This window comes from Niallia sp. RD1 (genome assembly GCF_024219955.1).
Lineage (GTDB): Bacteria > Bacillota > Bacilli > Bacillales > Cytobacillaceae > Niallia > Niallia alba.
The window spans coordinates 4708162-4823504 of record NZ_CP100420.1 but is presented as its reverse complement, the minus strand read 5'-3'; the positions used below and the strand labels follow the sequence as shown (position 1 = coordinate 4823504).

Here is a 115343-nt window from a genome sequence, read left to right as displayed (position 1 = left end):
GGGTATTTCCTTTGCTATTATAGTTTCTAAATTTCTTTAAAGGGTAAACTGTAAAATACCGGTTTCCCTTTATTATAAGCAGACATTAAAACATGATCTAGCTACAAATATTAGCTGCATAGAGTATAATTTAATGGTATTTTATCAAAAAAAGGATATGATAGGCCCTTTATAGTATTGTTAAGGAAAAGGTGATTTCCTAAAATGACGACGTTCTTTTTAAACAACTGGAGAATGAAAAAAGAGAAGTCTATACAGTGTTCGGAGAGTAGGGAGAGAACAGATGGAGATAGAACAATATAAATATTGGAGATTAGTCGATTTTTTAGTGACGGAATGTCAGTATAAAATAATTTATCTATCAGAAGACCAACAAGAGATATGGCTAGAAGAGCAAAGCGGTGCAATAAAGTATCCCGTTATTCGTTTATTTCGTATTGATTTGGATTGGAGTAATTGGCTAAGTAGAGATATGGAAAGAACCTCATTAAATGCTGAAAGAATTAGACGTACATTGCGTAATCGCTCTCTTAAAGTGGAGAGTATGTATATAACAGCTTTTCCTCCTGTCGATTCCTTTGTACATTTAATTGATAAGCCATTTATTAGTGCGGATAAAAAAGTAGAAATAAAAACAGTCCTTCTCGATCGGTCCATCGAAGAATGGCAGTTAGCTGGACATACTATAGCTGACTTGAATGTAGTTCCTGATACAGAGGAAGAACGAAACGAACAAATTGAAACATATAAAGAAGATGTTTTTACCCATATAAAACAACATGAACAAGAAGAAAGACAGTTGCTTTATTTTGGCAAACCTTTTATTTCTTATCTTTTTATCGCTATTCAAATTATTATGTTTTTCTTAATGGAAGGAAGTGGGGGAAGTACCAACAGTGAAACATTAATTAATTGGGGAGCAAAAGTAAACTATTTAATCGCCGATGGGGAATGGTGGCGACTAATAACGCCGATTTTCTTACATATTGGGATATTACATTTACTAATGAATTCGATTGCACTATATTATGTGGGACCATTAATTGAGCGGATTTTTGGAAACAGTCGATTCTTATTTATTTATCTATTTGCTGGGTTTAGTGGGGTATTTGCGAGCTATTTATTAAGTCCCTCTTTATCTGCTGGGGCAAGTGGTGCCATTTTTGGATGTTTTGGGGCTCTTCTTTATTTTGCCTGGCAATTTCCAAAGCTTTTTTTTCGCGTGATGGGATGGAATGTTATCATTATTATCATTATTAATCTTATTTTTGGATTTACTATTCAAGGAATCGATAATGCCGGCCATATTGGCGGTTTAGTAGGTGGATTTTTGGCGACTGCTATCGTCCATTTTCCCAAGAAAAAAAGCTGGAAAATCCAGCTCAGCGCTTTGGTTATGACCTTCTTACTGATAGGTATTGGGATTAGCTATACGGCGAGTACAGCTGTGTTACATAGAGTGGATAAATCTGCACTTAAATTGGTTAATAATTACATAAATGATGAAAAATACGCGCAAGCGGAAGAAGTGTTGAATAAAGTTGAATTTAAAAATAATGAAAACTATTATTTCTTACTTTCTTATATTCAGCTTAAGAATAAGGAATTTGCCAAAGCGGAACAGAATCTTCAAAAAACAATCGCTTTGAATCCGCAATTTCATGAGGCTTATTATAATTTAGCAGTAGTCAGTCTTTATAATGAAGATTTAACAAAGGCGAGAGAATATATACAAACAGCGATAGAATTAGACGAAAATAATCATAAATATCTTCGTTTATGGGATAAAATTAAAGAGTAGATATTTGCTGTCTTAAAACAATTGGCTCATTATCTGCTGTGGTAAATAAGATAAGAAGATGGTTGTCACTAATTAAAATTATTGGAATAGAACTTCCGATGGGATCTGCAATGGTTCCATCTTCTTTTATAATGCCAAGGAAATAGTTTTTGTAAAGTCCCTCTGTTAATTGTCCGATAATTTTTGCGCTTTGTTCCTTGGAAAAATGCGGGAGAGGTGCATCGTTGTATGGTGTTAATTCTGTAAGTAAAAGTTTAGTATGGTATTGATCAGCTGAAATATGGAATTTCTTTAACCCTTGACGATAAGCGTACTCCGCATAGTCAAATGCCTCTTTATCTAATGTTTTGGCCCAATCCTTTTCTACTAAGTTATTTGGATGATGAAAAAAAATAGGTGTGTTTTCAAATTTTGAGTTGATAACATATAAATTATCGGCAGAAATTTTTTGTGAGCTGAATATTCTTTCACTGGCATCATGTATTTCGGCATAATGAAAAGTAATAGCTTGTAAATAGTTGCTTTCTCTTTCAACGACTGTCTTTTTCTCGGAAAGTTCTAATGTATTTTGCTTCCATTCTCCCATCGTGCTTATCAATTTCCCATTTGCATACAGTAAGCTCATGTCTTGTCTTAAATAGGCTAGCTTATTAATAGAAGAATTACTTTCCCAAAGAATGCTGTATTCATCAAATCTTTTTTTGCTAAAGGTAAGCGTTGTATTTGCTTTTGGAAAGGTCACAGTAGGATCTATTGGAAAATAAGTTATACTCTCCTTTGCAATCTGCTTTTGTTGAAAAATATAGAAAATAGAAACGAGAATGAGAAGAGATAGAGTTAAACGAATAAAATCTTTTTTCATTATTTTCACCGCTCCATCTTAAGAATGCTAATGTGGCATAAGCCTGTCTTATATACACTTCTTTCATTATATGAATAAAAAAGAAAAATATGATAAAGAAAACTAACCATCAGTGGAGGTTTTTCTTTATCTTCCACTGATGGTTAGTTGCTCCTGCTGCCTGGGATAAAGGCTTGGTATTTAAGAGAAATTGATTCACTCTTTTTTGCTTTTTGACGAGGAATAATTATTCTAATAGTGAAAAACAATCTGCTGTTGAGGAAACAGTTCATTTCCTATATACTTAATTTGAAAACGATTAATTTATCACTTTATGCAAACCTTTGCAGCAGGTAGAATAATGGATGAAAGCGAGGGGTACCATGCAAACAATTTATGATGTACAACAGTTTCTAAAAAGTTATGGAACAATTATTTATGTAGGCGATCGAGTAGGCGATTTACAATTAATGAAATCGGAAATAAAAGAATTATATCATTCTCAATTAATAAAGGAACAAGAATTCGACTCTGCGATGCGCTTGCTTAATCATGAAATACAACATTTAACAGATGAGAAAAATAGGGGGAATTGAGGATGCAGGAAAAATGGGTAGCTGGAATTGATTTAGGCGGAACAACAGTGAAAATTGCCTTTTTATCATTAAATGGCGATTTAATTGATCATTGGGAAATCCCTACCGATAATTCAGAAGAAGGAAAAAACATTACTTCAGATATAGCAAAATCGATTGATGCTAAATTGCAAGAATTAGGTCATTCAAAGGAAGATGTTTTAGGTGCAGGAATGGGTGCACCAGGACCATTTGATTATGAAACAGGAATCATTTTTAATACGGTCAATTTAGGATGGCCAGATAATTTTCCATTAAAAGCTAGACTAGAAGCAGATTTAGGACTGCCAGTAACCATAGATAATGATGCGAATTGTGCAGCTTTAGGTGAAATGTGGAAGGGAGCTGGAGAAGGATCTAAAGATTTGGTTTGCGTAACACTTGGCACTGGTGTAGGTGGCGGTGTTATTATTAATGGAGATATCGTACAGGGAGTAAAGGGTGCTGCTGGTGAAATAGGACATCTAACTGCTATTGTTGAAAATGGTGCTCTTTGTAACTGCGGGAAAACAGGTTGTTTAGAAACGATTGCCTCTGCAACTGGAATTGTCCGTTTAGCGAAAGAACGATTAGCACAAAGACATACATTAAGTGAGCTTCATTCTGTGTTGGACCAAGAAGGCGCTATTACAGCAAAGGATGTATTTGATGCAGCAAAAAGAGGCGACGAATTAGCAAATGAAATCGTGCAATTTGTTGCATTTCATTTAGGGTTGGTATTAGCAAACATCGCCAATACATTAAATCCTGAGAAAATTGTAATTGGAGGCGGTGTATCAAAAGCTGGTGACGTTCTGTTGAATCCTGTAAAGGAGAATTTCATGAAATTCTCTTTTAAAAGCGTAGCAGAGTCAACAGTCATTGATGTGGCAACGCTTGGGAATACAGCAGGGGTAATTGGTGCTGCGTGGCTTGCAAAACATTAATCTAGTTATGTAGGAATATATAATATACCTTTTTAAATCTAATATTTTCGCAAATCTTCTTCTATTAGGGAGAAGATTTTTTGCGAGAAAAATAGATTGAACATTCAGAAAAATTCCTCTTTGAAAAAGTACTATTTTTTTGAAACTTTTCTTCTGGTTGGACGTCTAAAAAAGAGTAAGTTATTATAATAATACATGAAGATGAAAAATAGATTAAAATTTCATAAAGATTGGCTTTATATAATAAAATAATTGTAAAATGTGTAAAGTGATCATTTAGAGATTTTGTTTGATCAATAGTTAGGAGGATTCATCATTGTTTAAGAAAAAAATAGAATGGTCTAAGCTATCACTTATAACGATTGCAACAGTTTTACTATGGATTAAAACAAATATTGCATATATTACTAGCTTTGATATTAAAATTGAAAATTGGGTTCAACAATTTATCTTAATTATTAACCCTTTAAGCTCGTTATTGTTTATTTTGGGAATATCCATGTTTTTCTCAGCGAAAAATCAAAAAAGATATATATTCACCTCTAGTTTGATTCTCTCTTTTGTATTATATGCGAATGTAGTTTTTTATCGCGTCTATACAGACTTTTTAACCCTCCCGCTTCTATTTCAAACTAGTAATATGAGCGATTTGGGGAGTAGTGTCAGGGAGTTAATTCATGTTACGGATATTCTTTTCTTTATTGATATTATTTTGCTTGCAGTAATAATGAAAAAGAAACCATCCTTTTTAAAGATTCCAAAATACACAAGAGTTCAGCAAAGTATTTTCTATTTATTTACGATTAGCTTAGCATTTTTTAATTTGAGTTTAGCAGAAACACAAAGAACACAGTTGTTAACAAGAACATTTGATCGAGAGCTTTTAGTAAAGAATATTGGTACTTACAACTACCAGCTATATGATATTTTTCTGCAAACAAAGACTTCTGCACAAAGAGCATTTGCAGATGGCAGTGAATTAACAGATATGCTTAACTATAATCAGGCGAATTATACTGAACCAAATAAGGACATGTTTGGAATCGCCAAAGGAAAAAACGTGATAATGGTAAGTTTGGAGTCTACTCAGAGCTTTACTGTAAATCGCGAAGTAAATGGGGAAGAGATTTCACCTTTCTTGAACGAATTTATTAAAGATAGTTTTTATTTTGAGAACTTTTACCATCAGACTGGACAGGGTAAAACATCTGACTCCGAATTTATTGTAGAAAATTCATTGTATCCTTTAAGCAGAGGGGCAGTTTTCTTTACTCATTCTGGAAATGAATATCAAGCAGCACCAGAAATTTTAAGCGAGAATGGCTATTTTACCGCATCTCTTCATGCAAATAATAAAAGTTTCTGGAATCGTGATATAATGTATCAAAGTCTAGGATATGAACGTTTTTATGAAATTAATGATTACGATGTAAATGAGGAAAACTCTGTCGGTTGGGGACTGAAAGATATTGATTTCTTTGAACAATCTATTGCGCATTTAAAAGAAATGCCTCAGCCTTTTTATAGTAAATTTATTACGCTGACAAATCATTTTCCTTTTGAACTAGATGAAGAAGACAAATTAATTGAGCCGCTAACAACAGGAAGCAGAACGCTTAATAATTTTATACCGACTGTTCGTTATCAGGATGAAGCCTTGAAAATCTTTATTGAAAGATTAAAAGAGGAAGGTCTCTATGAAAATAGTATTATTGTTTTATATGGAGACCATAATGGAATTTCTGAAAATCATAATAAAGCAATGAGTGAGTTATTAGGAGAAGAAGTGACTCCATTTGTAAGTACTCAATTGCAAAGAGTTCCATTTGCAATCCATATTCCAGGAATGGAAGGAAAAACAATCTCCACTGTATCGGGTCAAATGGATATTAAACCTACTCTACTTCATTTGTTAGGGATCGAGACTAAAAATGATATTCAATTTGGATCTGATCTATTCTCAAAAGACAATGACCAATTTGTTGTATTGCGAGACGGTAGCTTTATCACTGAAGATTATGTATATACAAAAGAGGTATGCTATGATCGAGCAACAGGAGAAGCGGTTGATGGAAATGCATGTGAGCCATATATCGAGCAGGCGAATTTAGAATTGCAGTATTCTGATAGCATTATTTATGGAGACCTATTGCGTTTTTATGATAAAGAAAAAGGAATGCTTGATATGATAGAAGAAACGAATCAAAAAGAATAGGATGATTGTAGCTTTGGGACATACTTGTAATAACTAGTATGTTACGAAGCTTTTTTTTATTGTAGTAATACCTAATGCAAGCTGCTGAGAACGAAGGAAGCCAAGGTCTGGCAAGTAGAACTAATTATCAGTGGGAATGATGAAAACCCCCCGGAAGTTTTCTTAATCGCCTTTTTTCGCTATGAATGTTTTGATGGAATGTTCATATATATAAATAGGGAGAGGAGTGAACATATGGAGATAAAATTGAGACCAGGGGATACACTTTGGTACTATAGTCAGCTTTTTATGGTTCCCTTAAATCTTATTTTAGACAGTAATCCTAGCGTAAATCCAAATAAATTAGCAGTATCTGAAACAATCCAAATTCCTGGATTTGAATCACAAGTTCATCAAATAAAGCATGGAGAAACCTTGTGGAAAATTGCGGGTGTAAGAAATATTTCGGTTGATAGTCTTTTATTATTAAATCAACAACTGAATCCCAATAATCTTAAAGTAGGGGACGAAGTTTTAATTCCTAATCGCATCATTAAAAGGTTTGTAGATGGGAAGAAAAAATATGATTATTCTTCTTTGCAGGAAGATATCAATCGTTTAAAAAAAGTTTTCCCTTTCATTACAGTGCATACAATTGGTAATAGTGTATTAGGACAAAACATAGAGGAAATTAAAATTGGAAAAGGAACGAAAAACGTTCATATAAATGCATCCTTCCATGCGAATGAATGGATCACTACACCGATTATAATGACGTTTTTAAATGATTTCTTATTATCTTTAACTAATGCAACAACTTTCCGCAATGTTCGAACAATGCCCTTGTATCAGTCTGTGGATCTATCGATTGTACCAATGGTTAACCCAGATGGAGTAAATTTGGTTTTAAATGGACCTCCCGAGGGACAAAAGGAAAAAATTATCTCGATAAATGAAGGGAGTATCGATTTTACTGGCTGGAAAGCAAATATCCGTGGCGTCGATTTGAATAATCAGTTTCCTGCAAATTGGGAAATTGAAAAGGAAAGGAAAGAACCAAAAGGGCCAGCACCGAGAGATTATCCAGGAGATACTCCATTGTCCGAACCAGAGGCTCAAGTGATGGCAGAACTTGCAAAAAAGGAGCAATTTGACCGATTATTAGCTTTACATACACAAGGGAAAGAATTTTATTGGGGCTACGAAGGACTGGAACCAGCAGAATCAAGGACATTAGCTAATGAATTTTCAAGAGTGAGTGGATATAAGGCTATTCAAAATGTTGATAGTCATGCAGGGTATAAAGATTGGTTTATACAAGAATTCAGAAAACCGGGTTTTACAATCGAGTTAGGAAAAGGGATAAACCCACTTCCTCTTTCTCAATTTGCCGAAATCTACCATGATACAACGGGAATTTTCTTAGCTTCCTTATATATGTAGTATCATTTAAGCACTTGGATATGATTTTATAGGCAAACTGGAGCAAAAGTACATTAAATTGAGTCATATTTCTTATTTTAGCAAAATATCAAAGACTATTTAAAAAAAGCCGAAAAAAATCGGCTTTTTTGTGTTACTATTCTATAGAGTAAAAAAAAACAGGAAAAGTATTTATAGGGGTGTGAAAAATGTTTCTAATAGGTAAGAGAAATACACTAGGAATAGTTCTTCTCTTCACTTTTTTCACACTAATTCTGTCTAGCTGTAGCCCTAGACAGAATGATTCAGCCAGTGAAAATGAAGCGAAGGACAAAAATGTTAACAACAACACGATGCTTCCTCCTATAAGCCCGATTGAAGGAGAATTTGAGCAAGTATATGGCTGGATACAGAAAGATACGATTTGTTATTCGGCAAAAGTAGAAGGTGTATATAAAATTTATACATATAATATCTATACAGGGAAACATATCCCTTTGTATGAGTCGGACACAGAATTATCGAATGTGATGATAAACAATAATAAACTTTTACTATATAGTGCTCTTTCTGATGAGGAAGGAGAAATGCATATAATTGATGCAAAAGGTAGCGAGATCCTTTCTAGAAAGTTTCAAAGTTATGAAACAGATTTTGCATGGAATCCACATAATGAAAATGAATTATTAGTTACTACCTTCACTAAGGATTGGGAGAGCAAAGTGTTTACATTAGATATTCAAGAAGACGTATTAAATGATTTCCCTGTCTCTACACCGTTTCCACAATGGTTAACAACAGAGAATGTAATGTATCTTGATTGGGATCAAAATAATCCTTCCTTATATGCACCACTGAAAATATTTGATTTAGAAACAGCAGAAGAAAAGGAATTAGAACTTCCTAATATTTATTTTATCGATCAGAAAAATGAATTTCTCTTTACTCTATCAAGTACAGGGAACGAGGAGGAAGCTGTTTATTCCTTTTATGACATAGATTTAAATAAACATGGGACTATTCAAGTTCCACGACTATCCAAATTTGCTAATTGGCTAGTTCCGAACTATGCGATTTATCAGGATAAATTGATAACTTTTGTTCCGAAAGAAAATGGGAATGCTGAAACCTATCAAGATGGTTTTGAACTTATAGAAATAGATATGAACACAGGTGAAAGTAAAAAAATATTTACCGATACGGAATTAGAGGACCAGCCAATCCAAATTTCAAGCGACGGAAAGTACTGTCTTTTTGGCTATTATTTAGAAAATATGTTGGAGATAGAAACGGGAGAAATCACTCCTTTGTTTTCCTCTAATATTCACAATAGTTGATGTTGAAATAAAAATATGCCATCATAATCATGAACTAAGATCAATGGTTGATTGTATGAAAGACGACGACTAATTTTTGCAGCGGAAGGGGAAGTTAATATGGCAATTGTAGATGTAACAGTAATACCAGTAGGAACGCAAACGCCAAGTGTAAGTGCATATGTAGCAGATATTCAAAAAGTACTAATGGATTATGAGGAAAAAGGCCAGATTCGTTTTCAATTAACACCAATGAATACAATTATTGAAGGCGAGCTACCGATATTGTTTGAAGTTATTCAAGCAATGCATGAAGTACCATTTGAAAAAGGCCTTGTCCGTGTTTGTACGAATATCCGTATTGATGATAGACGAGACATTACTAGAAAAATGGAAGATAAAGTAGAAAGTGTTCTAAGTCATTTGGAAAGCAAATAGGAGGAAAAGTTCATGGAATATAAACAAGTTCCTTTAGGGCCAATCCAAACGAATTGTTATTTAGTATGGAACGAAAATAAGGATTGTTTAGTGATAGACCCTGGTGCAAATGGGGAAAAGTTAATTAAGATAATTCAGGAGTTAGAGGTATCTCCTATAGCGATTCTTTTAACACATGCACATTTTGATCATATTGGCGCAGTTGAAGATGTTAGAACAGAGTATAGCATTCCTGTTTATGTACATAGCAAAGAAGAAGAATGGTTAATTAACCCGAAATTAAATGGAAGTGAAGCATTTAGACTTCCGAATCCTATTGTAGCGAGACCTGCTGAGCATTTCTTAGATGAAAACCCAAGCATGACAATCGGTGATTTTACATTTCAAGTGATGGAGACACCAGGGCATTCTCCAGGTAGTGTTACGTTTTATTTTAAAAAAGAGAATTGGGCATTTGTTGGAGATGCGCTTTTTTATGAAAGTATTGGCAGGACAGATTTAGTTGGCGGAAACCAAAGAACTTTACTAAATAGTATTCATGAGAAGATATTGAATTTGTCAGAAGAAACATTGGTTCTGTCAGGTCATGGTAGAAAAACGACAATTGAGCATGAAATGGATCATAATCCATATATAAATGGGTTTTAAAAATTGCTGCAATAAGAAAAAGGAGAGAATGGGGAGCAATATCCCTTCTCTCCTTTTTTCTTATTGAATGATGGTTTTGTAGGCGCATTGATCACAGCCACTAATAATGTTTTGTTTTTCAATTAACTGAACATCTGTAAACAATGCTTCAAACATTCCAGTAAAGAAGGATTGATGCATCGTACAAACTTTATCCTTATGCTCTAGGGCTACTTCTTTAAATGGGCAGTTATATATTTCGAAATATAAAGAGGTTTGATCGTCGTTCCATTCTAGTGCAGGTAATTGTCCTGTCATTAAACTCGCATTTTGTAATAAACGCAGTTTATCTTCATTAGATAATATTGCTGTATTGTTTGTAAAACGGGCAATCTCATGCTCCATCATTTCCTTACCAAATGTTTTTCCTGTTTCATAAAGCGCTTTGCTTCCCTCTGCTCCAAGGCTTTCGAGCGTTTTCAACAAAATATTGCTTAATAATTGGTAGTCTCGAAACGGAAAGCTAAATTGAATGACTTCATCTGATAAGCGATATAATCTGCTTGGACGACCACCTTTACCCGTTTTCTTTGTTTCCGAGTGCAGCATTCTTACATCTTCTAATTTAGATAAATGCAAGCGAGCTACGTTTGGATGAATGGAGAATTCATCCGCAATTTCCTGAACAGTAACATCTTGATGCCTTTTAGTAATGTACTGATAAATATAGAAACGAGTTGGATCAGATAATACATTCGTAACTTTTAGTGTATTTTCCATATCAAATGTTCCTCCTGAGGACTAATTTTCTTTATTATAATATAGCAATCTACCATAAACATGGTTAAAACGATAAGTTTATAAAATGTTCACAACTTCACAAATATTTTGTTCATAAAATGTACATATTCACTGTTTGAAGCATGAACATCGTAATAAATTGTTTAATGATTAATATTTAAAGCATTCATTGACATCTTTTTGTACTGATTATATAATTTATATATGAATATATGTTCATATAAGAAAATAAATATCGTGTTTGATCTGCATTCCCTTTTTATAACAAGCTGAATCGCTAAGAAACTCTCCGGTAAATTTTCGATAAGTGCAATTAACCATCAGTGCGGGATCACTGCTGGAGGTTTTCTTTATCGATCAGGAAGTCATAAAATTTGGTTTTTGCCACAAAATATAGGGAATAAAATTATTTTCTAGAGGTTCTTAAACTGGGATATACATAGAAATTCCAGTAACTTCTAAAGGATTAATGCAGCAAAGCTACAGCAATATTTAGAGAAACGCGATTGAAAAAGTTAATAATATATCGATTTTAATTAGTGGTAGGAGGAAGATAATATGGGGCATTCTCATGGACACGACCATAGTCATCATGGACATCATCATGGTTTTGAAGAAATAAGAGAAGGAAATAAAAAGGGTTTACTTATAGCATTATTAATCACGACAGGTATTATGTTGTTGGAGTTTTTTGGTGGCTTGCTTACGAATAGCCTCGCTTTATTATCAGATGCAGGCCATATGTTAAGTGATGCGAGTTCCCTTTTTCTAAGTTTCCTAGCAATCTGGTTTGCGTCTAGACCGCCATCTGCTAATAAAACGTATGGATATTATCGCTTTGAAATTTTAGCTGCTCTATTTAATGGTGTTACTCTGTTTATAATCGCCTTTTTTATCATCATGGAAGCAATACAGCGATTTTCTCAACCACCTACTGTAGCCAGTGGAACGATGATGGTTATAGCTGTAATTGGTCTACTAGCAAATATGATCAGTGCCATCGCATTATTGAGAAAAGGGGATGTAGAGAACAATGTTAATTTACGAAGTGCCTATTTACACATTTTAGGGGATGCATTAGGTTCTGTTGGCGCAATTATAGCAGGTTTCTTCATGCTCTTCTTTGATTGGTATGTCGCAGATCCAATTATATCTGTCGTAGTCGCGTTATTAATTTTAAAAAGCGGTTGGGGAGTAATAAAAAATTCGATTCATATATTAATGGAAGGAACACCAAGTACTATCAGCCAGGCAGATGTAAAAAGAGAATTAGAAGGAATGGCAGGAGTAATCGATGTCCATGACTTGCATATATGGACTATCACATCTGGACTGGATACGTTAAGCTGCCATCTATTAATTGATGATAAGAGCGATAGTCAAGAAATTCTCCAGCTTGCAATCGATCGTTTAAAAGAAAAATTTAACATTGACCATACAACCATTCAAATTGAAAAGGCGCAAATTCAACATGATGATATGAATGTATAACAGATAAGCCACAAGGTTGGGACATAACTAAATAGATACTCTGTAAAGACGAACAATCTCTAATTTAGCTAGTAAATAGCGGCTGCTTTCGCATACTTTTTACAAGAGGAGATATAATTAGTTGGGAAAATAGAGCAGCCGGAATACACGTAGACTCCAGTGGGATTAGCGAGACAGTCTGAGACCCCGGAGGCGAAGCTGAGGAGGCTTAAGCTTAGCCCCACGGAAAGCGAAGTGTATTCCGGCTGCGGGGAACCGCACTAAACTTCATGGAAACATCCTTTTAAAAACAAATGAAAAAAACAAACAATTATACGGAACTTTCATTAGCAGATTCGTATAATTGTTCGGTTTTATCCTTGGCTGGAATAAATATATCACAGCCCCATTTTTCTATATAAAAAAAGGACCCGAAAAGACGGGGCCTAACTGGGCTAGCTGGATTCGAACCAACGAGTGACGGAGTCAAAGTCCGTTGCCTTACCACTTGGCTATAGCCCAAAAATATTTGATATATATAATATGGATGAAAGATGAATTTTTTATACGGAAAACAAACTGAATTTTTTCGGAAATTCTCTGAAAGGTTAATCAACAGTACCTTTTGTAGGATGCGATAATAAAAAGAAAAAAATTTATAAGTGAAGAAGGAATTTCACCTTTTTTGTCGAAATAAGTAATCGAATAAATAAAAAGGTGGTGTTAAATGAAAAGTGTTATCTATTGAAGCACTAGCAAATCGGATTATACGTGATGCAGTAGAGCAGAACGCTACTGATATTCACATAACCCCAAGGCAAAAGGAATCCATCCTTCAATTACGGATTGCTAATCGTTTGCTTACTAGATTAGTAATATCATCTGTGGAATGTGACAAATTAATTTCCCACTTCAAATTTACGGCCTCAATGGATATTGGCGAAAGAAGAAAACCGCAAAATGGTTCTATTTCCACAACAGTCAATGGTCAGTATATTGGTTTACGTTTATCGACCTTACCATCCCATCCCCATGAAAGCTTAGTAATTCGTGTACTTACCGATCAAAATATGCTCCCAATCTATCACATCTCCTTATTTCCGAATATTTCGCGTAAATTAATTTCCTTGTTAAAGCACGCTCATGGATTAATAATTCTCACCGGTCCGACTGGATCAGGGAAAACGACAACACTCTATTCCCTCTTAAATGAAAATGCACATCTTTATCAACGAAATGTTATTAGTTTAGAAGATCCAATTGAAAAAACACAGGAAAATGTTCTGCAAATCCAAGTTAATGAGAAAGCAGGAATTACGTATTCTACTGGCTTAAAAGCAATCCTACGTCATGATCCTGATATTATTATGGTTGGAGAAATCCGTGATAAAGAAACAGCACATATTGCAATAAGAGCGAGTTTAACAGGACATTTGGTGTTGACTACCATGCATACAAGGGATGCGAAAGGGGCGATTCATCGCTTATTGGAGTTTGGTATTAAGGAGACAGAAATTGAACAAACCTTAATTGCTGTTACTGCCCAAAGATTGGTCGAGATAGTATGTCCATTTTGTGATGATGGATGTTCGCCTAGCTGTTACCGTTTAAATGATCGTTTAAAGCGGTCAACCGTGTTTGAAATGATAACAGGACGTAAGATTTCTGCAATTCTTTATAATCAAACCGATAGTTTGACAAATAACTATAAATCATTAGGCGAGATTATTTGTAAAGGTATAGCATTAGGTTATATAAAGAAAGGGGAATATGAACGGTGGATTTATGATGAAAAAAAATAATGCATGGTCTAATTTAGAACAAGCTAGATTTTTAAAGTGTATAGGAGAATTGCTGGATAGGGGATATTCCATGGCAGAGGCAGTTCAATCTTCCTGTTCTTACATGCCTGATCGTCGAATGGAAGATATAAATGCTTGTTACGGTTCATTAAAAGGAGGGGATACATTTTTTGAAAACCTTGTAAGATTAAATTTTGATCGTCAGGTTATTAGCTTTGTTTATTTTGCTGAAAAACATGGAGGATTTGCTAATGCCTTTCAAGATGCCAGTAAAATGATTCAAAATAAGCAAGATACCATCAAAAAATTAAGGAAAATTCTTTCCTATCCTGTCTTTTTATTATTATTTACCTTCGTTTTATTTTTCTTCGTTCAAAGCATACTCATACCGAAATTTAATTCCATTTTTGTAACGATGAATATAAATAAAAATTTCTTTCTCCTTTTTCTCCAGTTTATTGATCATATTATTCCGTATTTCTGTGTAGTCTTACTTCTCTTACTTTTCTCAAGCATTCTCTATTATTATTTGTATTTCCGTAAGTCAAATATCATTGTTCAAATGAATTTATTAGCGCGTATCCCATTTGTAGGTAAATTTGTGAAACACTATTTCTCTTATCTTCTTTCTATCCAGTTAAGTTATTTATTATCCAGCGGATTTTCCATTTATGAATGTTTGCAATTCTTCCAAGAAAATAAGGAGCAAAGACTCTACTCGGAAATAGGTAAAATTACTATTTATCGATTAAAAAAAGGTGTTCATCTTCAACAAGCTTTTGCACCGTTTGTTTTTTTGGATAGAGAACTATTACAAATTATTCGCCATGGCCAGGAAAATGGAAAACTTGATCAAGAATTCTATTATTTTGGAAACTATTGCTTAACGCAAATAGAAGAAAATTTACAACAAACAATAAAAGTCCTTCAACCAACTCTATACGCAAGTGTCGGTATATTAATCATTTCTATTTATTTGTCTGTATTAATGCCGATGTTTCAATTATTAGATGGATTTTAATTGTGAAAGGAGAAGAAAATGAAGAATGAAAAGGGATTTACATTAATTGAAATGAAAGGGGGCAAATATGCTCGTTTAGCTGTCAAAAAAATTAACGAGCAAAATGCCTTTACACTAATTGAAATGATGATCGTCTTGGTCGTTATTTCGATATTATTGATTGTTACCATTCCAAATATCACCAAGCATAATTCAAAAATAAATAATACTGGTTGTGAAGCTTTAACAAAGATGGTACAAGCAGAGGTCCAATCCTATTATATGGAGCATAAATCATATCCAGAGAATATTGCTAAATTGGAAGAAGAAAATTATATAACAAATGATCAAAAAAAATGTACGAATGGCAAGGAATTAATTATTACAAACGGAGTAGTTTCTACTTCTGGTACGGATAATCCATGATAGCAAATCAAAGAGGCTTTACATTAATAGAAATGCTTGTTGCAATATCATTATTAGTGATTATTTCTTCTTTATCGATATTCTTAGTCACCTCACAGCAAACCTCGCTTAATGAAAATCATTTCATTACTCAATTGGAGGGAGATCTCTATTATGCACAAGCCTTTGCGATTGAAAATCAACTACCAGTGCAGGTAAGAATCTTCCCTAGTTTGCATCATTACTACATCCGTGCTGATGTTAATACCGGAAATATAGTGGAGCGCTATTATGATAATGACATCAGTTTTTCTAATAATACAATGATTTCTTTTAACATCAATTCAAATGGGAATTTTTCTAAATTTGGCACATTAGAGTTTCGAATAGGTAAACAAGACTATAAGTTAACGATTCAAATTGGTAAAGGGCGATTCTATGCGACTAAATTGTAAAGGATTTATGTTACCGGATTATTTATTGGCATTTACGATATGGCTTTTAATTGCACTTACGTGGATGCCGGTATATATCCATGTTCTAAAACAGTTAGAGGATTCAGCACAAAGTAAGTTTGTTCATGAACTGTTTTATCAATATTTAATGGAAGTGAAATTAGGAGAAGCAGAAAAAGGAATATCTTCTATTGAAAAGAAGGAACAGACTTATCCCATCTTTTGGGAGGAAGATAATAAAGTCTGTATACAGTATGAAAATGTATTCCAGCAATCAAAAAAAATCTGTGATGTGTGGACAGAATGAAGAATTTATTCCTTCTCAATAATAAAGGCTATGTTTTATTGGAAATGCTGCTTTCTTTTTTTATTTTTACTATTATTCTTTCTCTCTTATTTACTCCTCTTCGATTAATGCTTGATCGTCAATTTTCGGAAAAAGAACTGCAGGACATGGAGTGGGAACTATTTATTCTTGAATTAAAAAAAGAAACAAAAATGTCCCAAGGAATTGCGGTTGCTAACAATAAGTTAGTCCTTTATGTGGATGGAAGGGTCGTAACTTATGAAAAATATGGCAGCAATATTAGAAGGCGAGTAGATTCAACAGGACATGAGGTAGCGTTGCAAGGTATTAACAGCGTCGAGTTTACTATGCAGAAGAACGGTTTTCAAGTGAAGGTAACGGACCGATTTGCGATGGAAAAAGAGACTAGCATAAGATCTTATCTTATGTTTTTGGAGTGATGGGAATTGATCAGGAATAATAAAGGATTTATTTACCCGCTATCTTTATGTGTGTATATCCTTTTCATCTATTTTTTATTTATTTTGTATGGGATCTATGTAAATAAGAAAGGGATAGAAGTTAGTGTGAAAAATAGCAATATGCAAGAATATTATTTTCTGTCTTCCTTAAAAGAAATTGAATATGAACTTTCTACAGAAGAACATCCTGAACTTTCTGGTACAAAGACTTTTTTACATGGTAATGTTTTTTATACAATAGAAAAAAATTCGCGTACTACTTTTAAAATCGATTATCAATTAAATATGAAAGCTGGGATAAAGCCGATCTATGCAATAAGCTACTTTGATATGGAGCAGAATAAAATGACGAAATGGATAGAATGAATAAAAACCAAACGATAGGGCTATCCTAGTACAAATGCTAGAGTAGGTGATTAGATGAATACCAATGATTATGTGAAGTATTTGACCCAAACATTTGTCCAGTATATGGATCAGCCTAAAGAAGAAAGGCAAAAGTTAAGAGCGGAAAGAAAAGGGCTGAAAGAGCCATTTATGCTGAGATGGTTTGGAGTTTTACCTTATTTAATTATATTTAGCTTTAAGCGTAGAAAGGTAAGAAGATAGGTTATGAAAAGGAGTGGATTTAGCTTATTAAAGCATAAATCTGCTCCTTTTTTCATGATTATGGTTTAGGAAACAGCTTCTGAAGCTAAATAGAATAGCCCGCCATTAATAATCGAAATATTAATCTTTGGTTCATACTGCTCCTGTAGAGCTAATCTTTCCGTCTCCAATGTTTCTTGTTCTTCCTCCATGTCTTCCATATCTTCATAAAAATGCTCTAGCAATTCTAAATCCTTTTTCCATCTTTCTTGCGCTTCTTCTGCCCATGTATGATCTTCTGCTAATAAAGATTGTTTTATCATATTTTCAATTCTTGTTATCCCGCTTTTTGGCATAATTAACGGAGAAAGGGTAAACGCATAATCGGGAATTTTGGCAGAAAGATTCATCTTCTCAATCTTTGCTTGAAAATCTGTTGCTATTTGACCATTGATTAGCTGTAGCCCAATTGATTGAAACACATCCCGTTTTCTGTCACATTGATACGATATTTTCACATTAAGGGCTAGCCAAGGTTTTAATGATGTTTGTTGCTGACCTTGCCCTGTTTTTTTTTCGTATAAACGTATATACTTCGATAAATTTTTAGCAGAAGCAAAAAGCTGATGAAGACGAGGAGAGCCAAAATGAATTAATTCGCCCTTTATATCGTCTGGTGCAAGCTTTGGATTTGTGATGAGGGTAAGACTGGCAGGGTTTGGTGTGCCGCCAGTCTTTTCAAGATAATGCCAATAAAAAGGGCGATTCATTAACTCTTTATCCATCTCAATGGTAAGTTGTACGGTTAGATAACCAAGTTTATTCTCTACTATTTCACAATCATTCGCGCTGAAAAATCGTTCAAGAAATTGATGAATTTCCTGCTGCTTCATATGCTTCACCTTCCTTCATATTCTGTGCAAATTCAATCATGCTCGTTAAATTATCCATTTTGATTTTCATTTCTCCCTCTGATTTAGAATGGGAGAAGATATCAATCATATAGTCATCCATATTGCCAAAATCTAGCTTTGTAAGAATATCGTCTAGTTCCCCAATTACTTTTTCGAAAAGATGGATTTTTTCGTAAAGTAATTTTAAAATATGATCTTCAACTGTATCTTTAATAGCGAAATTATAAATCTTTACATCTTCTTTTTGACCAAGTCGATGGATACGTCCTATCCTTTGCTCTAGTCTCATCGGGTTCCATGGCAAATCAAAGTTAATTATATGGTGGCAAAATTGAAGGTTAATACCTTCTCCACCAGCCTCTGTTGCTATTAATACTTGCGCATGATTTTGGAACAGATCTCTCATCCAATCCTTTTTGCCGCGTTTAAAGCCGCCGCGGAAGGGAACAGAAGTGATGCCATGCTGCTTTAAAAACCATTGTAAATATAATTGAGTGGCCCGATATTCGGTAAAGATGATTACTTTATCGTTAATTTTCTTAATAAGCTCTAATGCCTTGTTTGCTTTCGAATTTTGTTGAACCGCTTCTACTTTTTTCACAAGTTCCTGTATTCTTTGTTGAAATTGTGGTGTAGGATTTTCCACTTTCTTCATCATATTTTGAAGGGTATAATAGACAGCTTCCCTGCTTGAACATGCCTCTCTTTGTAAAGTAATCATCGAAAAAGGACTTCGATTATTTTCGGTATTATTAGAAAGATAGTTTTCTGTTTTTAAATTAACTAAGCCTTCATATAATGCTCTTTCTTCTTCCGTAAATTGAATAGGAACTGCTTCGACAATTCGTTTTGTCCATTCGATCCCTGTATCATGGCGTCTGTTTCTTATCATTACTTTATTGACTAATGCTTTTAAATTCTCGTCATCATCAATGGAGCGTGCATCTTTTTTATATTTTTCATAGAATGCTGATTCGCTGCCAAGATGACCAGGCTTTAGTAAAGAGACTAAATTAAAGATTTCGCTAATTCTGTTTTGGATAGGAGTAGCTGTTAATAGCAAACAGAATTTCTTTTTTAAATTTTGGACAAACTCATAGTTTTTCGTTTTATTATTTTTCAGTTTATGGGCTTCATCAATAATCACCAAATCATAATCCAGGTTGTATATGATATCTCGATGAGGCTGTCTTTTTGCTGTATCAATAGACGATACGACAATATCGCATTGCTCCCATACATAGCTCTTGCGCTGAACCATAGCAGGAATGTAGAACTTGCTGTTTAGCTCAAAAGCCCATTGTGTTACAAGAGAAGCCGGAACTAAAATTAACACTTTTTTTACTAATCCACGAATCATATATTCTTTGAGAATTAATCCTGCTTCAATTGTTTTACCAAGCCCAACCTCATCTGCCAAGATGGCTTTTCCATTCATATCTTCTATTACCTTTTTGGCAACTTCTAATTGGTGAGGCAAAGGAGAAAGGTCAGATAGGTATTTGGGGGCTTGGAGACCTTCGAAGTTTGGTATGATATTATGTTGTTCTACTTCTACAGCAAGCTTATATAATTCCCAATTTGCCCATGGACCATCATCTGAAATTCGTTTTAATAACTGATTATTCCATGAATCATCAAAATTAATTTGCAGGGTCATATCGTATTCTTCCTTTCTGATTTCATTTGGTTGTAGACATATTATGTATGTATAAAAAGGAATGAAAAAAGAAAGCTAGTAAAACACAAAAATATATTGCCACCTTTTCATTCGGATGTTAGGATAAAAGGGTAAAAAAGTTTTTAATTTTGTCACAATTTATTTATATTTGAAAAAAACATGAACATTAAAAGGGAAATAAATAAAAAATGATCGTGTTTTACTAATCTCACTAAACAACCATTATTTCCGGTAGTATTTAGTATGACCAATTGAGAAAATTTTATGAATCGCGGATGAGAAATAGGGGAGAGACTACATTCGTAGCGCCGAAGGAGCAAACAATTTTGTGAATCTCTCAGGCAAAAGAACTCTATTTGGACGCAGCTCTGGAGAGTGCTTACAAAGAACCGCGTAAGCCACCAAAGGGGACAGCCGGTTATGGTGATAATCGGTAAACTTTCAGGTGCAAGGACAGAGACCTTACTTTTATAAAGGGGGGTTTCTGTCTTTTTTTGTTGCAATTTTTTGACTGCAATAAATGAGAATGTCTAATACATAAGGGATTGGAGTGCTGTTAATTGACTTTATTAAAACAAACACCGTTATATGAGGTATATAAAGAGTATGGTGGAAAGACAATCGATTTTGGAGGCTGGAACTTACCTGTTCAATTTTCCGGCATTAAACAGGAGCATGAGGCTGTTCGTACAAAAGCGGGCTTATTTGATGTATCCCATATGGGCGAGATTGAAGTAACGGGGATAGATAGTCTAGACTTTCTCCAAAAAGTACTTACAAATGACATAGAAAAAATACAAACAGGTGCTGCCCAATATTCTGCGATGTGTTATGAAAATGGTGGGACAGTAGATGATTTATTAACATATAAGCTAGCAGATAATCACTACTTATTAGTGGTGAATGCATCAAATATCGAAAAGGATTTTGAATGGCTCCAAAATCAAGTGAGTGGCGAAGTTACCTTAACTAATTTGTCAGAAGATTTTGCTCAATTAGCGCTGCAAGGGCCACTAGTTGAAGAAGTGCTAAAAAAAATAAATCCTGCTGTTGATTATGCTTCAATTAAATATTTTCATTTTCAAAATAAGGTGACTTTAGCAGGTAAAGAAGTTCTCCTGTCACGTACTGGCTATACTGGTGAAGATGGATTCGAAATCTATTGTCAAAGCGAAGATGCACAAGGTTTATGGAAGGAAATATTGACAGTAGGAGAACCGTTAGGCGTTCTTCCTTGCGGTTTAGGTGCAAGGGACACTTTGCGATTTGAAGCAACACTTGCTTTATATGGTCAAGAGTTATCAGCGGACATTACACCCTTGGAAGCAGGGATTGGTTTTGCAGTCAAATTAAACAAAGCAGCTGACTTTATTGGGAAGGAAGCTTTAGTGAAGCAAAAAGAGGAAGGCTTAACTAGAAAACTAGTTGGACTTGAAATGCTGGACAGAGGAATTCCACGCCATGGTTATAAAGTATATGCAAATGGGTCTTGTATCGGGGGAGTTACTACTGGTACACAGTCGCCAACATTAAAGAAAAACATCGGGCTTGCATTAATCCAAGTTGATTATGCTGCAATAGATACAGAAGTGGAAGTAGAAATAAGAGGGAAATATTTGAAGGCGAAAGTTATAAAAACGCCTTTTTATAAAAGCAAATAACTTTTTAAGCTTTTTTCTACATGAAAAACAAATGGGCTAATGACTGGGGGAAAAACGAATGAAGCATCGCTATTTACCGATGACGGTTCAAGATCAAAAGGAAATGCTTGAAGTAATTGGTGTAAGTTCAGTAGAAGAATTATTTTCAGATATACCAGAAAAAGTACGCTTTCAAGGAGACTATCAAATTAAGCCTGCAAAAAGTGAATCTGCTTTATTGAAAGAATTAACAAAGCTTGCCCAAAAAAATGCGGATGCAAAAGCAAATGTTTCTTTTCTTGGAGCTGGTGTTTATGATCATTATTCACCTGTTATTGTAGATCATGTTTTATCACGCTCTGAATTTTATACAGCTTATACCCCATATCAACCAGAAATTTCACAAGGGGAATTACAAGCAATTTTTGAATTTCAGACAATGATAGGTGAACTGACAGGAATGGACGTAGCTAACTCTTCTATGTACGACGGAGCAACTGCATTAGCAGAGGCAGGTATGTTAAGTGCGGGTACGACGAAACGAAAAAAGATCCTTGTATCAAGTACAATTCATCCAGAAGCAAAAGAAGTAGTGAAAACTTATGCAAAGGGTCAGTATATCGAAGTAGTAGAGGTTCCTCATAAGGAAGGCATAACAGATTTAGATGCGCTAGAGGCAATGGTGGATGATACAGTTGCAGCAGTTATGATCCAGTATCCAAACTTTTTTGGAAGAGTGGAACCGCTGAAGGATTTAGAAGCAATTATTCATGCTCATAAATCATTATTTGTTGTCTCAAGCAATCCTTTAGCTTTAGGAGCACTGACGCCACCAGGAAAGTTTCAGGCAGATATCGTAGTTGGTGATGCACAACCTTTTGGCATTCCAATGGGCTTTGGTGGACCGCACTGTGGTTATTTCGCAGTAACGTCTAAATTAATGCGTAAGGTTCCTGGTCGTTTAGTAGGACAAACGCTAGATGAGAATGGTCAAAGAGGATTTGTGCTCACACTTCAGGCGAGAGAGCAGCATATTCGCCGTGATAAGGCCACTTCTAATATTTGCTCCAACCAAGCACTTAATGCTTTAGCTGCTTCTGTAGCTATGACTGCACTCGGTAAGCACGGGGTGAAGGAAATGGCGATTGCGAATATACAGAAAGCTCATTATGCAAAAACGAAATTAAGGGAAGCTGGATTTGAAATAATTTTTGAAGGTCCATCTTTTAATGAATTTATTATTAAATGTAATTCCTCTATTTCAGCTATTAACCGTGCATTATTAGAAATAGGTATGATCGGTGGCTATGATTTAGGAAGAGACTTTGAACAACTAGAAAATCATATGCTAATTGCCGTTACGGAATTACGTACAAAAGAAGAAATTGATGAATTCGTTGCAGAAATGGAGGATTATCATGTCTAATCAAAATCAGCCTCTTATCTTTGAAAGCAGTACACCAGGCAGAATAGGTTATAGTTTACCAGAGATGGATATTCCAGCAGTAGATCTTAATCAGCTGTTGCCGAATGATTATATAAGAGAAGAAAATCCAGAACTACCAGAAGTATCTGAATTAGATATTATGCGCCACTATACTGCTCTATCTAAACGAAATCATGGATTGGATTCTGGCTTTTACCCATTAGGTTCTTGTACGATGAAATATAATCCGAAAATAAATGAAAATGTGGCAAGATTTAATGGATTTGCCCATATTCATCCTTTGCAAGAAGAGTCATCTGTACAAGGTGCATTAGAGCTAATGTATGATTTACAACAGCATCTTGTGGAAATCACAGGTATGGATGAAGTGACATTGCAGCCAGCTGCGGGTGCGCATGGTGAGTGGACTGGATTAATGCTGATTAGAGCCTACCATGAAGCAAATGGAGACACTCATCGCACGAAAGTAATTGTTCCCGATTCTGCACATGGAACTAATCCTGCATCAGCGACAGTTGCTGGTTTAGAAACAATTACAGTAAAATCCAATGAACATGGACTCGTCGATCTAGATGATTTAAAGCGAGTAGTAGGAGAAGATACAGCGGCGTTAATGTTAACAAATCCTAATACGTTAGGACTTTTTGAAGAAAATATTTTAGAAATGGCTGAAATTGTTCATAATGCCGGTGGAAAATTATATTATGATGGTGCCAATTTAAATGCCGTTCTTTCTAAAGCTAGACCTGGTGATATGGGCTTTGACGTTGTTCATTTGAACTTGCATAAGACATTCACGGGCCCGCATGGTGGCGGGGGACCTGGTTCAGGGCCAGTAGGTGTGAAAGCAGATTTAATTCCTTTCCTACCAAAGCCAGTTTTGTCAAAAGTAGGAGGAGAATTCGTACTAGATTACAACAGACCGCAATCAATTGGTAGAGTTAAGCCGTTTTATGGCAACTTTGGGATTAATGTACGTGCATACACTTATATAGGATCAATGGGTCCTGATGGCTTAAAGGCTGTTACAGAAAACGCGGTGTTAAATGCTAACTACATGATGCGTCGTCTGTCTGCGTATTATGACTTACCATTTGATCGTCATTGTAAACATGAATTTGTTTTAAGTGGAAGAAGACAAAAAAAATTAGGAGTACGAACTCTTGATATTGCCAAAAGACTGCTTGATTTTGGGTATCATCCACCAACTATCTATTTCCCTCTTAATGTGGAGGAATGTATTATGATAGAACCGACAGAGACAGAATCGAAAGAAACATTAGATAGCTTTATTGAAGCGATGATTCAAATTGCAAAAGAGGCAGAAGAAACACCTGAAATAGTTCAGGAAGCTCCTCATACGACGGTAATCGGTCGCTTAGATGAGACATTGGCAGCGAGAAAGCCAATTCTTCGTTATACAAAATAATGCATCTGTTTGAAGCTAAGTTGCCTTTTTAAAAAAAGTTTAACGAATAAAAAAGCTGATGTCTCCAATTTAATGGGCATCAGCTTCTTCTATATAATAATTCCTAAAAGAATATTATTATTTTTTTGCTTTAATTTTTCCTGTCCACTTTTTAAATCCGCCTTCTAATTGGGTTAAATCTTTATAACCTTTTCGATTTAGAAATTGAGCAGCTCTTCCGCTTCTCATCCCATTTTGACAGTATAGATATACTGGTTTATCAGGACGGATTTCACTTTTTCTCATTTTTAGTTGTGATAGTGGAATGTTTCTTGCGCCAAGCACATGTCCAGCCTCATATTCGTTTGGTTCACGTACATCAATTAACTGTGCCTTTCTGTAACCTTGACGGAATTCATCTTGGTTAACAGTTTTTACAATTCGGCGCTGATACAGCCACATCACTAAGGAATACACAAGGAATGCGACTAAAATGATGAGAAGAGTATAAATCGTTGTCAATTCTCATTTCTCCTTTCAATTACTTACACTATCTCTATTATATCTATCAACCCTTATAGTAGTAAAGTAAATACTTACAATATCATTAACATTCCTATGCTATTTGGGATTAATAGAAAGAATAATTCTTCATTTGTGCAAGTTACTTTTAAATATCCTTTCTTTTTGATATCCTTAGTAAGGATTTAATGTACATCATACATAGAAAAAGAGGGTTCATTATGGTAAAAGAAACATGGAGATTTATTGATTCAGGCAATCACTCTCCTTCTTTTAATATGGCATTAGACGAAGCGTTATTAGAATGGCATTCTAAAGGAGTTTTTCCGCCGGTGATCCGTTTTTATGGCTGGAATCCTGCTACTTTATCTATTGGATATTTTCAGAAGGTAGAGAAAGAAATTGATTTAGAAGCGGTCAAAGAACTAGGGCTTGGATTTGTGAGAAGACCAACAGGCGGTAGAGGTGTTCTGCATGAACATGAATTGACTTACAGTGTGATTGTTTCAGAAGAACATCCTCATATGCCAAAAACAGTAACCGAGGCATATCGAGTAATTTCAGAAGGCATTTTAAAAGGATTTCATTTTCTAGATTTAGATGCCTATTTTTCTGTTCCAAAAACGGAAGAACAGAAAAATAATTTGAAAAGTCCAAGGTCTGCTGTATGCTTTGATGCTCCTAGCTGGTATGAATTAGTAGTAGAAGGAAGAAAAGTTGCGGGAAGCGCACAGACAAGACAGCAAGGTGTCATCTTGCAGCACGGTTCGATTTTACTAGATTTAGATGAGGACAAGTTATTTCGACTATTTAAGTATCCAAATGACCGGGTTAAAGAAAGAATGCAAAAAGCATTTAAGAGCAAAGCTGTGGCGATTAATGATTTAACTTCAAGAAATATTACGATTGATATGGCAAAAGAAGCGTTTAAAAAAGGCTTTGAGGAAGGTTTGCATATTCAATTAGAGAATTATCAATTAACAAATGAAGAACTAGAATATGTAGAAAAAATAGCGAAAGAAAAATATGATAGTAATGAGTGGAATTTTAGACGATAAAAATATCGCATTTAAACACGAAATACTTTTTTTGAATTTCGTGTTTTATTTGTGTGAACAGTACTGTTTAAAAGAAAAAAAAGCAAAGATGCAGTCTCATTTTTGATTGTCGAAAACTTTTTTGAGAGAGCAAATTTTTAGATAAACAGGCTTATATCAATGGATTATCCCTTCTTTTATTTAGCAAGGACGAAAAAGGACGAAATTTCTTTTTTTATATTAAATAATCGATGTTTCTCTTTCTTTTTCTTTAAAATTTACTTTATTTCGTCATTTGACAAATTGGCAGATATACAAAGGAGATACAATATATGGGTATGTGTTTTGTATTGGATACTATATATTGATTTTATGTGTTTGTTGTGATAGTTTAAGGGTATTACTAAAAATGCTAGATATCTAATGATAGATTTATATACGAAGTTTATTTTCATCAACTATTAGTATCAGCTCTACTTTTATATAAATGAAGGGGTTGTGTGTATGTCAGTAATGTTAAGTCAAAGTTTGCAGGTAGATATTGAAAAGCTGAATAAGGATATCGCGTTATTTCCGGAGGTTCATTCGATTACTCCAGATATGAAACTAACTCATAAAGGCGTTTCTCGACTTGTCATGCTTGACCGTTATACGTATAAAGATACAGAGAAAATTACGTTATCTGCTGGCGATTTCGTTGTTTTAACAATTAAAGAAGATCCTAAGTTTCCAGCAAGGGGATTAGGATTTATTCAAGAAATTGATCATATTTTAAATACAGCAAAAGTATTAGTGGAAGAGGATTATCGTGGAGTTCTAGAAGGAGAAGAGGCACAAACTGGGGTAATCGTTCGTTCATTAGATATTATTGAAAAACCGTTAGAAATATATTACGAGCAAATTGCAAAGCGAAATGCTACTGGACTTGCATCAGTAGAAAAAACGGAAGAAAAAAGACAAGAATGGTTCCAAAAGTTTTACAGTGAACTTGTTAACTTAAACTTCATTCCAGCAGGACGTGTATTATATGGTGCAGGAGCAGGTACAGACGTTACTTACTTTAACTGCTATGTAATGCCGTTTGTCCAGGATTCAAGAGAAGGTATTTCCGAGCACCGTAAACAGGTTATGGAAATCATGAGTCGTGGTGGCGGAGTTGGAACAAATGGATCGACTTTAAGACCTCGCAACACATTAGCAAAAGGCGTTAATGGTAAATCATCTGGTTCTGTTTCTTGGTTGGATGATATTGCGAAGCTAACGCATTTAGTAGAACAAGGCGGAAGCCGTCGTGGTGCTCAAATGATTATGCTAACTGACTGGCATCCGGACATTATTGAGTTCATTATTTCGAAAATGCAAAACCCCCGAATTTTACGTTTCTTGATTGAAAATACACAAGATGAAACGATTAAAAAGCATGCACAAGATAAATTGAAATTTACTCCGTTTACAGAACAAGAGCGTTCTATGTATCAAGGGATTCTAAATTATAAAAATATTCCCGGTCAAGGTGGTTTTAACGAGGGGATTTTCCGTGATGCAGAAGAAAAGCTATCAAGTGGCGGTACTTATACTGTTCATCAATCTGAATTTTTAACAGGGGCAAACATTTCTGTCTGCTTAACAAATGAATTTATGGAAGCAGTGGAAAAAGACGAAGATTATGAATTACGTTTCCCTGATGTAGAAAGTTATGATAAAGAACAAATGCAGCATTACAACGAAGAATGGCATAAAGTTGGCGATGTAAGAGAATGGCTGGCAGCTGGAAATAAAGTCCGTGTTTATCGCAAAATTAAAGCAAAAGAATTATGGAACTTAATTAATATTTGTGCAACATATTCTGCGGAACCAGGAATTTTCTTTATTGATAATGCGAATGAAATGACAAATGCAACTAGCTATGGTCAAAAAGTTGTGGCGACAAACCCATGTGGAGAGCAGCCATTAGCACCATTTAGCGTATGTAATTTAGCTGCTGTTAATCTTGCAGAAATGGCAGATAAGGAAAAGAAAACAGTTAACTTTGAAAAACTAAAGAAAACAGTAGAAGTTGGCATAAGAATGCAAGATAACGTAATCGATGCGACACCTTATTTCCTGGAAGAAAATAAGAAACAAGCTCTTGGGGAACGTCGTGTAGGTCTTGGGGTAATGGGACTTCATGATTTACTAATTTACTGTGAAACAGAATACGGCAGTGAAGAAGGCAATGTTTTAGTAGACAAAGTGTTTGAAACGATTGCTACTACTGCTTATAGAGCATCGATTGAGTTAGCAAAAGAGAAAGGTAGCTTCCCATTCTTGAAGGCTGAGACAAGAGAAGATGAAGCGAAACTACGTAACGCCTTTATCCATACGGGCTACATGAGAAAAATGCCTGAAGACATTAGAGAGGATATTCTTCAATATGGTATCCGCAATTCTCATTTATTAACAGTCGCTCCAACAGGAAGTACAGGAACGATGGTTGGTGTATCAACTGGTCTTGAACCATATTTTTCCTTCTCTTATTTCAGAAGTGGAAGACTAGGAAAATTCATCGAAGTGAAAGCAGATATTGTGCAAGAATATTTAGATGCACACCCAGAAGCAGATCCAAATAATCTTCCAAAGTGGTTCGTTGCTGCAATGGATTTAGCTCCAGAAGCACATGCTGATGTTCAATGTATCATTCAAAGATGGATTGATAGTTCGATTAGTAAAACGGTAAATGCACCAAAAGGATACAGTGTAGAACAAGTTCAAAAAGTATATGAAAGATTATATCGTGGTGGAGCTAAAGGCGGTACCGTTTATGTAGATGGCTCACGCGATAGTCAAGTATTAACCTTAAAAGCGGAAGAAAACACATTTGAAGAAGCTCAACCACAAAAACGTGAAGAACCACATGTAGTTCTTGTAGATACTATCAATGAATTGAAATCAACGAATGTAACGATTGGATCAGAAATTGGTGATACATGTCCTGTATGTCGCAAAGGTGTTGTCGAAGAAATCGGTGGCTGTAACACTTGTACGAATTGTAACACGCAATTAAAGTGTGGTTTGTGATTCGTTAATAGAGATAGAAGTGTTGCTTTAAAATCAAGTTTTATGGAAAAAATCCTCTTTGGTTCCTTTACTAAAGAGGATTTTTGTATTTCTGGAAAATGGAAAGGTGTTTGCAAGAATGTTTAAATGCAAACGTTCATCATCAATAGAAAAAAAGCTGGAGAAAGGTATTGGACTGTATTTACCGATTGACTTTTTCTACAAGTCTCTTTAGAATAAATGTTGTACTTTTAAAATATAAGGAGGATTATTAAAAATGATACCTAGACTATGGACCCTAACTTTGAACCAGTAATTGAATACGGTCAAAGACTCTGTTTGTATACACAGAGTAAACGGGATAAGTCTGTCCTTTTTAATAATCTTCTTTTAATTATATTTATCTTCTTTGAAGAAAGGGATTATTCTGCTTTTCTTCATTTTTGTGTAATTTTCTTCGCTAAGAGAGAAGCTTATATGGTGACATTTACCTTCGTGCTTCTACTTTAATTAAGATGGGCAATTCCCTTTACTCTAAATCACAGACATGGTGTCTGTGATTTTTTGTTTTATCTAAATGTAGATGGAGGGGTTTCAAATGTGTATGTTACTTTTTTATTGATACGAGCTTAGTCCAGAAGCTCGTATCGATCCTTGCTATCGATACGAAATGATAAAATTTCGGGAGGTAGCAAATATGGAAAAAATCTGTTTTGAATTAGAAAATGTTGAATTAGCCTATTTAGATAAGGAAATCTTAAAGATCAACCGTTTAGCTATTCACCAATTTGACCGAATCGGGATTGTTGGTAAGAACGGTGTAGGAAAAAGTACACTATTGAAATTATTGGCAGGTAAGATACAACCCACAAAAGGGAGAGTGTCTCGTCATGTTGAATATGGATATTTTGAGCAGCTTGAAGCACCGACATCTCTTGGAGCCGATCCGGTATTACTTGGAAAATTAGATATCCCAAAAGATGCGGTTCAGTTAAGTGGTGGAGAGCAGACAAGGATGAAGCTTGCTCAGTTGTTTACCAATTATTACGAAGGATTGCTAATTGATGAGCCGACCACACATTTGGATCAAGAGGGTATTTCCTTTTTTTTAGAGGAACTTCGTTATTATTATGGAGCGCTAGTATTAATTAGTCATGATCGTAGAGTGCTAGACGAATTAGTAACGACAATCTGGGAAATTCATGAAGGCAAGGTCCAGGTTTATTCAGGAAATTATAGTGAATACGTGGTCCAAAAGCAGTTAGAACGTGAGCAACAACAGCAAGCTCATGAACAATTCGTAAAAGAAAAGAGCAGGCTTGAAAAAGCAGCACAAGAAAAAATGAAAAAAGCACAAAAGGTTGCTCAAGCAGGGAGGATGTCAAAAAGGGAAGCGAGTGCCTTACCGAACAAGTCGTTTATGACAAAGTCCAAAGGTACGAGTGCAAAAGCAATGCAGCGTGCAGCTAAAGCTATTGAGAATCGAATGGAAAAACTTCAAGAAGTCGAAGCTGTAAGTGAAAATAGACCAATTGTTTTCCGTCAAACGAAAGCTACAGAATTGCATAACAAGTTCCCGATTATGGCTGACCGCTTTACACTTCAAGTTGAGAATAAAGTATTAGTAAAAGATGTTAGCTTTCAGCTACCGCTTGGGAAAAAAATTGCGATTACAGGCAAAAATGGCAGTGGAAAAAGTACATTGCTAGATCATATTGCGAATAAAGGTAATGACCTGATAATTTCTCCAAAAGCAAAAATAGGATATTTCAAGCAAATGAGTTATCAATTCACTAATAATGAAACAGTTCTGCATTTCGTAAAAAATCGTTCAGGATATGATGAAACATTTTTACGAAGTGTTTTGCACTTAATGCAGTTTGTTGGTACAGATTTACAAAAAAGTGTAAAGTCACTAAGTGGTGGCGAAGCTATTCGCCTTCAACTTTGTCTGCTATTCTTAGGAGAATATAATATTTTATTGTTAGATGAACCAACTAATTTCTTAGATATCTATGCCATTGAAGCATTAGAAACCTTTATTACGGGATATGAAGGCACCATACTTTTTGTTTCACATGATCAACAATGTATAAAAAATGTAGCAGACTTGCAATTGAATATTCATAAGAAAAAATTGATACAAAAATGAGTGGGAAAATTAGCCGTTAGAATTCGGCGGTTTTTTATTCCGCTCTTAACGGACAGACCCGACCGAAAGTTGCGGAAAATCGATAAAGCTCCCGTAAAAGTCGAGTCAGTGCAACTAAACAGCAGTGGGGGATGAAGGAAAATCCCCACTGATGGAAGTTTCACTTTATTTTTTTGGTGAAATATGGGTTAACGAGGTGATTTTAACCTTATTATATAGCTACGATATTTATAAAAAAGATGAGGAGAAACACCTTTTGGATTTGATTATTGCAAACGGGCTCTATTCTTGAAAATAAAAAGAAAATAATAGAAAATAAATTACAGGCTCTAAAATATCCATGTTAGTTAAGATACTGTTGATAAGGCATACTACCAAAACAACGGATTTTTTGAAGTGCTTAGCTATTAGGTTTAATGAAAATACCCGCACATAACTTGATAATGGAGTGGAATAAATGAAACAAATTTCAATTTTAATTGCTGATGATGAGGAGGAGATAGCTGATCTAGTCGCAATTCATCTAGAAAAGGAAGGATATAATGTCATTAAAGTACATGATGGCCAAGAAGTTATACATGTTACCCAGGCTCAATCAATTGATTTGCTGATTTTGGATATTATGATGCCGAAAATGGATGGATATGAAGTAACCCGTCAGATTCGAGAACAATATAATATGCCTATTATTTTTTTGAGTGCAAGAACCTCTGATTTCGATAAGGTACATGGACTAGTGATTGGGGCAGATGATTATATGACTAAACCATTTACGCCAATCGAATTGGTTGCACGTGTGAATGCGCAATTGCGGCGCTTTATGAAGTTGAATCAACCCAAAGTAGCGGATAAGAAAACTATTTTGGAATTTGGTGAAATAGTGATCTCTCCTGATCAACGTACAGTTTTGCTATATGGTGAAACAGTCGAGCTAACGCCAAAAGAGTTTGACATTCTGTATTTATTAGCTAGTCATCCAAAGAAAGTTTATAGTGTAGAAAATATTTTTCAGATAGTGTGGGGGGATGCATACTTTGAAGGGGCTAATACGGTAATGGTACATATTCGCACCCTAAGGAAAAAACTTGGAGAAGATAAGCGGAAAAACAAGCTAATCAAAACCGTTTGGGGAGTGGGGTATACATTCAATGGCTAAATTTATACGCAGTTTTCGCGCTAAAATAATCGTATTATTTGGTCTAAGTATGCTTCTCGGTGGTATAATAACTTACTTATTCTTTAAAGGACTACAGCTTTATTATCATGCAACTGTTCGTCGAGGTGACCCGTTAGCTGAACTTCGTCAATTCATAGGCAGTATCGGAGACTTTAACTTCTTTTTTATACTATTTATTTCCCTTTCGTTCGTGTTTTTCTTTTTACTTACTAAGCCCTATTCTACCTATTTTAATGAATTATCAAATGGAATTACTTATCTTGCTCGTGGCAACTTTAAACATCGAGTTTATATCCATTCAAATGATGAATTTGGAGATATTGCCCAAGCAATTAATCTGGCAAGTGAAAAATTAGAAGAAGCCATACAAAGAGGCGATTTTTCAGAAAACAGTAAGGAGCAATTAGTTGTAAATTTAGCCCATGATTTGCGGACTCCACTAACTTCTGTTTTAGGTTATTTAGATTTAATCCTTAAAGATGAGAAGTTGACTAAAGAACAAGTCAGGCATTTTTTAACGATTGCCTTTACTAAATCGCAGCGGTTAGAAAGACTGATTGATGAATTATTTGAAATAACTAGAATGAACTATGGCATGTTACCAGTTGAAAAAAGGCAAATTAATTTAAGTGACCTACTTCTCCAATTAAAAGAAGAATTGTATCCTGTTTTTGAGAAAAATGATTTGATCGCTCGAATGAATATTTTACCCCATTTACCTATTTTGGGTGACGGGGAGATGTTAGCTCGTGTGTTTGAAAATCTTTTAACCAATGCCAATCGTTATGGATACGATGGTCAGTTTGTAGATATAAACGGGTTTGTTGATGGAGAAGAAGTGGTTGTTCAAGTTGTAAATTATGGAGATAGTATTCCAGCGGATGAACTTCCCTATCTTTTTGATATGTTTTATACCGGTGATAAAGCACGTACTCACCAGGAAGATAGCACAGGTCTTGGTTTATTCATTGCAAAGAATATTGTGGAGCAACATAATGGAACGATTACAGCTGAAAGTAGTTTAATACGGACTGTATTTGAAGTTCGTTTACCGCAAGAAAGTGTTCCAATTGACCAAGTTTAAATCTTTCATAAAGGATTTAAGAAAAATTTAAATTTTACCCTACTCTTTATTTAAAAAGTTTTTCCTATTCTAGAAGAGAATAGGAGGAACGTGAAATGAAGAAGTGGGGTTTTTTATTGTTGTTAGTAATATGTCTGAGTTTTGTATTTGTCAATAAAGAATGGTCTATTCAAAATAAAGTTGAAGTTGAAGGAAATGAAAAAAATAACATTGATCCTATAGATAATAGCGAGACTTCTGAAGGTTTCCAAACGATAGCGATTACGAAAGAACAGATCTTTCAAGGAAATTTACTTTTGGTTAATAGTGAAAATCCGGTTCACCAAGAGAGTATAAAATCAGATGTTGTAAATTTATTTATGCATAGAGAATTAACAACTGGTTACGGGTTGCTTGATAACGAAATTAAATTGTCAAAGGATGTTGCCCGTAAATTTTCGGTAATGATAGCTGCTGCTGAAAAAGAGGGGGTTCGCCATTTCTTAATTAATAGTGGCTTTCGAGACTTCGATGAGCAAAATGTGCTTTATCAAGAAATGGGCTCTGACTATGCTTTGCCTGCAGGCTATAGCGAACACAATTTAGGTTTATCACTTGATGTGGGATCAACTCTAACGAAGATGGAGGTAGCACCTGAAGGTCAGTGGTTAGAAGATAATGCTTGGAAATATGGCTTTATTTTACGCTATCCAAAGGATAAAACAGAAGTTACTGGAATTCAATATGAACCTTGGCATATTCGCTATGTTGGATTGCCGCATAGTGCGATTATGGAGGAAAAGAATTTTGCTTTGGAAGAATATTTGGATTACTTAAAAGAAGAAAAAAAACTTTCTACGAGTGTAAACGGAGAAAAATATGAGATCTTTTATTATCCTGTTAAAAAAAATACTGATGTTCTTGTGCCGGACAATCTTCGTTATGAGATATCAGGCAACAACGTGGATGGTGTAATTGTCACAGTACTTCCTGAATCAACAAATACTAACTTAAAAAGGGAAAGGATGGAAAAATGAGTAAATCGAAAATAATGCATAGAATTATCGTACTAGCACTTTTTATCTTTTATATATGCGAATTCACTAGTGTTGCGTAAATAGTGTCATAATTTTCAGTTTAATTGTTTACTCTACTTAGAGCCAAAAAAGTAATTACCTTTCTAAAGGCGGCTCCTGTCCATTTGGAAATTTATTTACAATTAGACCTGTGCAACGACAACAATTTGTTGATTAAGGGATGGCTTTTCCTTCAATTTTGCGAAGCCAGACATGTGCTGGTTTCCACAATGCTGCCCTTAAATAACGGCTAATTTGCAAGGTTTTCCGCTTACTTTTTGTTTCGAGTTGTACCAGAACATGAAGACAAAAAACAATAAGTGCGATAAACACTTGATTTTGAATCGCCCATTCACTTTGACCGTAGAATTTCTTGATATTGAGATGTTGTTTAATCCATTTAAAAAACAGCTCAATTGCCCATCGTGATTTATACATTTCCGATATTTCTTCGGCGCTTAAGTCAAAACGATTTGTGATTAAATGAAGTTCATTACCTTTTGAATCTATTATTTTTAGAAGTCGAAAATAGTTTTCAGCTCGGTTTTGAGTTGTACCAATCAACACCATTTGATCCGACAAAACAGATGAATCCTTGGGTAGTTTAAAATCATAAACCTCCCGTACGACTGCGTTTTTTCGTAGCCTAGAAAGAAAAAAGTAGCCTTCATCGGTCATGCGATCAAAACGCTCGTAGTCTAGATAACCTCGGTCAAACACATACATGCATTCTTTATCGTCAACCATAATCTCAAGTTGACCACGATCGTGTTCGCTTGCCGTTGTCATCACGGCTTTTTCGGGATAGGATTCTCCCTTTTCCATAAATACAAGGCGTAAGTGTAACTTTACGCCTGCCTTAGTTTTGCGGAACTTCGCCCATTTATGATTGGTCAAATTTAGTGGCAAAGTACTTGAATCAATAATTTTTAACGGCATGACAAGTTTTGTGTAGTGTGTTTTGGCGTGAATTTGTCCGACTAAATCAAGGAAAAGTCTTTGAAACAAATCTGGATTTAGACCATTTAAACGGCGCGAGAGCTGAGAAATGCTTATAGAATCAAGGTCGATTTCCTTTTGAAGATGATCATCAAAAAGGCAATCACTTAACGCATGAAGACTTTCAACTTCTTCTAATTGTGCAAAAAGTAATAGTTTTAGGAATGATTCTGTCGTTAACTTTTTCGTATAGCAATCTAATTTCAATGTTTTCACCTGTTCTTCAAATAATTGAAGATTAATTGGCGAAAACCATTGTCCAAATGAAGTTTTTCGTGTAATCTTGTCCATGAGATTTGTCCTTTTTTAGTGGATTTGGACGGGTTACCACCTGACTTATCCATTATAAAGGACTTTTTCTATGCATAAAATAATAAAAGTGAACATTTCGAGTATTTTTAATAGTGAAATTAAATTAATGCAACACTAGTGATGCGAATTATTTAAAATCATTCTATTTAAGTTCCGTTGGAGAGATACGACCTTCCTCATGTCTCAACTTCAGAGGAATCTTGGGAACCCTGATAATCTCGTGTACCAATTGCAAAGAGGCAATTTCATCCCATTAAAAACAGTATCTATTAATATTCAGAGTCTATCGGGCTGGCATGATTTAAGTAATTTTGTTGGAAATATTGCAGCGTTCATCCCTTTTGGAATATTTCTTGTATTATTGTCTAAAAAAAGGGGGATATCATTCAGAGGTGTATTAGGCCAATCCTTTATTTTAAGTTTATCCTTGGAATGTCTACAGGTCGTTTTTTCACTCGGAATTTTTGATGTAGATGATCTACTATTAAATACCTCTGGGGGATTAATTGGCTTTGGTGCGATCAAGCTTTATCGTAAATTTACAGTTAATACATCAGGCGTTGAACAAGATGGAGATATGGTTGAAAAACAGAAGATTTAGAATATCGAGAAAGAAGAACTGTACCGTTATTTAGCAAAATGGGAAGGGGATGCGGTGAATTAGGTAATAGTGTTAAATCAGCTAACAGAAGCTCCAAAGTAATTCCCAAAGTGGCATTATTGATGAAGTTTTCGCCTGGAAAAATTATCGATTTTTAAATGACTACTAAACAATACTTTACAAAGAAAGATCCAATTTGATCAAATCGAATAAAAAAGGTACGGAAGAAGGCTGTGCAAACTAATCTGCACAGCCTTCTATATATTGAAAATGTTAGTATCTATTTTCTGAAAGTTGGTCTCAATAATAACCGTAAGGCGGGATGCCATACCCATATCCGTATGGTGGATAACCATATCCTCCATATAGTGCTGGACCAAGTAAAGCACCAGTAGCAAATCCACCAAGTAGACCTAAACCAAGTCCTAAGCCAGCACCGCCAAATCCAAAACCTGGTCTTCCAAAACCAAACCCCGGTCTGCCGATTCCAAAGCCCGGACGTATTCTTCTCACATCATTTGCATAAATGAAATGATTCTGCATAAAATCTCCTCCTCTTTTTCTAACTAACTTCTAGCACTATCACCATTTCAAACATTATCTTTAGTTTGTGAACAAACAAAGTGCGTGCACTTTCATCTTTCGGGATAGTGTATGTGTCTATTTCCTTTTTTGCTTGATATAAACGCCTATCTCTACTTACAACAATCTTTCTATTGTGTTTTCTACTGAATGAACGGAAATGTGTGAACATTTAACTTGTCTGTTGTACTATTTTCCCCTTCGAAATACTAAATTTGAGTATAGAGATGGAGAATTCCTTACATTTGTCTTCAATTGTCTTAGTTGGTTGTTAAAAGGAGGGAAAAGTATGTATATTGATGGAGTCTTTTCCGGTGGAGGAATTAAGGGGTTAGCATTAGTAGGGGCATATGAAGTCGTAGAGCAGCGAGGTTTTCATTTTGCTAGACTGGCAGGAACGAGCGCTGGATCCATTGTTGCAGCTTTAATTGCCGCAGGATATAAGAGTAAAGAAATAGCTAATTTATTGGAGGAACTGGATTTAAGCACTTTTTTAGATGAAAGAAAATTGCTCATTCCCTTTCCACTCGCGAAATGGTTTTTTCTATATTGGAAGTTGGGATTATATAAAGGAGAGGAATTAGAAAAGTGGATAGCAGATAAATTAGCCGCAAAAGGATTAAGAACATTTGCAGATATACCTCCGCAATCATTACGTTTCATTGCGTCAGATATTACAAATGGAGTATTAATGATTCTGCCAGATGACTTGCTTAAATACGGAATCAACCCTCAAACCTTTTCCATTGCAAAGGCGGTTAGAATGAGCTGTAGTCTTCCTTATTTTTTTGAACCTGTAGTAATTGGGAGTAAGTCAAATAAAAATGTGATTGTGGATGGAGGTGTGCTCAGTAATTTCCCGATGTGGCTATTCGATCAAGAGAACGTTCTGAAAACAAGGCCCGTTTTAGGAATTAAATTAAGCCATAATATCAAAGAGCATCCAAAACATAAAATTCATAATGCAATCGATTTATTTGCAGCGATGTTTGAAACGATGAAAGATGCTCATGATTCTAGATATATTTCCCGAAAACATGAAAAAAATATTATCTTTGTACCAACAGAAGGAGTAGTGGCGACAGAATTTTCCTTAACGAAAGAAAATCAAGAAAAGCTTATTCAATTAGGAAGAGATTGTGCGATAAAGTTTTTTAAAACATGGACTTATTGATAAAGTGAAACTAACCATCTAGTGGGGGGAGTCCTTCTTTTTTCCTTTCTCCTCTGCATTTTGGTTTTCATTCACTTGGTGAACGCCACTTTTTCGTTTGTTTCTCTGCATTTTGGTTTTCATTCACTTGGTGAACGCCACTTTTTCGTTTGTTTCTCTGCATTTTGGTTTTCATTCACTTGATGAACGCCGCTTTTTCGTTTGTTCCTCTACATTTTGGTTTTCATTCGCTTGATGAACGCCACTTTTTCGTTTGTTCCTCTACATTTTGGTTTTCATTCGCTTGATGAACGCCACTTTTTCGTTTGTTCCTCTGCATTTTGGCGTTCATTCGCTTGATGAACGCCACTTTTTCGTTTGTTCCTCTGCATTTTGGCGTTCATTCGCTTGATGAACACCACTTTTCCCCTTCAACCCCCCTGAAGGTTAGTTGAACCAATTGGACTTTTTACGAATAGTTGATCTCAAGTGATCTTCCTCGAATTCTCAAAAGTTTGAGACTGAGTTTTACTGTTAGTTAAGGTGGGATAAATGCACTTTTAGAGGAGTATAGAAGTAATGCATTCCAAGAGAGAATTAATTTATAAGGCTGTTTTCGTAAAGTTTGTTGCTCCATTTTTCCAACTAATTCTTTTTTTCGATTGAAAAACAACAATCCTTTAGAAAACAGCCATTTATAAAAAAAGAATCGAGCTCTTTATAAAGAGGCTCGATTCTTTCTTTTGCTCTTCTTCCCCTCAATAACAGTCAAATGAGCTGTACTTTTGCTTCGTTTATGCTTATTGGCTTTTAAGGAAGAGGATTTGGTTGAGTGCTGTTGTGCTATTGGTGATTTTTCTCTAGTTTGTAGTCGCTTTTTTGATTGCTTTGCAGCTTTTAGAAAAGCTCTTTGTTCTCTTTTTTGCGGACTAGATGTACTGAAATGGCGATAAATGAACCAGATAATGGCACCGACAGCAAACATGACAGCAATGTTTAGAAAAAATCCTGTTGGATTTTTAATTAAATTTACAGCTAGGCCAATGAAAGCAAAGAAAATGATACTTCCAAATATAATAATTGAAAATCGGTTCTTCAAAAAAGCCACCTCCCTAAAAGCATGATGAGCATTTTTTCTAACTTTTAAACTATTATTAAGAAAAGTTTATTCAAAAAAGGCTAAATTGTTCACATGAAAAAGTTTTCAGAAAAAGATTTTTAACAAAAAAATAGTATGTGTAGGTCAATCTTGTATTTATATTGAATCTATTTCCCTTTATTATCCATCATACCCTTTTTATTTGCTCATTCAACCATTGCTTTTGATAATTGTGCTTCTGTTTCTTCTTCACGCCTTTTTAATTCATTAAAGGAAAGGATTGCTACTTCTACTTGCTCATTACTCGGTTCTTTTGTTGTTAATAATTGCAGCCAAAGTCCTGGTAATCCAAGGTATTTTAATACAGGAACGTCTCTTAATTTATTGGTGATCTGAAGTACTTCAAAAGAAATGCCAATAACGAAAGGAATTAAGGCAATTCGGATTAATACTCTTTCAAACAGATTCTCTGGATAGAAGAATAAATAAAGGAATAGTCCGACAATTACCGTAAAAAGAATAAAACTTGATCCGCAGCGATAATGTAATCTTGATGCTGCTTGGACATTTTCAATCGTTAATTCTTTTCCATTTTCATATGCATTGATTACCTTATGTTCGGCGCCATGATATTGAAATACTCTCTTTATAATAGGTGTTAGTGAAACAAAGTAAATGTATCCAAGTAAAAGGATAAGCTTAAAAAAGCTTTCTAGTAGGATTTGAGCAACATGACCAGAAATAATCGGCATAAACATAGCCGCTAGAAAGGTCGGAATAAGCGTAAAGATGAATTTTCCAAATAGAAAGGAAAGCACTCCTAGAACTGCTACTCCTAAAATCATGGATAGTTTAGATGGTTCTTGTTCTTCCAATTTATAATCTTCTGAAGGGTCAAGATCAAATCGATCTGTTGAAAAATTTAAATGTTTTGTTCCGTTCCCACTTGATTCGATTATGGCAATAAGACCTCTTAAGAATGGGATTTTCTTAAATTTTGCTAGCTTTGTATTATATTTTCTTGGAAGATGAAAATAATCAACCGACTGATCTTTTCGTCTTATAGCTGTTACATAATGATGTTTACCTCCAAACATAACACCTTCTACAACAGCCTGACCTCCGTATAATGGTTTTTGTTCACTTGACATGTATAATTACACCAACCTCAGGATAAATTAGGTGAACACAACGGGCTTCTATATAATGAAGAATATTTATGGTTGTAATTTCCCCTAATACTATCTTACTAAAAAATTCAAAAAACCACTAGCGTGACATCACATCCTATCTTAATCCTTCCTTTTAATTAATCATAAATAAGAATAATGCAAGGAAAGAAAAGGAATGGGACATACTACTAGTCGGAGGTGGATATTATGGAGAACAAACAACAATCACACGATGAAAAAGATAGACCGATGTCTTTTATTGCCTTAGTTATTTGGACAGGGATGTTTGGCGGTATTTTTTGGTCTTTAATTGGTTACGTTGGGTATGTTTTTAATTTTACGGAAATACGTCCTAATATTATTTTAGAACCTTGGGCTATAGGAAGTTGGAAATATGGTTGGCTTGGAACAGTGATCAGTATTATCGCAATTGGTTTTTTCTCCACTGGTGCGGCTTTTGCTTATTATTTAATGCTTAGAAAATTTAAGACCGTTTATATTGGGATGGGGTTTGGAATTGCATTATTTGCTTGTGTATTTATTGTTTTAAATCCAATTTTTCCAAGTATGGCGCCTTTCTTAGAGTTGAAAAGAGATACGATTATCACATCTGTATGTTTATACATTTTATATGGAGTTTTTGTTGGATATACAATTTCCTATGAAGAAAATGAAATTCAAATAAAAAAATGGAAAGAAACTAAGCCAGCTACGACTTTAACAGGTAATGAAGGAGAATAAAAAGTTTTCTTCCTGTTAATTACTCATAGCTAATTAGGGAGTCTAATATCTTTGTTTACATGCTATTTTGTCTGTATTTCAAGCGTATTTATGATAAAATGATTTACATGAGTGTACTTTTTCATCATTCAGATTATTACCTTATCTAGAAGTTGTTAAGGCTTTAAGAAGAACTGTGCCTCTAGGAATGCGTATAAAGTGAGGGAGAGGATTTAAATGGAGAAACTTAAAAGAGTAAGAGAAGCACTAACAGAAGTTGGGGCAGATGGTATTTTAATAACTAGCACTTATAACAGACGCTATGTTAGCAACTTTACAGGTTCTTCAGGAGCTGTCTTAATTAGTGGGGAAAAGGCTTTATTTATAACAGATTTTCGCTATGTAGAGCAGGCGGGAAATCAATGTATTGGATTTGATATCGTTCAGCATAAAGGGGCAATTCTTCAAGAAGTAGCTAATCAAGCAGAGAAACTAGGGATAAAGAACTTAGCATTCGAACAAGATTACACTACATTTACGCAGTATAAGGAGCTAGAAACGGTAGTAAAAGGAGAATTAGTGCCAGTTTCGGGGATAATTGAAAAGTTACGCTTGATTAAGACAAATGAAGAGATTAAGATATTAAAGGAAGCTGCTAAGATTGCTGATGCTGCTTTTACTCATATCCTTGATTTTATCAAGATTGGGAAAACAGAATTGGAAGTTTCGAATGAATTAGAGTTTTTTATGAGAAAATTAGGCGCCACTTCATCTTCTTTTGATACTATTGTTGCATCAGGAAAAAGATCTGCCTTGCCACATGGTGTTGCATCCGATAAAGTGATTGAAGCTGGTGATTTCATTACATTGGATTATGGTGCGTATTATAATGGATATGTATCTGATATTACGAGAACAATTGCGATCGGTAACCCAGATGAGAAATTAAAAGAAATATATGATATCGTCTTAACTGCTCAACTGAAGGGTATGGAAGGCATTAAACCAGGAATTACCGGTGTCGAAGCAGATGCACTTACTCGTGATTACATAACTGAAAAAGGGTATGGAGAGTATTTTGGACATACAACAGGCCACGGAATAGGATTAGAAGTCCATGAAGGACCAAATTTATCCTTCCGTAATAATGCTCCGCTAGAACCAGGTATGGTAGTAACAGTAGAACCAGGTATTTATATTCCAGGTCTTGGTGGAGTGCGTATTGAAGATGATACAATAATAACAAAAGATCATAATGAAGCTTTAACCCATTCAACGAAAGAACTGATTATTTTATAGGAGGATTACTGCATGATTTCAGTAAACGATTTTAAGACAGGTTTAACAATTGAGGTAGACGGCGGAATCTGGCGCGTGCTTGATTTCCAACACGTTAAACCTGGTAAAGGTGCAGCGTTTGTTCGTTCAAAATTAAAAAATTTACGTACAGGTGCTGTTCAAGAAAAAACTTTTAGAGCTGGGGAAAAAGTTGCGAAAGCACAAATTGATAATCGTAAAATGCAATATTTATATGCAAACGGCGACCAGCACGTATTCATGGATGTAGAATCTTATGATCAAATTGAGCTTTCAGATTCTGTAATTGAATACGAATTAAAATTCCTAAAAGAGAATATGGAAGTCCATATAATGATGTATCAATCAGAAACACTAGGTGTAGAACTTCCAAACACAGTTGTATTAGAAGTGGCTGAAACTGAGCCTGGTATTAAAGGAGATACTGCTTCAGGTGGTACAAAACCTGCAGTAATGGAAACAGGTCTAACTGTTCAAGTTCCTTTCTTCGTTAATCAAGGGGACCGTTTAATTATTAACACAACAGAAGCTAGCTATGTTTCTCGTGCATAATGTTCTAAAATGTAGGTAATATACTAATTTTACCATTTGCATTCCGGTAAAAATTCATGTATGATAAAAACATAGAAGCTGCGTTGTACGTTATCGTATGAAGTTTCAACCTTTATCGATATTTAGGGAGTTCTATATTAAAGAAGGATCAGCAGGCCTAATGCCATTCGTCATTAGGACATATGATGAGAGCTTTTGCGAACACCCACCTGGTGGAGCAGGTTTTGAAACTCCATACACCTAAGCGGCAAATGCGGCTGGAAAAGGAGGTAATCATTTGATTGCCTCCTTTTTCCATGGAAATATAGTGGCTCCTATTTTCTGGATTTTCTCTGGAAAATACTTGTGTTGAAAATATAAACGCTGTAATAATGGCGTTATCGTTTCTTATAAGCAGGAAATAAAAATACTTAATGAAATGAAAAGGGCTTTAGTTATAGACTTAAGAAAAACGAATGAAAATTTTCCAAAGGAGTAGGATTACGAATTTATCCTACTCTTAATTTTTGTCCTGGGTATATTTTATTGACATCCCTCAATTGATTCCATTCCTTCACTTTACCAACACTTGTATGAAACATCTTCGCAATTTGGCTGACTGTATCTCCTTTTTTTACGACATAATAGACAGCTTGTGTGGATGGTATTTTGATTTTCTGCCCGACTTTTAGCAGATTTGGATTTTCTATTTGGTTGTAAGCTGAGAGTACTTTGATGGTTGTATTATATTTCCTGCTAATTTGATACAGTGTATCGCCTGCTTTAACAATATATTCTTTATTATTAGAGGTAGTTGCTTTAGTATCTGTTTCAAAATATGGAAGTGGGTTAACTGCATTAGACTTAAGGACATTCCAGCGGCCAACATGTAATTCAAAATGCAAATGCTGACCTGTTGAATCTCCTGTACTGCCCATAATGCCGATAACTTGTCCTTTTTTGACAGAATCTCCAACCTTTACTTTTCGAGAACCACTTTTTAAATGGGCGTATACTGTTTCATATACTTGTCCAGAAATTTGATGAAGAATCATAATGCATTCTCCGTAACTTGCTGAATAATAGGATCTAGTAACAGTTCCATCAGCACTTGCCCTAATTGCATTGATTCCATTTTCTGCAAAGTCCACACCGAAATGTTTGTCCTTACCTGTTGAGTGGAATCCATTTGATATATATGTTACCGAAGTTGGTTTTGAAAACATGGTAATATCACCTCATGATAGCATATGATGAAGTGATTATTTTTGGTTGGACTACCTTTTTATTTTGGGAAATCATACCCCATAATTGCGGCGATTTTTTTCGGAATATCAGTGTTATCTAGCACACCATGAAATTCTTCCGCACCTGTTCCAACTGCGAAAACAACAATCATATTACTTGTATGTCCTCCTGTATCACTAAGCTGCTGTATTTGCGGTTGTATGATGCCGGCGTGATAATGGTTGGCGATTATATTGCCGATTTTCCAGTCAATTTGTTGCTCAAGATAAACCTGTCCTTTGTTTCGCATTGTATTTGTTTGGAATTGCTTAAGCTCTTCTTTACTTAAATCAATAGCTGCATAGTCTTTAAAAACCTTCCGGATGCTGTTTGTCGTATAACCATTGCCTGTTTTTTTCTTGCTTAATTGTTGTGCCATGTAATGTGGAGAGGCAGAAATGTCTTTAAGCCCGTTTATATCCATTGCTTCTGTGGCAGAAACCCCCATTGTCTCATGGTCGGCAGCAACAACAACTAAAGTATCCTTTCGTTTATTAGCCCATTCTACACAATATTTCACAACATCATCGAAAGCAATGGTTTCTTTCCATATTCCTGTAATATCTGATGAATGGGAGGCATGGTCGATTCGGCCTCCTTCTATCATTGCAAAAAAACCTTTTTCTTCATCTGCTAAAACATTTAAAGCTTTTTCAGTCATTTTCTGTAAAGATGGTTCCGTTGTTTTGAGATGATTTCTGTCTAGTTGGAAATTTAAATGAGCATCCCCAAATAAACCGAGAATTTTTTTCGCATCTGTTTTTTCTAATTGATCAGCCGTTGTTAAAAAATCATATCCAGCCTTTTTATAGGCATCGATAAGATCAATTCCTCTTTTATCATTGCGAGTGAAGTATTTTTTACCGCCACCCATAATAATATCGACTTTATTGCTTAATTGTTGCTTTGCAATTTCCTCTTGGTCTGCCCATCTATTATTAACGCTTGCTGTAAAGCTTGCAGGCGTTGCATCTGTTACAGAATTCGTCGTAATAATCGCCGTTTTCTTGCCAGCTTTTTTAAAGCTATCTAAAATACTGTCTTCGTTTTTCCCCTCAGGTGTCATGCCGATCATTCCATTATCTGTTTTCCTACCAAGTGCGAGTGCTGTCCCTCCAGCAGCAGAGTCTGTTACACGATTATTGTTGGATGATGTATGAACGATAGCGGTATGAGGAAGTGTTTCGATAAAAAGTCTTCCTTTTGTTCCATGCTCAAATAATCGAGCAATCTCCATTTGCCCAATGCCCATGCCATCGCCAATTAATAAGATAACGTTTTTAGGTATTCTTTTTTGTTCCTTGCTTAAAGCAGGTTTATGTCCCGCTGTTTGAACAGAAAGAAAGAGCCCTAAACTGATGGAAAGAAAGACGAGAAGTAATTTTTTCATGTCCTTTTCCTCCTATATTTTTTAGCTTTTAATCTTATATAGCTTTTGAAAAAAAGCTAATTTTTAACCATTTTTTACACTTGGTGCCATCCTTCTATATAAAGGCTGATTTCATATACTTGGCGAAGCCTAAATATAGCAGATACCTTTTCATTATCCTCTATGGTATCTAAGTGTTTTCAAGCTGCTCAGCTTAGTTAAATAATAATCTTTCCTATGAAAAAACAATAATTGATAAAAATAGAAGAATTAAATCCGAAGTGACATAAAAGAAGAAGACAAGCATACATTTTAATAAGTCATCCTATATATGTCATAACAAATCAGTTTAAATATTGTAAAAGCCTTTTTAACAAAGGAGGAATTTCATTGTGAATACCATCTATTCTTTTTTGCCAAAATCTATTGAAAATCATATTCTCACAATCCCTCCAGCAGAAAGATTAGGAATGGAAGAGATTCGAGTTCGAATAGGCAGGCCATTAGAAGTTTTTATTAATGGGCGTTCTATCTTTTTCCCATTTATCGTTTCAAAAGAGGATGGGAATCAATTGTTAAATAAAATAAGTCAATATTCGGTTTATACAATGGAAGAAGAATTGAAAAGAGGATATATCACTGTTCAGGGGGGACATCGAATTGGACTAGCTGGCAGAGTGATTTTACAAGATAGCAAAGTCAAGGCTATACGAGATGTAGCTTCTTTCAATATTCGGATAGCAAAAGAGCAAATTGGAATAGCTAATTCATTTATTCCTTACTTATATGATAAGGGGAAATGGCATCATACGATGATTATTGGACCTCCTCAGACAGGGAAAACAACCTTGTTAAGAGATATTGCTAGACTAATTTCTTCGGAGGAGGAGAATTCTTTATTAAAACCAGCAAAAGTTGGAATTGTAGATGAGCGATCTGAAATTGCTGGATGTTTAGATGGGATCCCTCAAATGACATTTGGACCACGAATTGATGTACTGGATGCATGTCCAAAAGCCGAAGGAATGATGATGATGATTCGCTCCATGAGTCCAGATGTTCTAATTGTGGATGAAGTCGGTCGGAAAGAAGATGAAGAAGCCATTCTAGAAGCAGTAAATGCGGGCATCCAATTAATAATGACTACACATGGATCAAATTTAGATGAAGTGAAAAAACGGCCTATGCTCTCTAGAATGATAAAAATGGGCATATTTGAACGATATATTGAATTAAATAGAAAGAAAGGTCCTGGTACAGTGACAGCAATAAGAAATGGACAAGGCCAATTATTGATGGATGAAATGAAGGTGAAGTAAATGATGAAAATAATTGGTGCAATCTTAATTCTTGCTTCCACAAGCTGGGGTGGAATGGAATTTTCAAAGCTATTAAGCCAAAGACCAAAGCAAATTCGCGCATTAAAATCTGCACTACAATCTTTAGAGGCAGAGATTATGTATGGACATACCCCCTTGCACGAAGCAAGTAGAAGATTAGCAGAACAATTAAATGAGCCATTAAGTTCCTTTTTTGCGAGTTTTGCAGATCGCTTAATTAAAGAGGACACAACCGTGAAAGAAGCATGGGCAGTTTCTTTAAATGACATTTGGAAAAAAACGGCGATGAAGGGTACCGAATTAGAAATTATGAAGCAGTTTGGAGAGACATTGGGGCGGCATGACCGTCTATCGCAACAAAAGCAAATTATGCTAACACTTACTCATCTGGAAAGAGAAGAAGCAGAAGCAAGGGAAACGCAAGGGAAATACGAGAAAATGATAAGAAGTCTCGGGTTTTTGTCCGGCCTGCTGATTGTCATTTTATTGATGTAGTTTTAGGAGGAGACTTTTATGGGCTTAGAGGTCGATATTATATTCAAAATCGCTGGGGTTGGAATCGTTGTAGCTTTTTTACATACAATCCTCGACCAAGTCGGCAAAAAAGAATACGCGCAATGGGTTACGTTGTTTGGATTTATTTACATTTTGTTTATGGTAGCAAACATCGTGAATGATTTGTTCCAGAAAATTAAAGCAGTATTTCTATTCCAAGGGTAAAGGAGGATATCATCATTGAAATTCTTCAAATAGTTGGAATTGCACTCATTTCCACATTTTTAGCACTCGTGGTAAAAGAACAGAAGCCTAATATCGCTTTTTTACTAGTAGTTTTTGTTGGTTGTGCCATTTTTCTTTTTCTTGTTGATCAAATTGCCGCTATTATACAAATGGTTGAAAGAATAGCCTTAAATGCAAGGGTAAATACCGTTTATGTCGAGACGATTCTAAAGATTATTGGAATCGCCTATATCGCTGAATTTGCTGTGCAAATTACAAAAGACGCAGGGCAAGGATCGATTGCCTCCAAAATTGAACTTGCGGGAAAGATATTGATTTTAGCCATGGCAGTCCCAATATTAACCGTTTTAGTTGAAACCATTTTAAATATGATTCCCAATTAACTAGGAAACCGTTTTCCGAGGTGAAAAAATTGAAAACAAAGCTGAAAATCGTACTACTAATAATGGCAGCTATCTTTTTTCTCTATCAACCTATTGTACAAGCCTCACCTCACGAATCACCAAAAACAGAAGATACGGAAACAGCAGAGGAAATAAAGGAAGAAGGAATGGATCCAACAAAAATTGTTGAATCGCAATTGGAGTCTTTAGATCTCAATGAATTAACGGAATTTTGGGATTCTATCAAAACAGAGTATGGAGGTTTTTTACCAGAAAGTCAAAAGGGCAGTCTCTATGACTTTATGGTTGGGAATAAAAGCTTTGATTTACAGGGCTTTTTCCACGGAATGCTTCAATTTGCGTTCCATGAAATTATCGTAAATGGAAAATTATTAGGTTCCTTAATCCTACTTACTATATTTAGTGTCATGTTGCAGATGCTTCAAAATTCATTTGAGAAAAGCTCAATCAGTAAAGTAGCATATGCGATTGTTTTTATGGTGTTAATTATACTTGCATTAAATAGTTTTCATGTAGCTATTACATATGCGAGTGATGCTATTTCGAACATGACAAATTTTATATTAGCGCTGGTGCCGTTATTGCTGGCCCTTATGGCAGCATCAGGTGGTGCTATATCTGCTGCATTCTTTCATCCCGTCATTTTATTTTTAATGAATACAAGCGGCATGTTAATCGAGTATATTGTGCTCCCTCTGTTATTTTTATCCACATTACTCCATGTCGTAAGTAGTTTATCAGAACAATACAAAGTTACCCAATTAGCAAATTTGTTAAGAAATATTAGCATAGGGATTCTTGGGATTTTTTTAACGATATTTCTAGGTGTTATTTCTGTACAAGGGGCATCTTCTGCTATAACTGACGGGATTACGATAAAAACAGCTAAGTTTGTAACAGGGAATTTCATTCCTGTTATCGGACGAATGTTTACAGATGCAACAGATACTGTTATAAATGCCTCCTTATTATTAAAAAACACGGTAGGGATAGCAGGCGTAGTAATCCTTCTTCTTCTTGTAGCCTTTCCGGCAATCAAGATTTTAATGATTTCCTTTATATATAAATTTGCAGCAGCAATCTTGCAGCCAATCGGCGGCGGTCCAGTCATCAAATGTTTAGATGTTATTAGTAAAAGCGTCATTTATGTCTTTGCAGCATTAGCGATCGTGTCCCTGATGTTTTTCTTAAGCATTACAGTGATCATTGTTGCTAGTAACTTAACGATGATGGTCAGGTAGAAGGGGGGAGAAAGAATGAATTTTATTACAGAATGGGTCACTAATATTATTCTGTTTATTTTGCTAGCAACCGTTGTGGATATGCTTTTGCCGAATTCTACCTTTCAGAAATACGCCAAAATGGTTGCAGGATTATTGTTGATAACAGTCATATTGACACCTGTGTTTAAGCTGATATCTAGTGATTTTGAAGACGTTTTTACTGCTAGTGCAATGGGGCAGCCAGAACAAAAAAATATGAATAATTCGATCGAATTGAAAAAAAGAGAAATACAAGCCTCACTTGATGAATATACATTAAATAAAATGGCTGTCCAATTAAAAGAGGATGCAAATGAGGAGTTGATAGCAAATTACGGAATGGAGATCAATTCGATTCAATTATCGATAGACAAAGAAAAGGATGTTGGGTTTCCCGCAAACTTAACAGAACTGGTTATCCATATGAAAGATAGCAAGGATCAAAATAATGTTGTGGAAGCTGTAAGCCCTGTTCGAATTGATACACAGCAACCTCTTCTTGACAAAGATGAATCGAAACAAATGGATACAGAAAGTATTATTTCCTTTCTTTCCGAAAAGTGGGAAGTACGAGATGATGCAATTGTAATTATGTACGAAGGAGGGGAGGATGAGAAAAATGGATAACAAGGACAAAGGGCCATTAAGCTGGTTGAAAAATTTTCTGTCAAACGATGGGAATGAAAAAAAACAGGGGAAAACCACCTACATTGTCATCGTTGTATTGTTTGGAGTCGCCATCATGCTGTTGAGCAATATGTTTTTTAAGGATGATAAAAATGCCCAAGAAGTTGCAGTTTATAGTAATGATGCTTCCTCTCAAGATGCCGAAGAAACATTTGGACAAAAAGCCTCTAGTAACAACTTAACTATTGCTGATTATGAAGAACAATACAAAAAAGAAATTAAGGAAGCAATAACGGCAATAGCGGGAGTTAAGGATGCAATTGTTTATGTAAATATAGAAGGTTCAGAAAAGAAAGTATATGAAAAAAACCAATCCCAAACAATCCAGAAAACAGAAGAAAAGGATACACAGGGAGGAAATAGGAATGTAGAAGAAACATCAAATGAGGAAACCGTAGTATTAGTGCCAAATGGCGATAAACAAGTTCCGATTGTAGTCGAAACGATGAAACCTAAAATTGTTGGGGTTCTAGTTGTTGCAAAAGGAGCTGAAGATATAAAAGTAAAAACAATGATAGTAGAGGCAGTTACTCGGGCACTGGATGTTCCAAGCCATAGAGTTTCTGTACAACCTAAACAAAACTAAGGGGGAATAATAGATGTTATTAAAAAAGCAAACAGTGTGGTTGTTAACAATGTTAAGTTTGGTTGTGGTGTTGTCTGTTTACTATATTACTTCACCAGAGTCTCGGTTAAATGAATTTGCAACAACAGAAGAAGATAATGCAAAGACAAATGATGCCAAAGAAACAGCTACAGACAGTAAAGGAGAAAGCACTGTTACAACTACTGATTCTGAAGCGGTATTTGAGCAAATGCGCCTTGACTTAATGGAACAACGAGACAAAATGAAAGAAGAGCTAGTAACAGTACAGGGATCTAAAGATAAAACAGCCGAAGAGAAAAATGAAGCTACTGAAAAAATTAAAGAGCTTCAAGCTATTACAGATAATGAAAAGATAATGGAAAGTCTAATTAAAGCAGAAAACTATGAAGACGTCCTTGTACAAACCTCTGATGATGGGACGGTAAAAGTAACAGTGAAAGCAGAAGAATTATCTGCAGAAGCGGCAAATGAAATCGTTCAGCTTATCCGCAAGAACATGGATTCACCAAATGCTAACGTTGCTGTAAAAATCGATCCGAAATAATAGAGACAACAGGGAAGTAACAAGTAATAATATGGGGAAAAAACGAATAGCTAGTCCAAAACTGTAGATCACTGTTATTGAGTGTCTACAGTTTTTTTAGGTAGAATGAATCAATCTATTAGTGAAATTGTGTTATTAATAATAATCAATTTTTGCTCTTTTTAACATCAATTATAAAAGTAAGCGTTTTCTGTAAATCGTCAGCTTTGATTAGTTATTTTAAAAAGATAGTGGTATGATAAGTAGGTAGAAAGAGAGATGATTTCCCGCGGATTTAAAAATTATTATGAAAATATAATAAAAAAATTAGTAGCAAAAAAGTAATGTTTTAAAGATGATTGTTGAATTATAATAAGGTCTTATCGTATGATATTAGTATCTAGTACTAAAAGAATGACTTAAGGGGTGCAATTATATGTTGAAAATTTCAGAAGTGAAAGAATTAATTAAATTAATAGATGATTCGACTATTAGCAATTTTTTATATGAACAAGATGGCGTGAAAGTTGAAATCAAAAAGAATGTTGGAGAGGCAGTAGTAGCAGCACCAGTTGTTACAAAAACAATCCAACAAGAAGAAGCGAAAACAACAAAAGAGGTTGCGGTTGAAAGTGTAGTTACAGAAGCACCTGAAAAATCAATCGATGAAAACTTACATAAGATTACCTCTCCGATGGTAGGAACATTCTATCAATCAGCTTCTCCAGATACTCCTGCATTTATAAAAGTAGGAGATAAGGTTACAAAAGATTCTGTTGTTTGTATCGTAGAAGCGATGAAGTTATTTAACGAAATTACAGCAGAAGTAGATGGCGAAATTGTAGAAATTCTCGTTAAAGATGGAGAACTTGTAGAGTACGGGGAACCATTATTTCTAGTAAAGGCGTAACTAAGAGGGGTTTAATCGATGATAAAAAAACTATTAATCGCAAATAGAGGAGAAATAGCTGTTCGTATTATAAGAGCTTGTCGTGAATTAGATATCCAAACGGTGGCTATTTATTCAGAAGCAGATCGTGAGGCTTTGCATGTACAAATCGCTGATGAAGCGTATTGTATAGGACCAAAAGCTTCAAAGGATAGTTATTTAAACTTTACAAACATAATAAGTGTAGCAACGTTAACAGGGTGCGATGCCATTCATCCTGGATACGGATTTTTGGCGGAAAATGCTGATTTTGCTGAATTGTGCAGAGATTGCAAAATCACGTTTGTAGGACCTAGTCCAGAGGCTATTAATAAAATGGGGACAAAAGATGTTGCGAGAGAATCAATGCGTCAGGCTGGCGTGCCAATCGTGCCTGGTTCCCAAGGGATTATTAAAGATCTAGAAGATGGCATTCAATTAGCAAAAGAAATAGGATATCCTGTTATTATTAAAGCTACTGCAGGTGGCGGCGGTAAAGGAATCCGTGTAGCAAGAACAGAAGAAGAATTAATTAAAGGAATAAACATTACGCAGCAAGAAGCATTAACAGCTTTTGGGAATGCAGGAGTGTATTTAGAAAAATATATCGAGGATTTCCGCCATGTAGAATTGCAAGTACTTGCTGATAATTATGGGAATGTCATTCATCTAGGAGAAAGAGATTGCTCTATACAGCGTCGATTGCAAAAGTTGCTCGAAGAATCTCCGTCTCCTGTATTATCAGAAGAAATGCGAGAAAAAATGGGGGATGCTGCTGTTAAAGCTGCCGCTGCAGTAAATTATACAGGTGCAGGAACGATAGAATTCATTTTTGATTATCAAAATCAAGCATTCTATTTTATGGAAATGAATACGCGCATCCAAGTTGAGCATCCAGTAACGGAAATGGTAACTGGTATTGATTTAATTAAAGAACAAATACTAGTTGCATCAGGCAAACCTTTGGAATATAAACAAAAGGATGTTACATTTACTGGTTGGTCAATAGAATGCCGTATCAACGCAGAAAATCCTGCGAAAAATTTCATGCCTTCACCAGGGAAAATCGATATGTATTTACCGCCAGGCGGATTAGGAGTACGTGTTGATTCAGCTGCTTATCCAGGTTATAAGATCCCACCATACTATGATAGTATGATTGCTAAGGTAATTACCTATGGATCAACTAGACAAGAAGCTATTTCCCGCATGAAACGGGCGCTGAGTGAATTTGTAATCGAGGGTGTACACACTACGATTCCGTTTCACTTAAATCTCCTTAATCATGAAAAGTTTGTGGAAGGCAACTTCAACACAAAGTTTTTAGAGATGTATGATTTAATGAAATCAGAAGATTAAAAGGAGGAAAAAGTAATGAGCGAAACAACAAGTTTAGAAATGAACCAAGAGTATAATGGACTAGGCAAAGTAGAAATTGCTCCTGAAGTAATTGAGGTTATTGCTAGTATTGCTGCTTCTGAAGTAGAAGGTGTAGCTCAAATGAGAAGCAATTTTGCAACTGGAGTTGTGGAGAAATTTGGAAAAAAGATGCACAACAAAGGGATAAAAGTTGACCTTAGTGAAGAAGGTATTAAAGTTGAAGTATATTGCGTGATGAATTTTGGTGTTTCTATCCCACAAGTTGCACAACAAATTCAAGACAATATTCGTCAGACTTTAATCAATATGACTGGACTAGTAACAGAGGAAGTTAATATTCACATTGTTGGTGTTCAGTTCGAATCGACAAAACAAGAATCTGAATTACAGCAAGAAATGTAGAATACTATCTACTAGTAGCTAGAATATAATAATTTTTAATAGCAAAGGCTGAACAGGAGAGAACAAATATCTAATAAAAGGGGACCCCTTTTATTAGATATCGAGTTCTTATCTTGGACAGCCTTTGTTTTTGTGAGAATTTACGAAGCAGTACAAACATAATTCTAGGTTTTTTTCAGTATGAGTAAAATGTTTGTGGGAGAATAAATATCCTTTTTGTCTAGTTGGGGGACGAGTCCCAATGTCATCAAGTTAAGAAACCAGTAATTACCAGTGGTAAACCAAAATTGATGTTTATAATATTCTGATAACTAAAAAAGCCAATAGGATGCCCGGGAAGTGCCTATTTAATTTTTTTGGCATTTCCCTGATTTTCCTATTTGTTCGTTTTGTTAGATAGCTGGTCGTTGTCCAAATCCATGTTTATTCGCATTTAGCCCTCTGGAACGTTTAAATTTCCTTCCAGGTCTAATTGGGACTCTATTTCGCTGAACTTCGTTCAGTAGGTCTTTATACATCTTTTTTCTTCGCCTTTGACTTGGTTCAATGATTAAACAAATGAGCTTATCTTTTAGTGCGCCAATTAAAATATTGGTGTTAGTTTTATATTTGTGCTTTAAGTCTTTATCCTTCTGATCCTCGGCGATGATCACATCTGACTCATGCTTTAGTAGGGAAGCCATGTTGCTTAAAAATAAAGCAGCATAAAACTCTTGTTCAATCGTCTGTTTTGTTTCGCCTGAGAATCTTTCAATCTGTATTTTGTTTTTTAAGACATCGTATTTTGTTTCGATTGACCATCGTTTAAAGTACAACTCTTTAAAAGCCGGAATATCAAAAGACTCATCTAATATATTCGTTATAAGTAATTCATCTTCTCCAGAGCCTAATGGGATACGGACCGCACGCAAACGCATGACGTTGCTTTTATACTTGAGTTCAATGACCTGATCAGGGATCCCTTCTTTTATAGCGGCTCGGTAAAAATTAACTGGCGTTCTAACAACAAAATTCACTTTATTCTTCAAAAGATAGTGAAAGAAATATTGAGATGGATACCCACGGTCAAAAAGAAAAAGGTCGTGGTTAGAACGCAGTTCTAGGAAACTATCAATTAATTCTATCGCTACTGTGCGCTCGCTATCTGTACATTTTGTGATTATCCCCTTTACAAATAAATCATTTCCGATATCATAAATAGTAGATACCATGGCTCTGGCAAGTTCCTTGCCATTGCCCTTTGATGCGCCGAAGGTATCTCTTAGCCTTTGGGAATTGGCTATTTCTATGATAGACGCATCAATCGCATATAACCGGAAGCCCTTATATTTAAAGGAGTTATTTGTCTGATAAAACCACGTCGTAATGGTGTCAAATAACGTCTTGAAGGCTTCTGGTTTTATTTTTTTTCGCGCTTGTGAAAATCCCTGTTTACTTATAATTTCTCCTTCTTTTTTAATCAACTCAAAAAAGTCATTCAACTCAATCTGCAAGCTTCTCGTTACTAGATTTAGCACAAACAAAATTGTTTCTGGGAAAGTCAATTTGCCTCCTTTACGTGTAAAGTAGGTTGATTTCATGCGGGAATCGCACATGAAATGGAAATCGTACAATACCTCCCTACATACTTCAATCGCTTCTAAAAACTTGCTTTTTTTCAACAAAAAAACCCCATTTCGTACGAGATATACCAAGAACTGGTATTCACGCTGATTATGGAGGTGTTTCTGAAAAGTCAAGGGGTTTTTTCAATTTTATACAACAATTTTATGAATCTTTTTTAATATTTACATATTTTTACAATTTAGGTTTATGACATTGGGACGAGTCCCCCAACTAGACAAAAAGGCCACCAAGCGAAAGCGCGGTAGCTGGAAAAAATTAAGTATTAAAAAAGAGAGCTTCCTTTTGTAAAGTAGAGTTTGACTAGAAAACTACGAAAAGGAGAGGCTCTCATGAATCAATGTAACATAAAAATGCCATCATTAAAAGAATTGGAAAAAACTTTATTTCGAACACTACAAATGACGTTTCAAGAAATCCTTATTCAAACGTTAGAAAATTGGGATCAAGAGATTGCCAAGCAACGAGACAAAAGAAGATTTGCTTTACGTGATAAACGAGAAATACGATTAGATACAGCGTTTGGAGCTGTGGAGCTGAAGCGTAATTATTATTTTGATCGTGTGACTCACTAGCGTCGCATTAAAATAATACAACGCCTTCCGGAAATCTGAATTTTCTGTAATATTAATGATACACAAAAAAATCCTTTATAATGGTTGGACGGTAGTAAACCATCCAAATCCAACATAAAGGACATAAGCATGGATAAGTTTACACGAAAAACATCATTTGAACAATGGTTTTCACCGATTTCCTCCACAAAACTTGAAGAATTGGTTGAAACCCATCAATTAAATTACTATACAAAGAAGCTACACATCGCTTCATTCCTGAAATTACTGCTGTTTGCGCAGCTGAATGAAACCGAAAGTCTGCGTGCTGTCAGTGATACATTGTTTTCAGACGACCTACAAAAAGCAACGAATTTGGAATCGATTAGCTTTTCACAATTAGGACGTCGATTAAATCAAGTACCGACAGAGGTGTTCCAGCAGGTGTTTCTAGATTTAGTCGCGCAAATTCATGAGAAAACGGATTTTGATAAGCGACGTAAAATGACAACACCACTGAAAATCATCGACTCGAGTACGTTGCCACTGAATTTGAACAATCATAAATGGGCTAAGTTCCGCAAAACAAAGTCAGGCATTAAGCTTCATTTACGTCTTGTTTACTTAGAAAAGGGTTGTTCCTATCCAGACAAAGCGGTGTTAACGAATGCGATCGAACATGATCGAGGTCAGCTAGAAGTACTCGTTGACGACAAAGAGTGCATGTACGTCTTTGACCGTGGCTACTTGGATTACGAGCGATTCGACCGCATGACCGACGATGGTTACTTCTTCGTTTCACGCTTGCGGAAAAACGCTGTAACTCATCAAATCGAGGAATTTGATCTTCCAAAAGATTCAACCGTTTTATCAGATGAAATGATTTCCTTGGGCACAGCACAAAGTCGAGCAGGTAATGAATTCAGACAATTGAAAGTGTTGGATTCAAAAGGAAATGAGTTACACCTCATAACGAATCGCTTCGACTTGAGTGCAGATGAAATCGCTGAATTGTATAAATCACGCTGGGCAATCGAGCTGTTTTTCAAGTGGATGAAGCAACATTTAAACATCAAAAAGTTCTACGGACAAAGCGAACAAGCTGTGCATAATCAAGTGTACATCGCGATGATCGTCTACTGTTTACATGTACTGGCTCAGCTGAGTACAAATAGTTCACGGACGTACTTACAAATCAGTCGGTGGCTAAAAGCAGCACCCTGGAAACCAGCACGTATTTGGATTCGAAAAATAGCAGGAAGAGCTGTCCCGTAAAGGTTTAACCGTTTCTGTCGCCCTCGCCAAAGGTTATAGTAAAAAAATGGATGATTACTACCTCTGTTCGCGTGTCTTCGTTTTTCTTCTCAAACGGGAATATCAGAAAACAGAATATTCAGTTAGAATTTATGCGACGTTAGTGCGTGTGACTAAAAAATATATTTGTCTATTAGATCACTATTTACAGTTTCAGGGGAATAAGGGATTTAGTCCGCTACTAGAAGAATGGGGGTTAGAACTAGCGACGAATGGCTCCTCCTATCGAAAGGCGGTGGAAACGTTCGAACAATTTTTAGGCTATTCGGCGATGAGCCACGAAGCATTACGGCAACATCTTCTTCAAACAAGCGTACTTCCCGCTAAGGAAAAACGCCCTTTTCAAAAGGTATTGTTTGTCGAAGTAGATGGATTATATGTGAAGAGTCAAGAAAAGAAAAAGCGTGGATGGGAGTTGAAATTCGCCGCTGTACACGAGGGATGGAAAGAAAACGGAAAGCGAATCAGGCTCCGAAATAAAAGGCATTTTCTTTATGAAGGAAAAGAACCCTTTTGGGAAGCCTTTGAAACGTTCTTACAGAATCATTATGCGTATGATCCAACCCAAACCTTGCTTATTATTAATGGCGATGGAGCAGGCTGGATAACGGCATGTCGGGAGTATTTTCGGGAACGCGCCTTTTTCACCATGGACCGTTTTCATGTCGCTCGTTCGATGAAGCAACTAATGAAGAGCCATCCTCGATACCGCTACATGAAAAGAGCGTTAAAAAACTACCAGGTAGAAACATTACTTCTAGAGTTGAATAGCGCAGTAGGAACAATGGATACACCAGAAGAAGAAGAAAAACTAGCGCATTTCCTCGGCTTTTTAACGCATCATCAGGAAACCATAAAAGATTACCGTAGTTGGTTACAGGAGAAAGGCGTGGACACGACAGCGTATCGTCCAATGGGAAGTGCAGAAGCAATGATGAATCAATTAGCCAAACGATTAAAAAATGGAAGAACATGGAGCAAAAAAGGCGTCATGAGCATGGCACGTTTGTGGATTGGGTTGAAGGATGATCTATCTATCCAAACGATATATGGAAAATGGGAAAAAGCCACGGAAAAATCAAAGAAAGAGCATCGACCGAAAAGAAAAATACCCACAAAATTAGTAACAGAAACCGTGCGTCAGAACATGCCATACTTAAATCAAGCGATTGGAAAACCCGTTCACTTTGCCTTACAGGGATTAAAAGGTTTTTAAAAAATGAGAGAATCAACAGTTGGAAGAACAAAACCAATTGGAAAGCGGATACAAACTTAGAGGTTTTACTTTATAAAAAAGGGAGCTAAAAAAACTCCCACAAAAACTTGACTCAATCTTTTTTTCACGTAAGATAGAGTTTTGTTTTTATTTATGCTATTATTCATGTAGCATAGATAAATAGGTTGGTTTAAACCTATGGAAGGATTTTAAAGGAGCTTAAATAATGAAAAGAAGAACTGCCAGAGAAAAGGCCTTACAGGCACTATTTCAAATTGATATTAGTGATATAGACAAGGAAATAGCAATAGAACATGTTTTAGAAGGAGAGAAATCCGATTCCTATCTTACTAAATTAGTGGATGGGGTTCTTAGCCACCAAGTTTCTATTGATGAAACAATCAAACAATATCTAGAAAATTGGTCACTGGAAAGAATAGCTAATGTAGACCGGAACATTTTACGTCTTGCAGCGTATGAAATGATGTATGGTCAAGCAGATGATGTACCTGTAAATGTAGCAATAGATGAGGCTGTAGAAATTGCTAAACTTTATGGAGATGATCAATCTGGTAGATTCGTCAACGGAGTATTATCTAAAATCAAAGAAAATCAGCAATAATAAGAGAAACGATGGTTTGATCAAAAGTGCTAATATTTGAATGATTTCTTGTTTGCATCACAAGGCAGATAAGACTTGTTATCATCCTAAATTGTTTCCTTCTATAACCTATAAACATGAATGAAAAAGGGATGTGGTGGATGGATGCTACACCCCTTTTTCCATCCTGTATAAGGAGTTTTTATAAATGGAATCACGTTATTTAACGGTACATGCTTTGACGAAATACATAAAAAGAAAATTTGATGCCGATCCTCATCTGCACGAAGTCATGGTGAAAGGGGAAATATCCAACTTTAAGCAGCATTCAAGTGGTCACATGTATTTTACCTTAAAAGATGAGAAAGCTAGGATTTTAGCCGTTATGTTTGCGCGTCATAACCAGCAAATGAAATTCACGCCAGAAAATGGGATGAAAGTACTTGTTAAAGCAAGTATTACTGTTTATGAATCAAGCGGACAGTATCAAATGTATGTGAATGAAATGCAGCCAGACGGTATTGGACAATTGTATCTTGCCTATGAGCAGTTGAGAGCGAAACTAGAGCAAGAAGGCTTGTTTCTGCCAGAACATAAGAAAATAATTCCGCGATATCCAAAAACAATTGGTGTAATTACCTCGCCTACTGGTGCGGCTATTAGAGATATTATTACGACAATTAAAAGACGATACCCAATCGCTAAAATTATGATTTATCCGGCGTTAGTTCAAGGAGAAACTGCGGCTCCTTCCATTGTAAAGGCTATTCAACAAGCAAATGAGCAGGAGTCACCGATAATTGATGTTCTCATTGTAGGGAGAGGCGGCGGTTCCATTGAGGAATTATGGGCTTTTAACGAAGAAATCGTTGCCAGAGCTATTCACACTTCAACTATTCCTGTTATATCTGCTGTCGGTCATGAAACAGATTTTACTATTGCTGATTTTGTTGCAGACATGCGGGCGCCGACTCCAACTGGTGCAGCTGAATTAGCCGTACCTCATATTGATGAACTCGTGGAACGGATTTTGACAAGACAAAGTCGGTTAATTAGGGGCATAAAAGAAAAGGTGGAATTACAGAAACTACGCTTAAACAGAATTCAACGTTCCTATGCTTTTCGTTATCCTAAGGTTTTATATGATCAGAAATTGGAGCAGTTAGATAAACAGACAGAGTTGCTAATCCGTAATGTACAAAGAGTTTTTGATCAGAAGAACAATCAACATCAATCAATCCAAAAGCAATTACTAAGAAATCATCCTGATCAATATATAAAGAAAGCGCACCACGATTTAGCTAACTTACAAAAAAATATGATCCGCAATACTGAGCTTATACTTCAGGCAAAAAGGCAGTCTTTTCTTTCGATAATAGGTAAGATGGATGCATTAAGTCCGTTAAAGATAATGGAAAGAGGTTATAATGTAGCATATGATAGTAATGGAAAGTTAATAGCCACCATTAAACAAGTGCAACCAAAAGATCAGATTGAATTGAATTTAGCTGATGGTACAATAGAGGCGGAAATTATTGCGGTAAAGGAGAGGTAGAATTTGGCAACCAATTCGGAAAAAAAGCCATCTTTTGAAGAAGCGATGGAAGAATTAGAAAGAATCGTTGAAAAATTAGAAGAAGGAGATGTTCCATTAGAAGAAGCGATTAATACGTATAAAAAAGGAATGGAACTTTCTAAATACTGCCATGAAAAATTAAAAAATGTCGAAGAACAATTAGCTGAAGTTGTTCTAGAAAATGGAAAAAAACAACCTTTTTCTATTGCTGAGGAGGACTAACGCTTGAATAATATCTCTTTGTCAGCTTTTACAAAAAAGTATAAAGATCTTTTAGAAAAAGAATTAAAGCAAAATGTAGAAAAACTTGTTGCTCCTTCTAACCTAAAAGATTCCATGCTGTACTCACTGAATGCAGGTGGAAAAAGAATTCGTCCATTGCTTTTATTTGCAACTATCCAATCGTATGGAAAAGATCCATTTAAAGGGTTATTACCTGCAACTGCAATTGAAATGATCCATACATACTCCTTAATTCATGATGATTTACCAAGCATGGATGATGATGATTTACGGAGAGGATTACCGACAAATCATAAAGTATATGGAGAGGCAACAGCAATCCTAGCAGGAGATGCACTTCTTACCTATAGTTTTCAAATTATGACACGGATGACGCAGGAAAATATTCCTTCTGATCTTATTCTTACTACTATTAACCTGTTAGCAGAAGCAGCAGGAGCTGAAGGAATGGTAGGTGGACAGGTTGCTGATATAGAAGGAGAAAATAAAGCGCTAAATCAGCGAGAACTTGAACAGATTCATCTACATAAGACAGGAAAGCTATTAGAGGTAAGTATCATAATTGGTGCAATATTAGCAGGTGCTACAAGCAAGGAAATAGAGACATTAAAGCAATTTGCTTATCATTTAGGGTTAGCCTTCCAAATTAGAGATGATATTCTAGATTTAGAGGGTGATGAAGCTGTCATTGGAAAACCGATTGGCAGTGATATGGATAATCACAAAAGTACTTATCCGAAAATCCTGACAATGGGTGGAGCAAAAAAAGAATTAGATCTACATATTAAAGGAGCAAAAGATCTACTTAGGAGCTTAAACTTAGATAGCGCAATCTTAGAAGAGATTACAAATCTAATTGCATATAGAAATAATTAATAATAACTTTATTTAACCGTTTAAAAGCTTTTTAATGATGGTATATAATAGTATTAAGTTTCTTTAGGAAGCAATAAAGTGAAAATTCCATCAGTGGGGGTTTTCCTTCATTGATGGTTAGTTGAACCAATCGGACCTTTACGGACAGTTGATCTCCCACCTATCTTCCTCGTATTCTCATAAAAAAAGAGGGGGGAGTCTTACTGTCCGTTAAGAGTGGGATAAAAATATAGAAGAACATATCAGGGTGTCTCAATCATATTTGACAGCACTCGTGCATTTTATAAAACGAGGATGGGACATAAGTATTCCAGCCAAGGATAATTCCGAACAATTATACGAAGATGCTAATGAATGTTCCGTATAATTGTTCGGGCTTTTATTTGTTTTTCAAAGGATGTTTCCATGAAGTTTGGTGCGATTCCCCGCAGCCGGAATACACTTCGCTTTCCATGGGGCTCGCGCTGAGCCGCTTCGGCCTGTGGCCTGCAGGGTCTCAGACTGTCTCGCTAATCCCATAGGAGCATTCCTGTGGGGGTAGTTTTAGGGGCTTGCATAAAAAAAGATACTCCTATATGATGCATGTATCAACGCCAATCAATACGCAGCAAGGAGAATCTACTATGAATAATAAACGTAATCAAAAAATAAATCAAGTCACTAATTCTACTCTTATCATTGGCATTGATATAGCAAAAAGAACGCATTATGCTTGTGCAGTGGATGATAGAGGACGGGAATTAAGTAAATCCTTCGCCGTCCATCAGTCTAATCAAGGCTTTCAACAATTTTATATTCACTTACATCAATTGATGAAGAAACAGGGAAAGAAGGATCTTTTGATCGGTTTTGAACCTACAGGTCATTATTGGATGAATCTCGCTGCATTTCTTGCCTCCAAAGGCATTCGTTACGTCATTGTGAATCCCTTACATGTAAAACGATCGAAGGAAATGGATGACAATCTCCAAACAAAGAATGATAAGAAAGATGCGAGAGTTATTGCCAAATTAATCACAAACGGCTATTTTAGTTCTATTCGCAAGCTAGAAGGAATAGAAGCAGAACTTAGACAAGGATCTTCTATTCGGGGGAGTGTGAAGAAAGAAATAGCGAAAGTAAAAAACCAGATCATTCGATGGACAGACCGATATTTCCCTGAATTTTATACTGCTTTTAAGGAGTTAGGAAAGAATGCTTGTGCGGTGTTAAAACAGACGCCTTTACCAGTAGACTTAGTAGGACGAGAGGTAGAAGAGTTGATCACTTTCTATCGAGAGAAAGAACAGCTGGCCTATCCAGCAAGATCCAAAATAGCCAAATTAATAAAGGCGGCAGAACAATCCATCGGCTTAACAGAAGGCGTTGAAATGGCACGACTGGAAATTGTTATGTTGATACAAAAATATGAACTATATACAAATCAGTTAGAAACAGTGAATCAAGAATTAAAAGACATGGTGGAAGACCTAGCTGAATTTCACTATCTCTTATCGATTCCGGGTATTGGGGAAGAGACAGTGATTGATTTACTGTCAGAAGTAGGATCTCTAAAGAATTATCAACATCCACGCCAACTCATAAAATTAGCGGGATTAACATTACGAGAAAATTCTTCTGGAAAGTATATTGGTCGAAAAAGTCTTTCAAAGCGAGGGAGAAGAAAACTACGATCGCTTCTCTATCGGGCAGTACTCCCTTTAATACGAAACAATAAGGTCTTTCACGATTTATATCAATATTATATTACCAGGACAAATAATCCACTAAAGAAAAAAGAAGCACTTGTTATACTCTGTAGTAAACTATTGAAAGTATTTCATGGGTTAAGTCACCAAGAAGTTTTGTTTGATGGAGAACGGATGAGACAGGATATTTCCGTCTTCCCCGCCTAACATATCCAAGGTAGAGCTTAATGTAAAAAATAATTCACAAGATGACACAGTAGCTGGCTTATAAAAAGACATACGACTTAGAGTCTATATAGGAGCAGGATGCCAGCCTCTACCTTATGATGAAACCAAACGAAGGAATGTAAGCGCGCGACGCTAAGAGACATGGGAGGGTACGTTCTCGTAAGAATAGTAGAGACCAAAGTGCATCAAATAATGTACCTTTGTCAATTAATCCCTATTGACTCTAGCGAAGCGTCTTCTTCATTCCCAGTTATTTTATAAAATGGGGAAAACCACCTGTGATAAGTCTGAAATAAGTTAAAAAAAATTTTTTATTTCACCAATAATCTACTACAAACGTTGGTATATCAACTTTTCCGGAGGGAGTCTTCGTGTATTCCGGCTGCTCTGTTTTTCCAACTAATTATATTTCCTCTTGTAAAAAGTATGCGAAAGCAGCCGCTATTTACTAGCTATATTAGAAATTGTTCGTCTTTACAGAGTATCTATTTAGTTATGTCCCATCCTCATTTTATAAAACAAAGCATTTATAAAAGTGTATGAGTGCTGTTCCACTTTGAGGCATCCTTTTTTTGAGCGCTAAAAGCCCTACTGTTCTTACTATGTAGAATTACTACTATTATCTGTGAAGGAATGGTATAATACATATTTAAATACAAGTATAAATTAGGTTTTTTAATAAAAATAAGGTATTCTAATATAAAATACAATCTTAGATGAAAAGAAATAGTTAAACGGAAGGAAGATATACCAATCTAGTCGCACATTCATCGCTATTTTTGGTTATATACTGAATGAAAGTGAGTTGTTACCTTATGGATTTAATGTCAATTGAAAATCCAGCATTTTTAAAGGGGTTGTCTGATGAGGAACTAAAGAGCCTCAGTGAAGAAATCCGTCACTTTTTAATTAATAAGCTTTCTCTAACTGGCGGTCATATTGGTCCTAACTTAGGGGTAGTGGAATTAACGATTGCCCTTCATAAAAGCTTTGATAGCCCAAAGGATAAATTTATTTGGGATGTAGGCCATCAATCCTATGTACACAAAATTTTAACAGGTCGTGCAAAAGATTTTGATACCCTTAGACAATACAAAGGATTAAGTGGGTTTCCAAAAATGAATGAAAGTGAGCATGATGTCTGGGAAACCGGTCATAGCTCTACTTCCTTATCTGCTGCAATGGGGATGGCCGTAGCTCGGGATATCAAAAAAGAAGATTCCTATATTGTTCCAATAATCGGAGATGGCGCATTAACAGGTGGAATGGCTCTTGAAGCATTAAACCATATCGGTGATGAAAAGAAAAATATGATTGTTATCCTCAATGATAATGAAATGTCGATTGCACCGAATGTGGGAGCTCTTCATCAAGTATTAGGCAGATTAAGAACGGCTGGAAAATACCAATGGGTAAAAGATGAATTGGAAATGCTTTTAAAGAAAATTCCAGCAGTCGGTGGAAAGATGGCTTCTACTGCGGAAAGAATTAAAGATAGCCTAAAATATTTATTGGTATCCGGTGTGTTTTTTGAAGAGTTAGGTTTTACTTATCTAGGTCCAGTAGATGGACATGATTTTGATGACTTATTCGAACAAATAAACTATGCAAAGAAAACTTCCGGCCCAGTTTTATTGCACGTCATTACGAAAAAAGGAAAAGGATTTTCTCCTGCAGAAAAAGATAAAATTGGAACATGGCACGGAACTGGTCCATATAAGATTGAAACAGGTGATTTTGTCAAACCAACGATTACTGCACCTACGTGGAGTAAACTCGTAAGTGATACCGTTTTAAAATTGGCTAGATCAGATGAACGGATTGTGGCTGTTACTCCTGCTATGCCAGTTGGTTCAAAATTAGAAGCATTTGCAAAAGAATTACCAGATCGAATGTTAGATGTTGGTATAGCTGAACAGCATGCAGTTACATTAGCAGCAGGACTCGCTACACAAAAGATGAAGCCATTTTTAGCAATCTATTCTACTTTTTTGCAAAGAGCGTATGATCAGGTACTTCATGATGTATGCCGTCAAAGATTAAATGTGTTTATTGGGATTGACCGAGCAGGTTTAGTAGGAGCAGATGGGGAAACGCATCAAGGAATTTATGATATTGCGTTTTTACGACATATGCCAAACCTAGTATTGATGATGCCAAAGGACGAAAACGAAGGACAGCATATGGTAAATACAGCAATAGAGTATAATGATGGACCGATTGCTATGCGTTTTCCTCGTGGCAATGGGATAGGAGTTAAGCTTGATCCTACTTTAAAAACGATCCCAATTGGTACATGGGAAGTACTAAGAGAGGGAACAGATGCAGCAATCCTTACGTTTGGAACGACAATTGAAATGGCGATGGAAGCAGCAAATCAACTCGAATCACAGGGAATCCATGTAAAAGTAGTTAATGCGAGATTTATTAAACCGCTAGATGAAAAAATGCTTACAGACTTATTGCAAAAACAAATACCAATTTTGACAATTGAAGAAGCTGTTCTGCAAGGTGGTTTTGGAAGTTATTGTTTAGAATATGCACATGATCATGGGTTTGGTGCAAATGTGATTGATCGCATGGGAATCCCAGATGAATTTATTGAGCATGGAGATGTGAACTCTTTATTAAGTGAAATTAAATTAACTAAAGAGGAAGTTGTAAATAGAATTTTAGCCATTGCCAGAAAAAAACAAAAGAGGGCTTAGATTATTCATGAAGAAAGAAAGAATTGATGTATTATTAGTGGAACAAGGCTTATTCGACACAAGGGAGAAGGCAAAACGAGCTGTTATGGCTGGAATTGTCTACTGTGAGGAGAATAGACTAGATAAACCAGGTGAAAAAATAAGCGCAGATTCAAAGCTGTCTGTAAAAGGAAAAACGCTACAGTATGTATCCAGAGGCGGACTGAAGCTTGAAAAGGCGCTGAAAGCATTTGATGTCGATATGAAAGAAAAAGTATTACTAGATATTGGATCCTCTACTGGTGGATTTACTGATTGTGCGCTCCAAAATGGAGCAAAACAATCCTATGCGCTAGATGTGGGCTATAATCAGTTGGCTTGGAAACTTAGACAAGATGAGCGTGTCATTGTAATGGAAAGAACCAATTTTCGTTACGTAACTCCCGCGGATTTAAAAGGGGAAATGCCTACCATAGCGTCTATAGATGTTTCTTTTATATCATTAAAACTGATACTACCAGTATTAAAAACACTGTTAGTATCAGGCAGTGATATCATTGCACTAGTAAAACCTCAATTTGAAGCAGGCAGAGAACAGGTTGGGAAAAAAGGAATTGTCAGAGACCGAAAAGTCCATGAATCTGTATTAGAAATGATTATCGATTTTTCTATTAAAGAGGGATATATCGTTAAAAATCTGTCTTTTTCTCCCATAACAGGTGGGGATGGAAATATTGAGTTTTTACTACATCTTCATTGGGATGAACGTGGAGAGCAATCAACACATTTTTATCAAATAAAAGAGACTGTAGAAGCTGCACATTCCGAATTGAAAGCAAAAAAGGAAACGGAAGAATAAGCTAATGGTAAAAGGGTTTGACTGCATCAAGGGATCTATTAGTCAATGTGCTAGTAGTACTTCTATGCTGGCTGACCCTTTTTGGTATGTCCAAAATAGAGCGAAAATAGTTGCAGAAGTAATTTGTTTTCGTATGAGTAAAATGTTTGTGGGAGAATAAATATCCTTTTTGTCTAGTTGGGGGACGAGTCCCCCAACTAGACAAAAAGGCCACCAAGCGAAAGCGCGGTAGCTGGAAAAAATTAAGTATTAAAAAAGAGAGCTTCCTTTTGTAAAGTAGAGTTTGACTAGAAAACTACGAAAAGGAGAGGCTCTCATGAATCAATGTAACATAAAAATGCCATCATTAAAAGAATTGGAAAAAACTTTATTTCGAACACTACAAATGACGTTTCAAGAAATCCTTATTCAAACGTTAGAAAATTGGGATCAAGAGATTGCCAAGCAACGAGACAAAAGAAGATTTGCTTTACGTGATAAACGAGAAATACGATTAGATACAGCGTTTGGAGCTGTGGAGCTGAAGCGTAATTATTATTTTGATCGTGTGACTAAAAAATATATTTGTCTATTAGATCACTATTTACAGTTTCAGGGGAATAAGGGATTTAGTCCGCTACTAGAAGAATGGGGGTTAGAACTAGCGACGAATGGCTCCTCCTATCGAAAGGCGGTGGAAACGTTCGAACAATTTTTAGGCTATTCGGCGATGAGCCACGAAGCATTACGGCAACATCTTCTTCAAACAAGCGTACTTCCCGCTAAGGAAAAACGCCCTTTTCAAAAGGTATTGTTTGTCGAAGTAGATGGATTATATGTGAAGAGTCAAGAAAAGAAAAAGCGTGGATGGGAGTTGAAATTCGCCGCTGTACACGAGGGATGGAAAGAAAACGGAAAGCGAATCAGGCTCCGAAATAAAAGGCATTTTCTTTATGAAGGAAAAGAACCCTTTTGGGAAGCCTTTGAAACGTTCTTACAGAATCATTATGCGTATGATCCTACCCAAACCTTGCTTATTATTAATGGTGATGGAGCAGGCTGGATAACGGCATGTCGGGAGTATTTTCGGGAACGCGCCTTTTTCACCATGGATCGTTTTCATGTCGCTCGTTCGATGAAGCAACTAATGAAGAGCCATCCTCGATACCGCTACATGAAAAGAGCGTTAAGAAACTACCAGGTAGAAACATTACTTCTAGAGTTGAATAGCGCAGTAGGAACAATGGATACACCAGAAAAAGAAGAAAAACTAGAGCATTTCCTTGCCTTTTTAACGCATCATCAGGAAACCATAAAAGATTACCGTAGTTGGTTACAGGAAAAAGGTGTGGACACGACAGCGTATCGTCCAATGGGAAGTGCAGAGGCGATGATGAATCAATTAGCCAAACGATTAAAGAATGGAAGAGCATGGAGCAAAAAAGGAGTCATGAGCATGGCGCGCTTGTGGATTGGATTGAAGGATGACCTATCCATCCCAACGATATATGGGAAATGGGAAAAAGCCACGGAAAAATCAAAGAAAGAGCATCGAGCGAAAAGAAAAATACCCACAAAATTAGTAACAGAAACCGTGCGTCAGAACATGCCATACTTAAATCAAGCGATTGGAAAACCCGTTCACTTTGCCTTACAGGGATTAAAAGGTTTTTAAAAAATGAGAGAATCAACAGTTGGAAGAACAAAACCAATTGGAAAGCGGATACAAACTTAGAGGTTTTACTTTATAAAAAAGGGAGCTAAAAAAACTCCCACAAAAACTTGACTCAATCTTTGTTTTCTTTGTTCTTGTAAAAAGGCGAACAAACACGGTAAAATAAAATAGAAGGAAAATGTCTAAAAAAATCGAATGAACGAATAAAAGGAAACAAATACTTTGGATAAAAAGTTGTACATATTGAATAAAAATGATAACCACTATAAAGGATGGAATATATGAATAAGGGTCAAAGGCATATAAAAATAAGAGAAATCATTACCAATAATGATATAGAAACACAAGACGAATTAGTCGATGAGTTGAAAAGTGCCGGATACAATGTAACACAAGCTACTGTATCAAGAGATATTAAAGAATTGCATTTAGTTAAAGTGCCGCTTCAAGATGGTAGATACAAATATAGCTTACCAGCTGATCAACGCTTTAATCCGTTACAAAAATTAAAAAGAATGTTAATGGACTCATTTGTAAAAATCGATTCAGCTGAAAATTTACTTGTCCTAAAATCTTTGCCAGGAAATGCTCAAGCAATTGGGGCATTAATAGATAATCTAGACTGGGATGAAATATTAGGAACTATTTGTGGAGATGATACATGTTTAATTATTTGTCGCTCCGCAGATGACGGCAAGAAAATTAGTGATCGCTTTCTTGATATGCTGTAATATGGGGGGACAATAATTGCTAAGTGAATTATCGATTAAAAATTTCGCAATCATAGATAGTCTATCCATTTCTTTTAAAAAGGGACTTTCTGTGCTTACAGGTGAAACTGGTGCGGGAAAGTCAATTATTATTGATGCTATAAATTTATTAGTTGGTGGTCGTGGTTCAGCTGAATTTGTTCGTCATGGGGAAGAAAAGGCGGAAATTGAGGGGCTATTTTATATTGAAGATGGTCATCCATGCTTTCGGAAAATGGATGAATTTGGCATAGATATAGACGAAGGCACCATTGTGTTAAGAAGAGATATTGCTTTGTCTGGCAAAAGTGTTTGTCGGATTAATGGGAAGCTTATCACAATTGCTGTCCTACGTGAAATAGGTTCAACCTTAATAGATATTCATGGACAGCATGAACATCAGGAATTAATGGATGAAACGAAACACTTACATTTGCTGGATACTTTTGCAATGGGAGAATTAGCCCCTGTTCTGGAAGAATACGGGGAAGTCTACCGTTCCTATAACCAAACGCAAAAAAAATTAATGAATTTAACGGAAAATGAGCAACAAATGGCTCAAAGACTAGATTTATTGCAATTTCAGTTTAATGAAATCGAAAGCGCTCATTTAAAAATAAACGAAGATGAAGAGCTAATGGAAGAAAGAAAAAAATTAAGTAATTTTGAGAAAATTTATGATAGCATCCAGACAGGTTATAACGCTCTTAGAGGAGAGCAAAAGGGCTTGGATTGGCTTGGTGAGGTAATGGGTAATATGGAAGAAGCTGCAAGCCTTGATACCGAGTACAAAGATATGGCTGAATCTGTTTCAAATAGCTATTATATTTTAGAGGATATTGCAAGACAGCTGCGAAGTGCTTTAGATTACTTGGAATACGATCCTAAAAGATTGAATGAGATTGAAACAAGGCTCAATGAAATCAATACATTAAAGCGGAAATATGGAACAACCGTAACAGATATTTTAGAGTATGCTGCTAAAATAGAAGAAGAATTAGAAACATTACAAAATAAAGAAACTCATATTGATTTATTGGAGCGTGAGCTAGCTTCTCTGAAAAAAGATCTTTTAGTGGAAGCGAAGGAATTGAATACCTTAAGAAGAAAAGCTGCTGTCCGTTTAACAGATAGTATTCATCAAGAATTAAAAGAACTTTACATGGAAAAGACCATTTTTGAGGTTAGAATCCATGCGGATGAGAACAATGTCACTAAAAAAGGAATTGATGTAGTCGAATTTTATATATCCACTAACCCAGGAGAACCGTTAAAACCACTATCGAAAATCGTTTCTGGCGGTGAATTATCGAGAATGATGCTTGCATTAAAAAGCATTTTTTCTAAACATCAAGGCGTTACATCCATTATATTTGATGAGGTAGATACTGGGGTAAGTGGAAGAGTCGCTCAAGCTATTGCTGAAAAAATTCATCATGTTTCCGTTGATTCTCAAGTGCTTTGCATATCTCACTTACCGCAAGTTGCTGCAATGGCTGATACGCATTTATTCATTGCGAAAAAAATTGAGGATGGAAGAACCTCTAGCTCGGTAACACCATTAGTACAACAAGAAAAGATAAAAGAGATTGGACGAATGATTTCTGGAACAGAAATAACGGAATTAACAAAAAAACATGCAAAAGAGCTGTTAAAATTAGCGCAAAAAGCCAAGAATAAAATATAGACACGTAAAACCTCTGTATATGTGCAGAGGTTTATTTTATTCTTTTGAATAATTGTCTAGATATACCTAACACGATAGAGATAAATTTCAAAGTTTATCCAATATGGGTATGTATTAAAAATTTTTAACAGTTATAAATGAGGCCGTAACAGGCAAACTTATAAATGTAGCCGGAGAAGTAGTGGTGAAAAGAAGCGAGGAGAGTGAAGTGAATTGAAAAGTGATATCCTTAGAAAAATAATTGGTGGGATTCTCCTTGTTTCATTAATATCGTTAGTATGTAATCAATCATTTCAAGAATATCTTCATATCCCAAAGAGCATTACATTGTTTGAAGGACAATCAGTGGCAATCAACAATAGTGAGGCGATTTCTGTGACAGCAAATGTAGCAGACGAAGATTCGGTTGTTGCATTAAGTCAAGAAAAAGGAAAACTTTCTTTGCAAGGAAAAGTTAGTGGGAAAGACGAGATGATGCTTGAGCTTGCAGGTTTTCCGATAAAAAAAGTGGATGTGAATGTTTTAAAGGATTTTAAAGTAATTCCTGGTGGCCAATCCATCGGGGTAAAACTAAATACAGTTGGCGTATTGGTGGTAGGGCACCATCAGGTTAACACCGAAGAAGGCAAGCAATCACCTGGTGAAAAAGCAGGGATTAAAGTTGGCGATATGATTGTAGAAATAAATGGAAAGAAAATCGAGAAAATGGCAGATGTAGCACCATTTGTTCAAAAAGCAGGCGAAGAAAATAAACCATTAGATTTAAAAATAAAAAGAGAGAAAGAAGAGTTTAAAACAAAGTTAATGCCGCTAAAAGAAAAAGGGGATAACGCGTTTAAATTAGGATTATATATAAGGGATTCAGCAGCAGGGATTGGAACGATGACTTTTTATCACCCAGATTCGATGAAATATGGTGCATTAGGACACGTAATATCAGATATGGATACAAAAAAACCAATTGTTGTGGATGATGGAGAAGTATTACGATCAACGGTCACAAGTATCGAAAAAGGAAGCAATGGGAATCCTGGTGAAAAATTAGCAAGATTCTCAGAAGATAAAGAAGTAATCGGGGATATTAAAACAAATAGTCCTTTTGGAATATTTGGTGAATTAAATAAAGAAATTAAAAATGGAATAATGGATAAGCCGATGCCAATTACATTATCAGACCAAGTAAAAGAAGGACCAGCACAAATATTGACGGTTGTAGATAATGATCAGGTGAAGCTATTTGATATAGAAGTGGTAAGCTCTGTTCCGCAAAAGTATCCTGCTACAAAAGGATTAGTCATTAAAGTGACAGATAAAGAATTATTGAGCAAAACAGGCGGGATTGTACAAGGAATGAGTGGTAGTCCAATCATTCAAGATGGAAAGGTTATAGGTGCAGTGACACATGTATTTGTAAATGATCCGACAAGCGGATACGGAGTGCATATTGAATGGATGTTAAATGAGGCAGGAATTGATATTTACGAAAAAGGACAAAAAGCGTCATAAATAAAAACGTAGCATGTAAAAGGATTAATCGACAATCCTTTTACATGCTACATTTTAAATGTACCTACTTTTTACATGTTTTGCATGATGAAATCTAACAAGTAGCCAACTGTAATAAATAATCCGAACATAGTATTTGTCAATCCGGTATTTTTCATGGCAATTGGTGTTTGGCTTCGATCCCCTCTAAAGCCTTTGATTGCTTCAAGAGGCTTCTTGAAACTTAGCAATACAATTAAGAGCCATGGACTGAAAATGCCAAAAGCCACGAAGATAACGATCCAAAGATAAGATAATATAAATAATGCCGCAAGGAGGTTGACTGCTTTGTTAAAGCCGATTAGAATAGCAATCGTTTTTCTGCCACCTAATGTATCCTCTTCAATGTCTCTAATATTATTTGATAAATTAATGGCGCCAATAAGAATTGCGATTGGTACAGAAATAAGGATACTTTCTTGACTGATGACACTAGTTTGAATGTAGAAAGAAATAAGGATAAAAATACATCCCATACAGATGCCAGAAAATACTTCTCCAAATGGTGTATAGGCTATCGGTAGCGGTCCACCCGTATATAAATATCCAATAGCCATGCCCAACAAGCCGACTAATGCAATCCACCAAGAAGTATTAGAACAAATATATATACCTAAAAGCAGTGCAATAACGTATAAGGAAATGGCCATATTTAATACTAATTTCGGTTTCATTCCATGATGAACAATAGCTCCGCCTATTCCTACAGAATCTGCCGTATCTATACCCCTTATATAATCATAGTACTCATTAAATAAGTTAGTTGCTATTTGAATAATCAAACAAGCAAACATCATGGCAAAAAATAAACCCCATTTTGTAGAGGCATGAGGGAAAGATAATACTGTACCAATTGAAACGGGTACAAAAGAAGCTGTTAGCGTATGAGGCCTTGTTAGCTTCCACAGTATTTTATAAGTTGGTTTTTCTTCGTTTGTGACGTTCTCCATAAAAATATCCTTTCTATCTCTGGGAAAATGATAAAAGCACGACTATTTTATAGCTGATAAGTAAAAAATGTGCTTAATGTTTAATCTGTTCTAGACACATTTATTGGAATCAAAAAATAAGTGCATCTTTTGCCCAACTTTAATAATACCGTATAAAGTAATCTTCCAACAAGAAAATATTCATAAAAAAGTCATAATTTTTTCTTCCAGAAAAAGAAGTGTTTGGGTAAATGGAAGTTAATTTTCCTATGTTCTTTTTCTTCTCTACTAGGTAATGTATAATAATAATATAAAGATAAAGATTTTTCGACAAACGAGTGAAATATATCGAAATCGGTCGAAAACATGAGAAAATGAGAGAAATAATAGGGTTTTTCCTATTTTTTAAGTTTTTTTTATAAAATTAAAGGATTTTTGGTTGCTTTGTCGAAAATGTCCTTTAGAATAAAAATATAGATAAAATAGAGACATTTGGATTGAGGGAGGAAACAATCGTTGAAAAAGATAAAAGTTTGTATTGTGGATGACAATCGAGAACTAGTTGGATTATTGGAAGAGTATATAGATGCTCAAGCTGACATGGAAGTAATTGGAGTTGCACATAATGGGCAAGAGTGTCTGGAATTAATGGAACAGTTAGAACCAGATGTTATGGTTCTCGATATCATTATGCCTCATTTAGACGGTCTAGCTGTACTAGAAAGAATGCGCCAGATGAATAAACCTATGCCTAACGTGATAATGTTAACAGCTTTTGGCCAAGAGGATGTTACGAAAAAAGCCGTTGAATTAGGGGCCTCTTATTTCATTTTAAAACCGTTTGATATGGATTATTTAGCAAGCCATATTCGCCAAGTAAGCGGTAAAACAACTGGATTTGTGAGAAAGTCTTCTACATCTTTCAAAACACACCAAGAACCAAAAACGAAGAATTTAGATGCAAGCATTACGAGTATCATTCATGAGATTGGTGTACCTGCTCATATTAAAGGCTACCTTTATTTACGCGAAGCTATTTCCATGGTTTATAATGATATTGAATTATTAGGATCGATCACAAAAGTATTGTATCCGGATATCGCTAAAAAATTTAATACAACGGCAAGCCGTGTGGAACGTGCAATTCGTCATGCAATTGAAGTAGCGTGGAGCAGAGGAAATATCGATTCCATTTCTTCCTTATTCGGCTACACGGTAAGCATGTCTAAAGCAAAACCAACAAACTCTGAGTTTATCGCAATTGTAGCAGATAAATTAAGGTTGGAACATAAGGCTTCTTGAGAGGGTTAGGAAAGTTTTCAAACATACCAAAATGACGTTTGCTGTTTTGGTATGATTGAAATGATACCAAGAAAGCCTTTATTTAATCTTAAGAGGCAAATCTTTGAAGCGTAATTAATTGTGATAAATCCAAAATAAGGAATTTATTTTAAAAAATTGAAAAATTTATTCTTAAAGGTTTGCTTTCTGTAGATGAACCTGTTAATATTAAGGAGACTTATTTTTGTTCTTTAGAAAATAGTTGAGATTTACATATTTCTTTATTTTTTACTACGAGCAAGGATAGTAATACATTTGTGCATTAAGCACATAGGAGGAAACAAGAAATGGCTACAGGTAAAGTAAAATGGTTTAACGCAGAAAAAGGTTTTGGATTCATCGAAACAGCAGAAGGACAAGATGTATTCGTACATTTCAGCGCTATTCAAACTGAAGGTTTCAAAACTTTAGATGAAGGTCAAGAAGTAAGCTTTGACATTGAAGAAGGTCAACGCGGACCTCAAGCTGCTAACGTAGTAAAAAACTAATTTAACAAAAACGATACAGGCTCTGACATATGTTGGAGCCTGTTTTTTTTGATGGTTTCGAAAACCCCTGGCTATGCCGGGGGTTCCGGAGAGCTTATAGCGAGGTAACAAAAAAACCTCCTTTCATGGTAGGATAAAGTTGGTTTCCCGACCACTTTATCTCACGCAAGAAGGAGGTATGCCCTTATGAAGGACATGAACAGTTTAGCACATACAACATGGAATTGTAAGTATCACATAGTCTTTGCCCCAAAATACAGAAGGCAAATTATTTATGGCAAATACAAAAAGAGTATAGGACAAATCATAAGAGAGCTATGTGAAAGAAAAGGTGTCATTATACATGAAGCAAATGCCTGTCCGGATCATATCCATATGTTGGTTAGTATTCCACCAAAATTAAGTGTATCGCAGTTCATGGGTTACCTAAAAGGAAAAAGTAGCCTGATGATATTTGATCGACATGCGAATTTGAAATATCGCTATGGGAATCGTAAATTTTGGTGTCGTGGTTTCTACGTTGATACCGTGGGGAGAAATAAGAAACAAATACAAGAATATATAAGAAATCAGCTGAAAGAAGATTATATGGCTGATCAGCTAACTTTGTTCGAAGAATTCGATCCGTTCACGGGTGAGAAAAATCGGAAGTAAATAAAGAAATTCTTTAGAATTGGTGAGTGAATGTGGTGCAGAAGGGAAACCTTTTCAGTGGGCCTTTAAGGCCGAGGCCGGTAAGAGAGGCTTTTAGCCGCAGAGCAAACCACCAGTTCACACTGGTGGTTTTGATTATCATTTATTCCACTCTTAACGGAGAGTAAGACTCCACCCCTCAAGCTTATGAGAATACTAGGAAGCTAGGTGAGAGATCAACTGTCCATAAAGGTCTGATTGGTTCAACTAACCATCAGTGGGGGGAGGAGGGAAAACCCCAATGTCATCAAGTTAAGAAACCAGTAATTACCAGTGGTAAACCAAAATTGATGTTTATAATATTCTGATAACTAAAAAAGCCAATAGGATGCCCGGGAAGTGCCTATTTAATTTTTTTGGCATTTCCCTGATTTTCCTATTTGTTCGTTTTGTTAGATAGCTGGTCGTTGTCCAAATCCATGTTTATTCGCATTTAGCCCTCTGGAACGTTTAAATTTCCTTCCAGGTCTAATTGGGACTCTATTTCGCTGAACTTCGTTCAGTAGGTCTTTATACATCTTTTTTCTTCGCCTTTGACTTGGTTCAATGATTAAACAAATGAGCTTATCTTTTAGTGCGCCAATTAAAATATTGGTGTTAGTTTTATATTTGTGCTTTAAGTCTTTATCCTTCTGATCCTCGGCGATGATCACATCTGACTCATGCTTTAGTAGGGAAGCCATGTTGCTTAAAAATAAAGCAGCATAAAACTCTTGTTCAATCGTCTGTTTTGTTTCGCCTGAGAATCTTTCAATCTGTATTTTGTTTTTTAAGACATCGTATTTTGTTTCGATTGACCATCGTTTAAAGTACAACTCTTTAAAAGCCGGAATATCAAAAGACTCATCTAATATATTCGTTATAAGTAATTCATCTTCTCCAGAGCCTAATGGGATACGGACCGCACGCAAACGCATGACGTTGCTTTTATACTTGAGTTCAATGACCTGATCAGGGATCCCTTCTTTTATAGCGGCTCGGTAAAAATTAACTGGCGTTCTAACAACAAAATTCACTTTATTCTTCAAAAGATAGTGAAAGAAATATTGAGATGGATACCCACGGTCAAAAAGAAAAAGGTCGTGGTTAGAACGCAGTTCTAGGAAACTATCAATTAATTCTATCGCTACTGTGCGCTCGCTATCTGTACATTTTGTGATTATCCCCTTTACAAATAAATCATTTCCGATATCATAAATAGTAGATACCATGGCTCTGGCAAGTTCCTTGCCATTGCCCTTTGATGCGCCGAAGGTATCTCTTAGCCTTTGGGAATTGGCTATTTCTATGATAGACGCATCAATCGCATATAACCGGAAGCCCTTATATTTAAAGGAGTTATTTGTCTGATAAAACCACGTCGTAATGGTGTCAAATAACGTCTTGAAGGCTTCTGGTTTTATTTTTTTTCGCGCTTGTGAAAATCCCTGTTTACTTATAATTTCTCCTTCTTTTTTAATCAACTCAAAAAAGTCATTCAACTCAATCTGCAAGCTTCTCGTTACTAGATTTAGCACAAACAAAATTGTTTCTGGGAAAGTCAATTTGCCTCCTTTACGTGTAAAGTAGGTTGATTTCATGCGGGAATCGCACATGAAATGGAAATCGTACAATACCTCCCTACATACTTCAATCGCTTCTAAAAACTTGCTTTTTTTCAACAAAAAAACCCCATTTCGTACGAGATATACCAAGAACTGGTATTCACGCTGATTATGGAGGTGTTTCTGAAAAGTCAAGGGGTTTTTTCAATTTTATACAACAATTTTATGAATCTTTTTTAATATTTACATATTTTTACAATTTAGGTTTATGACATTGGGGAAAACCCCCACTGATGGAAGTTTCGCTTTATTAGCAATACAAATGAATATTCTATTGCTAATAAAAGGAAGTTTTACATAAGGATGTGAATTCATATGACGAAAATATTTGCACATAGAGGTTTTTCGGCAAATTATCCTGAGAATACAATGATAGCTTTTGTAGAAGCAGAAAAGGCAAAGGCTGATGGAATAGAGATAGATATTCAAATGACTAAGGATGGGGAAATTGTTATCATCCATGACGAAAAAGTTGATCGAACGACTAACGGCTCAGGTTTTGTGCAACAATTGAGTTATAAAGAATTAAGAGCGTTAAATGCAGGACATCGATTTAAGTATAGTAATAAAGAAACTATTCCAACGTTAAGTGAGTTGTTTGAATGGATGCAGGGGAATTCAATAATCTGTAATATTGAAATGAAGAATAATAAGATTTCCTATGAGGGAATGGAAGAAAAAACAATTAATCTCATCAGACAATATGGATTTGAAAAACGGATCATTTTTTCTTCCTTTAATCATTATAGTCTCGTTCATAGTTATCGCATTGCTCCAGAAATAGAAACGGCTCCGCTATTGTCAGATGGTATCTATCAGCCATGGATTTATGCCAATGCTATAAATGCCAAAGGTTTTCATCCAAATTATAAACGATTAAACGGAGAAATAATCAGAGCTTCTGAATCGAATAATATAAAAGTAAGAGCCTACACTGTAAATAATTCGAAAACGATGAGAGCACTTATGAAGGAAGGAATATCAGCAATTATTACAGATGAGCCAATAATCGCACGAGAAATTTTAACACAGTTATAAAGAACAAAGGTCTCCCCTATCCTTCTAAAGCCATTAGAAAGATAGGGGAGACCTTTGTTTTTGAATTTATGAGGTTGGGATTTAACAAAATAGATACGCTGTTAAGACAAATATTCTCTCATTTAGCTAGTAAATATAGGTTGCTTTCGCATACTTTATTTTATTTGTTTTTAAATAAAATAAAGTGTAAGAACTAGTTCGTTCCATTACGCTATAGACACTTCATTTCACTTCGTTTTTAAAGGCTATTTTCTAAAACCTAATTATTTTACCAAGAAAAAAATGAAATAGATTGGAAAATGGAGCAGCCTAAATACACGTAGACTCCGGTGGGATTAGCGAGACAGCTGAGACCCTGCAGGCCAAGGGCCGAAGCGGCTCAGCGGGAGCCCCAAGGAAAGCGAAGTGTATTTAGGTTGCGGGTAAATAGCAACAAACCTCATGAAACATCCTTTTTGAAAACGAATAAAAAAGCCCAAACGACTATACGAGCCCTTCATTAGCATGTTCTTATAATCGTTTGGGTCTATGTTTGACTGGAATAGTTTTTTTATCTTTTAAGATGATCGCTCTCATCCAGAGAAGTCATAAGCTCGTCCCTTTTTTCAGAAAAAAATGAAAACGGGAAAAAAATTGCATAATAACGAAGAGATAGGTATAGTATAGATATGAAATAAATTGCACGGATGATAGGAAGTGTGCTAATGATCGATCGAACAATACAGTCAACCTCTTATACCCTTTTTGATGAATTGAAGGAAGGGATTATCCTTGTGGATAATCATGGAGTCATCTGCTATTTCAACCAAAGTGCTGAAAGAATGGTGCAAAAGCAATATCATCTTCAAATAGATCAGCATATTTTATCCATTATTCCTAACAGTGGAATGATGAGAGTTTTACATACAAAAAGAAAAGAAGAACAGAAAATGTTTGCAATTTCTGACACAGATTATCTTTTGATTTCTCGTTATCCACTTAAAGATAAAGAAAATCAAATAATTGGTGCTGTTGCAGTATTGCAAGAAGCTAGTCAAAAAAGAGAATGGTTAGATGATGACAATATTCAAATGTTGTTAATGCTAATTTTGCAAAAAAGTGCAGAGGCTTATGTAATAGTCGATGAGCAAGGTCTTGTTATTATGCAAAATCCATCATACGATGGTTTGATTTCTGTAGTTGACCAAGAACAACATGAATCAGTAATAAAGAATAGAGAAGAAGTTTTTCAAACAAGACGGGATGCGGAGATAACACTTAATACAGACACCTTGTGTCTTTCGATAAAAAGTACACCTATAATAGTCGATGGCAAATTAAAAGGCTGTCTGCAAATTATTAAAAATAAAACAGAAACTGTCTATTTAAAAAAAGAGCTTCAACAAACAAAAGCAATTATCCGAGGGTTGGAACATAACTATCAATTTGACGATTTTATATATCAATCACCGTTTATGAAGTTTGCCATCGAGCAGGCAAAGCTAGCAGCTGCAACTAAACGTGTCATATTTATTAGAGGTGAGGAAGGTACTGGCAAGTTTATGCTTGCCAATGCTATTCACAATTGGAGTGAAAATAAGTTTAAACTTTTTAAACGTATCCACCCAAAAAGAAATCAAGCACAACTGAATAAGTTTCTAAGCACTAATTGTACAAAATATAAAGGAACAATTTACTTAGAAAATGTCACTTATTTATCGATCGATGAACAAACATTGCTTTTAGAAAAACTAAGGGAATTTGGAAAGGGCGAGAAGCAGGCGTCTTTTCGCCTGATCATTTCATCTCCTATCAAGTTAGAAAAAGCCTTAATCGCTGGGGTATTTTTAGAAGAGCTGTATGATGAGTTAATGAAAACGAATATTTATTTACCACCTTTAAGCGAGCGTAAAGAAGATATTTATCCATTATCTAAGTATTTTCTCATGGAGCTAAATCAAGAAAGTGACAGATGGATACAAGAAATCGATTTAGAAGCGCAAAAAGCATTAGAATCTTATTCTTATACGAGCAATGCACTAGAATTAAAAGCAATTTTACAGCTTGCAGTCGTAAGGGTTCAGGAAGAAGAGACAGTGCTAAAATTGGAGCATCTTTTTCATTCAGGAGAAAAAAAGGAACAACCAATCGAACTGGAAGATACCACAGATGATGTGGATCAACCACTATCTGAGTTAGTTGAAAAATACGAGAAAGTAATTATAGAAAAAACGTTAAGAAAGTTAGAGGGAAACAAAACATTAACGGCTAAAACATTAGGGCTTTCTGTCCGAAATTTATATTATAAATTAGATAAGTATCACTTAAATTAATTTTTCTAGGGGTTTTTAAGATGAGTAGATATCGTATATTGGTAATAAACCCAAGGTCATTAGTAACAGAAATCGCTCTATATGAAAACCAGGTTCCAATTATTATAGAAGATTTGCATCATGATTCCGAAAAAATACGAGAATTCTCATCAATTGTTTCTCAATATAAGTTCCGAACAAATGAAATTCTCTTATATCTAGTGGATAAAGGAATTAATCTTTCCAAGCTAGCTGCTGTGTGTGGTAGAGGGGGGTTACTTAAACCAATCGATGGAGGTACCTATATAATCAATGCTGCTATGCGTAATGATTTACTTGGACAAACAAGAGGTGAACATCCATCAAACTTGGGAGCTCTTATTGCTTATGAAATTGCAGAGCATTTAGAAATTCCTTCCTATATAGTTGATCCAGTCGTCGTCGATGAAATGGACAACATTGCTAAAATTTCTGGCTATCCAAAAATTACAAGAAAAAGTGTTTTTCATGCACTTAATCATAAAGCAACTGGCAGACGCGCAGCGATGGAGCTTGGCAAAAAGTATGAGAAAGTGAAGCTAATCATCGCTCATCTTGGGGACGGGATTACGATTGGTGCACATTCAAATGGAAAAGTAATTGATGTGAATAATGGATTAAATGGAGAAGGACCATTTAGTATGGAACGCTCTGGGACACTGCCTCATGGTGATTTAGTAGATTTATGCTACTCTGGAGAATTTACGTATAAAGAGATGAAGCAACAATTGTTGTATCATTCAGGGGTAATGGCTTATCTTGACAAACCACGTTCCCTTCAAATAGAAGAAGAGCTTCAAAATCCAGACAATCCTAACTATCTAATTTTTGAAGCATTGGCCTATCAGGTTGCTAAGGAAATTGGTAGTGCCAGTGCAGTGTTATTTGGGAAAGTAGATGCAATTATTTTAACAGGTGAACTTGCGTTTAGTAACCTTTTTGTAAAATTAATTATGGAACGTGTTAGTTGGATTGCAGATATAATGGTATATCCAGGTGAAAATGAGCGACAATCATTGGCAGAAGGAGTTTTACGAGTATTACGTAAGGAAGAAATACCAAAAGAGTATGGAGATAGAGAGGAGTGTGAAGATAATGGCAAAGGAATATGATCTTGTCATTCTAGGCGGAGGAACTGGTGGTTATGTAGCAGCGATTCGCGCTTCCCAATTAGGTTTAAAAACAGCAGTTGTTGAAAAAGGAAAATTAGGTGGTACATGTTTACATAATGGTTGCATTCCGAGCAAAGCACTATTAAGAAGTGCAGAAGTTTATGCAACAGTAAAAAAAAGTGAAGAATTTGGGATTATTACATCAGATATACGATTGGACTTTAATCGAGTGCAAGAAAGAAAATCAAGCATCATAAGCCAGCTTCATAGCGGTGTGCAATATTTAATGAAAAAAGGGAAAATTGATGTTTATGAAGGAAATGGAAGAATAATGGGACCATCTATTTTTTCTCCAATGCCAGGAACGATCTCCGTTGAAATGAATAATGGAGAAGAAAACGAAATGTTGATCCCGAAAAATGTAATCATCGCAACAGGCTCTAGACCGAAAACCTTACCAGGATTAGAGATTGATGGTTCGACTGTCATTAGTTCTGAGGAAGCATTACAAATGGAAGAACTTCCTAAATCCATTATTATCGTTGGTGGGGGAGTAATAGGGGTTGAATGGGCTTCTATGCTTGCTGATTTTGATGTGAAAGTAACTATTTTAGAATATAGCGATCGATTGGTGCCAACAGAAGATAAGGAAATAAGTAAAGAATTACAACGAATCCTAAAGAAAAAAGGGATCAAGATTGTTACAGGTGCGAAGGTATTAGCAGACACCGTCCAGAAAAATTCATCTAGTGTAACTATTCAAGCAGAAAAAAATGGTGATATACAGACGTTTGAAGGTGATAAACTGCTTGTATCTGTAGGACGCATCGGAAATGTGGAAGGAATTGGTCTTGAAAATACTGAAATTGCAGTTGCTAATAATGTAATTGAAACAAATAAATACTATCAAACAAAAGAATCGCATATTTACGCAATTGGAGATTGTATTGGAGGATTGCAACTAGCACATGTTGCCTCACATGAAGGGATTATTGCCGTAGAACATATTGCAGGCGAAAATCCACAGCCGCTCGATTATAAAACAGTTTCCAAATGCATCTATACAAGTCCAGAGATTTCTAGTGTTGGTTATACAGAAGAGGAAGCTATTGCGCTTGGATTTACGATTAAAAAAGGAAAGTTTTCTTTCAAAGCCATTGGCAAAGCACTTATTTACGGGGAGCAAGATGGCTTTGTAAAAATAATTACAGATCAAGAGACAGATGATCTATTAGGTGTTCACATTATTGGAGCACATGCAACAGACCTTATTGCAGAAGCAGCTCTTGCAAAAGTACTAGATGCAACTGCGTGGGAAATTAGTAATACAATTCATCCTCATCCAAGTTTAACGGAAGCAATTGGGGAAGCAGCCCTTGCAGTTGAGGGCAAAGCCATTCATAGCTAGTAAAAAAGTTGAAAAATGTTCATTTTAATATAGGGGGAACAAAGATGAATCAATTAGGAGGTAATAATATGACAATGGTTCATAATCGCCATTTAGAAGCTGGTTTAACAGATGATCAAGTATTAGAAATGTATGAGCAAATGCTCCTTGCAAGAAGAATTGATGAAAGAATGTGGTTATTAAATCGAGCAGGAAAAATTCCGTTTGTTATATCATGTCAGGGACAAGAAGCGGCACAAGTGGGCGCAGCCTTTGCATTTGATCGGGAAAAAGATTATATGCTTCCCTATTATCGGGATCTGGGAGTTGTGTTAACTTTTGGCATGACAACAAAGGAAATTATGCTGTCAGGCTTTGCGAAAGCGGAAGACCCTAACTCAGGGGGAAGACAAATGCCAGGACATTTCGGTCAAAAGAAAAATCGTATTGTTACAGGTTCTTCTCCGGTAACTACCCAAGTACCTCACGCTGTTGGTGTTGCATTAGCAGGGAAAATAGAAAAGAAAGATATTGTTACATTTGTTAGCTTTGGGGAAGGCTCATCTAACCAAGGAGATTTTCATGAAGGAGCAAACTTCGCTGGTGTTCACAAGCTACCTGTTATTTTTCTATGCGAAAATAATAAATATGCTATTTCCGTTCCAATCGAAAAGCAATTAGGTTGTGCGAATGTCTCCGACCGAGCAATCGGCTACGGTATGCCAGGATATACAGTTGACGGAAATGATCCAATTGAGGTATATCGTGTTACGAAAGAAGCAGTAGATAGAGCGAGAAGAGGAGAAGGACCAACATTAATTGAAACAATTTCTTATCGTTTAACTCCTCATTCTTCTGATGACGATGATAGCAGCTATCGTGCAAGAGAAGAAGTGACAGAGGCAAAAGCAAAGGATCCGTTACTAACATTTAGAGCTTATTTAGTTTCTACTGGTATATTGACAGAAGAAATAGATCAGCAATTAAATAAGAAAATTGCGGAAGAAATAAATGAAGCAACAGATTATGCAGAAAAAGCGCCATATGCACAACCAGAAGATACTTTGAAATATGTATACGGCAATTAAGGGGGAAATGAAAAGATGCCAGTAATATCCTATATAGACGCAGTGACTCAAGCCATTCGGGAAGAAATGGAGAAAGATGATAAAGTATTTATCCTTGGAGAAGATGTTGGGGTAAAAGGTGGAGTTTTCAAAGCAACAACAGGCCTTTACGAACAATTTGGGGCAGAAAGAGTAATTGATGCCCCACTCGCAGAATCTGCAATTGCAGGCGTGGGAATTGGAGCAGCGATGTATGGTTTAAAACCGATTGCAGAAATGCAGTTTGCTGATTTTATTATGCCAGCTGTAAATCAAATCGTTTCCGAAGCAGCAAAAATTAGATATCGATCAAATAATGATTGGACGTGTCCGATTGTTATCCGTGCACCTTACGGAGGCGGTATTCACGGTGCACTTTACCATTCTCAATCAGTAGAAGCAATGTTCGCTAATACGCCAGGATTAAAAATTGTCATGCCTTCAACACCATATGATGTAAAAGGATTGTTAAAGGCAGCTATCCAAGATCCTGATCCGGTTTTATTCTTTGAGCATAAACGTGCTTATCGATTAATTAAAGGGTTTGTTCCAGAAGAGGACTATGTATTGCCGATAGGCAAAGCAGATGTCAAGCGAGAAGGCGAAGATATTACAGTTATAACGTACGGATTATGTGTCCATTTTGCCTTGCAAGCTGCTGAAAAATTAGCGGAAGATGGTATTTCTGCACATATTTTAGATTTGCGAACGGTTTATCCACTTGATAAAAAAGCAATTATGGAAGCTGCTTCCAAAACAGGTAAGGTTCTTTTAATTACAGAAGATAATAAAGAGGGCAGTGTAATCAGTGAAGTTGCAGCAATTATTGCAGAAAATTGTTTGTTTGATTTAGATGCACCAATTATGCGATTAGCAGGGGAAGATGTTCCTGCAATGCCATATGCGCCAACAATGGAAAAATTCTTCTTAGTTACGCCAGAAAAAGTAGAAACAGAAATGCGAAAGCTTGCAGAATTCTAAATCGCATAAGAAGGAGTGAAAAGCGATGCCAATTGAAAAAATAACAATGCCTAAATTAGGTGAAAGTGTAACAGAAGGAACCATAAGCAACTGGATTGTTTCGGTTGGAGATGTTGTAAACAAATATGACCCACTTGCGGAAGTAATGACCGATAAAGTAAATGCCGAAATTCCTTCTTCTTTTTCAGGTAAGGTCAAAGAATTAATAGCAAAAGAGGGACAGACGCTCGAAGTTGGCGAAGTAATTTGCACCATTGAAGTAGAAGGGGACAATTCTCAGGAAGAACAACCTGCCAAAGAAGAGACGGAAGAAAAAGCAGCTGCGTCTATAAATACAGATACAAGTCAAAAAGCAAGATACTCACCAGCAGTATTGCGTCTATCTCAAGAAGCTGGGATTGATTTGACGCTTTTAACTGGAACTGGCGCAGGAGGAAGAATTACGAGAAAAGATGTACAAAAGGCTATACAAGAAGGGGTTCCACAAGGAAAAGTGGATGAGAAAGTGCCAGCAAATGGATCAAGTGTACCTGCTGATCCTATACCGAAAAAAGAAACATCTGTACATAATGTGCAAACACAAGCAGGAGATAAAGAGTTCCCGATAACAGGACTAAGAAAAGCGATTGCTAGCAATATGGTTAAGAGTAAGCATGAGATTCCCCATGCTTGGACAATGATCGAAGTGGATGTAACAAAACTTGTACAATACAGAAATAAAGTGAAAGATTCCTTTAAGAAGGAAGAAGGCTATAACCTAACATTCTTTGCCTTTTTTGTGAAGGCAGTTGCACGTGCATTAAAAGAATTCCCGCAAATTAATTCAACGTGGGCAGGAGACAAAATTATTCAGAAAAAGGATATTAATATCTCCATCGCAGTAGCAACCGAGGGGGCACTATTCGTACCAGTTATCAAAAATGCAGATGAAAAATCGATTAAAGGGATTGCAAGAGAGATTACAGAACTTGCAAATAAAGCAAGAACAGGAAAACTTACTGTTGATGAAATGCAAGGGGGCACATTCACAGTGAATAACACTGGATCGTTTGGTTCCATTCAGTCAATGGGAATTATCAATCATCCCCAAGCGGCTATCCTTCAAGTGGAGTCAATTGTAAAAAGACCTGTTATAAAGGATAATATGATTGCTATATCAGATATGGTAAATCTCTGCATGTCATTAGATCACCGTGTATTAGACGGATTAGTTTGCGGAAGATTTTTACAAAGGGTAAAGGAAATTCTTGAAAATACTTCTGAGGAAACAACACCAATCTATTAATGCAAACAGATTAATTGAAAATGCATACTTTTTTTATAATAATGTAGTAAGAATATATTTCATAAAAGGAGCGAAATAATGAATATTGATTTTAATTTATTCATGAATGATGTTGTCCGTCAAGCACGCCAAGAAATAGTTGAGGCTGGATATGCTGAACTAACAACAAAAGAAGCAGTAGATGAAGCATTATCAAAAAAAGGTACCACACTAGTAATGGTGAATTCTGTATGTGGATGTGCAGGTGGAATTGCAAGACCAGCTGCAAGTTACTCCTTACATTATAAAAAAAGACCTGATCAATTAGTAACCGTATTTGCAGGCCAGGATAAAGAGGCAACAGAACAAGCTCGTTCGTATTTTACAGGTTTTCCTCCTTCTTCTCCTTCTTTTGCATTAATGAAAGATGGCGAACTAGTGAAAATGGTCGAGCGCCATGAAATTGAAGGCCACGATCCAATGCAAGTTGTGGAAAAACTACAAAACGCATTTGAAGAACATTGCGAAGAAGTAAAATAAACACTGTATATTGTGTAAAGAAGGCTCAGGATTCTGAGCCTTCAGTTTGTCGACAAAAAGATTTTTAGAAACTTACATTGAATTTTCATGCGTTGCTTGGAGTGGAAGGGGGGAGACTCCTGTGGGATTAGCGAGACAGCTTAGACCCTGCAGGCCAAAGGCAGACCGCGGCTAAGCGCGAGCCCCACGGAAAGCGAACCCCTGGAGCGGAAAGCAACATCCCTCTTCAAAGAGACTAATAAATATACTATAGACAAACCTCTATATCTAAAATTCAGGGGTTTGTCTACAGTCTGAAGGCTCAGGATTTTGAGTCTTTTTTGATGTTATCTACGAAGTGAATTCATTTCACGGCTTCTTTTATTATTCATATCTTCCTTAAAAGTTTTCGCTTGTAAATTCAAATAAAATTAAAAATTATGTATTGATTTAATTGAAAGAAAATTAAGTTTTTTCAGAATAGTATTTTATTTAATGGATTTGTATAAATCATATTGCATAATTATAAGTATGTGTTAAAATTCATATTGTTGCATGAATATAAATGAAAAGATCATTTAATAATTTGCAACAAACAAGCAATATTAATAAAGAATGAAAGCTTAAGTAAGTATAGGGGGATAATAATAATATGAAAAAATTACTAGCATTAATGCTGTTGTCTATAGTATTTAATTTAGGCGCATGTGGTACTTCTACTGATGAAAATAGTTCAAATAGTGATAGTGGATCTTCTGATGAAAAAGTACTTGTAATGGGAACTTCTGCAGATTATGCTCCATTTGAATATATCGATACCGCAAAAAGTGATGATATTATCGGCTTTGATATTGATTTAGCTAATGCATTAGGCGAAAAGCTTGGTTACAAAATCCAAGTAAAAGATATGGATTTTAGCGGATTAATTTCTGCATTACAATCTGGAAAAGTAGATTTAGTTTTATCCGGTATGTCTCCAACACCGGAAAGAGCTGAAAATGTTGATTTCAGTGATATATATTTTACTGCAAAAGACTTAGTTGTTACAACAAAAGATAGCAATATTAAAAGTGTTCAGGATCTTGAAGGGAAAAAGGTTGGGGTACAACTAGGGTCTATTCAAGAAGATGCAGCAAAAGAAATTGCTAAAACGGTAAAAGTTACTGTAGAAAACCGTGACCGTATTCCACAATTAATTCAAGAAATTAAAGCAGGTCGATTTGATGCAGCAATTATTGAAGATGTAGTTGCAACTGGTTATTTAAATAAAGAAGATACGCTAACATCTTTCCCAGCAATAGAAGCGAATGAAGACGCTGGTTATGCTATTGCTTTTCCAAAGAATAGTGACTTAACAGAAAAATTCAATGCTGAATTAAAGAAAATGAAAGATAACGGAGAGATTGACGAGTTAGTTGTAAAATGGTTTGGTAAATAAGATAGGTTTAAGTGGGGGACAGTTTAGGGCAAACATTGCCCTAAACGTTTTCTTTGATGGTTTCGAAAACCCCTGGCTATGCCGGGGGTTCCGGAGAGCTTATAGCGAGGTAACAAAAAAACCTCCTTTCATGGTAGGATAAAGTTGGTTTCCCGACCACTTTATCTCACGCAAGAAGGAGGTATGCCCTTATGAAGGACATGAACAGTTTAGCACATACAACATGGAATTGTAAGTATCACATAGTCTTTGCCCCAAAATACAGAAGGCAAATTATTTATGGCAAATACAAAAAGAGTATAGGACAAATCATAAGAGAGCTATGTGAAAGAAAAGGTGTCATTATACATGAAGCAAATGCCTGTCCGGATCATATCCATATGTTGGTTAGTATTCCACCAAAATTAAGTGTATCGCAGTTCATGGGTTACCTAAAAGGAAAAAGTAGCCTGATGATATTTGATCGACATGCGAATTTGAAATATCGCTATGGGAATCGTAAATTTTGGTGTCGTGGTTTCTACGTTGATACCGTGGGGAGAAATAAGAAACAAATACAAGAATATATAAGAAATCAGCTGAAAGAAGATTATATGGCTGATCAGCTAACTTTGTTCGAAGAATTCGATCCGTTCACGGGTGAGAAAAATCGGAAGTAAATAAAGAAATTCTTTAGAATTGGTGAGTGAATGTGGTGCAGAAGGGAAACCTTTTCAGTGGGCCTTTAAGGCCGAGGCCGGTAAGAGAGGCTTTTAGCCGCAGAGCAAACCACCAGTTCACACTGGTGGTTTTGATTGTTTTTAAGCTATATCAATAGGTAAAAACACACCCCGTGTTTAATGAAAGGATTGAGATATTAATGGGCTTAGATTTCCAACAATTTATTCCGTCCCTGCCATATTTATTAAAGGGAATCACAGTGACATTGCAAATTGTCGTAGTGGCTGGAATTATTGGTTTTGTTTTAGGGATAGTACTTTCGATTTTTAAACTTAGTAAGATTCCAGTATTAAGCTGGATTGCTGCTATTTATACATCCGTATTCAGAGGGACACCTCTTGTATTGCAATTAATGATCATCTATTTTGGTGTTCCGCAATTAACAGGAATACAAATAGAACCAGCTGTTGCAGCAATTCTTTCTTTTGGCTTGAATTCAGCTGCTTATATTTCGGAAATTATTCGTGCTGGAATTTTAGCGGTAGATCGTGGGCAGAAAGAAGCAGCTATGGCACTAGGTGTTTCACCTAGACAAGCAATGTTCGATTTAATTTTGCCACAGGCTTTAAAGAATATTTTTCCAGCATTAATTAATGAAGCTGTTTCCTTAACAAAAGAGTCGGCGGTTGTCACGGTTATTGGTGTTACCGATATTATGCGTAGAGCCTATATAATGGGTGGAGAAAAATATGCATATTTGGAGCCAATGATTCTTGCAGGTCTTATTTATTACGTTCTAGTAATGATACTGACAACATTGGCTAAAGCTGTTGAAAGGAGAATGAGAAGAAGTGATTAATGTTGAAAATTTGCATAAATCTTATGGCTCTCTTCAAGTTTTAAAAGGAATAAATACACAGGTAGAAAAAGGCGAAGTAGTGACGATTATTGGTCCTTCTGGTTCGGGAAAATCTACTTTTCTGCGTTGTATTAACTTACTTGAAGTACCAACAAAAGGAAAAGTAATCATTGATGGCACAGATATTACAGAAAAAAACACAAATATAAAAAAAATAAGAGAAAACGTTGGAATGGTATTTCAACATTTTCATCTCTTCCCACACAAAACGGTTTTACAAAACGTGACTTATGCACCGATTAAGGTGAAAGGACTAAGTAAGAGCGAAGCGGAAAAGATGGGGAAAGAGCTTCTTGCTAGAGTTGGTCTTGCCGATAAAGCAAATGTATATCCTAGCCGTTTATCAGGCGGGCAAAAGCAAAGGGTCGCAATTGCTCGTGCCCTTGCAATGAATCCAGAAGTGATTTTATTTGATGAACCAACGTCTGCATTGGATCCTGAAATGGTAAAAGAGGTACTGGAGGTAATGAAATCTCTGGCGCACACTGGAATAACGATGCTTATTGTGACACATGAAATGGGCTTTGCAAGAGAAGCTGCCAATAGAGTATTATTCCTAGATGGTGGAGTAGTGGTTGAGGATGCCCCACCAGCTGAGTTTTTTACCAATCCTAAAACAGACCGTGCAAAAGAGTTTTTAGAGAAAATGCTTTAATAATGGATAGAAGAAGATTTCTTTGTCTTTTAGACGTAGAAATCTTTTTTTTGTTTCCACTGTCTTTAGAAGTAGTAGAGAATAGGAGAGGGATTAAAAAACTCTTTTTCCGAAGAGTAGTATTCTTTTCGCATAAAGAAGCAACAATTACACAAACTAAGAAAAAAAGAGAGTGTGATTGGATGTTAAAACTAGCTTTGTCTATTCTCTTAACAATCTCCCCTGTATGGCCATTAGGCATAAATCCATTGCCAGGTGATCCTTTTCTTATTATTAATAAAAAAACGAATCAATTATCTTTAATAGATGAAAATCGCGTACAAACGACAATAAGTGTTTCGACCGGAAAAAAAGAAGACCTAACACCAGAAGGTTTATTTACAATAACAGTCAAAGCGGCTAATCCCTATTACCGAAAAAAGAATATAGTGGGAGGACATGAGGAAAATCCGTTAGGAACACGATGGATTGGTTTTGATGCAAATAATACAGATGGAAGAATATATGGAGTTCATGGAACCAATAATCCAGGCAGTATCGGGAAATACGTGTCACAAGGCTGTGTTCGCATGCAAAATGAGGCAGTAGAATCAATTTATGATTTCATTCCATTAGGAACGAAAGTGCTGATTACAAACTCAGAGAAAAGCTTTCAGGAGTTAGCTGAGGAGTATGGAGCTATCGAATAAAAGGTTGGGACAAAAGTATTCCAACTAAATATAAACTCGAACAATTATATGGAGATTGCTAATCAAATTTTCGTATCATTGTTGGGTTTTTTATTCATTTTAAATAGGGTTTGTGGTAGTCACCCGCAGACTGAATACACTTCGCTTTCCATGGGGCGAGCGCCGAGCCGCTTCGCCTTCGCTGCAGGGTCTCGGACTTTCTCGCAGCTCCCATAGGAGTCTACGTGTATTCAGTCTGCTCCGTTTTTCCTACTAATTATATTTTCTTAAAAAAAGGATAGAACTAAACAACCTTTTAAAACGGAGTGAAATGAAGCGAGGACACTCAACTCCTGCGGGAAGTAGAGCAAAACCTAAGAGACCCCACAGGCTTTAGCCGAGGAGCTTAGGTTGCTCATCGGCGCATAGAGTGTCTGTAGCGTAATGGAAAGGAGTTGGTTTCGCTACTAAATTAGAGATTGTTCGTCTTTACGCATTATATATTTTGTTTTGTTCCAGCCTATTTCTTATGGAAAATAATCTTCCATTAAAATAACATCCCAATTCCAATTAACAGAGTAGATGCAAGCATAATAAAGATCATTAAATATACAACAATCTTTTGTAATCTATTTTTTTTTTTCTTCATAGTATCCTCCAATGTCTTAACCATTCTTACTGTCTATTTTACTAAGAATAGCAGAATGGTACAACTATAAACATATGGAATATTCGCTGAGCGAGCTTTTCTTTATTAGCAGGTAGAAAAATGAATTTCACGCCTATGATTTTTATTTGATGTTCTATTTTTATAGGCGTATACTAATAATGTCACTAATTTTTGGAGGAACAAAAAATGATTAATCAAGAGCGTTTATTAAATCAATTTTTAGAACTAGTACAAATTGATTCGGAAACAAAGTTTGAAAAAGAAATCAGTATTGTATTAAAAAAGAAATTTGAAGAATTAGGCTTAGAAGTAATAGAGGATGATACAACAGCTATTACTGGTCATGGCGCAGGTAATTTAATCTGTACGCTTGCGGCAACGAAGGAAAACGTTGATCCTATTTACTTCACATCTCATATGGATACAGTAGTTCCTGGGGTTGGAGTAAAACCGTCAATTAAAGATGGATACATAGTAACAGATGGTACGACAATACTTGGTGCAGATGATAAAACTGGTTTATCTGTTATGCTTGAAATACTTACTGTAATCAAAGAAAATAATATTCCTCATGGAACCATTCAGTTTATTATAACAGTAGGGGAAGAATCAGGCTTATTAGGCGCAAAGGCGCTTGATCCTAAGCTAATTCAAGCAAAATACGGTTATGCATTAGATAGTGATGGTAAAGTAGGAAATATCGTTGTAGCAGCACCAACACAAGCAAAAGTCAAAGCAACGATTCTAGGAAAAACGGCACATGCAGGCGTGGCACCTGAAAAAGGAGTTTCTGCTATTACAATTGCCTCTAAAGCAATAGCAAAAATGCCTTTAGGTCGTATAGACAAAGAAACAACAGCTAATATTGGCAGTTTCGCTGGAGGGAAACAAACAAATATCGTTTGTGACCATGTAGATATTCTTGCAGAAGCACGCTCTTTGGTAGAAGATAAAATGCTTGCACAAGTAGCTAAGATGAAAGAAGCATTTGAATCTACAGCAACCGAGATGGGCGGACAAGCAGTTGTCGAAGTAGACGTAATGTATCCAGGCTTTAAATTTGGTGAAGGTGACCATGTGGTGGAAGTAGCTAGAAAAGCAGCTGCAAAAATCGGCAGAAGCTGTGAATTACAACAAAGCGGTGGCGGAAGTGATGCCAACGTTATCTGCGGTTTTGGTATCCCAACTGTCAACTTAGCAGTAGGTTATGAAGATATTCATACAACAAATGAAAAAATGCCAATAGAAGAATTAAATAAATTGGCTGAAATGGTACTTGCAATTATTGAAGAAGTAACAGGTAAATAATCATATTTTCGACTCGGAGTGTTTCCTTTTTAGGGAAGCACCCTTTTTGTGTATATATCAAACAAATGTTTCTATTTTTGCTTGCATTTATCTAGAAAACAGAGGAAAATATTTTATAGGAAAATACTACTGTAAAATATAATTTTGGGGGAATATAAATGGAAGAAAAGAAGGTTGTTATATTTAAAGTGGCAAACGGAGAATATTCCGTAGATGTTTCTTATGTCATATCAATAGAGAAAGAAGAACAGATTACTCCTGTTCCTCAATTACCATCCTTTGTGAGAGGAATAAGAAAAGTAAGAGAGGAGCTTATTCCTGTTATTGATTTACAAATGGTTTTATACAATCAAAAAACAGAAGAAAATGAAAATAATAAATTAATTGTTGCGCGAACAGAAGATATTTCATTTGCTATGATTGTTAGCGATGCAAAAGAGATTCTCGATATAAAAGAAGAAGTAATTAAAGAGGTTGGCATTTCTGCATATCAGAAAACAGAATATATTACAGGAGTTCTTAATTTAGAAAATCGTTTGGTTATAATGCTAGACCCAAATGTCTTATTAGAAACACTTGAAGGAGTAAAAGAAATTAAAGACTATATGAAAAATCAGCCTGCATAAGCAACAAGTAGGAAATAGGGAATTTATAATAGAAGCGTCTACAAATGATCATAAAGAATTGGTGAAGGCAAAATGAAGGAATTTTATCCAAAAAAAGGACGAGTTATCTTACACGTAGATATGAACAGTTTTTATGCATCTGTTGAAATGGCCTATGATCCACAGTTAAAGGGAAAGCCACTGGCAATTGCGGGAAATGAAAAAGAACGCAGAGGTATTATCGTCACTTGCAGCTATGAAGCAAGAAAATTTGGTGTAAAAACAACAATGCCTTTATGGGAAGCGAAAAAGAAATGCCCGGATTTAATTGTTTTGCCTCCAAATTTTGATCGTTATCGGACGGCATCCCTTGCGATGTTTCAAATTCTCCATGAATTTTCCGATACTGTCGAACCTGTTTCGATTGATGAAGGGTATGTAGATATTACGAATAGTCATGACTTAGGAACTCCAATATACATCGCAAAAACAATTCAGAAGCGAATTTATGAGCGTTTAGATTTACCATGCAGTATTGGGATTGCGCCTAATAAATTTCTTGCTAAAACGGCATCTGATTTGAAAAAGCCGATGGGAATCACGATTTTAAGAAAGCGAGATATTCCCAATATACTTTGGCCGATGCAAGTAGAAGAAATGCATGGTATAGGAAAAAAAACAGGGGAAAAACTAAGAGCGATTGGCATCGAAACAATTAAAGATTTGGCAATGGCTTCATCTATTGGACTTAAAGGAGCCTTAGGTATTAATGGAATCCGTTTAAAGGAAAGAGCCAATGGAGAAGATAATCGGCCTGTTGATCCAGAAGCAGCTAATGAATTTAAAAGCATTGGGAATTCCACTACTTTGCCTCGGGATGTAAAGAATCAACAAGAATTATTTCAAGTCTTGGCAACTCTAGCAAATAAAGTTGCTACGCGTATGAAAAGAAAGCATGTGCATGCTAATCATCTAGCGGTAACGATACGTTATGGAAATCGCAAAAATTATTCCAAAAGTAAAAAATTAGCAAATTCGATTAAGACAGAGGAAGAGATACTCCAATTTAGTAAAGAGATTTTTCAGTCCGCTTGGGATGGAAATCCTGTTCGCTTACTCGGCGTAACAGCAGGAGATTTAATTGATAATAATATTGTAGTAAAACAACTTGATCTCTTTTCCTTTGAAAAAGATGCAGAGAAGGAATCGTTATGGACAGCTATTGATAAGCTGAAAGAGAAATATGGTTCATCTATTATTGAGCCGGCGTCTGAAAGAAATAATATTTCAAAAAAGGAAGAAGACATTGGTACCATGACTAGTTTTAATAAAGATTTTTTGCAAGGAAAGAAATTTTAGTCTAGTTAAGTATGTTGAGAAATTTTTTTTGAAATAAACGAGAAAAGTAGTTGCATTTTAGTTGCATAACTTAAAAAATCTTGCTAAAGTTAAGTGAATTCTACTATAAGGATACATAGTTTAGAAGGGACGTTAGGAAAAAATGACAAAACAGCAATTTGGTGTAATCGGTTTAGCGGTTATGGGTAAAAACCTTGCGATGAACATCGAAAGCAGAGGTTATACTGTTTCCGTTTTCAACCGTTCAAAAGAAAAAACAGAAGAAATGCTTAAAGAAACAGAAGGTAAGAATGTCGTTGGAACATATACATTAGAAGAATTTGTACAATCTTTAGAAGTTCCACGTAAAATTATGTTAATGGTTAAAGCTGGTCCTGCTACTGATGCTACAATCGAACAATTAAAGCCTTTATTAGATAAAGGGGATATTGTTATTGATGGCGGTAACACATTCTTTAAAGATACGCAAAGACGTAACAAAGAATTAAGTGAACTTGGTATTCACTTTATTGGTACAGGCGTTTCTGGTGGGGAAGAAGGCGCTTTAAAAGGTCCTTCTATCATGCCTGGTGGGCAAAAAGAAGCATATGAATTAGTTGCACCTATTTTCCGTGATATCTCAGCAAAAGTTAATGATGAGCCTTGTACTACGTATATCGGTCCAGATGGTGCTGGCCATTATGTAAAAATGGTTCACAATGGAATAGAATATGGAGATATGCAATTAATCTGTGAAGCATACTTTATTATGAAGCATGTATTAGGATTAGAAGCACAAGAACTTCATGAAGTATTCGCAGAATGGAATAAAGGCGAGCTAGATAGCTACCTAATTGAAATCACTGCAGATATTTTCACAAAAGTAGATGATGAAACTGGTAAACCTTTAGTAGATCTAATCTTAGATACTGCTGGACAAAAAGGAACTGGTAAATGGACAAGCCAAAGTGCTTTAGACTTAGGTGTTCCACTTCCAATGATTACGGAATCTGTATTTGCTCGCTTCATTTCTGCAATGAAAGACGAACGTGTAAAAGCAAGTAAAGTACTTTCAGGTCCAGAAATTAAACCATTTACAGGTGATAAAGCAGCATTTATCGAATCTGTACGTAAAGCACTATACTTAAGCAAAATTGTTTCTTATGCACAAGGTTTCGCGCAAATGAGAGAAGCATCTGAAGAATATGATTGGAATTTAAACTATGGCGAAATCGCAATGATTTTCCGTGGTGGTTGCATTATTCGTGCACAATTCCTACAAAAAATCAAAGATGCATATGACCGTGATCCAGAATTGAAAAACCTTCTATTGGATCCATATTTCAGTGAGATTGCTGAAAACTATCAAACAGCATTACGTGAAGTAATCTCTGGTGCTGTATTAAATGGTATTCCTGTACCAAGCTTTGCAGCTGCTTTAGCTTACTTCGACAGCTACCGTACAGCAACTTTACCAGCAAACCTACTACAAGCGCAACGTGACTACTTCGGTGCACACACATATGAGCGTCTTGATAAAGAGGGAATTTTCCATACTAACTGGATGGAAAAATAAGAATTGCTATAAAGCACACCACGATTTTGATTGTGGTGTGCTTTTTTAGATTGTATACGGAGATGCAGAAAGGAATGCAGTAAAAAAAGCGTTTATCAGTCGAATGAAAACCAAAAAGAGAGAGGCAAGTAGGAAAAAAGGCGTTCATCAGTTGGATGAACACCAAAAAGAAAGAGAAAAGCAGTGAAAAAGGCGTTCATTAATCAAATAAAACAAAAAAAGAATTTACACAAATTTTACGTACCCAAAGATTTTACATCACCCCAAAAATCTACCAATAAAATACTTAGAAAATAATTAGCAATCAATAAAAAATGTGCTACTATACTCAGCAGCACATCAATCAAACAAATTATTTTTTCACAAAAATAAACTAGTGAATGGTGAAAAAATTTATCCTTTAAAAATTATTTCAATATAAACAACTTCGGATCTACTACCAATTCTAATCGGTGGTCCCCAAAATCCAAATCCAGAGGACACAATCGCATGAAGTTGCTTCTTTTTCTTGTAGCCCCAGTCTAATTCAAAGACTCGTTTTGTAATCAGATGGTTCGGTGCCATTTGGCCACGATGTGTATGTCCTGATAGAATGACATCGATACCATCGTTCATTGCAGCTTCTAGTTCATCTGGCTGGTGATCCATCATGATAATTGGTAAGTGGTTATTTTCATTCTCAAGGAGCATCGGAATGGAAAGTCTTTCCTTGTCGGTTTTATCTTTACGACCAATTAATCGAATGGTTTCGTCAATGGTTACTTTTTCATCCATTAGGATTTGAATACCGATACGGTTCATTTCCTTTAAAAAAGTAGGAATCATTTTGCCGTAATATTCATGATTACCTAACACACCATAAATACCTAGAGGAGCTTGTAATTGCTTTAATTGTTCACCCATGTTCTTTTTCAGAAAAGGAAGAGGGTCATCATCTATGATATCCCCTGGTAAAAGAATCAAATCAGGCTGTAAGCCGTTTATTTTCGTTACTAGACGTTTTAGATGACTTTTCCCTGATAAAGTGCCAAAGTGCATATCAGAAGCCATAGCGATCCTCAGAGTGTCTCTATGAGCCTGTTTTTTATCTACTGTAAGTTTATAAGTTCTAATAACAGGGGAATAAGCATTGTATGTGCCGTAAATAAGTAAAAGGAGAAGAATTCCTGCTGCGATGCTTCCTACAATTTTTGTTGTATCTTCAGACGGAATAGATATGTTTAATAGAAGCCATCCTAAATTAGCAATTGGAAATAGTAAGATACCATATTCAAAAATAGCAAGCCAATAAGCGCCAAGTATTTTAAATATGGAGATTGACTTAAGGAAATGGCTGATAATATATGCGTAGGAAAAAAGGATAACAACTCCGATATAAATAGATGGATATGTTAATAAGTTTAATGATTTAAGCCAAACATAACCATTCCATCCTAAGTAGAAAACTAGTAGATTATATAAAATGAATACGAGAATGATAGAAAAAATTAATTTGATTTTATTCATTTGGAACTCCTTAGAATAGAATTATAATCACGAAAGAAAAAACGTGAATACAAATGGATTCACGTTTTTTAGGTTTACTTGAAGTATTGGATTAGCAAACATCTACTTCAAATTGATTTACTGGCCACCAGAAGAAACCGTCTTTTTCTAATAATTCATCTGCTTCTTGTGGTCCCATTGTACCTGAAGCATAATTAGGAAATTGAGTAGCAGGATTTTGTTCCCAAGCCTGTGAAATTTTATCGACATAGCTCCAAGATAAGGCTACTTCATCCCAATGCGTAAAGTTAGTTGCATCGCCATGAAGGCTATCATCAATTAGTTTTTCATAAGCTTCTGGAGTATTTATTCCTGCAATTCCTGTATTTGCATAGCTAAGCTTAATTGGTGTTGCTTCCATGTTTTGTCCTGCTTTTTTAGCATTTAAATGCAATGTAATACCTTCCTCTGGTTGAATATGGATGACAAGAAGGTTTGGCGTAATTTCTTGATCAGGACGATTGTATAAATTCATTGGAATGTCTTTAAATTGTACAACGATTTTTGTCGACTTGCTTTCTAATCTTTTTCCTGTTCGGATATAGAATGGAACACCAGCCCAACGGAAGTTATCAATCATTACTTTACCAGCGACAAAAGTTTCTGTGTTGGAGTTAGGATTAACCATTTGTTCTTCACGGTAGCTCGGTACATCTAAATCCTCAACGAAACCTTTACCATATTGTCCCCTTACAAAGTATTTATCTACTTCATCTACTTCGACAGGACGCATCGCGCGGAAAACTTTAACCTTTTCTGAGCGAATTTCATCTGGAGTAAGTTTAATTGGTGGTTCCATTGCAAGCAGTGCAACCATTTGTAACATATGGTTTTGAACCATATCACGAAGAGCGCCACTTGTTTCATAATATCTTCCACGTTCTTCTACTCCAAGTACTTCACTTGAAGTTACTTGAATATTGCTGATGTAACGGTTGTTCCACAGGTTTTCAAAAATTGCATTAGAAAAACGGATAGTTTCAATATTTTGCACCATCGCTTTTCCTAAGTAATGATCAATACGGTATACTTCATCCTCAGAAAATGCAGTTCGAATTTGCTCGTTAAGTTCTTTGGCTGATTCTAAATCATGACCAAATGGTTTTTCGATGATAAGGCGTTTATAGCCTTTCACATCTGTTAATCCATCTTGATTTAGATGAATCGCAATTGGGCCAAAGAATTCTGGTGCCATTGCTAAGTAAAATACGCGGTTGCCATTTAAGCTATATTTTACATCCAAATCATCTGCGATGTTTTTCAGCTCTGCATAAGAGCTTGAATCTGTAACATCATGAGAATGATAGCAAAAATAAGAAGCGAATGTCTCTAGGTCATCATTTTTAGAACTTGCAATTGCTTCAGAAACAGAATTAACAACATTTTGTTTAAACTGTTCTTGCGTTAATGTTCTTCTTCCTACACCTACTACGGCGAAATTTGCTAATTTACCTTTTTTATACAATCGATAAAGAGATGGGAAAAGCTTTCTATTGGCTAAATCTCCTGTAGCTCCGAAGATCATAATAAGTGCATTTGATGTTTGTTTTTCATTCACTTTCTTGTACCTCATTTCATTTATATATGTATGAAAATTATTAAATTGATGTTTTACAAAGGTGCATTTATCTTAAATAATGACTGTTTTTGTATAGATTGTCGCTAGGTTTTTTCCAATAAATTTTTTAGAAAACAGCCTAAATAATACATGTACCTATACAGTTATAAAATTTTATCTTTTTCTTAAGGATATGGCAACACATTTGTTTGTAATTTTTGCAAATATTTTTACTATTTGTATTTACAGCAGAATTTTTTCATTCATCCAACATGATATTACAATATATTAGCAAAAGTTACTAGTTAAATGATTTAGTAATTTGGATAAACGCGCAGCATTAAAGTATACTTAAGACATCTATTCTGAATTAGTATTTAATGAACGAGTTTTATTTATACAGTGGGATGAGGAACAACGTAGAAAAAAGAAAGGGAGTAGTATGCATTTATGAAATTGCAATTTTTAGGAACTGGTGCAGGTATTCCAGCAAAATCGAGAAATGTTACAGCGATTGCTTTAAAACTTTTAGAAGAGAAGGGGAGTATTTGGCTGTTTGATTGTGGGGAAGCAACACAGCATCAAATACTATATACAAATATTAAGCCAAGAAGAATTGATAAAATATTTATTACCCATCTACATGGAGATCATATCTATGGATTACCAGGTTTTCTTTCTAGCCGATCTTTCCAAGGTGGAGAAACCACGCTAACAGTTTATGGACCTAAAGGAATTCACGAGTATATTCGAGTTAGTCTTGCTGTTAGTCAAACATATTTAAAATATGATTTAAACATCGTAGAGATTGAAGAAGGCACTATTTTTGAAGACGATGATTTTATCGTGGAAGCAAAAATACTTGAACATGGCGTAACAAGCTATGGCTATCGAATAATCGAAAAGGACCGTCCTGGAAAGTTAAATACAGATAAATTATTGCAATATGGAATCAAGCCCGGTCCTATATATAAAAGAATAAAGGATGGGGAGAATCTCACGCTTGATGATGGTACGATAATAAATAGCCAAGAGTTTCTTGGTACTGCTATCAAAGGAAGAATAATAACTATTTTAGGGGATACAAGAACCTGTTCTGCCACAGAGGTTTTGGCAAAAGAAGCGAAAGTACTGGTTCATGAAGCAACGTTTTCAAAAGAAGAAAGTTCGATTGCCACTGAATATTATCATTCTACGACAGTACAAGCTGCCGATACAGCTAAAAAAGCAAAGGTAGATTGTCTCCTGCTAACACATATAAGCGCAAGATATGATCAATCATTAACAGAACAACTGTTACAGGAAGCAAGAGCTATTTTTCCTAATACATACATTGCAGAAGATTTGGCGGAGTTTGAGATTTAAGCAAGTAAAAAAGGATGTCGTCAAAATAAGAGACAGCATCCCTTTTATCTATTCTTAACTGGTCGTAAAGGTCTGTTAAGTGTGACTAACCATCATTGGGTTGAGGAAAAGCCCCACTGATGGTTAGTCTTCTTTATTTTGACAGCTTAAGTTCATCTGTAAGTGCTTTTCCCATCTTTTTTGATTGGGCAGTCGCTTCTTCAATACAAGAGATAAAGGCATTTTGTACATCAAATTGCTCTAAAATTCTGAGTCCTGCTTCTGTGGTACCACCAGGACTAGTTACATTCTTGCGAAGCTCCTGTGGACTTTTGGAAGATACCGCAATCATTTCTGCTGCACCAATTAATGTTTGCACAATCAACTCGTTAGCTACTTCACGATCCAGTCCGATTTTCAGTCCGCCTTTCTCCATTGCTTCTACTAAATAATAAATATAAGCTGGCCCACTTCCTGATAGTCCAGTAATCGCATCTAATTGCTCTTCTTCCACAACAGTAACTAAGCCAACGGTTTTAAACAAGTCTAAAACGAATTGTTTTTGTGTATCTACTACAAAAGAGTTGAAGGCGATCCCAGTTGCTGATTTTCCAACCATTGCAGAGGTGTTTGGCATGGCACGTGCAATTGGAACCTTTTGGTCAATTAAGCGTTGCAGGCTGTCCATACTAACGCCAGCAAGAACAGATATTAGGAGGGTACGTTCAGATAAATAATCTTTCCATTGAAGCGTAGCCTCTCTTACATCTTTCGGTTTCATTGCGAGAATGATAACATCTGCATTTCCAATCACTTTTTCTAAATCGAAAGAGTAATTAATTCCATTGCGCTCCTGTAATTCAATAAGTCTGTTCTCATTGCCACGATTTGTAACGATAATATCGGTTGTCTCACTCATCTTACTGGAAACAATTCCAGAAATTAAGGCCTCGCTCATAGAACCAGCGCCGATAATAGCAAGTTTGTTCATTTTCTCTCCCCCTATAATAATGTGTCTAAAATAAGAAAAAAACCTTACGTTAAAAAGAAAGGACAAAAGGTTTTCCGTGGTACCACCTTAGCTTATATATAATCAGCATTCGCATATAATTATACAACTCTTCACCGGTAACGACGAATTATGTTTAGGTTTTCCTACCTACTCTTAAGTAGATTCAATCAGATGGACAATGATGAAGTCTTTCAGCCTAAGGAACTTCCTCTCTAGCAAGCCGTTTCCATTTACTATTCTTATTTCATCCTGTAAATTTATCATTTTCCGACAGAAGACTCCCTCTTCCATTATATGCAGGGCTGTAGCCCAACGATAAGGGGGAGATGAATGTCGGTTGGCGATAGCCAAAACACATCCTCTTATAGTAAAATAAGAACATATATTCGTGTTGGGGGAGTGAGCGCAATGATCGTTAATAAAGCATATAAGTTTCGTATCTATCCCAATAAAAAACAAATGGAACTCATCCATAAAACGATTGGTTGTGTGAGGTTCACATTCAATTTCTTTCTAGGTAAGCAGAAAGAGAAAGACGCTTATTGGTATATTGTTGAAGAAATGGTTCAAAATAGTCAGCTTCCAACAAATAATTGGAAAGGAAAATGGTTGAACAAATATGAAACAGTAAAGGCAATTCCAGAATTAAAGAAACACTATTCTTTTCTGAAAGAAGTGGATAGTATTGCTTTGCAGAAATCGGTTGAAAACTTGGCTGATTCTTTTGAACGATACTATAAAAAACAAAATAAGTATCCACGCTTTAAATCGAAGAAGAATCCTGTGCAATCCTACACGACAAAGCATACAAACGGAAATATTGCGGTTGAAGGTAAGTATATTAAGCTTCCTAAACTTGGTCTTGTTCGCTTTGCCAAAAGTCGTGAAGTTGAAGGCAAGATACGGAGTGCTACCATTAGACGCAATCCGTCAGGAAAATACTTCCTTTCCATCGGTGCAGAAGTGGAAGTGAAAGAGTTACCAAAAACAAATTCCGCTATTGGAGTAGATGTTGGGCTAAAAAATTTTGCTATTCTTTCAGATGGTACAACTTTCTCTAACCCTAAATTCTTTCGCACATTGGAAGAAAAGTTAGCTAAATTTCAACGAATCATGAGCAGACGAGCCGTTGGTGGCTCAAACTGGTATAAAGTCAAACGAAAAGTTGCCTGTATTCACGAGAAAATGGCAAATGCAAGAAGGGATTACTTGCACAAAATCTCCACTGATCTTGTCAAAAACCACGACATAATCGGGATGGAAGATTTGTCTGTATCCAATATGTTAAAAAATCACAACCTTGCCAAAGCCATTAGTGAAGTATCATGGTCAGAATTCAAAACCATGATGGAATACAAGGCAAAATGGTATGGAAAACGGGTGGTGACCGTTGCAAAGCACTTTCCGTCCAGTCAGCTTTGCTCCTGTTGTGGCTACCAAAACAAAGAGGTTAAAAATCTTGGCTTACGTGAATGGGAATGTCCAACATGCCATATCCATCATGAAAATCGAGATATTAATGCAGCAATCAATCTCAAAAATGAAGCGTTAAGACTTCTAACCGCAGGAACTGCGGGGGTAGCCTACTAAGATAACCGAAGGATACTTTGGTGTTCGTAGGAATTTCCCCCTTCAATCAGACTGTAAGGTTGATAAGGGGTAAGTAGTTCAATTGATTATGCAAGTTAGAAGGCTTTTCTGTCAATAGAAAAATAGGATGGTGGGAAAATTAGCCATTCGAATATTACCGGTAGCAATCGATTATTATGATCACAAAATTGTGGAAGCTTGGAAAAGAATGCATGCGGAAGAACAAATAGATTATATAATGACTAGTCAGCTTATTTGGGAAACAATGGAGGAAGAGAATCTTTTGATAGACCATAATTTTCTCGAATATCGGATTCGTCATCTTGTCTATTCTGGAGTATTTGAAATGAAAGGAATCCCCAAAAATAGGAGACGCTATTTTGTGCGCCTGAAATAGCGGAGTCAATAACCTAGTTGTTATTTTAAATCTACTATGTAAAAATATAAATAGTATTTTATTATTAATGTTATTTGAATATAGTATGTGATATTTTAGTAGGAAAATAATCACACTAGATATATTTTGTTTAGGCTGTTTCCTAAAGGAATGTTGTTTTTTTATAGAAAAAAAGGATTAGTTGGAAAAATGGAGCAGCCGGAATACACGTAGGCTCCTGTGGATTAGCGAGACAGTCTGAAACCCCAGAGGCGAAGCTGGGGAGACTCAAGCTTAGCCCCACGGAAAGCGAAGTGTATTCCGGCTGCGGAGCATAGCCACAAATTTTACAAAAACAGCCTTTTTTTAAGAAGAGTGCGTATTAACGAGGTGAAAAGATATGACAAATATACATGGAAAGAACATTGTAATAACAGGAGCTTCATCTGGCATCGGAGAGAAAATTGCATTAAAAGTAGCACAAAAGGGCGGACGACCGATTCTTCTTGCTCGATCTGAAGAAAAGTTAGCTGCTATTTGTGCCAATATAAATAAACAATTTCCTGTCCATGCTAGCTATTATACTTTGGATGTAAGTAATACGAACCAAGTGAAGGAAGTTTTTGCGAAGATCTATCAAGAAGTCGACTTTATCGATATTTTACTTAATAATGCAGGGTTTGGCGTTTTTGATATGGTCCACGAAGCGAATATGGCAGACATTGATCAAATGTTTCAAGTAAATGTAATCGGAGTAATTGCTTGTACGAAAGAAGTATTGCCTTCTATGTTAGAAAAAAACAGAGGCCATATTATTAATGTTGCTTCCCAGGCAGGAAAATTAGCTACAGCAAAATCAAGTGCTTATGCTGCAACCAAACATGCTGTTTTAGGTTTTACAAACAGTTTGCGAATGGAAGTAGCAACTTCCAATATCAAAATTTCTGCAGTAAACCCAGGTCCAATTGAGACCGCTTTTTTCAATACGGCTGACAAATCTGGAAACTATGTTAAAAATGTTCAAAAATATATGCTGTCTTCCGAAACAGTAGCTGAAAAAGTAATGGGATTGATGCTGCATCCAAAACGTGAGCTCAATCTGCCAGTGTGGATGAATTGGGGAAGTGTTCTTTATAATCTATTTCCAGGAATCGCAGATAAGCTGGTTGGCAGCATTTTGAATAAAAAATAAACACAGTTAAAAATAGGGAGAATCTGTAATATACCCATAAACTACATCTTGAACAAGATCATTGAGATCATGGGAAGGATGTTGTTTTTTTAAATGAATGATTTTATTTGCTAATTCCTCATATTCATTGAGGGGAGGCGTATTGGATTCAATGTGATATTGCTTAAGGGATTTTTGTATCATTTTTTGTAAAAGTAATTTATTATTTAATTTTTCCTTATTATTAAATAGTATTTATGTCATATAACTTATTAACTATGGAAGTGTAAAGAAAAAAATAGTAACTTTCTCCAAAGTATTATATACTAATTTCTATCTAATAAGAGAGTTATCGCTAATTTTCTTGAAAATAGTATGCTAAAAAGTGGAACAATTAAGGAGATGAGAGATAATGGAAAAAGCTACATTTGCTGGTGGGTGTTTCTGGTGTATGGTATCCCCATTCGAAGAACTTCCAGGAATTGGAGGTATTGTTTCTGGCTATAGCGGGGGACATGTGGAGAATCCAACTTATGAACAAGTGAAAACAGGAACAACTGGACATTTTGAAGTGGTAGAAATCACATATGATCCAGAATTATTTCCATATGAACGTTTATTAGAATTATTTTGGCAGCAAATTGACCCAACTGATCCAGATGGACAATTTCAGGATCGTGGACCACAATATCGAACAGCTATTTTTTATCATAATGAAAAGCAAAAAGAGCTTGCTGAAAAATCAAAGCAAGCAATGGCTGAAAGTGGAAAATTTAAAAAGCCGATTGTTACATTAATTGAACCAGCAGCACCATTCTATCCTGCTGAAGACTATCATCAAGACTATCATAAGAAAAATAAGCAGCATTATAAAGAGGATAGAGAAAAGTCTGGACGAGATGAGTTCATTAATGAGTATTGGTAAAAGAATAAAAAGAGGATTTGCTATCAATCACTAATGATTGATAGCAAATCCTCTTTTTTGTGTAGGGTTACTTTAAGCATAACTATTATAATTGCGAAATTTTGTAATTAATCTCCTATTTCTAAAAAAATAGAATTTTTCAACCTGATGTTCTAAAGTATTGTCGATCTATGTCGATATGAAAAAAGGATTAGATGAAGAAAAGGGGTAGCTTCTATGAGATTTTTACAAAATATCAATATTTCTAAAAAAATATTGATCATCATTATGTTTAGTGCAATAGCATTAATACTAATAGGACTATTTGGAATGTATGGGATGAAAGAAATGGCTAGTAATTCTCAAAAGATGTATGAAGAGAAACTATTACCTAATACATATATTGCGAAAATAGAAAATTATCGCCGTACAAACGACAGCTATATTATCGAATTAATGATAACCGAGGATGAAAAGAGAAATCAGGAACTGTTAGAAGCGATAAAAAAGAATATGGAGGAGTCAAATAAATATATTAAAAAACTTGATGCGATAAAGCTTTCACAGGAAGAGACAAATGCGTATAAGATCTTTAAAGATGTTTATGATGGCTTTGAACAACTGCAGGATCAAGTTATCTCTCTAGCGCTCAATAATTTTAATGACTCTGCCTATAACTTATATACAAAAAATTTACGTTCTAAAACAAATGTTATCAATAGTCAATTGGATGAACTACAAGAAACTAATCAGGCAGAAGCGGAACGAATTTCTAAAGAAAATGAAAGCTATTATTCAACGATGATTCTGGTAACAGCAGGAATTATCATCGTTTCCGTAGCACTTGCAGTCTTATTTGGTTTATATATATCATCAATGATTGTCGCTCCGATCAAACGCTTGAAAGCTCTAATGGAAAAAGGCGGACAAGGAGATTTTTCGGAGAGATATGCATATATCGGAAAGGATGAAGTGGGTTCGCTATCTGATAGCTATAATACGATGGCAGATGGGATGAAGGGGCTTATAGAAATGCTGTCTGAAACGTCCCATCATCTTGCTTCTTCATCCGAACAATTAAGTTCTAGTTCCGAAGAAAGCAGTAAAGCAAGTGAACATATTTCGGAAACGATACAGGAACTTGCAGTAGGTTCGGAAACACAAATGAGGTTAATGGAGTCAAGTTCGGAAGGAATACGTAATGTAAATGAAACGACTGGAAGCATAACAGAACGTGCAAAAAAAGTCGCAGAAACAGCCGAGCAAACGTCAGATGTATCTGCAGAAGGTGCAAAAAGAATTTCAGAAGTAACCACACAAATGAAATCTATTAATAATAATGTAGCATCACTAGCTCAATCTATTGCTACATTGGAATCTCGAATTAATGAAATTGGGGATATTACAAAGGTAATAACAGATATTTCTTCACAAACCAACCTATTAGCATTAAATGCAGCAATTGAAGCAGCAAGAGCTGGGGAGCAAGGAAAAGGTTTTGCTGTTGTAGCTGATGAGGTAAGAAAATTAGCGGAACAAACGGCAGGATCTGCTGAACAGATTACCAATCTAATCAGTCAAATTCAAACTGATTCAAAGAATACTTCTCTCTCCATGACAACCGCTGCAAATGACGTAGATGCAGGGATAAATATTGTTCAAGACGCAGGGGAAGCGTTCAAGAAAATTGAAGGGTCTGTTAATGAACTAGTTATATTAGTAGAGGAAGTAAGTGAATCACTTAATCAATTAAAAGAGCATACAAATACAATCAATGGTTCTATCTTAGAAGTAAATTCGATGGCAAGTGAAGCTGCAGCAAGTACGGAAAACGTCTCTGCAGCTACCGAGGAGCAAGTAGCATCCATGCAGGAAATAGCGGCTTCTTCTACTTCATTAGCACAACTAGCATCAGATTTGCAAGATAAGATAAAACAATTTAAAATTTAAACAGAAAAAGGAGGCATGCAATAGACATGACTCCTTTTTTAATTAGGCTGTTTGTATGAAAACTCTTTAGGTAAAAGGCAACACTAAGCTGAACCTTCTAAATTTGAACTTTTTTAAAAGGCTAGGAATGATTAAATATAGTGCTTTTGTTATTCATTAAGCAATTTGTTCATTAGTGGGTTCAATACGATACCCTTTCCTTTTTAAGTATTGAATCATTTTTTGTTCTTTACTTTGTTCGAGATCAACATAATCAGGGCCTAGTTCCTGATATGGTTGCCTTGTTTTTAAAATATTGTAAGCAATTGTTAGGATTAAATGAGCGGAAGCGATCCGTGCTTTCGATTTTCCTTGTCGTTTCATAATTCTTTTTCTATGTGCAGATATGCGATTATACTGTCTATCTGTAGCCATGGAACATTCAACAGCGGTGGTTCTTAATGATTTGTTTCCGTACTGAGTTTTACCTGTTTTTTTTTTACCGGCACTCTCATAATTTCCTGGACTCACTCCAGCCCATGAGGCTAGATGTTTAGAACTTTTAAATACTGACATGTCTACACCCATTTCAGCTATAAAGATTGCGGATGCATTTTTATCCACACCCGGTATGGTATCTAGTAGTTCGCACTCCTCTTGATAAGGAATAAGCGCTTGGTCTATGCGTTCAACTACTTTTTCGATTGTTTCATCGATGTGATTGATATGGTCCCAATGGAAACGTAACATATCAATATGATGTTTACGTATTCCACCGTTAAGGGCTTCTGCAATATCTGTTGTGCTCGCCTTAACTCTTGAATCAACCATTTGTTGAAGTTCAAACACACCTATTTTTTCGCCGTTTATTAGGGCTTCAATAATGCGACAACCAGTGACACCAAAAATGTCAGATAAAACAGAAGTTAGTTTAATATTTGCATCCTGTAGAATTTTGTGGATTCGATTGCGCTCAGAAGTTCGTGTATGGATGAGTTTTTTACGATACCGGGTTAAATCTCGCAAATCACGAATTTCTTTGGGCGGTACAAAATTTTTTTCAATTAGTCCAGAACGCAAAAGTTTAGCTAACCACTCCGCATCTTTTACGTCTGTTTTCCTTCCGGGAACATTTTTAACATGTTGGGCATTGGCAAGGATTAATTGGAAGTCACATTCTATAACATTCCAAACGGGCTTCCAATATACACCGGTACTTTCCATTACAGCATCCGTTATTTTGTGTGAGGATAGCCAGTCGCTAAGTGCCAAAAGGCCACTTGTGGTTGTTGGAAAGGTTTGAATCTCTTTATTTGGTTTTTTATCTAATGAACCAAATAAAACACAAGCAACTACTGTTTCTTGGTGTACATCTAGGCCTGCACACCGTTCAATCATAGCTTCCATATAATCACCTCAAAGATTTTAATACAATACAAGCGACAGAAGTCATCATACAAAATTTTTGTATTCGTGTTTATAAACACATTAGACGGTTCTTTTAAACTGTCACAACCAGTTTTTCTAACGGGGTATCAACTTGTATTGATCCACCAAACAGTCTTCGGACTGGTCGTATTGTACTATTAATTATGGTCAGGTGTTAAGTGGTTTAGACTTTCTATCATGGGATAGGAGCAAGTTTTCATGATAGACGGTGGCGGCGGGTAACGCCGCCATGAGAGTTTTTCTAAAGGATTGTTGTTTTTTCAATCGAAAAAAAGAATTAGTTGGAAAAATGGAGCAGCCGGAATACACGAAGACGTCATGGGGATTAGCGAGACAGTCTGAGACCCCGGAGGCGAAGCTGAGGAGGATCAGCGCGAGCCCCACAGCGAAGTGTATTCCGGCTGCGGGTAATCGCAACAAACTTTACGAAAACAGCCTTTAATTAATTTATATCCACATATTCTTTTAAAAAGTCATCAATCGCCTTTTCATACGCTTCTTTGTTCTCATTATAGCTTTGAGCATGAAAGCCATTAACAGCGAAAAATAATTTTTTAGGACCTTGTTTTTTATCAAATAATTTTTGTGTCATTTCTGGCAAGATAAAATCATCTTTTTGACTATGGATAAACAGCATTGGGCTTTTAATGTTATCAATGACCGAAATGGGAGAGATATCCTTAATCGAATATCGGGCTCTTGCTCGAAGGAATATATTGGCAATGGGGATGAAGATTTTCCCTGGTAACTTTATTTCTTGTTTAATAAGATAATTTAATTGGTCGGTGAAATCTGAAAAAGGACAATCGGCAATATAGAAATCAGCCCCATCTTCAATCCCGCCAGCATAAAGAATCATGGTAGCAGCACCCATCGATTCTCCGTGGATACCTAGGATTATATCCTTTCCTTTCTCTCTTCTAACCCAATCTACAATTTGCTTTAAGTCAAATTTCTCATAATAGCCAAAGCTTGTATTTTTTCCGCCAGATTCTCCGTGTCTCCGATGATCGTAAATAATTCCATTAAAGCCTCTTTCTAAAAATAAGTTCATGTATTTAATGGAACTCGTTTTATTTTCCGTGACTCCATGTGATATGATGATATATTTCTTTGTTTCAAAAGGCTCCACTAGAATTGCTTTTAAATCATAGCCATAGGGGGAGGGGAGGGTAATTTCTTGTTTAGTTAAATTTTCAAATGAAACCGGGTCCAATCTGCCAGCTTCTTGCTCTCTTTTTAAAATAAAGTCATTGTCTTTTTTCTTCATATACATTAATCGATTGGAACAATAGACTCCAATAGATGTAATAAACAACAATACAGAAAATAGATAACGAAACAGCTTTCTCAAACCGATTCCTCCAGTAAGTTCATAAATTTAGCAGAAACTAATTTGAGTGTATCATTTCTCCATAGAGAAACAAAATAGACAGCTTGTTTATTTATGCAAAAATAGACATTGAAGGCTATAATGTTTATCCCTCTCTTAACAGACAGTAAGACTTCCGCCTCAAGCTTATGAGAATACGAGGAAGATAGGTGAGAGATCAACTGTCCGTAAAGGTCCGATTGGTTCAACTAACCATCAGCGGGGGAGGAAGGAAAACCCCCACTGATGGAAGTTTCACTTTATGATAAAAAATTTTATGCAGGAATAAAAAAATGGTTACAAATTGAAGCTGTTTTGCATGGAAGAATAAGTAAATATTGATATAAAAACTGCACCATCTATTATTAGAAAGTGCAGTTAAGCAGAACTACTGTTTGGAGTTTTGTCTGTTTGTCGGATGAACGGCCTTTTCTAAATCTTCTGCGGCAATTGCTTGTTTAACAGTATCAGCATTTGGCTTCCCAGCTTGACTGTATCCTTTATCACGCTTTTGACTCATTAAGATTCCCTCCTAAAATAGAAATGATGATACTAGCAAAACAATTGTGCTGTATCGAATTCTCTAGTATAACTTGAGTTGAAAAATATGTTATTATACATACAGCATAGGAAAAAGAAGGGTTGAATTATGGCAGAACATCATTTTTATTTAAAAGCAGATTGGCCGGGCTATCGTAATGATGTCGGCACAATTGAGAGTGGCAATCTAAAAACAAAAATATCTATTCCACAAGAAATGGATGGACCTGGTGTAGGAACAAATCCAGATGAAATGTTACTAGGTGCTGCGGCCACATGCTTTATTATTACTCTAGCAGCAATGATGGAAAGAAGTCGGTTGGAGAAGGAAAGTTTAACATTGGAATCAGAAGCAGTGGTAGATGTGACAAACGGTATATTTACCTATCAAAAGATTATCCACCGCCCAAAAATTGTATTAAAAAAAGAGGCGACTGAAAAAGATATAAAGCTTGCAGTAAAACTAGCTCAAAAAGCAGAAGAAAGCTGTATGATTACAAGAGCTATTAAAGGGAATGTCGAAGTCAAGCTAGAGGAAACAATTGAGGTTGCATTGTAAGGAGGATAACCAGATGGCAAAACAACGGAAAAACGTACAAAAATCGAAACAAGAAGATAAGCCCGTTACATTAGGGGATCTTTTGAACGAGCAATTAGCGAAACAGCTCAAAGATAAAAAGCACGAGCTTAAAGAACAAGAAGAAGCCAAGCTTAAAGCGGATGAAGAAAGAAAAAGAGAAGAGCGAAGACAAAAAGAGAAAAATAAAAGCTTTGAAGAACTATTAAACGAAAATTCGATGAACTGGAAGGACTTTAAATAAGAAGAAAAGGCTGAGACAAAACAAAATATCTAATGGGTAAAGACGAACAATCTCTCATTTAGTAGCGAAACCAATAAGTTGCTTAATTCTTTTCAAAAGTAAATATAATTAGTAGGAAAAACGGAGCAGACTGAATACACGTAGACTCCTATGGGAGCTGCGAGAAAGTCCGAGACCCAGCAGGAACTTAAGAAGCGAGGAGCTTGGCGCTCGCCCCATGGAAAGCGAAGTGTATTCAGTCTGCGGGTAATAAGCACAAATCTTCTTTCTTAAAATTAATAAAAAGCCCATACAATTATACGGAAGTTTTATCAATATCTGCATATAATTGTTCGGATTTATATTTAGTTGGAATACTTTTGCCCCAGCCTCTTTTCTAATAGTTTATTTTATTACTGCCACTTTGGTGAATGCTTCTTCTTTTATATGACTATTTTCTGGGATAAGTAAAGCTTGGAATTCATTAAATAATATTTGAATTTCTGCTTGTTCATTGATCAAATCAATATTGATTTGATAATCTTGTTCGCTTTTATATGTCGTTATCTCCAGCCATTTTGTTGAATCATCATTACATTGTAGATAGGTTGTTTTTGAATCGATGTATTTACGATAGATGTGGCTTACTTTTTCTTGTATGCGAAAATATTCCTCTAACTTATCCGGCATAATATGGTATTCATATACTTTTACATACATTTTCTCCGCCTTTAAAAAATATATCATTCTTTAGTTTGTTATCTTATTTTAGCATGTTTACAAAAACATTTAGTGCTATCTACAAAATCAAATATTATCACGATTTATCATTGAATTCTTTTATAACTTGTTTGTATAAATGTTTGCATATTTATTATGAAAGGGAAACTATTAATAAATATGGTTCAATTTATTGGAGATGATAGAATGTTAGAATGGAAATTAAAGTATGGCAAAACGATAATTGAAAGGAAAATTCGTTATAATTCCACAATAGAAGAATATCAATGCAAACTTCTTCACTCAGATAATAAAAAAATTACTCTCTTACATCAAGTGGAAAAACCATTTGAAATGGGGAAGGGGAAGGAGAAACTAGTTATTCCAAAAGGGACATACACGTTTGCCTATTACTGGTTGGATCAGCCATATAATTTATATTTTTGGAGAGAGGAAAATGGAAAGTATTTAGGAGCGTATTTTAATATTGTGAGAAAAAATAGCATTCAAAATAATATTGTCATGTTTGAAGATTTAATTATTGATGTAGTAGTTAAACCTAATCATATATATTATATTTTGGATCAAGAAGAATTGCCTCAGCCATTAGAAACATTTGAAAATGGATATGTTCAAACTGCATTACATGCATTGTTAAAGAGGAAAGATTGTATTATAGATGAGGTCAGTGCTGAAACAGCAAATTTTTATCCATTGTAAGTTAAAATATGTACTTGAATTTTTCTTTGCCATTCATTGTTCCTCTCTCTATAACGTTACTTGTAATTAATGAAGGAGGATTATTAAAAAATGACACATTCGATGAGACTTCGATTCCTAGCTTTGAACAAGTAATTAAATATGTTCAAAGGCTCTGTTTTGTGTATACAGAGTAAACGGGATTAGTCTGTCCTTTTTTAATAATCTTCATTGCATATTGGAAACAATCATTAGTGACCATTATTTCTATTGATGTATTCTTTCTTGTACAATATCAGTAACGACTGTGTTGTATGGATATGGAATGCTGTTTAAAAGGTAGATATTTCTACCTTTTTAAATTGCCTTTTTTATAAAAGGGCAATTTACTATAACGCTATCTTAAAAAGGTAGTTTTTCCCCTTTACTCTAGATCACAGGAAATTTGCCTGTGATTTTTTTATTGGAAAATAACCAATGGAGGGTAAAATAATGGAAAAAGTATTTCTTGAATTAGTGAATATAGAAGTTACGTATTTAGATCGGA

General features: G+C 35.6%; 111 protein-coding genes, 1 tRNA gene, 1 other RNA gene and 1 riboswitch (1 of these 114 running past the window's edge). Of the genes, 88 read left to right on the top strand and 25 right to left on the bottom strand.

The features are described 5' to 3' along the window. The first annotated feature begins 283 nt into the window (after nt 1-283). The gene (locus NKG37_RS23305) at nt 284-1801 is read left to right on the top strand and encodes a rhomboid family intramembrane serine protease (RefSeq protein ID WP_254415401.1); all 1518 of its coding nucleotides are present in this window, start codon (nt 284-286) and stop codon (nt 1799-1801) included. Here NKG37_RS23305 and NKG37_RS23300 read toward each other — a convergent pair. Further along, nucleotides 1791-2663: a hypothetical protein gene (locus NKG37_RS23300; RefSeq protein WP_101730834.1), complete on the bottom strand. Its 873-nt coding sequence runs from the start codon at nt 2661-2663 to the stop codon at nt 1791-1793. The two genes, NKG37_RS23305 and NKG37_RS23300, sit on opposite strands and share 11 nt — an antisense overlap. Before the next feature lie 344 nt (nt 2664-3007). Here NKG37_RS23300 and NKG37_RS23295 point away from each other — a divergent pair, with 344 nt between their 5' ends. The 7 genes from NKG37_RS23295 to NKG37_RS23265 all read left to right on the top strand — a co-directional run bounded on the left by NKG37_RS23295 (nt 3008) and on the right by NKG37_RS23265 (nt 10221). Continuing rightward, a complete protein-coding gene (locus NKG37_RS23295; RefSeq protein WP_016204875.1) occupies nt 3008-3238 on the top strand; it encodes a YqgQ family protein in 231 nt (76 codons plus the stop codon). A gap of 2 nt (nt 3239-3240) precedes the next feature. Next, the gene (locus tag NKG37_RS23290) at nt 3241-4203 is read left to right on the top strand and encodes an ROK family glucokinase (protein ID WP_016204876.1); all 963 of its coding nucleotides are present in this window, start codon (nt 3241-3243) and stop codon (nt 4201-4203) included. A gap of 316 nt (nt 4204-4519) precedes the next feature. Next, nucleotides 4520-6418: an LTA synthase family protein gene (locus tag NKG37_RS23285; RefSeq protein ID WP_254415400.1), complete on the top strand. Its 1899-nt coding sequence runs from the start codon at nt 4520-4522 to the stop codon at nt 6416-6418. Nucleotides 6419-6652: 234 nt separating this feature from the next. Continuing rightward, entirely contained in the window at nt 6653-7840 is a 1188-nt protein-coding gene (locus tag NKG37_RS23280) for a M14 family metallopeptidase (RefSeq protein ID WP_016204878.1), read from the top strand. A gap of 188 nt (nt 7841-8028) precedes the next feature. Further along, nucleotides 8029-9156, top strand: coding sequence for a YqgU-like beta propeller domain-containing protein (locus NKG37_RS23275; RefSeq protein WP_016204879.1), 1128 nt, complete (start codon nt 8029-8031; stop codon nt 9154-9156). Nucleotides 9157-9255: 99 nt separating this feature from the next. Further along, nucleotides 9256-9573, top strand: a complete 318-nt coding sequence (locus tag NKG37_RS23270) for an MTH1187 family thiamine-binding protein (RefSeq protein WP_224427735.1) — start codon at nt 9256-9258, stop codon at nt 9571-9573. Between the two features lie 12 nt (nt 9574-9585). Then, nucleotides 9586-10221: an MBL fold metallo-hydrolase gene (locus tag NKG37_RS23265; protein WP_254415399.1), complete on the top strand. Its 636-nt coding sequence runs from the start codon at nt 9586-9588 to the stop codon at nt 10219-10221. A gap of 60 nt (nt 10222-10281) precedes the next feature. Here the strand turns inward: NKG37_RS23265 and NKG37_RS23260 are convergent, their stop codons facing one another. Next, on the bottom strand, nt 10282-10980 hold the full coding sequence (locus NKG37_RS23260; RefSeq protein ID WP_224427734.1) for a helix-turn-helix transcriptional regulator: 699 nt from the start codon (nt 10978-10980) through the stop codon (nt 10282-10284). A 579-nt stretch (nt 10981-11559) separates the two neighbouring features. Here NKG37_RS23260 and NKG37_RS23255 point away from each other — a divergent pair. Then, on the top strand, nt 11560-12492 hold the full coding sequence (locus NKG37_RS23255) for a cation diffusion facilitator family transporter (RefSeq protein WP_212117091.1): 933 nt from the start codon (nt 11560-11562) through the stop codon (nt 12490-12492). A gap of 429 nt (nt 12493-12921) precedes the next feature. Here NKG37_RS23255 and NKG37_RS23250 read toward each other — a convergent pair. Next, nucleotides 12922-12993, bottom strand: a tRNA-Gln gene (locus NKG37_RS23250). 212 nt (nt 12994-13205) lie between these two features. Between NKG37_RS23250 and comGA the strand changes: the two genes are divergently transcribed. The 8 genes from comGA to NKG37_RS23210 are packed head-to-tail and all read left to right on the top strand — an operon-like array spanning nt 13206 to nt 17510. Continuing rightward, nucleotides 13206-14273, top strand: coding sequence for a competence type IV pilus ATPase ComGA (gene comGA / locus NKG37_RS23245; protein WP_254415398.1), 1068 nt, complete (start codon nt 13206-13208; stop codon nt 14271-14273). After that, the gene (comGB, locus tag NKG37_RS23240) at nt 14260-15294 is read left to right on the top strand and encodes a competence type IV pilus assembly protein ComGB (protein WP_040344239.1); all 1035 of its coding nucleotides are present in this window, start codon (nt 14260-14262) and stop codon (nt 15292-15294) included. The genes comGA and comGB overlap by 14 nt, the downstream gene beginning before the upstream one ends. 51 nt (nt 15295-15345) lie before the next feature. Further along, nucleotides 15346-15699: a competence type IV pilus major pilin ComGC gene (gene comGC / locus NKG37_RS23235; RefSeq protein WP_051994029.1), complete on the top strand. Its 354-nt coding sequence runs from the start codon at nt 15346-15348 to the stop codon at nt 15697-15699. Between the two features lie 32 nt (nt 15700-15731). Further along, on the top strand, nt 15732-16133 hold the full coding sequence (gene comGD / locus NKG37_RS23230) for a competence type IV pilus minor pilin ComGD (protein WP_254415397.1): 402 nt from the start codon (nt 15732-15734) through the stop codon (nt 16131-16133). A 7-nt stretch (nt 16134-16140) separates the two neighbouring features. Then, nucleotides 16141-16440 (top strand): hypothetical protein, encoded by a 300-nt coding sequence (locus NKG37_RS23225; protein ID WP_156827878.1) that lies wholly within the window; start codon nt 16141-16143, stop codon nt 16438-16440. Further along, entirely contained in the window at nt 16437-16880 is a 444-nt protein-coding gene (comGF, locus tag NKG37_RS23220) for a competence type IV pilus minor pilin ComGF (protein ID WP_016204889.1), read from the top strand. The genes NKG37_RS23225 and comGF overlap by 4 nt, the downstream gene beginning before the upstream one ends. Before the next feature lie 6 nt (nt 16881-16886). Then, nucleotides 16887-17267 (top strand): competence type IV pilus minor pilin ComGG, encoded by a 381-nt coding sequence (gene comGG / locus NKG37_RS23215; RefSeq protein WP_101730836.1) that lies wholly within the window; start codon nt 16887-16889, stop codon nt 17265-17267. 54 nt (nt 17268-17321) lie between these two features. Then, the gene (locus tag NKG37_RS23210) at nt 17322-17510 is read left to right on the top strand and encodes a YqzE family protein (protein ID WP_016204891.1); all 189 of its coding nucleotides are present in this window, start codon (nt 17322-17324) and stop codon (nt 17508-17510) included. A gap of 65 nt (nt 17511-17575) precedes the next feature. On the opposite strand, the gene NKG37_RS23205 is transcribed toward NKG37_RS23210, so the two are convergent. Then, a complete protein-coding gene (locus NKG37_RS23205; RefSeq protein WP_169188825.1) occupies nt 17576-18382 on the bottom strand; it encodes a YqhG family protein in 807 nt (268 codons plus the stop codon). Further along, nucleotides 18351-20063, bottom strand: a complete 1713-nt coding sequence (locus NKG37_RS23200) for a DEAD/DEAH box helicase (protein ID WP_016204893.1) — start codon at nt 20061-20063, stop codon at nt 18351-18353. Before NKG37_RS23200 ends, NKG37_RS23205 begins: the two co-directional genes overlap by 32 nt. A 296-nt stretch (nt 20064-20359) precedes the next feature. Further along, nucleotides 20360-20447, top strand: a riboswitch (glycine riboswitch). Between the two features lie 197 nt (nt 20448-20644). Between NKG37_RS23200 and gcvT the strand changes: the two genes are divergently transcribed. From gcvT to gcvPB, 3 genes are read left to right on the top strand one after another with little or no spacing between them, the layout of a single operon-like run. After that, nucleotides 20645-21745, top strand: a complete 1101-nt coding sequence (gcvT, locus tag NKG37_RS23195) for a glycine cleavage system aminomethyltransferase GcvT (protein WP_016204894.1) — start codon at nt 20645-20647, stop codon at nt 21743-21745. A 58-nt stretch (nt 21746-21803) separates the two neighbouring features. Next, nucleotides 21804-23150, top strand: coding sequence for an aminomethyl-transferring glycine dehydrogenase subunit GcvPA (gcvPA, locus tag NKG37_RS23190; protein WP_101730837.1), 1347 nt, complete (start codon nt 21804-21806; stop codon nt 23148-23150). Continuing rightward, nucleotides 23143-24600, top strand: coding sequence for an aminomethyl-transferring glycine dehydrogenase subunit GcvPB (gcvPB, locus tag NKG37_RS23185; RefSeq protein ID WP_254415396.1), 1458 nt, complete (start codon nt 23143-23145; stop codon nt 24598-24600). Before gcvPA ends, gcvPB begins: the two co-directional genes overlap by 8 nt. Before the next feature lie 117 nt (nt 24601-24717). On the opposite strand, the gene NKG37_RS23180 is transcribed toward gcvPB, so the two are convergent. Next, complete coding sequence (locus NKG37_RS23180; RefSeq protein ID WP_016204898.1) at nt 24718-25101, bottom strand: rhodanese-like domain-containing protein; 384 nt, start codon at nt 25099-25101, stop codon at nt 24718-24720. Nucleotides 25102-25322: 221 nt separating this feature from the next. Here NKG37_RS23180 and NKG37_RS23175 point away from each other — a divergent pair, with 221 nt between their 5' ends. From NKG37_RS23175 to vanY, 6 genes are all read left to right on the top strand, one after another. Beyond that, on the top strand, nt 25323-26159 hold the full coding sequence (locus NKG37_RS23175) for a lipoate--protein ligase family protein (RefSeq protein ID WP_016204899.1): 837 nt from the start codon (nt 25323-25325) through the stop codon (nt 26157-26159). Nucleotides 26160-26642: 483 nt separating this feature from the next. Then, nucleotides 26643-29195, top strand: a complete 2553-nt coding sequence (locus NKG37_RS23170; RefSeq protein ID WP_254415395.1) for a vitamin B12-dependent ribonucleotide reductase — start codon at nt 26643-26645, stop codon at nt 29193-29195. 676 nt (nt 29196-29871) lie between these two features. Further along, on the top strand, nt 29872-31326 hold the full coding sequence (locus tag NKG37_RS23165) for an Msr family ABC-F type ribosomal protection protein (RefSeq protein ID WP_254415394.1): 1455 nt from the start codon (nt 29872-29874) through the stop codon (nt 31324-31326). A 457-nt stretch (nt 31327-31783) separates the two neighbouring features. Beyond that, a complete protein-coding gene (gene vanR, locus NKG37_RS23160; protein ID WP_016204904.1) occupies nt 31784-32482 on the top strand; it encodes a vancomycin resistance response regulator transcription factor, VanR-F/VanR-M family in 699 nt (232 codons plus the stop codon). Beyond that, entirely contained in the window at nt 32475-33587 is a 1113-nt protein-coding gene (locus NKG37_RS23155) for a HAMP domain-containing sensor histidine kinase (protein WP_169188821.1), read from the top strand. Before vanR ends, NKG37_RS23155 begins: the two co-directional genes overlap by 8 nt. Before the next feature lie 95 nt (nt 33588-33682). Further along, nucleotides 33683-34603: a VanY-A/VanY-F/VanY-M family D-Ala-D-Ala carboxypeptidase gene (gene vanY, locus NKG37_RS23150; protein WP_254415393.1), complete on the top strand. Its 921-nt coding sequence runs from the start codon at nt 33683-33685 to the stop codon at nt 34601-34603. A 213-nt stretch (nt 34604-34816) separates the two neighbouring features. Here vanY and NKG37_RS23145 read toward each other — a convergent pair whose 3' ends face one another. Further along, nucleotides 34817-35932, bottom strand: a complete 1116-nt coding sequence (locus NKG37_RS23145; protein ID WP_169188410.1) for an IS4 family transposase — start codon at nt 35930-35932, stop codon at nt 34817-34819. A gap of 241 nt (nt 35933-36173) precedes the next feature. Here NKG37_RS23145 and NKG37_RS23140 point away from each other — a divergent pair, with 241 nt between their 5' ends. After that, entirely contained in the window at nt 36174-36554 is a 381-nt protein-coding gene (locus NKG37_RS23140) for a VanZ family protein (RefSeq protein ID WP_254415392.1), read from the top strand. A 300-nt stretch (nt 36555-36854) separates the two neighbouring features. Here NKG37_RS23140 and NKG37_RS23135 read toward each other — a convergent pair whose 3' ends face one another. Then, the gene (locus tag NKG37_RS23135; RefSeq protein ID WP_016204907.1) at nt 36855-37097 is read right to left on the bottom strand and encodes a hypothetical protein; all 243 of its coding nucleotides are present in this window, start codon (nt 37095-37097) and stop codon (nt 36855-36857) included. A 328-nt stretch (nt 37098-37425) separates the two neighbouring features. Between NKG37_RS23135 and NKG37_RS23130 the strand changes: the two genes are divergently transcribed. Further along, nucleotides 37426-38310: a patatin-like phospholipase family protein gene (locus NKG37_RS23130; protein WP_169188820.1), complete on the top strand. Its 885-nt coding sequence runs from the start codon at nt 37426-37428 to the stop codon at nt 38308-38310. 275 nt (nt 38311-38585) lie between these two features. On the opposite strand, the gene NKG37_RS26215 is transcribed toward NKG37_RS23130, so the two are convergent. The 3 genes from NKG37_RS26215 to NKG37_RS23120 all read right to left on the bottom strand — a co-directional run bounded on the left by NKG37_RS26215 (nt 38586) and on the right by NKG37_RS23120 (nt 40539). Next, nucleotides 38586-38708 (bottom strand): hypothetical protein, encoded by a 123-nt coding sequence (locus tag NKG37_RS26215; RefSeq protein WP_263479764.1) that lies wholly within the window; start codon nt 38706-38708, stop codon nt 38586-38588. A gap of 299 nt (nt 38709-39007) precedes the next feature. Beyond that, nucleotides 39008-39388, bottom strand: coding sequence for an SA1362 family protein (locus NKG37_RS23125; protein ID WP_016204909.1), 381 nt, complete (start codon nt 39386-39388; stop codon nt 39008-39010). 206 nt (nt 39389-39594) lie between these two features. Beyond that, nucleotides 39595-40539 (bottom strand): DUF1385 domain-containing protein, encoded by a 945-nt coding sequence (locus NKG37_RS23120; RefSeq protein WP_254415391.1) that lies wholly within the window; start codon nt 40537-40539, stop codon nt 39595-39597. 228 nt (nt 40540-40767) lie between these two features. Here NKG37_RS23120 and NKG37_RS23115 point away from each other — a divergent pair, with 228 nt between their 5' ends. The 4 genes from NKG37_RS23115 to ssrS all read left to right on the top strand — a co-directional run bounded on the left by NKG37_RS23115 (nt 40768) and on the right by ssrS (nt 43413). Beyond that, entirely contained in the window at nt 40768-41301 is a 534-nt protein-coding gene (locus NKG37_RS23115; RefSeq protein ID WP_205835627.1) for a YqhR family membrane protein, read from the top strand. Between the two features lie 216 nt (nt 41302-41517). Continuing rightward, nucleotides 41518-42579: a M24 family metallopeptidase gene (locus tag NKG37_RS23110; protein WP_016204912.1), complete on the top strand. Its 1062-nt coding sequence runs from the start codon at nt 41518-41520 to the stop codon at nt 42577-42579. A gap of 12 nt (nt 42580-42591) precedes the next feature. After that, on the top strand, nt 42592-43149 hold the full coding sequence (gene efp / locus NKG37_RS23105) for an elongation factor P (RefSeq protein WP_016204913.1): 558 nt from the start codon (nt 42592-42594) through the stop codon (nt 43147-43149). 72 nt (nt 43150-43221) lie between these two features. After that, nucleotides 43222-43413: non-coding RNA, 6S RNA (ssrS, locus tag NKG37_RS23100), on the top strand. A 224-nt stretch (nt 43414-43637) separates the two neighbouring features. Here the strand turns inward: ssrS and NKG37_RS23095 are convergent. Together NKG37_RS23095 and NKG37_RS23090 are read right to left on the bottom strand one after the other, a co-directional pair. Further along, nucleotides 43638-44354, bottom strand: a complete 717-nt coding sequence (locus NKG37_RS23095) for a LysM peptidoglycan-binding domain-containing protein (RefSeq protein WP_224427522.1) — start codon at nt 44352-44354, stop codon at nt 43638-43640. Between the two features lie 59 nt (nt 44355-44413). Continuing rightward, a complete protein-coding gene (locus NKG37_RS23090; protein WP_169188817.1) occupies nt 44414-45805 on the bottom strand; it encodes an alkaline phosphatase in 1392 nt (463 codons plus the stop codon). 371 nt (nt 45806-46176) lie between these two features. On the opposite strand from NKG37_RS23090, the gene spoIIIAA reads away from it, so the two are divergent. From spoIIIAA to NKG37_RS23035, 11 genes are all read left to right on the top strand, one after another. Next, nucleotides 46177-47103, top strand: a complete 927-nt coding sequence (gene spoIIIAA / locus NKG37_RS23085) for a stage III sporulation protein AA (RefSeq protein WP_101730843.1) — start codon at nt 46177-46179, stop codon at nt 47101-47103. Then, entirely contained in the window at nt 47104-47619 is a 516-nt protein-coding gene (spoIIIAB, locus tag NKG37_RS23080; RefSeq protein WP_016204917.1) for a stage III sporulation protein SpoIIIAB, read from the top strand. An 18-nt stretch (nt 47620-47637) separates the two neighbouring features. Beyond that, complete coding sequence (gene spoIIIAC / locus NKG37_RS23075) at nt 47638-47844, top strand: stage III sporulation protein AC (protein ID WP_016204918.1); 207 nt, start codon at nt 47638-47640, stop codon at nt 47842-47844. An 8-nt stretch (nt 47845-47852) separates the two neighbouring features. Then, the gene (gene spoIIIAD, locus NKG37_RS23070) at nt 47853-48248 is read left to right on the top strand and encodes a stage III sporulation protein AD (protein WP_051994032.1); all 396 of its coding nucleotides are present in this window, start codon (nt 47853-47855) and stop codon (nt 48246-48248) included. Between the two features lie 20 nt (nt 48249-48268). Then, on the top strand, nt 48269-49510 hold the full coding sequence (gene spoIIIAE, locus NKG37_RS23065; protein WP_101730844.1) for a stage III sporulation protein AE: 1242 nt from the start codon (nt 48269-48271) through the stop codon (nt 49508-49510). Nucleotides 49511-49525: 15 nt separating this feature from the next. Continuing rightward, the gene (spoIIIAF, locus tag NKG37_RS23060; RefSeq protein ID WP_169188816.1) at nt 49526-50158 is read left to right on the top strand and encodes a stage III sporulation protein AF; all 633 of its coding nucleotides are present in this window, start codon (nt 49526-49528) and stop codon (nt 50156-50158) included. Further along, nucleotides 50151-50804: a stage III sporulation protein AG gene (spoIIIAG, locus tag NKG37_RS23055; protein ID WP_169188815.1), complete on the top strand. Its 654-nt coding sequence runs from the start codon at nt 50151-50153 to the stop codon at nt 50802-50804. Before spoIIIAF ends, spoIIIAG begins: the two co-directional genes overlap by 8 nt. A 13-nt stretch (nt 50805-50817) precedes the next feature. Beyond that, complete coding sequence (locus NKG37_RS23050) at nt 50818-51369, top strand: SpoIIIAH-like family protein (protein WP_169188814.1); 552 nt, start codon at nt 50818-50820, stop codon at nt 51367-51369. A gap of 415 nt (nt 51370-51784) precedes the next feature. Next, nucleotides 51785-52258, top strand: coding sequence for an acetyl-CoA carboxylase biotin carboxyl carrier protein (gene accB / locus NKG37_RS23045; RefSeq protein WP_212117123.1), 474 nt, complete (start codon nt 51785-51787; stop codon nt 52256-52258). 18 nt (nt 52259-52276) lie between these two features. After that, nucleotides 52277-53635 (top strand): acetyl-CoA carboxylase biotin carboxylase subunit, encoded by a 1359-nt coding sequence (gene accC, locus NKG37_RS23040; RefSeq protein WP_224427521.1) that lies wholly within the window; start codon nt 52277-52279, stop codon nt 53633-53635. A gap of 15 nt (nt 53636-53650) precedes the next feature. Further along, the gene (locus tag NKG37_RS23035) at nt 53651-54058 is read left to right on the top strand and encodes an Asp23/Gls24 family envelope stress response protein (protein ID WP_016203269.1); all 408 of its coding nucleotides are present in this window, start codon (nt 53651-53653) and stop codon (nt 54056-54058) included. 392 nt (nt 54059-54450) lie between these two features. Here the strand turns inward: NKG37_RS23035 and NKG37_RS23030 are convergent, their stop codons facing one another. Next, nucleotides 54451-55638: an IS4 family transposase gene (locus NKG37_RS23030; RefSeq protein ID WP_254414795.1), complete on the bottom strand. Its 1188-nt coding sequence runs from the start codon at nt 55636-55638 to the stop codon at nt 54451-54453. Nucleotides 55639-56034: 396 nt separating this feature from the next. Between NKG37_RS23030 and NKG37_RS23025 the strand changes: the two genes are divergently transcribed. From NKG37_RS23025 to spoIVB, 14 genes are all read left to right on the top strand, one after another. Then, complete coding sequence (locus NKG37_RS23025) at nt 56035-56256, top strand: UPF0236 family transposase-like protein (RefSeq protein WP_254415390.1); 222 nt, start codon at nt 56035-56037, stop codon at nt 56254-56256. A gap of 129 nt (nt 56257-56385) precedes the next feature. After that, nucleotides 56386-57510: an IS4 family transposase gene (locus tag NKG37_RS23020; protein WP_100525935.1), complete on the top strand. Its 1125-nt coding sequence runs from the start codon at nt 56386-56388 to the stop codon at nt 57508-57510. Between the two features lie 46 nt (nt 57511-57556). Continuing rightward, the gene (locus NKG37_RS23015) at nt 57557-58765 is read left to right on the top strand and encodes an ISLre2 family transposase (protein WP_254415389.1); all 1209 of its coding nucleotides are present in this window, start codon (nt 57557-57559) and stop codon (nt 58763-58765) included. A 226-nt stretch (nt 58766-58991) separates the two neighbouring features. Next, nucleotides 58992-59387 carry a transcription antitermination factor NusB gene (nusB, locus tag NKG37_RS23010; protein ID WP_016203268.1) on the top strand — a complete coding sequence of 132 codons (396 nt, stop codon included), beginning with the start codon at nt 58992-58994 and terminating at the stop codon, nt 59385-59387. A 187-nt stretch (nt 59388-59574) separates the two neighbouring features. Beyond that, nucleotides 59575-60921 carry an exodeoxyribonuclease VII large subunit gene (xseA, locus tag NKG37_RS23005; protein ID WP_212117125.1) on the top strand — a complete coding sequence of 449 codons (1347 nt, stop codon included), beginning with the start codon at nt 59575-59577 and terminating at the stop codon, nt 60919-60921. A 45-nt stretch (nt 60922-60966) separates the two neighbouring features. After that, the gene (gene xseB / locus NKG37_RS23000; RefSeq protein ID WP_051993937.1) at nt 60967-61164 is read left to right on the top strand and encodes an exodeoxyribonuclease VII small subunit; all 198 of its coding nucleotides are present in this window, start codon (nt 60967-60969) and stop codon (nt 61162-61164) included. A 3-nt stretch (nt 61165-61167) separates the two neighbouring features. Continuing rightward, nucleotides 61168-62061: a polyprenyl synthetase family protein gene (locus tag NKG37_RS22995; RefSeq protein ID WP_016203265.1), complete on the top strand. Its 894-nt coding sequence runs from the start codon at nt 61168-61170 to the stop codon at nt 62059-62061. A 623-nt stretch (nt 62062-62684) separates the two neighbouring features. Then, nucleotides 62685-63956, top strand: a complete 1272-nt coding sequence (locus tag NKG37_RS22990) for an IS110 family RNA-guided transposase (RefSeq protein WP_169188709.1) — start codon at nt 62685-62687, stop codon at nt 63954-63956. Nucleotides 63957-64792: 836 nt separating this feature from the next. After that, the gene (gene dxs / locus NKG37_RS22985; RefSeq protein WP_224427519.1) at nt 64793-66685 is read left to right on the top strand and encodes a 1-deoxy-D-xylulose-5-phosphate synthase; all 1893 of its coding nucleotides are present in this window, start codon (nt 64793-64795) and stop codon (nt 66683-66685) included. Between the two features lie 7 nt (nt 66686-66692). Beyond that, nucleotides 66693-67523, top strand: a complete 831-nt coding sequence (locus NKG37_RS22980; RefSeq protein WP_040343429.1) for a TlyA family RNA methyltransferase — start codon at nt 66693-66695, stop codon at nt 67521-67523. Between the two features lie 337 nt (nt 67524-67860). Further along, complete coding sequence (locus tag NKG37_RS22975) at nt 67861-69177, top strand: ISLre2 family transposase (protein ID WP_254415388.1); 1317 nt, start codon at nt 67861-67863, stop codon at nt 69175-69177. A 281-nt stretch (nt 69178-69458) separates the two neighbouring features. Then, nucleotides 69459-69908: a transcriptional regulator AhrC/ArgR gene (gene argR, locus NKG37_RS22970; RefSeq protein ID WP_016203262.1), complete on the top strand. Its 450-nt coding sequence runs from the start codon at nt 69459-69461 to the stop codon at nt 69906-69908. Nucleotides 69909-69924: 16 nt separating this feature from the next. Next, nucleotides 69925-71613 (top strand): DNA repair protein RecN, encoded by a 1689-nt coding sequence (recN, locus tag NKG37_RS22965; RefSeq protein ID WP_224427518.1) that lies wholly within the window; start codon nt 69925-69927, stop codon nt 71611-71613. Between the two features lie 213 nt (nt 71614-71826). Further along, nucleotides 71827-73119, top strand: coding sequence for a SpoIVB peptidase (spoIVB, locus tag NKG37_RS22960; protein WP_016203258.1), 1293 nt, complete (start codon nt 71827-71829; stop codon nt 73117-73119). 71 nt (nt 73120-73190) lie between these two features. Here spoIVB and NKG37_RS22955 read toward each other — a convergent pair whose 3' ends face one another. Next, on the bottom strand, nt 73191-74108 hold the full coding sequence (locus NKG37_RS22955) for a 1,4-dihydroxy-2-naphthoate polyprenyltransferase (protein WP_016203257.1): 918 nt from the start codon (nt 74106-74108) through the stop codon (nt 73191-73193). Between the two features lie 495 nt (nt 74109-74603). On the opposite strand from NKG37_RS22955, the gene spo0A reads away from it, so the two are divergent. The 3 genes from spo0A to tnpA (NKG37_RS22940) all read left to right on the top strand — a co-directional run bounded on the left by spo0A (nt 74604) and on the right by tnpA (NKG37_RS22940) (nt 76570). Further along, the gene (spo0A, locus tag NKG37_RS22950) at nt 74604-75389 is read left to right on the top strand and encodes a sporulation transcription factor Spo0A (protein ID WP_016203256.1); all 786 of its coding nucleotides are present in this window, start codon (nt 74604-74606) and stop codon (nt 75387-75389) included. Between the two features lie 326 nt (nt 75390-75715). Continuing rightward, the gene (locus tag NKG37_RS22945; RefSeq protein ID WP_016203255.1) at nt 75716-75916 is read left to right on the top strand and encodes a cold-shock protein; all 201 of its coding nucleotides are present in this window, start codon (nt 75716-75718) and stop codon (nt 75914-75916) included. Nucleotides 75917-76102: 186 nt separating this feature from the next. Next, nucleotides 76103-76570, top strand: coding sequence for an IS200/IS605 family transposase (tnpA, locus tag NKG37_RS22940; protein ID WP_100525941.1), 468 nt, complete (start codon nt 76103-76105; stop codon nt 76568-76570). Between the two features lie 431 nt (nt 76571-77001). On the opposite strand, the gene NKG37_RS22935 is transcribed toward tnpA (NKG37_RS22940), so the two are convergent. Continuing rightward, nucleotides 77002-78189 (bottom strand): IS4 family transposase, encoded by a 1188-nt coding sequence (locus NKG37_RS22935; RefSeq protein ID WP_254414795.1) that lies wholly within the window; start codon nt 78187-78189, stop codon nt 77002-77004. A 339-nt stretch (nt 78190-78528) separates the two neighbouring features. Here NKG37_RS22935 and NKG37_RS22930 point away from each other — a divergent pair, with 339 nt between their 5' ends. The 13 genes from NKG37_RS22930 to NKG37_RS22870 all read left to right on the top strand — a co-directional run bounded on the left by NKG37_RS22930 (nt 78529) and on the right by NKG37_RS22870 (nt 92311). Further along, nucleotides 78529-79251, top strand: a complete 723-nt coding sequence (locus tag NKG37_RS22930) for a glycerophosphodiester phosphodiesterase (RefSeq protein WP_254415387.1) — start codon at nt 78529-78531, stop codon at nt 79249-79251. A gap of 704 nt (nt 79252-79955) precedes the next feature. Then, nucleotides 79956-81563 (top strand): sigma-54-dependent Fis family transcriptional regulator, encoded by a 1608-nt coding sequence (locus NKG37_RS22925; RefSeq protein ID WP_016203253.1) that lies wholly within the window; start codon nt 79956-79958, stop codon nt 81561-81563. A gap of 20 nt (nt 81564-81583) precedes the next feature. Then, complete coding sequence (buk, locus tag NKG37_RS22920; RefSeq protein ID WP_101730902.1) at nt 81584-82693, top strand: butyrate kinase; 1110 nt, start codon at nt 81584-81586, stop codon at nt 82691-82693. Next, nucleotides 82677-84101 (top strand): dihydrolipoyl dehydrogenase, encoded by a 1425-nt coding sequence (lpdA, locus tag NKG37_RS22915; protein WP_254415386.1) that lies wholly within the window; start codon nt 82677-82679, stop codon nt 84099-84101. Before buk ends, lpdA begins: the two co-directional genes overlap by 17 nt. Nucleotides 84102-84175: 74 nt before the next feature. After that, the gene (locus NKG37_RS22910; protein ID WP_212117193.1) at nt 84176-85168 is read left to right on the top strand and encodes a thiamine pyrophosphate-dependent dehydrogenase E1 component subunit alpha; all 993 of its coding nucleotides are present in this window, start codon (nt 84176-84178) and stop codon (nt 85166-85168) included. 15 nt (nt 85169-85183) lie between these two features. Beyond that, nucleotides 85184-86167 carry an alpha-ketoacid dehydrogenase subunit beta gene (locus NKG37_RS22905; RefSeq protein WP_224427515.1) on the top strand — a complete coding sequence of 328 codons (984 nt, stop codon included), beginning with the start codon at nt 85184-85186 and terminating at the stop codon, nt 86165-86167. A gap of 25 nt (nt 86168-86192) precedes the next feature. After that, on the top strand, nt 86193-87452 hold the full coding sequence (locus tag NKG37_RS22900) for a dihydrolipoamide acetyltransferase family protein (protein ID WP_212117154.1): 1260 nt from the start codon (nt 86193-86195) through the stop codon (nt 87450-87452). A 78-nt stretch (nt 87453-87530) separates the two neighbouring features. Next, nucleotides 87531-87971, top strand: a complete 441-nt coding sequence (locus NKG37_RS22895; RefSeq protein ID WP_254415385.1) for a BrxA/BrxB family bacilliredoxin — start codon at nt 87531-87533, stop codon at nt 87969-87971. 631 nt (nt 87972-88602) lie between these two features. Further along, nucleotides 88603-89388, top strand: a complete 786-nt coding sequence (locus NKG37_RS22890) for a transporter substrate-binding domain-containing protein (RefSeq protein WP_254415384.1) — start codon at nt 88603-88605, stop codon at nt 89386-89388. Nucleotides 89389-89579: 191 nt separating this feature from the next. After that, nucleotides 89580-90047, top strand: a complete 468-nt coding sequence (gene tnpA, locus NKG37_RS22885) for an IS200/IS605 family transposase (protein ID WP_100525941.1) — start codon at nt 89580-89582, stop codon at nt 90045-90047. A gap of 200 nt (nt 90048-90247) precedes the next feature. After that, nucleotides 90248-90907 carry an amino acid ABC transporter permease gene (locus tag NKG37_RS22880; RefSeq protein WP_016203245.1) on the top strand — a complete coding sequence of 220 codons (660 nt, stop codon included), beginning with the start codon at nt 90248-90250 and terminating at the stop codon, nt 90905-90907. Continuing rightward, complete coding sequence (locus NKG37_RS22875; RefSeq protein WP_016203244.1) at nt 90900-91622, top strand: amino acid ABC transporter ATP-binding protein; 723 nt, start codon at nt 90900-90902, stop codon at nt 91620-91622. Before NKG37_RS22880 ends, NKG37_RS22875 begins: the two co-directional genes overlap by 8 nt. A 2-nt stretch (nt 91623-91624) precedes the next feature. Continuing rightward, nucleotides 91625-92311, top strand: coding sequence for a L,D-transpeptidase (locus NKG37_RS22870; RefSeq protein ID WP_367976212.1), 687 nt, complete (start codon nt 91625-91627; stop codon nt 92309-92311). Between the two features lie 526 nt (nt 92312-92837). On the opposite strand, the gene prli42 is transcribed toward NKG37_RS22870, so the two are convergent. Continuing rightward, the gene (gene prli42, locus NKG37_RS22865; RefSeq protein WP_156827795.1) at nt 92838-92939 is read right to left on the bottom strand and encodes a stressosome-associated protein Prli42; all 102 of its coding nucleotides are present in this window, start codon (nt 92937-92939) and stop codon (nt 92838-92840) included. 207 nt (nt 92940-93146) lie between these two features. Between prli42 and NKG37_RS22860 the strand changes: the two genes are divergently transcribed. The 4 genes from NKG37_RS22860 to gndA all read left to right on the top strand — a co-directional run bounded on the left by NKG37_RS22860 (nt 93147) and on the right by gndA (nt 97787). Next, the gene (locus NKG37_RS22860) at nt 93147-94268 is read left to right on the top strand and encodes a tripeptidase T (RefSeq protein ID WP_169188810.1); all 1122 of its coding nucleotides are present in this window, start codon (nt 93147-93149) and stop codon (nt 94266-94268) included. A 158-nt stretch (nt 94269-94426) separates the two neighbouring features. Then, nucleotides 94427-94894 (top strand): chemotaxis protein CheW, encoded by a 468-nt coding sequence (locus NKG37_RS22855; protein WP_254415383.1) that lies wholly within the window; start codon nt 94427-94429, stop codon nt 94892-94894. A 72-nt stretch (nt 94895-94966) separates the two neighbouring features. After that, nucleotides 94967-96232: a DNA polymerase IV gene (locus NKG37_RS22850; protein WP_254415382.1), complete on the top strand. Its 1266-nt coding sequence runs from the start codon at nt 94967-94969 to the stop codon at nt 96230-96232. A gap of 142 nt (nt 96233-96374) precedes the next feature. Further along, on the top strand, nt 96375-97787 hold the full coding sequence (gene gndA, locus NKG37_RS22845) for an NADP-dependent phosphogluconate dehydrogenase (RefSeq protein ID WP_016203238.1): 1413 nt from the start codon (nt 96375-96377) through the stop codon (nt 97785-97787). Nucleotides 97788-98180: 393 nt separating this feature from the next. Here the strand turns inward: gndA and NKG37_RS22840 are convergent, their stop codons facing one another. Further along, complete coding sequence (locus NKG37_RS22840) at nt 98181-99293, bottom strand: metallophosphoesterase (protein WP_101730908.1); 1113 nt, start codon at nt 99291-99293, stop codon at nt 98181-98183. Nucleotides 99294-99384: 91 nt separating this feature from the next. Beyond that, complete coding sequence (gene zwf / locus NKG37_RS22835; protein ID WP_224427527.1) at nt 99385-100857, bottom strand: glucose-6-phosphate dehydrogenase; 1473 nt, start codon at nt 100855-100857, stop codon at nt 99385-99387. A 483-nt stretch (nt 100858-101340) separates the two neighbouring features. On the opposite strand from zwf, the gene rnz reads away from it, so the two are divergent. Then, the gene (gene rnz, locus NKG37_RS22830; protein WP_016203235.1) at nt 101341-102255 is read left to right on the top strand and encodes a ribonuclease Z; all 915 of its coding nucleotides are present in this window, start codon (nt 101341-101343) and stop codon (nt 102253-102255) included. Between the two features lie 133 nt (nt 102256-102388). On the opposite strand, the gene proC is transcribed toward rnz, so the two are convergent. Continuing rightward, entirely contained in the window at nt 102389-103225 is an 837-nt protein-coding gene (gene proC, locus NKG37_RS22825; RefSeq protein ID WP_224427512.1) for a pyrroline-5-carboxylate reductase, read from the bottom strand. Between the two features lie 429 nt (nt 103226-103654). On the opposite strand from proC, the gene tnpB reads away from it, so the two are divergent. The 3 genes from tnpB (at nt 103655) to NKG37_RS22810 (ending at nt 106404) form a co-directional block, all read left to right on the top strand. After that, a complete protein-coding gene (gene tnpB, locus NKG37_RS22820) occupies nt 103655-104836 on the top strand; it encodes an IS200/IS605 family element RNA-guided endonuclease TnpB (RefSeq protein ID WP_224427526.1) in 1182 nt (393 codons plus the stop codon). 130 nt (nt 104837-104966) lie between these two features. Then, nucleotides 104967-105233 (top strand): DUF3658 domain-containing protein, encoded by a 267-nt coding sequence (locus NKG37_RS22815; RefSeq protein ID WP_016203231.1) that lies wholly within the window; start codon nt 104967-104969, stop codon nt 105231-105233. 379 nt (nt 105234-105612) lie between these two features. After that, a complete protein-coding gene (locus tag NKG37_RS22810; RefSeq protein ID WP_016203230.1) occupies nt 105613-106404 on the top strand; it encodes an SDR family NAD(P)-dependent oxidoreductase in 792 nt (263 codons plus the stop codon). A gap of 6 nt (nt 106405-106410) precedes the next feature. Here NKG37_RS22810 and NKG37_RS26425 read toward each other — a convergent pair whose 3' ends face one another. Further along, complete coding sequence (locus NKG37_RS26425; protein ID WP_367976211.1) at nt 106411-106587, bottom strand: YqzH family protein; 177 nt, start codon at nt 106585-106587, stop codon at nt 106411-106413. A 208-nt stretch (nt 106588-106795) separates the two neighbouring features. On the opposite strand from NKG37_RS26425, the gene msrA reads away from it, so the two are divergent. Together msrA and NKG37_RS22800 are read left to right on the top strand one after the other, a co-directional pair. Then, the gene (msrA, locus tag NKG37_RS22805) at nt 106796-107308 is read left to right on the top strand and encodes a peptide-methionine (S)-S-oxide reductase MsrA (RefSeq protein WP_016203229.1); all 513 of its coding nucleotides are present in this window, start codon (nt 106796-106798) and stop codon (nt 107306-107308) included. A 216-nt stretch (nt 107309-107524) separates the two neighbouring features. Then, a complete protein-coding gene (locus NKG37_RS22800) occupies nt 107525-109237 on the top strand; it encodes a methyl-accepting chemotaxis protein (protein WP_224427511.1) in 1713 nt (570 codons plus the stop codon). A 156-nt stretch (nt 109238-109393) separates the two neighbouring features. Here the strand turns inward: NKG37_RS22800 and NKG37_RS22795 are convergent, their stop codons facing one another. From NKG37_RS22795 to NKG37_RS26210, 3 genes are all read right to left on the bottom strand, one after another. Continuing rightward, complete coding sequence (locus NKG37_RS22795; protein WP_100525939.1) at nt 109394-110623, bottom strand: IS110 family RNA-guided transposase; 1230 nt, start codon at nt 110621-110623, stop codon at nt 109394-109396. A gap of 484 nt (nt 110624-111107) precedes the next feature. Next, nucleotides 111108-112019, bottom strand: a complete 912-nt coding sequence (locus NKG37_RS22790; protein WP_169188809.1) for an alpha/beta hydrolase — start codon at nt 112017-112019, stop codon at nt 111108-111110. 406 nt (nt 112020-112425) lie between these two features. Then, nucleotides 112426-112557: a hypothetical protein gene (locus NKG37_RS26210; protein ID WP_016203226.1), complete on the bottom strand. Its 132-nt coding sequence runs from the start codon at nt 112555-112557 to the stop codon at nt 112426-112428. Nucleotides 112558-112686: 129 nt separating this feature from the next. Between NKG37_RS26210 and NKG37_RS22785 the strand changes: the two genes are divergently transcribed. Together NKG37_RS22785 and NKG37_RS22780 are read left to right on the top strand one after the other, a co-directional pair. After that, nucleotides 112687-113136 (top strand): OsmC family protein, encoded by a 450-nt coding sequence (locus NKG37_RS22785; protein WP_016203225.1) that lies wholly within the window; start codon nt 112687-112689, stop codon nt 113134-113136. Nucleotides 113137-113149: 13 nt separating this feature from the next. Continuing rightward, nucleotides 113150-113398 (top strand): YqkE family protein, encoded by a 249-nt coding sequence (locus NKG37_RS22780; RefSeq protein ID WP_016203224.1) that lies wholly within the window; start codon nt 113150-113152, stop codon nt 113396-113398. 384 nt (nt 113399-113782) lie between these two features. Here the strand turns inward: NKG37_RS22780 and NKG37_RS22775 are convergent, their stop codons facing one another. Next, nucleotides 113783-114097, bottom strand: a complete 315-nt coding sequence (locus NKG37_RS22775) for a hypothetical protein (RefSeq protein WP_254415381.1) — start codon at nt 114095-114097, stop codon at nt 113783-113785. 207 nt (nt 114098-114304) lie between these two features. Here NKG37_RS22775 and NKG37_RS22770 point away from each other — a divergent pair, with 207 nt between their 5' ends. From NKG37_RS22770 to NKG37_RS26415, 3 genes are all read left to right on the top strand, one after another. Continuing rightward, nucleotides 114305-114817: a ribonuclease FAU-1 family protein gene (locus NKG37_RS22770; RefSeq protein ID WP_224428119.1), complete on the top strand. Its 513-nt coding sequence runs from the start codon at nt 114305-114307 to the stop codon at nt 114815-114817. Nucleotides 114818-114907: 90 nt separating this feature from the next. Further along, nucleotides 114908-114952, top strand: a complete 45-nt coding sequence (locus tag NKG37_RS26420) for an erythromycin resistance leader peptide (protein ID WP_145999722.1) — start codon at nt 114908-114910, stop codon at nt 114950-114952. 336 nt (nt 114953-115288) lie between these two features. Beyond that, on the top strand, nt 115289-115343 hold the 5' portion of the coding sequence (locus tag NKG37_RS26415) for an ATP-binding cassette domain-containing protein (RefSeq protein WP_051993935.1). 260 nt of this gene lie beyond the right edge of the window; only the first 55 of its 315 coding nucleotides appear in the window; it begins with the start codon at nt 115289-115291; its stop codon lies off the right edge, out of view.

Coding starts and splice junctions, on each gene's coding strand:
- NKG37_RS23305 (WP_254415401.1), top strand. CDS start 284: ATGGAGATAGAACAATATAAATATTGGAGATTAGTCGATTTTTTAGTG.
- NKG37_RS23300 (WP_101730834.1), bottom strand. CDS start 2,663: ATGAAAAAAGATTTTATTCGTTTAACTCTATCTCTTCTCATTCTCGTT.
- NKG37_RS23295 (WP_016204875.1), top strand. CDS start 3,008: ATGAAAGCGAGGGGTACCATGCAAACAATTTATGATGTACAACAGTTT.
- NKG37_RS23290 (WP_016204876.1), top strand. CDS start 3,241: ATGCAGGAAAAATGGGTAGCTGGAATTGATTTAGGCGGAACAACAGTG.
- NKG37_RS23280 (WP_016204878.1), top strand. CDS start 6,653: ATGGAGATAAAATTGAGACCAGGGGATACACTTTGGTACTATAGTCAG.
- NKG37_RS23275 (WP_016204879.1), top strand. CDS start 8,029: ATGTTTCTAATAGGTAAGAGAAATACACTAGGAATAGTTCTTCTCTTC.
- NKG37_RS23270 (WP_224427735.1), top strand. CDS start 9,256: ATGGCAATTGTAGATGTAACAGTAATACCAGTAGGAACGCAAACGCCA.
- NKG37_RS23265 (WP_254415399.1), top strand. CDS start 9,586: ATGGAATATAAACAAGTTCCTTTAGGGCCAATCCAAACGAATTGTTAT.
- NKG37_RS23260 (WP_224427734.1), bottom strand. CDS start 10,980: ATGGAAAATACACTAAAAGTTACGAATGTATTATCTGATCCAACTCGT.
- NKG37_RS23255 (WP_212117091.1), top strand. CDS start 11,560: ATGGGGCATTCTCATGGACACGACCATAGTCATCATGGACATCATCAT.
- comGB (WP_040344239.1), top strand. CDS start 14,260: ATGAAAAAAAATAATGCATGGTCTAATTTAGAACAAGCTAGATTTTTA.
- comGC (WP_051994029.1), top strand. CDS start 15,346: ATGAAAGGGGGCAAATATGCTCGTTTAGCTGTCAAAAAAATTAACGAG.
- comGD (WP_254415397.1), top strand. CDS start 15,732: ATGCTTGTTGCAATATCATTATTAGTGATTATTTCTTCTTTATCGATA.
- NKG37_RS23225 (WP_156827878.1), top strand. CDS start 16,141: ATGTTACCGGATTATTTATTGGCATTTACGATATGGCTTTTAATTGCA.
- comGF (WP_016204889.1), top strand. CDS start 16,437: ATGAAGAATTTATTCCTTCTCAATAATAAAGGCTATGTTTTATTGGAA.
- NKG37_RS23210 (WP_016204891.1), top strand. CDS start 17,322: ATGAATACCAATGATTATGTGAAGTATTTGACCCAAACATTTGTCCAG.
- NKG37_RS23205 (WP_169188825.1), bottom strand. CDS start 18,382: ATGAAGCAGCAGGAAATTCATCAATTTCTTGAACGATTTTTCAGCGCG.
- NKG37_RS23200 (WP_016204893.1), bottom strand. CDS start 20,063: ATGACCCTGCAAATTAATTTTGATGATTCATGGAATAATCAGTTATTA.
- gcvPA (WP_101730837.1), top strand. CDS start 21,804: ATGAAGCATCGCTATTTACCGATGACGGTTCAAGATCAAAAGGAAATG.
- gcvPB (WP_254415396.1), top strand. CDS start 23,143: ATGTCTAATCAAAATCAGCCTCTTATCTTTGAAAGCAGTACACCAGGC.
- NKG37_RS23175 (WP_016204899.1), top strand. CDS start 25,323: ATGGTAAAAGAAACATGGAGATTTATTGATTCAGGCAATCACTCTCCT.
- NKG37_RS23170 (WP_254415395.1), top strand. CDS start 26,643: ATGTCAGTAATGTTAAGTCAAAGTTTGCAGGTAGATATTGAAAAGCTG.
- NKG37_RS23165 (WP_254415394.1), top strand. CDS start 29,872: ATGGAAAAAATCTGTTTTGAATTAGAAAATGTTGAATTAGCCTATTTA.
- vanR (WP_016204904.1), top strand. CDS start 31,784: ATGAAACAAATTTCAATTTTAATTGCTGATGATGAGGAGGAGATAGCT.
- NKG37_RS23155 (WP_169188821.1), top strand. CDS start 32,475: ATGGCTAAATTTATACGCAGTTTTCGCGCTAAAATAATCGTATTATTT.
- vanY (WP_254415393.1), top strand. CDS start 33,683: ATGAAGAAGTGGGGTTTTTTATTGTTGTTAGTAATATGTCTGAGTTTT.
- NKG37_RS23145 (WP_169188410.1), bottom strand. CDS start 35,932: ATGGACAAGATTACACGAAAAACTTCATTTGGACAATGGTTTTCGCCA.
- NKG37_RS23135 (WP_016204907.1), bottom strand. CDS start 37,097: ATGCAGAATCATTTCATTTATGCAAATGATGTGAGAAGAATACGTCCG.
- NKG37_RS23130 (WP_169188820.1), top strand. CDS start 37,426: ATGTATATTGATGGAGTCTTTTCCGGTGGAGGAATTAAGGGGTTAGCA.
- NKG37_RS23120 (WP_254415391.1), bottom strand. CDS start 40,539: ATGTCAAGTGAACAAAAACCATTATACGGAGGTCAGGCTGTTGTAGAA.
- NKG37_RS23115 (WP_205835627.1), top strand. CDS start 40,768: ATGGAGAACAAACAACAATCACACGATGAAAAAGATAGACCGATGTCT.
- NKG37_RS23110 (WP_016204912.1), top strand. CDS start 41,518: ATGGAGAAACTTAAAAGAGTAAGAGAAGCACTAACAGAAGTTGGGGCA.
- efp (WP_016204913.1), top strand. CDS start 42,592: ATGATTTCAGTAAACGATTTTAAGACAGGTTTAACAATTGAGGTAGAC.
- NKG37_RS23095 (WP_224427522.1), bottom strand. CDS start 44,354: ATGTTTTCAAAACCAACTTCGGTAACATATATATCAAATGGATTCCAC.
- NKG37_RS23090 (WP_169188817.1), bottom strand. CDS start 45,805: ATGAAAAAATTACTTCTCGTCTTTCTTTCCATCAGTTTAGGGCTCTTT.
- spoIIIAB (WP_016204917.1), top strand. CDS start 47,104: ATGATGAAAATAATTGGTGCAATCTTAATTCTTGCTTCCACAAGCTGG.
- spoIIIAC (WP_016204918.1), top strand. CDS start 47,638: ATGGGCTTAGAGGTCGATATTATATTCAAAATCGCTGGGGTTGGAATC.
- spoIIIAF (WP_169188816.1), top strand. CDS start 49,526: ATGAATTTTATTACAGAATGGGTCACTAATATTATTCTGTTTATTTTG.
- spoIIIAG (WP_169188815.1), top strand. CDS start 50,151: ATGGATAACAAGGACAAAGGGCCATTAAGCTGGTTGAAAAATTTTCTG.
- NKG37_RS23050 (WP_169188814.1), top strand. CDS start 50,818: ATGTTATTAAAAAAGCAAACAGTGTGGTTGTTAACAATGTTAAGTTTG.
- accB (WP_212117123.1), top strand. CDS start 51,785: ATGTTGAAAATTTCAGAAGTGAAAGAATTAATTAAATTAATAGATGAT.
- accC (WP_224427521.1), top strand. CDS start 52,277: ATGATAAAAAAACTATTAATCGCAAATAGAGGAGAAATAGCTGTTCGT.
- NKG37_RS23035 (WP_016203269.1), top strand. CDS start 53,651: ATGAGCGAAACAACAAGTTTAGAAATGAACCAAGAGTATAATGGACTA.
- NKG37_RS23030 (WP_254414795.1), bottom strand. CDS start 55,638: ATGAAATCAACCTACTTTACACGTAAAGGAGGCAAATTGACTTTCCCA.
- NKG37_RS23025 (WP_254415390.1), top strand. CDS start 56,035: ATGCCATCATTAAAAGAATTGGAAAAAACTTTATTTCGAACACTACAA.
- NKG37_RS23020 (WP_100525935.1), top strand. CDS start 56,386: ATGGATAAGTTTACACGAAAAACATCATTTGAACAATGGTTTTCACCG.
- NKG37_RS23015 (WP_254415389.1), top strand. CDS start 57,557: ATGGATGATTACTACCTCTGTTCGCGTGTCTTCGTTTTTCTTCTCAAA.
- nusB (WP_016203268.1), top strand. CDS start 58,992: ATGAAAAGAAGAACTGCCAGAGAAAAGGCCTTACAGGCACTATTTCAA.
- xseA (WP_212117125.1), top strand. CDS start 59,575: ATGGAATCACGTTATTTAACGGTACATGCTTTGACGAAATACATAAAA.
- xseB (WP_051993937.1), top strand. CDS start 60,967: ATGGAAGAATTAGAAAGAATCGTTGAAAAATTAGAAGAAGGAGATGTT.
- NKG37_RS22990 (WP_169188709.1), top strand. CDS start 62,685: ATGAATAATAAACGTAATCAAAAAATAAATCAAGTCACTAATTCTACT.
- dxs (WP_224427519.1), top strand. CDS start 64,793: ATGGATTTAATGTCAATTGAAAATCCAGCATTTTTAAAGGGGTTGTCT.
- NKG37_RS22980 (WP_040343429.1), top strand. CDS start 66,693: ATGAAGAAAGAAAGAATTGATGTATTATTAGTGGAACAAGGCTTATTC.
- NKG37_RS22975 (WP_254415388.1), top strand. CDS start 67,861: ATGCCATCATTAAAAGAATTGGAAAAAACTTTATTTCGAACACTACAA.
- argR (WP_016203262.1), top strand. CDS start 69,459: ATGAATAAGGGTCAAAGGCATATAAAAATAAGAGAAATCATTACCAAT.
- NKG37_RS22955 (WP_016203257.1), bottom strand. CDS start 74,108: ATGGAGAACGTCACAAACGAAGAAAAACCAACTTATAAAATACTGTGG.
- NKG37_RS22945 (WP_016203255.1), top strand. CDS start 75,716: ATGGCTACAGGTAAAGTAAAATGGTTTAACGCAGAAAAAGGTTTTGGA.
- tnpA (WP_100525941.1), top strand. CDS start 76,103: ATGAAGGACATGAACAGTTTAGCACATACAACATGGAATTGTAAGTAT.
- NKG37_RS22935 (WP_254414795.1), bottom strand. CDS start 78,189: ATGAAATCAACCTACTTTACACGTAAAGGAGGCAAATTGACTTTCCCA.
- NKG37_RS22930 (WP_254415387.1), top strand. CDS start 78,529: ATGACGAAAATATTTGCACATAGAGGTTTTTCGGCAAATTATCCTGAG.
- NKG37_RS22925 (WP_016203253.1), top strand. CDS start 79,956: ATGATCGATCGAACAATACAGTCAACCTCTTATACCCTTTTTGATGAA.
- buk (WP_101730902.1), top strand. CDS start 81,584: ATGAGTAGATATCGTATATTGGTAATAAACCCAAGGTCATTAGTAACA.
- lpdA (WP_254415386.1), top strand. CDS start 82,677: ATGGCAAAGGAATATGATCTTGTCATTCTAGGCGGAGGAACTGGTGGT.
- NKG37_RS22910 (WP_212117193.1), top strand. CDS start 84,176: ATGGTTCATAATCGCCATTTAGAAGCTGGTTTAACAGATGATCAAGTA.
- NKG37_RS22905 (WP_224427515.1), top strand. CDS start 85,184: ATGCCAGTAATATCCTATATAGACGCAGTGACTCAAGCCATTCGGGAA.
- NKG37_RS22900 (WP_212117154.1), top strand. CDS start 86,193: ATGCCAATTGAAAAAATAACAATGCCTAAATTAGGTGAAAGTGTAACA.
- NKG37_RS22895 (WP_254415385.1), top strand. CDS start 87,531: ATGAATATTGATTTTAATTTATTCATGAATGATGTTGTCCGTCAAGCA.
- NKG37_RS22890 (WP_254415384.1), top strand. CDS start 88,603: ATGAAAAAATTACTAGCATTAATGCTGTTGTCTATAGTATTTAATTTA.
- tnpA (WP_100525941.1), top strand. CDS start 89,580: ATGAAGGACATGAACAGTTTAGCACATACAACATGGAATTGTAAGTAT.
- NKG37_RS22880 (WP_016203245.1), top strand. CDS start 90,248: ATGGGCTTAGATTTCCAACAATTTATTCCGTCCCTGCCATATTTATTA.
- NKG37_RS22870 (WP_367976212.1), top strand. CDS start 91,625: ATGGATAGAAGAAGATTTCTTTGTCTTTTAGACGTAGAAATCTTTTTT.
- prli42 (WP_156827795.1), bottom strand. CDS start 92,939: ATGAAGAAAAAAAAAAATAGATTACAAAAGATTGTTGTATATTTAATG.
- NKG37_RS22860 (WP_169188810.1), top strand. CDS start 93,147: ATGATTAATCAAGAGCGTTTATTAAATCAATTTTTAGAACTAGTACAA.
- NKG37_RS22855 (WP_254415383.1), top strand. CDS start 94,427: ATGGAAGAAAAGAAGGTTGTTATATTTAAAGTGGCAAACGGAGAATAT.
- NKG37_RS22850 (WP_254415382.1), top strand. CDS start 94,967: ATGAAGGAATTTTATCCAAAAAAAGGACGAGTTATCTTACACGTAGAT.
- gndA (WP_016203238.1), top strand. CDS start 96,375: ATGACAAAACAGCAATTTGGTGTAATCGGTTTAGCGGTTATGGGTAAA.
- NKG37_RS22840 (WP_101730908.1), bottom strand. CDS start 99,293: ATGAATAAAATCAAATTAATTTTTTCTATCATTCTCGTATTCATTTTA.
- zwf (WP_224427527.1), bottom strand. CDS start 100,857: ATGATCTTCGGAGCTACAGGAGATTTAGCCAATAGAAAGCTTTTCCCA.
- rnz (WP_016203235.1), top strand. CDS start 101,341: ATGAAATTGCAATTTTTAGGAACTGGTGCAGGTATTCCAGCAAAATCG.
- proC (WP_224427512.1), bottom strand. CDS start 103,225: ATGAACAAACTTGCTATTATCGGCGCTGGTTCTATGAGCGAGGCCTTA.
- tnpB (WP_224427526.1), top strand. CDS start 103,655: ATGATCGTTAATAAAGCATATAAGTTTCGTATCTATCCCAATAAAAAA.
- NKG37_RS22810 (WP_016203230.1), top strand. CDS start 105,613: ATGACAAATATACATGGAAAGAACATTGTAATAACAGGAGCTTCATCT.
- NKG37_RS26425 (WP_367976211.1), bottom strand. CDS start 106,587: ATGATACAAAAATCCCTTAAGCAATATCACATTGAATCCAATACGCCT.
- msrA (WP_016203229.1), top strand. CDS start 106,796: ATGGAAAAAGCTACATTTGCTGGTGGGTGTTTCTGGTGTATGGTATCC.
- NKG37_RS22800 (WP_224427511.1), top strand. CDS start 107,525: ATGAGATTTTTACAAAATATCAATATTTCTAAAAAAATATTGATCATC.
- NKG37_RS22795 (WP_100525939.1), bottom strand. CDS start 110,623: ATGGAAGCTATGATTGAACGGTGTGCAGGCCTAGATGTACACCAAGAA.
- NKG37_RS26210 (WP_016203226.1), bottom strand. CDS start 112,557: ATGAGTCAAAAGCGTGATAAAGGATACAGTCAAGCTGGGAAGCCAAAT.
- NKG37_RS22785 (WP_016203225.1), top strand. CDS start 112,687: ATGGCAGAACATCATTTTTATTTAAAAGCAGATTGGCCGGGCTATCGT.
- NKG37_RS22780 (WP_016203224.1), top strand. CDS start 113,150: ATGGCAAAACAACGGAAAAACGTACAAAAATCGAAACAAGAAGATAAG.
- NKG37_RS22775 (WP_254415381.1), bottom strand. CDS start 114,097: ATGTATGTAAAAGTATATGAATACCATATTATGCCGGATAAGTTAGAG.
- NKG37_RS22770 (WP_224428119.1), top strand. CDS start 114,305: ATGTTAGAATGGAAATTAAAGTATGGCAAAACGATAATTGAAAGGAAA.